Source organism: Micromonospora sp. DT63 (genome assembly GCF_049841615.1).
Taxonomy (GTDB): domain Bacteria; phylum Actinomycetota; class Actinomycetes; order Mycobacteriales; family Micromonosporaceae; genus Micromonospora.
Genome location: NZ_JBNCKQ010000004.1, coordinates 521,665 through 604,171, shown reverse-complemented (window position 1 = coordinate 604,171; position 82,507 = coordinate 521,665). Strand labels below are relative to the sequence as shown.

The 82,507-nt window shown below is 72.0% G+C and carries 76 protein-coding genes and 2 pseudogenes (1 of these 78 cut by a window edge); 34 read left to right on the top strand and 44 right to left on the bottom strand.

The window, feature by feature from the left end; genetic code table 11:
• Window positions 1–161 precede the first annotated feature (161 nt).
• Window positions 162–1,445: a thymidine phosphorylase gene (locus ACLQ27_RS18580; RefSeq protein WP_425867803.1), complete on the top strand. Its 1,284-nt coding sequence runs from the start codon at window positions 162–164 to the stop codon at window positions 1,443–1,445.
• 80 nt (window positions 1,446–1,525) lie between these two features.
• Window positions 1,526–2,206 carry a DUF4272 domain-containing protein gene (locus ACLQ27_RS18575; RefSeq protein WP_234585754.1) on the top strand — a complete coding sequence of 227 codons (681 nt, stop codon included), beginning with the start codon at window positions 1,526–1,528 and terminating at the stop codon, window positions 2,204–2,206.
• A gap of 4 nt (window positions 2,207–2,210) precedes the next feature.
• Here ACLQ27_RS18575 and ACLQ27_RS18570 read toward each other — a convergent pair whose 3' ends face one another.
• Complete coding sequence (locus tag ACLQ27_RS18570) at window positions 2,211–3,212, bottom strand: putative RNA methyltransferase (RefSeq protein WP_425867802.1); 1,002 nt, start codon at window positions 3,210–3,212, stop codon at window positions 2,211–2,213.
• Between the two features lie 93 nt (window positions 3,213–3,305).
• On the opposite strand from ACLQ27_RS18570, the gene ACLQ27_RS18565 reads away from it, so the two are divergent.
• Window positions 3,306–4,379 carry an adenosine deaminase gene (locus ACLQ27_RS18565; RefSeq protein WP_234585768.1) on the top strand — a complete coding sequence of 358 codons (1,074 nt, stop codon included), beginning with the start codon at window positions 3,306–3,308 and terminating at the stop codon, window positions 4,377–4,379.
• A gap of 6 nt (window positions 4,380–4,385) precedes the next feature.
• Here the strand turns inward: ACLQ27_RS18565 and ACLQ27_RS18560 are convergent, their stop codons facing one another.
• Window positions 4,386–4,721: a hypothetical protein gene (locus ACLQ27_RS18560; protein WP_357493532.1), complete on the bottom strand. Its 336-nt coding sequence runs from the start codon at window positions 4,719–4,721 to the stop codon at window positions 4,386–4,388.
• A 460-nt stretch (window positions 4,722–5,181) separates the two neighbouring features.
• On the opposite strand from ACLQ27_RS18560, the gene ACLQ27_RS18555 reads away from it, so the two are divergent.
• The 4 genes from ACLQ27_RS18555 (at window position 5,182) to ACLQ27_RS18540 (ending at window position 10,313) form a co-directional block, all read left to right on the top strand.
• Window positions 5,182–8,844, top strand: a complete 3,663-nt coding sequence (locus ACLQ27_RS18555) for a nitrate- and nitrite sensing domain-containing protein (protein WP_425867799.1) — start codon at window positions 5,182–5,184, stop codon at window positions 8,842–8,844.
• The gene (locus ACLQ27_RS18550) at window positions 8,841–9,245 is read left to right on the top strand and encodes a roadblock/LC7 domain-containing protein (protein WP_007455462.1); all 405 of its coding nucleotides are present in this window, start codon (window positions 8,841–8,843) and stop codon (window positions 9,243–9,245) included. The genes ACLQ27_RS18555 and ACLQ27_RS18550 overlap by 4 nt, the downstream gene beginning before the upstream one ends.
• Before the next feature lie 98 nt (window positions 9,246–9,343).
• Window positions 9,344–9,718: a DUF742 domain-containing protein gene (locus tag ACLQ27_RS18545; protein WP_234591600.1), complete on the top strand. Its 375-nt coding sequence runs from the start codon at window positions 9,344–9,346 to the stop codon at window positions 9,716–9,718.
• A gap of 1 nt (window position 9,719) precedes the next feature.
• Window positions 9,720–10,313 carry a GTP-binding protein gene (locus tag ACLQ27_RS18540; RefSeq protein ID WP_007455465.1) on the top strand — a complete coding sequence of 198 codons (594 nt, stop codon included), beginning with the start codon at window positions 9,720–9,722 and terminating at the stop codon, window positions 10,311–10,313.
• A gap of 270 nt (window positions 10,314–10,583) precedes the next feature.
• On the opposite strand, the pseudogene ACLQ27_RS18535 reads toward ACLQ27_RS18540, so the two are convergent.
• The 3 genes and pseudogenes from ACLQ27_RS18535 to ACLQ27_RS18525 form a co-directional block, all read right to left on the bottom strand.
• Window positions 10,584–11,306 (bottom strand): annotated as a pseudogene (locus ACLQ27_RS18535) (transposase); the annotation flags it as partial.
• A 728-nt stretch (window positions 11,307–12,034) separates the two neighbouring features.
• A pseudogene (locus tag ACLQ27_RS18530) lies at window positions 12,035–12,989 on the bottom strand (transposase); the annotation flags it as partial.
• Between the two features lie 39 nt (window positions 12,990–13,028).
• On the bottom strand, window positions 13,029–14,012 hold the full coding sequence (locus ACLQ27_RS18525; RefSeq protein WP_425867797.1) for a DNA primase: 984 nt from the start codon (window positions 14,010–14,012) through the stop codon (window positions 13,029–13,031).
• A 160-nt stretch (window positions 14,013–14,172) separates the two neighbouring features.
• Between ACLQ27_RS18525 and ACLQ27_RS18520 the strand changes: the two genes are divergently transcribed.
• Window positions 14,173–14,514, top strand: coding sequence for a PadR family transcriptional regulator (locus ACLQ27_RS18520; RefSeq protein ID WP_007455469.1), 342 nt, complete (start codon window positions 14,173–14,175; stop codon window positions 14,512–14,514).
• Window positions 14,515–14,548: 34 nt separating this feature from the next.
• On the opposite strand, the gene ACLQ27_RS18515 is transcribed toward ACLQ27_RS18520, so the two are convergent.
• From ACLQ27_RS18515 to deoC, 11 genes are all read right to left on the bottom strand, one after another.
• Window positions 14,549–15,223, bottom strand: a complete 675-nt coding sequence (locus tag ACLQ27_RS18515) for a permease prefix domain 1-containing protein (RefSeq protein ID WP_357493539.1) — start codon at window positions 15,221–15,223, stop codon at window positions 14,549–14,551.
• Between the two features lie 68 nt (window positions 15,224–15,291).
• A complete protein-coding gene (gene cydC / locus ACLQ27_RS18510) occupies window positions 15,292–17,082 on the bottom strand; it encodes a thiol reductant ABC exporter subunit CydC (RefSeq protein ID WP_425867795.1) in 1,791 nt (596 codons plus the stop codon).
• On the bottom strand, window positions 17,079–18,755 hold the full coding sequence (cydD, locus tag ACLQ27_RS18505) for a thiol reductant ABC exporter subunit CydD (protein ID WP_425867794.1): 1,677 nt from the start codon (window positions 18,753–18,755) through the stop codon (window positions 17,079–17,081). The genes cydC and cydD overlap by 4 nt, the downstream gene beginning before the upstream one ends.
• A complete protein-coding gene (locus tag ACLQ27_RS18500; RefSeq protein WP_425867793.1) occupies window positions 18,752–19,759 on the bottom strand; it encodes a cytochrome d ubiquinol oxidase subunit II in 1,008 nt (335 codons plus the stop codon). Before ACLQ27_RS18500 ends, cydD begins: the two co-directional genes overlap by 4 nt.
• 19 nt (window positions 19,760–19,778) lie before the next feature.
• Window positions 19,779–21,032 (bottom strand): cytochrome ubiquinol oxidase subunit I, encoded by a 1,254-nt coding sequence (locus ACLQ27_RS18495; protein ID WP_425867792.1) that lies wholly within the window; start codon window positions 21,030–21,032, stop codon window positions 19,779–19,781.
• Between the two features lie 221 nt (window positions 21,033–21,253).
• Window positions 21,254–22,159 carry a M56 family metallopeptidase gene (locus ACLQ27_RS18490; protein ID WP_357493549.1) on the bottom strand — a complete coding sequence of 302 codons (906 nt, stop codon included), beginning with the start codon at window positions 22,157–22,159 and terminating at the stop codon, window positions 21,254–21,256.
• Window positions 22,160–22,169: 10 nt separating this feature from the next.
• Entirely contained in the window at window positions 22,170–22,643 is a 474-nt protein-coding gene (locus tag ACLQ27_RS18485; protein WP_357493551.1) for a BlaI/MecI/CopY family transcriptional regulator, read from the bottom strand.
• A 71-nt stretch (window positions 22,644–22,714) separates the two neighbouring features.
• Window positions 22,715–23,761, bottom strand: coding sequence for an NAD(P)-dependent alcohol dehydrogenase (locus ACLQ27_RS18480; RefSeq protein ID WP_357573330.1), 1,047 nt, complete (start codon window positions 23,759–23,761; stop codon window positions 22,715–22,717).
• 105 nt (window positions 23,762–23,866) lie between these two features.
• The gene (locus ACLQ27_RS18475) at window positions 23,867–24,691 is read right to left on the bottom strand and encodes an aldehyde dehydrogenase family protein (RefSeq protein ID WP_357493555.1); all 825 of its coding nucleotides are present in this window, start codon (window positions 24,689–24,691) and stop codon (window positions 23,867–23,869) included.
• Entirely contained in the window at window positions 24,684–26,114 is a 1,431-nt protein-coding gene (locus tag ACLQ27_RS18470; protein ID WP_234587327.1) for an aldehyde dehydrogenase family protein, read from the bottom strand. Before ACLQ27_RS18470 ends, ACLQ27_RS18475 begins: the two co-directional genes overlap by 8 nt.
• Before the next feature lie 6 nt (window positions 26,115–26,120).
• Entirely contained in the window at window positions 26,121–27,080 is a 960-nt protein-coding gene (deoC, locus tag ACLQ27_RS18465; RefSeq protein WP_425867789.1) for a deoxyribose-phosphate aldolase, read from the bottom strand.
• Between the two features lie 123 nt (window positions 27,081–27,203).
• Between deoC and upp the strand changes: the two genes are divergently transcribed.
• Both upp and ACLQ27_RS18455 read left to right on the top strand, forming a co-directional pair.
• A complete protein-coding gene (gene upp / locus ACLQ27_RS18460) occupies window positions 27,204–27,836 on the top strand; it encodes a uracil phosphoribosyltransferase (protein WP_234587331.1) in 633 nt (210 codons plus the stop codon).
• Window positions 27,837–27,910: 74 nt separating this feature from the next.
• Window positions 27,911–28,588 carry a GOLPH3/VPS74 family protein gene (locus ACLQ27_RS18455; protein ID WP_425867786.1) on the top strand — a complete coding sequence of 226 codons (678 nt, stop codon included), beginning with the start codon at window positions 27,911–27,913 and terminating at the stop codon, window positions 28,586–28,588.
• 130 nt (window positions 28,589–28,718) lie between these two features.
• On the opposite strand, the gene ACLQ27_RS18450 is transcribed toward ACLQ27_RS18455, so the two are convergent.
• Together ACLQ27_RS18450 and ACLQ27_RS18445 are read right to left on the bottom strand one after the other, a co-directional pair.
• On the bottom strand, window positions 28,719–30,392 hold the full coding sequence (locus ACLQ27_RS18450; RefSeq protein WP_357573328.1) for a phospho-sugar mutase: 1,674 nt from the start codon (window positions 30,390–30,392) through the stop codon (window positions 28,719–28,721).
• 47 nt (window positions 30,393–30,439) lie between these two features.
• Window positions 30,440–32,506 (bottom strand): serine/threonine-protein kinase, encoded by a 2,067-nt coding sequence (locus ACLQ27_RS18445; protein WP_425867784.1) that lies wholly within the window; start codon window positions 32,504–32,506, stop codon window positions 30,440–30,442.
• 206 nt (window positions 32,507–32,712) lie between these two features.
• Between ACLQ27_RS18445 and ACLQ27_RS18440 the strand changes: the two genes are divergently transcribed.
• Window positions 32,713–34,296, top strand: coding sequence for an acyl-CoA mutase large subunit family protein (locus ACLQ27_RS18440; RefSeq protein WP_234587342.1), 1,584 nt, complete (start codon window positions 32,713–32,715; stop codon window positions 34,294–34,296).
• Between the two features lie 446 nt (window positions 34,297–34,742).
• Window positions 34,743–36,002: an amidohydrolase gene (locus ACLQ27_RS18435; protein ID WP_357493564.1), complete on the top strand. Its 1,260-nt coding sequence runs from the start codon at window positions 34,743–34,745 to the stop codon at window positions 36,000–36,002.
• Here the strand turns inward: ACLQ27_RS18435 and ACLQ27_RS18430 are convergent.
• Window positions 35,959–36,921 carry a DUF4349 domain-containing protein gene (locus ACLQ27_RS18430; protein WP_357494259.1) on the bottom strand — a complete coding sequence of 321 codons (963 nt, stop codon included), beginning with the start codon at window positions 36,919–36,921 and terminating at the stop codon, window positions 35,959–35,961. The genes ACLQ27_RS18435 and ACLQ27_RS18430 overlap by 44 nt on opposite strands.
• Window positions 36,922–37,013: 92 nt before the next feature.
• Here ACLQ27_RS18430 and ACLQ27_RS18425 point away from each other — a divergent pair, with 92 nt between their 5' ends.
• From ACLQ27_RS18425 to ACLQ27_RS18410, 4 genes are all read left to right on the top strand, one after another.
• Window positions 37,014–37,646, top strand: coding sequence for an MBL fold metallo-hydrolase (locus tag ACLQ27_RS18425; RefSeq protein WP_425867781.1), 633 nt, complete (start codon window positions 37,014–37,016; stop codon window positions 37,644–37,646).
• Between the two features lie 4 nt (window positions 37,647–37,650).
• Window positions 37,651–38,631: a hypothetical protein gene (locus ACLQ27_RS18420; protein ID WP_425867779.1), complete on the top strand. Its 981-nt coding sequence runs from the start codon at window positions 37,651–37,653 to the stop codon at window positions 38,629–38,631.
• 98 nt (window positions 38,632–38,729) lie between these two features.
• The gene (locus tag ACLQ27_RS18415) at window positions 38,730–39,467 is read left to right on the top strand and encodes an SCO6745 family protein (protein WP_357573326.1); all 738 of its coding nucleotides are present in this window, start codon (window positions 38,730–38,732) and stop codon (window positions 39,465–39,467) included.
• A gap of 57 nt (window positions 39,468–39,524) precedes the next feature.
• Window positions 39,525–40,484: a GNAT family N-acetyltransferase gene (locus ACLQ27_RS18410; protein ID WP_425867776.1), complete on the top strand. Its 960-nt coding sequence runs from the start codon at window positions 39,525–39,527 to the stop codon at window positions 40,482–40,484.
• Window positions 40,485–40,556: 72 nt separating this feature from the next.
• On the opposite strand, the gene ACLQ27_RS18405 is transcribed toward ACLQ27_RS18410, so the two are convergent.
• A complete protein-coding gene (locus ACLQ27_RS18405) occupies window positions 40,557–41,012 on the bottom strand; it encodes a gamma-glutamylcyclotransferase (protein ID WP_234587356.1) in 456 nt (151 codons plus the stop codon).
• A gap of 165 nt (window positions 41,013–41,177) precedes the next feature.
• Between ACLQ27_RS18405 and ACLQ27_RS18400 the strand changes: the two genes are divergently transcribed.
• Window positions 41,178–42,581 carry an NAD(P)H-quinone dehydrogenase gene (locus ACLQ27_RS18400; protein ID WP_425867774.1) on the top strand — a complete coding sequence of 468 codons (1,404 nt, stop codon included), beginning with the start codon at window positions 41,178–41,180 and terminating at the stop codon, window positions 42,579–42,581.
• 39 nt (window positions 42,582–42,620) lie between these two features.
• On the opposite strand, the gene ACLQ27_RS18395 is transcribed toward ACLQ27_RS18400, so the two are convergent.
• The 4 genes from ACLQ27_RS18395 to ACLQ27_RS18380 all read right to left on the bottom strand — a co-directional run bounded on the left by ACLQ27_RS18395 (window position 42,621) and on the right by ACLQ27_RS18380 (window position 44,739).
• Window positions 42,621–43,259: a DUF998 domain-containing protein gene (locus tag ACLQ27_RS18395; protein ID WP_357493575.1), complete on the bottom strand. Its 639-nt coding sequence runs from the start codon at window positions 43,257–43,259 to the stop codon at window positions 42,621–42,623.
• Window positions 43,260–43,375: 116 nt separating this feature from the next.
• A complete protein-coding gene (locus ACLQ27_RS18390) occupies window positions 43,376–43,708 on the bottom strand; it encodes a helix-turn-helix domain-containing protein (protein ID WP_357493577.1) in 333 nt (110 codons plus the stop codon).
• Window positions 43,705–44,073 (bottom strand): type II toxin-antitoxin system RelE/ParE family toxin, encoded by a 369-nt coding sequence (locus ACLQ27_RS18385; protein ID WP_425867887.1) that lies wholly within the window; start codon window positions 44,071–44,073, stop codon window positions 43,705–43,707. Before ACLQ27_RS18385 ends, ACLQ27_RS18390 begins: the two co-directional genes overlap by 4 nt.
• A gap of 45 nt (window positions 44,074–44,118) precedes the next feature.
• Window positions 44,119–44,739, bottom strand: coding sequence for a DedA family protein (locus tag ACLQ27_RS18380; protein WP_357493579.1), 621 nt, complete (start codon window positions 44,737–44,739; stop codon window positions 44,119–44,121).
• Between the two features lie 517 nt (window positions 44,740–45,256).
• Here ACLQ27_RS18380 and thrS point away from each other — a divergent pair.
• The gene (gene thrS, locus ACLQ27_RS18375) at window positions 45,257–46,474 is read left to right on the top strand and encodes a threonine--tRNA ligase (RefSeq protein WP_357493581.1); all 1,218 of its coding nucleotides are present in this window, start codon (window positions 45,257–45,259) and stop codon (window positions 46,472–46,474) included.
• 56 nt (window positions 46,475–46,530) lie between these two features.
• Here thrS and ACLQ27_RS18370 read toward each other — a convergent pair whose 3' ends face one another.
• From ACLQ27_RS18370 to ACLQ27_RS18355, 4 genes are read right to left on the bottom strand one after another with little or no spacing between them, the layout of a single operon-like run.
• Window positions 46,531–48,603, bottom strand: coding sequence for an ABC transporter ATP-binding protein (locus ACLQ27_RS18370; RefSeq protein WP_425867770.1), 2,073 nt, complete (start codon window positions 48,601–48,603; stop codon window positions 46,531–46,533).
• Window positions 48,600–50,333 carry an ABC transporter ATP-binding protein gene (locus tag ACLQ27_RS18365; protein WP_357493583.1) on the bottom strand — a complete coding sequence of 578 codons (1,734 nt, stop codon included), beginning with the start codon at window positions 50,331–50,333 and terminating at the stop codon, window positions 48,600–48,602. Before ACLQ27_RS18365 ends, ACLQ27_RS18370 begins: the two co-directional genes overlap by 4 nt.
• On the bottom strand, window positions 50,327–50,809 hold the full coding sequence (locus ACLQ27_RS18360; RefSeq protein WP_234587371.1) for a MarR family winged helix-turn-helix transcriptional regulator: 483 nt from the start codon (window positions 50,807–50,809) through the stop codon (window positions 50,327–50,329). Before ACLQ27_RS18360 ends, ACLQ27_RS18365 begins: the two co-directional genes overlap by 7 nt.
• A gap of 24 nt (window positions 50,810–50,833) precedes the next feature.
• Window positions 50,834–51,280, bottom strand: coding sequence for a DoxX family protein (locus ACLQ27_RS18355; RefSeq protein ID WP_357493585.1), 447 nt, complete (start codon window positions 51,278–51,280; stop codon window positions 50,834–50,836).
• Window positions 51,281–51,363: 83 nt separating this feature from the next.
• Here ACLQ27_RS18355 and ACLQ27_RS18350 point away from each other — a divergent pair, with 83 nt between their 5' ends.
• A complete protein-coding gene (locus ACLQ27_RS18350; RefSeq protein ID WP_357493587.1) occupies window positions 51,364–51,921 on the top strand; it encodes a TetR/AcrR family transcriptional regulator in 558 nt (185 codons plus the stop codon).
• Window positions 51,922–51,941: 20 nt separating this feature from the next.
• On the opposite strand, the gene ACLQ27_RS18345 is transcribed toward ACLQ27_RS18350, so the two are convergent.
• On the bottom strand, window positions 51,942–52,430 hold the full coding sequence (locus ACLQ27_RS18345; RefSeq protein WP_357493588.1) for a MarR family winged helix-turn-helix transcriptional regulator: 489 nt from the start codon (window positions 52,428–52,430) through the stop codon (window positions 51,942–51,944).
• A 58-nt stretch (window positions 52,431–52,488) separates the two neighbouring features.
• Here ACLQ27_RS18345 and ACLQ27_RS18340 point away from each other — a divergent pair, with 58 nt between their 5' ends.
• Entirely contained in the window at window positions 52,489–54,120 is a 1,632-nt protein-coding gene (locus ACLQ27_RS18340) for an MFS transporter (RefSeq protein ID WP_357493590.1), read from the top strand.
• Here the strand turns inward: ACLQ27_RS18340 and ACLQ27_RS18335 are convergent.
• Both ACLQ27_RS18335 and ACLQ27_RS18330 read right to left on the bottom strand, forming a co-directional pair.
• Window positions 54,086–55,525 (bottom strand): GuaB1 family IMP dehydrogenase-related protein, encoded by a 1,440-nt coding sequence (locus ACLQ27_RS18335; protein WP_357493591.1) that lies wholly within the window; start codon window positions 55,523–55,525, stop codon window positions 54,086–54,088. The genes ACLQ27_RS18340 and ACLQ27_RS18335 overlap by 35 nt on opposite strands.
• Window positions 55,526–55,655: 130 nt before the next feature.
• On the bottom strand, window positions 55,656–56,177 hold the full coding sequence (locus ACLQ27_RS18330) for a winged helix-turn-helix transcriptional regulator (protein ID WP_357573324.1): 522 nt from the start codon (window positions 56,175–56,177) through the stop codon (window positions 55,656–55,658).
• A gap of 93 nt (window positions 56,178–56,270) precedes the next feature.
• Here ACLQ27_RS18330 and ACLQ27_RS18325 point away from each other — a divergent pair, with 93 nt between their 5' ends.
• Window positions 56,271–56,876, top strand: coding sequence for a dihydrofolate reductase family protein (locus ACLQ27_RS18325; protein ID WP_425867765.1), 606 nt, complete (start codon window positions 56,271–56,273; stop codon window positions 56,874–56,876).
• A gap of 65 nt (window positions 56,877–56,941) precedes the next feature.
• Here ACLQ27_RS18325 and ACLQ27_RS18320 read toward each other — a convergent pair whose 3' ends face one another.
• On the bottom strand, window positions 56,942–58,693 hold the full coding sequence (locus ACLQ27_RS18320; protein ID WP_425867763.1) for an acetyl/propionyl/methylcrotonyl-CoA carboxylase subunit alpha: 1,752 nt from the start codon (window positions 58,691–58,693) through the stop codon (window positions 56,942–56,944).
• A 138-nt stretch (window positions 58,694–58,831) separates the two neighbouring features.
• Here ACLQ27_RS18320 and ACLQ27_RS18315 point away from each other — a divergent pair, with 138 nt between their 5' ends.
• From ACLQ27_RS18315 to ACLQ27_RS18305, 3 genes are all read left to right on the top strand, one after another.
• Window positions 58,832–59,446: a PadR family transcriptional regulator gene (locus tag ACLQ27_RS18315; protein WP_357494265.1), complete on the top strand. Its 615-nt coding sequence runs from the start codon at window positions 58,832–58,834 to the stop codon at window positions 59,444–59,446.
• 121 nt (window positions 59,447–59,567) lie between these two features.
• The gene (locus ACLQ27_RS18310) at window positions 59,568–60,527 is read left to right on the top strand and encodes an ATP-binding cassette domain-containing protein (protein ID WP_234587392.1); all 960 of its coding nucleotides are present in this window, start codon (window positions 59,568–59,570) and stop codon (window positions 60,525–60,527) included.
• Window positions 60,528–60,545: 18 nt separating this feature from the next.
• Entirely contained in the window at window positions 60,546–61,301 is a 756-nt protein-coding gene (locus tag ACLQ27_RS18305) for an ABC transporter permease (RefSeq protein WP_007455563.1), read from the top strand.
• Between the two features lie 125 nt (window positions 61,302–61,426).
• Here the strand turns inward: ACLQ27_RS18305 and ACLQ27_RS18300 are convergent, their stop codons facing one another.
• The 6 genes from ACLQ27_RS18300 to ACLQ27_RS18275 form a co-directional block, all read right to left on the bottom strand.
• Entirely contained in the window at window positions 61,427–62,080 is a 654-nt protein-coding gene (locus ACLQ27_RS18300; RefSeq protein ID WP_425867760.1) for an O-methyltransferase, read from the bottom strand.
• Window positions 62,077–62,832, bottom strand: coding sequence for a Maf family protein (locus tag ACLQ27_RS18295; RefSeq protein ID WP_425867758.1), 756 nt, complete (start codon window positions 62,830–62,832; stop codon window positions 62,077–62,079). Before ACLQ27_RS18295 ends, ACLQ27_RS18300 begins: the two co-directional genes overlap by 4 nt.
• 371 nt (window positions 62,833–63,203) lie before the next feature.
• Entirely contained in the window at window positions 63,204–64,352 is a 1,149-nt protein-coding gene (locus ACLQ27_RS18290) for a S8 family serine peptidase (protein WP_357573766.1), read from the bottom strand.
• 20 nt (window positions 64,353–64,372) lie between these two features.
• Window positions 64,373–65,752: a hypothetical protein gene (locus ACLQ27_RS18285; protein ID WP_425867756.1), complete on the bottom strand. Its 1,380-nt coding sequence runs from the start codon at window positions 65,750–65,752 to the stop codon at window positions 64,373–64,375.
• Complete coding sequence (locus ACLQ27_RS18280) at window positions 65,749–66,207, bottom strand: hypothetical protein (protein ID WP_357493602.1); 459 nt, start codon at window positions 66,205–66,207, stop codon at window positions 65,749–65,751. The genes ACLQ27_RS18285 and ACLQ27_RS18280 overlap by 4 nt, the downstream gene beginning before the upstream one ends.
• An 89-nt stretch (window positions 66,208–66,296) precedes the next feature.
• A complete protein-coding gene (locus ACLQ27_RS18275; protein WP_425867754.1) occupies window positions 66,297–66,500 on the bottom strand; it encodes an acyl-CoA carboxylase subunit epsilon in 204 nt (67 codons plus the stop codon).
• 90 nt (window positions 66,501–66,590) lie between these two features.
• Here ACLQ27_RS18275 and ACLQ27_RS18270 point away from each other — a divergent pair, with 90 nt between their 5' ends.
• A complete protein-coding gene (locus ACLQ27_RS18270; protein ID WP_357573319.1) occupies window positions 66,591–68,570 on the top strand; it encodes a protein kinase domain-containing protein in 1,980 nt (659 codons plus the stop codon).
• A 65-nt stretch (window positions 68,571–68,635) separates the two neighbouring features.
• Window positions 68,636–68,887 carry a hypothetical protein gene (locus ACLQ27_RS18265; RefSeq protein ID WP_234589102.1) on the top strand — a complete coding sequence of 84 codons (252 nt, stop codon included), beginning with the start codon at window positions 68,636–68,638 and terminating at the stop codon, window positions 68,885–68,887.
• An 82-nt stretch (window positions 68,888–68,969) separates the two neighbouring features.
• Here the strand turns inward: ACLQ27_RS18265 and ACLQ27_RS18260 are convergent, their stop codons facing one another.
• Window positions 68,970–69,722, bottom strand: coding sequence for a GH25 family lysozyme (locus tag ACLQ27_RS18260; RefSeq protein ID WP_357493608.1), 753 nt, complete (start codon window positions 69,720–69,722; stop codon window positions 68,970–68,972).
• Window positions 69,723–69,851: 129 nt separating this feature from the next.
• A complete protein-coding gene (locus ACLQ27_RS18255; protein WP_357573318.1) occupies window positions 69,852–70,403 on the bottom strand; it encodes a Uma2 family endonuclease in 552 nt (183 codons plus the stop codon).
• Between the two features lie 101 nt (window positions 70,404–70,504).
• Between ACLQ27_RS18255 and ACLQ27_RS18250 the strand changes: the two genes are divergently transcribed.
• The 4 genes from ACLQ27_RS18250 (at window position 70,505) to ACLQ27_RS18235 (ending at window position 73,778) form a co-directional block, all read left to right on the top strand.
• On the top strand, window positions 70,505–71,248 hold the full coding sequence (locus ACLQ27_RS18250; RefSeq protein ID WP_357573317.1) for a M50 family metallopeptidase: 744 nt from the start codon (window positions 70,505–70,507) through the stop codon (window positions 71,246–71,248).
• Between the two features lie 124 nt (window positions 71,249–71,372).
• Entirely contained in the window at window positions 71,373–72,356 is a 984-nt protein-coding gene (locus ACLQ27_RS18245; protein ID WP_425867751.1) for a ketopantoate reductase family protein, read from the top strand.
• A gap of 62 nt (window positions 72,357–72,418) precedes the next feature.
• Complete coding sequence (locus ACLQ27_RS18240; protein ID WP_266248870.1) at window positions 72,419–72,919, top strand: SigE family RNA polymerase sigma factor; 501 nt, start codon at window positions 72,419–72,421, stop codon at window positions 72,917–72,919.
• Complete coding sequence (locus ACLQ27_RS18235; protein WP_425867749.1) at window positions 72,912–73,778, top strand: hypothetical protein; 867 nt, start codon at window positions 72,912–72,914, stop codon at window positions 73,776–73,778. The genes ACLQ27_RS18240 and ACLQ27_RS18235 overlap by 8 nt, the downstream gene beginning before the upstream one ends.
• Window positions 73,779–73,927: 149 nt before the next feature.
• Here ACLQ27_RS18235 and ACLQ27_RS18230 read toward each other — a convergent pair whose 3' ends face one another.
• Window positions 73,928–75,511: an acyl-CoA carboxylase subunit beta gene (locus tag ACLQ27_RS18230; RefSeq protein ID WP_234589112.1), complete on the bottom strand. Its 1,584-nt coding sequence runs from the start codon at window positions 75,509–75,511 to the stop codon at window positions 73,928–73,930.
• An 85-nt stretch (window positions 75,512–75,596) separates the two neighbouring features.
• Here ACLQ27_RS18230 and ACLQ27_RS18225 point away from each other — a divergent pair, with 85 nt between their 5' ends.
• Together ACLQ27_RS18225 and ACLQ27_RS18220 are read left to right on the top strand one after the other, a co-directional pair.
• Window positions 75,597–76,472, top strand: coding sequence for a biotin--[acetyl-CoA-carboxylase] ligase (locus tag ACLQ27_RS18225; RefSeq protein ID WP_234589113.1), 876 nt, complete (start codon window positions 75,597–75,599; stop codon window positions 76,470–76,472).
• A 194-nt stretch (window positions 76,473–76,666) separates the two neighbouring features.
• The gene (locus ACLQ27_RS18220) at window positions 76,667–77,239 is read left to right on the top strand and encodes a PH domain-containing protein (protein WP_234589114.1); all 573 of its coding nucleotides are present in this window, start codon (window positions 76,667–76,669) and stop codon (window positions 77,237–77,239) included.
• A gap of 47 nt (window positions 77,240–77,286) precedes the next feature.
• On the opposite strand, the gene ACLQ27_RS18215 is transcribed toward ACLQ27_RS18220, so the two are convergent.
• The 3 genes from ACLQ27_RS18215 to ACLQ27_RS18205 all read right to left on the bottom strand — a co-directional run bounded on the left by ACLQ27_RS18215 (window position 77,287) and on the right by ACLQ27_RS18205 (window position 79,352).
• Window positions 77,287–78,039, bottom strand: a complete 753-nt coding sequence (locus ACLQ27_RS18215) for a MaoC/PaaZ C-terminal domain-containing protein (RefSeq protein ID WP_425867746.1) — start codon at window positions 78,037–78,039, stop codon at window positions 77,287–77,289.
• Window positions 78,036–78,752, bottom strand: a complete 717-nt coding sequence (locus ACLQ27_RS18210) for a GtrA family protein (RefSeq protein ID WP_357494269.1) — start codon at window positions 78,750–78,752, stop codon at window positions 78,036–78,038. Before ACLQ27_RS18210 ends, ACLQ27_RS18215 begins: the two co-directional genes overlap by 4 nt.
• 63 nt (window positions 78,753–78,815) lie before the next feature.
• Window positions 78,816–79,352: a GtrA family protein gene (locus ACLQ27_RS18205; RefSeq protein WP_255787764.1), complete on the bottom strand. Its 537-nt coding sequence runs from the start codon at window positions 79,350–79,352 to the stop codon at window positions 78,816–78,818.
• A 440-nt stretch (window positions 79,353–79,792) separates the two neighbouring features.
• Between ACLQ27_RS18205 and ACLQ27_RS18200 the strand changes: the two genes are divergently transcribed.
• Window positions 79,793–81,637 (top strand): phosphoenolpyruvate carboxykinase (GTP), encoded by a 1,845-nt coding sequence (locus tag ACLQ27_RS18200; RefSeq protein WP_234589116.1) that lies wholly within the window; start codon window positions 79,793–79,795, stop codon window positions 81,635–81,637.
• 37 nt (window positions 81,638–81,674) lie between these two features.
• A protein-coding gene (locus ACLQ27_RS18195) for a hypothetical protein (protein ID WP_357573312.1) crosses the window boundary here: on the top strand, window positions 81,675–82,507 show its 5' portion. Its footprint extends 28 nt past the window's final position; the window shows 833 of its 861 coding nt (coding positions 1–833); the start codon lies at window positions 81,675–81,677; its stop codon lies beyond the right edge, outside the window.

The following is an 82,507-nucleotide window of genomic DNA, read 5'->3' as shown; positions in this document are numbered from 1 at the left end:
GGGGGGGGGGGTGGGGTGGGTGGGGGGGGGGGCGGCGGCGGGCGGGGGGGGGGGGGGGCGGGTTGTTTTGGGGGGGGGCCCGCCGGGGCCCCCCCCCCGCCCCGACGTGGTCACGGGCCGTCGTGGGCGGGATCTGCAACAGACGAGGAAAGATCATTCTGATGAGTAGTGGTTTTGCTGCTGTTGACGTCATTCGGGTCAAGCGGGACGGGGGTGTGCTGTCGGACGCGCAGATCGACTGGGTGCTGGACGCGTACACCCGGGGAGCTGTCGCCGACGAGCAGATGTCGGCGCTGGCCATGGCGATCCTGCTCAACGGCATGACCGGGCCGGAGATCGCCAGGTGGACCGCCGCGATGATCGCCAGCGGTGAGCGGCTCGACCTCTCGGCGGTCCGTCGCCCGACCGTCGACAAGCACTCCACCGGCGGTGTCGGTGACAAGATCACCCTGCCGCTCACCCCGCTGGTGGCCGCGTGCGGCGCCGCCGTTCCGCAGCTCAGCGGGCGCGGCCTCGGGCACACCGGCGGCACGCTGGACAAGCTGGAGTCCATCCCGGGCTGGCGGGCCTCGCTGAGCAACGACGAGTTCATCGCCCAGCTCGGAGAGGTCGGCGCGGTGATCTGCGCGGCCGGCGCCGGGCTCGCGCCCGCCGACCGCAAGCTGTACGCGCTGCGCGACGTCACCGGCACCGTGGAGGCGATCCCGCTGATCGCCAGCTCGATCATGAGCAAGAAGATCGCCGAGGGCACCGGTGCGCTGGTCCTGGACGTCAAGGTCGGCTCGGGCGCCTTCATGAAGTCCGTCGACCAGGCCCGTGAGCTGGCCCGCACGATGGTCGAGCTGGGTGGTGCGCACGGCGTGCGGACGGTCGCCCTGCTCACCGACATGTCCACCCCGCTCGGCCTGGCCATCGGCAATGCGGTGGAGGTGACCGAGTCGGTGGAGGTGCTGGCCGGGGGCGGGCCGGCCGACGTGGTGGAGCTGACGCTGGCCCTGGCCCGGGAGATGCTCGACGCCGCCGGCCTGCCGGACGCCGACCCCGCGGCGGCGCTGCGCGACGGGCGGGCGATGGACTCCTGGCGGGCGATGATCCGCGCGCAGGGCGGCGACCCGGACGCGCCGATGCCGACCGCGCCGGAGGTCGAGGTGGTCCGTGCCGAGCAGGACGGGCACGTCGCGGCCGTCGACGCGTACGCCATGGGGGTTGCGGCCTGGCGGCTCGGCGCGGGCCGGGCCCGCAAGGAGGACCCGGTGAGCGTGCCGGCCGGTGTGGTGTTGCACAAGCGGCCGGGCGATGTGGTGCGGGCCGGGGACGCTCTCTACGAGCTGCGGGCCGAGGATCCGTCGCGGATTCCGGCGGCCCTGGCGGAGGCAAGTCGCGCGGTGCACATTGCACCTAGCGCGCCACGAGCGACGCCCCTGGTCATCGAACGGATCGGCTGACCGGGGCGGCGTGGTGCCCGTCACCTGGGAGCGCTATTGTCGCAGGCCAAAGGCGTGGCGTGCAGACAGGAAGTTGCCCCGTGACCGTACCTGCCCCCGACCCGCGCGAGGTGCGCGAGGCGAGTCTGGACGAGCTGTCCCGGCTCGGCCTGCCGCTGCCGCCGGCCCAGTTCCCGCTCGTGTGGGAGCCGGGTGATGCGATCGAGCTGCGACCCAGGGCGGAGATAGAGGCGCGGATCGCCGTGCTGCACCTCATCCTGGCGCGCTGCTTCGGGATGCCCCCGCAGGCGGCGATGAGCTGGCTGCTCGGCTCGCACCTGGTCGAGATGGTCACCCCGCCGGAGTGGCAGTTCGTGATGGGCGGCAAGGGCGACCACCGGTCGTTCGTGCTGCACCACGACGCGCTCTTCGCGCTGGCCTGGGTGCTGGGGTTGAGCAAGCAGCTCGACCCCACCCTGGCGGTGGACGAGCGGTTGGTCGAGCGGCTGCCGCACATCGCCGAGGGGGAGACCTTCGGCCGCTGGCAGTCCCGGATCCTCGCCGCGCCGCAGCACCCGGCCGACGCGGCGGCCCTGCTCGACCTGCACTACTGCCTGGACTGGGCCTACCTGGAGACCGAGCGCGACGGCCGGCGGGCGCCGGGGCTGGTCGACGCCAACGCGATCGGGCAGCGACGCTGGGCGCTGGAGTGGGCGGTGATCCTGCGCGGGCCGTACCACGACGAGCCGCCGGGCTGGGAAGAGGTAGACCTCTCCACCTGAGCCCTCAGCGGCGTCGGTAGGCGTCCAGCCGGACCGCCACGCGCACCCGGACCGGCTCCGGCAGCGCGGCCAGCCGCTCGGCGAGCGAGGTCGGGTTGGTGTGCCAGGCGCTCGGGCCCATCCCGACCAGCGTGGCGACCTCCGGCCGGGTCAGCGCCAGCTCCGCGCGGTGCACGGTCGAGCTGACCGGCGTGAAGTGCCCGCCCAGGCTGGCGGCGACCCGGTCGGCCTTGTCCGGGTCCACCCGCAGCAGGTCGAGGGCGTCCACCAGTTCGGTGAGATGGTCGGCGGCGGGCGTCACCACGAGCAGCGTGCCGGCCGGGTCGAGCACCCGGTGGAACTCCGCGCCGTTGCGCGGGGCGAACACGTTCAGCAGCACGGCCGTCGAGCCGTCCGCGAGGGGCAGCCGCTGCCAGGTGTCGGCGAGCGCCGCGGCGGCGCGGGGGTGTGCCCGGGCGGCGCGGCGCAGCGCCGGCTTGGAGACGTCCAGGGCCAGACCCACGGCGTCCGGCAGCGCCGCCAGCACCGCGCCGAGGTATCGGCCGGTGCCCGCGCCGACATCCACCACCAGGGGGTACGCCTCAGAGCCAGTCGCCGGCTGTCCGGTCCGTACCCCTGCGGTTGCGTCCTTTGCTCTGCTTCCCTCCGTGCGACAGTGCGCTGCGGTAAGTGTTGCGTCGGTGGAAGCAGAGCAAAGGGCGGACGGAGGGGGTGCGGGGGGCGTCGCGCCGAGTCGCGCGACCGCCTCCGTCGCCGCGGCGGCGAGCGCGGCCGAGATCACGTCGTAGTGACCGGCGGCCTGGAACTCCGCTCGCGCGGCAATCATCTCGGCGCTGTCGCCGACGTGCGGCGCCCGGCCGGTGAGCAGGTTCACGTAGCCCTGCCGCGCGATGTCGAAGGTGTGCCGGCGTCCACAGCGCAGCGCCCGAGCGGTGCCGACGGTCGTCTCGACCAGGGATTGGCCGCAGACCGGGCAGCTCAGCCGGTCGAGGATGCGCGGATCCACGTCAGGCCGCCAAATCGTGTGGTGCGCGCATACCGGGCAGCCTAACGAGCCGCCCCGCTCCGGCCGCCCACGCCCGCTGACTAGGGTCTGAGCATGGTCGCAACTATCCGGTACGAGGACATCGTCAAGGTCCCGAAGGCGCTGCTGCACGACCACCTCGACGGCGGGCTGCGGCCGGCGACGATCGTCGAGCTGGCCGCGGAGGTGGGACACGAGCTGCCCACCACCGACCCGGAGGCGCTCGGACGCTGGTTCGTCGACGCCGCCGACTCCGGGTCGCTGGAGCGTTACCTGGAGACGTTCGCGCACACCGTGGCGGTCATGCAGACCGGGCCGGCGCTGCGCCGGGTGGCGCGGGAGTGCGCGCTGGACCTGGCCGCCGACGGGGTCGTCTACGCCGAGGTGCGCTTCGCCCCCGAGCAGCACCTGGAACAGGACCTGAGCCTGGACGAGGTGGTCGAGGCCGTGCTGGCCGGGTTCGCCGAGGGCACCGCGCAGGCCGTCGAGGCGGGCCTGACCATCCGGGTGGGCACCCTGCTCACCGCCATGCGGCACGCGGCGCGCTCCCAGGAGATCGCCGAGCTGGCGGTGCGGCACCGCGACGCCGGGGTGGTCGGCTTCGACATCGCCGGCGCCGAGGCGGGCTTCCCGCCCACCCGACACCTGGACGCCTTCGAATACCTGCAACGAGAGAACTTCCACTTCACCATCCACGCCGGTGAGGCGTTCGGTCTGCCGTCGATCTGGCAGGCGATCCAGTGGTGCGGCGCGGACCGGCTCGGTCACGGCGTACGGATCGTGGACGACATCGCCGCCGACGGCGCTCTGGGTCGGCTGGCCGCGTACGTGCGGGACAAGCGGATCCCGCTGGAGCTCTGCCCCTCGTCGAACGTGCAGACCGGCGCGGTGGCCTCGATCGCCGACCACCCGATCGGGCTCCTGCGCGACCTGCGGTTCCGGGCCACCGTCAACACCGACAACCGGCTGATGAGCGGCACCTCCATGTCGCGGGAGATGTCGCTGCTGGTGGAGACGTTCGGCTACGGCTGGCGCGAGCTGCAGTGGTTCACCATCAACGCGATGAAGAGCGCCTTCATCCCGTTCGACGAGCGACTGCGGATCATCGACGAGGTGATCAAGCCGGCGTACGCCAAGCTGCTGCCCTGATCCTCGTCAGCCGTGCGGGTGGCCGGCGAGCAGGCCGGCCACCCGGCGCAGCACCTCCCGGGCCCGGGCCGCCTCGGCGCCCAGCCCCATCTGCCGGCGCAGCACGGCGGGCTCCGCCCGCAGCAGGGCCACGCCGCGCCGGACCAGCACCCGGGGCGCCTTGCGCTGCTCGGACAGGTCGCGGGCCAGCCGGCGCAGGAAGGTCGCCCCGCGCGGACGGCGCAGCGCGTACGCCCCGGCGAGCAGCCCACGGCGGCGGCACTCCTCGACGATCTCGGCGGCGAAAATCCCTTCGGCGACGAAAAGTGGCGATCCGTCGACATCAAATGGCCGGGTGGCCACCCGTCGATCCGCGCCGATCGCATAAACCGGCACATCGGCACGGCCCTCGCGGGCAAGTCGAGCAATCGTTTCGACGGCGGTCAACGCGTCCCAGGACTGCGGCGATTCCCAATCGACCTGGCCGTTTCGTCGCGGCAACGTAGGGTCATCGCCGTCTTTGTAGAAGTCGTCCAAACACAGCACCGGCAGGCCGGTTTGCTGCGCTATGTACGACTTTCCGGAGCCTGAGGGGCCGGCGAGCAGGACAACGTGGTGGGGATGTTCCATTACCTTCAGTTACTCCGGCCAGACGGACTGCTATCAAATCGCATCAACATCTCATCACACCTTCGGCCGGGGACAACCTGGGCTTTCTTCTTGCCGACCGGCGTGATGGAATCTCGGGGGTCCGACCCGCCGGGTCGGTCGCTGGGCGTTGCCCGGGGCAACGCGTTCAAGCTGTAATCGCGAGGGCGGTGACGTGAGCAAACGGCCAAAGACGGCGGGCTCCTTCCTGTCGCGGCTGCGCCGGCCGGCCAGCCGGCTCCGGGACATGCCGATCTGGTCCAAGCTCGGTCTCATCATGATCGTGCCGACCATCGCCACGGTCGTGGTGGGTACCAGTGGTCTCGTCGACCACCTGGAGACGCTCAACAATGCCAACCGAGCCGGCGACCTGGCCAACCTGTCGAGCTATTCGGGTGACCTGGTCGACAAACTCCAGGACGAGCGGACCTCCGCCGTGCTGCTGTTGCAGGCCACCGGGACGCAGCCGAAGGCGCAGTACCAGGAGGCCTACAACCGGGCGAACACCCGGGTCGACCAGGCGACGAGCCCCTACCGGCAGCAGCGGGGCGACGTGGAGGACCTGCCGAGCAGCCTTGAGGGCCTGCTCGGCAGCATCGACCAGAACCTGCAGGAGCTGCCGGGCGTCCGCAGTCAGGTGTTCAACGGCAAGCTGAAGCTCGCCGAGGCCGTCCAGGCGTACGAGGGTCTGATCAACGACCTGCTCGCCATCCGGGACTCGGCCACCCAGCTCGCCGGCAACAACGAGCTCAGCGACCGGATGCGGGCCGCGGCAGCGGTCGCCCGGGAGAAGGAGTTCCTCTCGCTCCGACGGGTCGTCGTGCACCGCGCGCTCGGCGTGCAGGGTGGGCGCCGACTGACCCCGGCGCTGCGCACCGACTACATCGCCAGCGGCACCGGCCAGCAGCAGGCGCTGCAGAGCTTCAAGGCGGTAGCCAGCCCCGACGAGGCGAAGTTCCACGACCAGACCGTCGCCGGCGGCGACCGGCGCGAGGCGCAGAACTACACCGGCTGGATCGACGGCAACACCACAGGCGACATGAGCAACGCCCCGTTCGGCACCGACCAGTGGGAATCGGCCATGACGGCCAACGCCAAGCTGATCCGCGCCGTCGAGACGAAGCTCGACGGTGACGTGGTCGCCGAGGCCGACAACCTCCGGTCGGACGTCCAGCGCCAGGTGTTCCTGGAGACCGGCCTGCTGCTCAGCATGCTGCTGCTGGCCATCCTCTTCGCGTACCTGGTCGCCCGGTCGATGGCCCGCTCGCTGCGTGAGCTGCGCCAGGGCGCCCTCTCCGTCGCCCAGTACGGGCTGCCGCAGGCGGTGGCCCGACTCCGCGACCCGCAGGTCGTCGGGCAGCTCTCCCCGGTGCAGCTGGCCAACCAGATCGCCGAGCCGCTGCCCGTCCGCAGCAAGGACGAGTTCGGCCAGGTGACCGAGGCGTTCAACGCCGTCCACCTGGAAGCCGTCCGGACGGCCGCCGAGCAGGCGGCACTGCGCGCCTCCGTCGCGACGATGTTCGTCAACCTGGCCCGCCGTTCGCAGATCCTGGTCGACCGCCTCATCGGGCACCTCGACCGGCTGGAGCGCGGCGAGGAGGACCCGGACCGGCTGGCCGAGCTGTTCCAGCTCGACCACCTGGCCACCCGGATGCGCCGCAACGACGAGAACCTGCTCGTCCTCGCGGGCGCCGACTCCACGCGCGTGCAGCGCGAGCCGGCCGCGCTCATCGACGTGCTGCGCGCCGCGCAGTCCGAGGTCGAGCACTACACCCGGATCGAGTTCGGGGTCATCGACCGCGACATCGAGGTCGCCGCGCACGCGGTCAACGACCTGGTGCACCTCGTCGCCGAGCTGTTCGACAACGCCACCGCGTTCTCCCCTCCGGACTCGCAGGTCATGGTCGAGGCCCGTCGGGTCGGTGACCGCGCCTCGCTGTACGTGGAGGACCGCGGCATCGGCATCAGCCGCGAGCAGCTGCACGAGCTCAACGACAAGCTCGCGACGCCGCCGCAGGTGGACGTGGCCGTCTCCCGGATGATGGGCCTGGTCGTGGTCGCCCGCCTGGCGTCGCGGCACGGCGTTCGCGTCGAGCTGCGCCCGGGCGCCGACCGCGGCACGGTCGCCGACGTGACCCTGCCCACCTCGGTGCTGGTGCCCCGCGCGCTCTCCGGCCGGGTGCAGCAGCCGCCGGCCCTGCCCGCGGCCGGCCCTCAGCACAACGGGCCCGCGCCGGTCCTCGGCGCGCTGCCCGCGCTGGGCAACGGCCCGCGCCCCGGCGAGTCCGGCAACCAGGTCACCCTGGGCGGTCGGCCGTTCGACCCGGCATCGCGCAACGGCGCCGGCACGCCCGCCAACACCGGTGCGTACCGCTCGATGCCCGCCTGGTCGGACCTGACCGGCGCGAGCGCGAGCAACGGGGTCAACGGCGGCGACGGGTTCACGCCCCGGACGGCCAACGGCCAGACCATCGACCCGCTGCCGCAGCGGCGGGCCGGCGACGAGCCGACCACCACCGGCCAGCAGCCGACCATCCCCCGGCAGTTGCCCAGCAGCCCGGAGGCGCACCCGTACTCCGCGCCGCCGGTCTCCGCGCAGCCGTACCCCGGTGCGCCGGTCTCCGCCTCGCCGGCGTCCGGTCAGCCGTACTCCGGTCAGCCCTACTCGGGTGCGCCGTACGGCAGCCCGCCGGTGTCCGCCGCTCCGGCCTCCGGCCAGCCGTACGCCGGTCCGCCGGTGTCCGCGTCGCCGGTCTCGGCCTCCCCGGCGTCCGGCCAGCCGTACTCGGCGCCGCCGGCCTCCGGCCAGTCGTTCAGCGGCTTCACGCCCCGGTCCGCCCCGCCCGCCCCGGCGTCCAGCGCTCCGGCGCCGCCGGCCTGGCCGCCGGTGCCCGGTGGCGAGCGGGACACGCAGACCCCGCCGGTGCCCGAGCGGCTCGCCGCCGCCCTGGACATGACGACGGAGCTGCCCCGGGTGCCGCGCCCCGGCGACCAGCCGAGCACCGCGGCCCAGCAGTCGGCTCCGGCGCCTCAGGCTCAGCCGACCCGAGCCCCGCAGCCCCAGGCCCCGCAGGCCCGAGGCCCGCAGGCTCAGGCCCCGCAGGCCCAGGCGTCGCCGCCGCCGGCGCAGACCCGCCCGGCACCGCAGCAGCCGCAGGCCCAGAACCGCCAGCGGTACGCGGACGAGACCATGGAGCTGCCGATCTTCCGGGAGCTCGAGTCCGCCTGGTTCCGTACCCGCCGTCCGGGTGCGGAGGAGGCCGCGGCCGGCGACAAGCCGGCGGCGAACGGCGGTGGCGGTGACGCGACCCAGCAGTTCGCGGCGGTCGAGGCCAACGGTGGGGCAGTCCACAAGACATCACCCGGGACGACAGGTAACACGCCGATGGCAGACACTCCGACGGCCGGAGGAGCGCCGCGGGACAACGGGTCGACAGCGAACGGGGGCGCTCGCCCCGGCCTCGCCGAGAGCCTGCCGAACCGCCGGCCCCAATCGCAGACCAACGGCTGGCAGACCGCCGCCGACGACGGCTGGCGTGCCGCCTCGGCAGCGGCCACCGCGGTGCCGGTGAACGAGACCACCACGACCGGTCTGCCGAAGCGCAAGCCGATGGCGCAGCTGGTGCCGGGCGCGGTGGAGAAGCCCGCCACCTCGGTCCAGCGACGTTCCCCGGAGGCGGTCCGTGGCCTGCTCTCCGCCTACCACCGGGGCGTGCAGCGAGGGCGTAGCACCTCGGACAACCCGACCAGCCCGGAGGCGACTCCGGGAGGGCAGCAATCCTCGCAGTCTGGCTCAGGCCCAGCGGCCGGGAGCGGGCAGAAGGAGCAAGAAGGATGACAACTACGCAGGATCTTGGTTGGCTGCTGGCCAACTTCGCCGACCGGGTGCCCGGTGTCGCACATGCGGTCGCCGTCTCGGCGGACGGCCTGCTCCTCGCGTCGTCACGGGACCTGCCGCGGGACCGGGCAGACCAGCTCGCCGCGATCGCGTCCGGTCTGGTCAGCCTGACCCAGGGGGCGGCCCGCTGCTTCGAGGGAGGCGCGGTGCTCCAGACCGTCGTGGAGATGGACAATGGCTTCCTGTTCCTGATGTCCATCTCGGATGGTTCGTCCTTCGCCGTGCTGGCGGCCCGCAGCTCCGACGTCGGGCAGGTCGGCTACGAGATGGCACTACTGGTCGACCGGGTGGGCGACGCCCTGACCCCGCAGCCGCGCGCGGCCGCGGGCATGCTGGGCTGACGCCTCGCCGATCGTGCGGTCGGCGCAACTGAAACGACAAGAACGACGAGTTCCACCGGTGGGAGCCGGTACGGGGTGCGAAGGAGGTGAGCGGCGACATGGCCGATCGTGACGAACCGACCGGAGCGTTGGTCCGTCCATACGCCGTGACCCGTGGTCGAACCCGTCCCCGGCTCGACATCGCGCTGGAGGCGCTCGTCGAGACGACGGTGCGCGGCCGCACCACTGCCAATGGCAACGGTGGTGGCCGCGAACACCAGTACATCGCCGCGCTGTGTGACGGACGCGTGCAATCGCTCGCCGAGATCGCGGCGCGGATGCAGCTCCCGCTCGGTGTGGCCCGGGTGCTCATCGCCGACATGGCGACGGACGGCCTGGTCGCGGTCCACGAGCCGACCATCCTGGACGACTCCGACGACGCGGTGGGCACTGAACTGCTGGAGAGGGTGCTGAGTGGACTTCGCAGGCTCTGACATGTCGCACCGCCCACCGAACCCGAGTGGGCGCGTGACGTCGGCGAAGATCGTTATCGCCGGTGGATTCGGCGTCGGTAAGACGACGCTGGTCGGCTCGGTCTCGGAGATCACGCCGCTGACCACCGAGGCCATCATGACCTCCGCTGGCGTGGGCGTCGACGATACCCGGCAGGTGCCGGGCAAGACGACGACCACGGTGGCCATGGACTTCGGCCGGATCTCGATCGACCGTGACCTGATCCTGTACCTGTTCGGTACGCCGGGTCAGACCCGATTCTGGTTCATGTGGGACGAACTGGTGCGGGGCGCGATCGGTGCGGTCGTGCTGGTGGACACCCGCCGGCTGGCCGACTGCTTCGCGGCGATCGACTTCTTCGAGCACCGGCGGCTGCCGTACCTGGTGGCCATCAACTGCTTCGACGGGATGCAGTACCACGACCCGCAGGACGTCCGGGACGCCTTGGCGATCTCGAGCGACGTGCCGGTGGTGGCCTGCGACGCCCGTAACCGGGAGTCGACGAAGCACGTGCTGATCTCGCTTGTCGAGTACGTGCTCACCATGCGCCGTACGCGCGCCGTCGCCCCGGCCTGATCGGGACGCTCTCGCGCCCGGTGGTGGCCCTGGCCGCCACCGGGCGCTGAATGCTGCCCGGGGCGCGAACGGCTCGCCCAAAAGAGATCTTGGAAGGTGTCGCCCCGGTCTGGGGGCGGCTTCCTTCCAAGATCTCTTGCGTTGGTGGGCCATCCCTCGGGCCGCCCCGCCCGTGTAGCCCCGGGCCGCTCTGGTTGGCCCCTGAACGCACTTCCGCCCCCAGCCGGTGTCGGACTGGGGGCGGAAGGAACGCGTACGTGAGAGAGACGCTCAGGACTGGTAGCCGGCGGAGCGGTACTCGTACTCCCGGTCGTCGTCGCGGTCCCCGTGGTCGCGGCTGAAGTCCCAGCCACCGGCCGCCTCGCGGCCTGGCCGGCCGCCCACCGCGAACCCGCCGATCTCCTGCCCGCGACGCCAGCCGCGGAAGTAGCCGGTGGTGTTCTCCGCGAGGCTCGCCGCGTCCCGCACTATCCGCAGTGGACGCTCCTCGCGCAGCGGGGAACCCGGGACCAGATTTGCCTGCGGGACGCGCTTCGGCAGCCCGGCGTTGGTCTCGGCGCCCACCGCGGGACGGGCTGCCTGCTCGGCGGCCTGCCACCCGGTGTCGGCAGTGGTCGACCAGTCCAGGTCGGACTCTTCTTCGGTGTGCCCGACGAACCACGCCGACTTGGCCTGGGCGAAGATCAGCAGATCCCCGTCGCCCTCGTCGGCCACCGGCGGCGGCCGGTGCTCGACCGGGGGAGGCCGGTGTTCGACCGGGGGCGGCGGCCGGTGCTCGGCGGCCCGCTCGACGCGGGGCGCCTGACGGTTGTTGCGGGCGGCCTGCTCCCGGTCGACGAGCCGCAGCGGCGGCGTCTCCAGGCGGGGGTCACCGGCGGGCGGGTTGAGCCCTTCCCGCAGTGCCCGGTCCGCCAGCGGCGGCGGCTCGACCAGCCGCAGCATGGGCGGCTCCTGGGGCAGGTCGTCGGCCAGCCAGGGCGGCGTGACGCGACCGTCGGCCCGGCCCGGGTCGGTCGGGGCGTCGACGCGGTTGCTGCCGTACGGGTAGGCGACCGGGTTGTTCGGCGAACTGTCGGCCGGGTCCTCCGGGTTGTTGACCAGGGGCCAGTTCGCTCGGGAACCCGGAGGCGCCGTCGGCTCCTGACCCGGCCGGGGAGCGGGCACCGGGATGCTGAGGTCGGTGGCGCTGAACCCGCCGGTGGGCGGCTCCTCGACCGGCCGCTGCACGTGGCTCTGCCGCTCGCCGTTGGTCTTCGGGCGGGGCGGAATGACCGTACGCTGCCGCTCGGCCCGCGCGTGGTTGATCGCGGCGGTGGTGAGGGTCGGCCGGAACGGCTCGCCAGCCTCGGCGGGCGGCACGGTGCCCCGCTGGGTCGGCGCGATGGGGGTGATCCCCGGCGGCGGGGGCGGCGGCGACGAGACCGGCCGGTTGGTCGGACCGTCGATCCGGCTCGGCATGGGCTCGGCCCGCCCGGGAGGCGCCGACACCGGCGGGCCGGCGACCGCTGCCGGTGCGATCGGCGCGGGCGCGACCGGCGGAGGGGTGACCGGAGCAGGGGCGACCGGCGGCGGCCCGAGAGGACGCGGCGACGCCAGCGGGGCGCTGCCCGGCGCCGGCTCGGGTCGGCTGCGTCGGCCGGTGACCGGCGTGGGCTCGGCGGCGGCCGGCGTCGGCCGGACCGTGCGCATGCCGGCGAGGCCGGTCAGCTCGCCGACCGACTCGCCACGACGGGCTGCGGCCCGTCGGCCGGGGGCCGGGGCGGGCGTGCTGACCCGCGCGCTGAGCGCGCTGACGAGGGCCTCGCAGCCGGCGTCGCAGGCCCGTACGGAGGCGACGGCCTGCCGGACGGTCTCGGCCACGGCGGAGGTGAGCGCCCGGTTGACGGCGGCGCGGCGGGGTGTCTCCGAGATGGCGACCCGCAGCGCGGTGACCGCCTCGTTGATCTCCTCGGCATCGGCGACCCCGTCCGCCGCGAGATGCGCGGCGATGGCGTCCGCGGCGACGGACACCTCACGGCCACGGGCGATGGTGCCGCCGAGCATGCCCGGCTCGGGCAGCGCGTCCAGCACGGCCAGGGACACCGGCTCGGCCGGATCCGGATAGGCGCGCAGCGCCGCCGGGTAGAGCTCCCGCAGCACCTCGCGCAGCGCCACGGCGGCGGAGTGCCGGCCGCTGGCCAGGGCGGCGTGCGCGGCGAGCACCTGCTTGTAGCCGGCGAGGTCCCGGGGAGCGGGCAGCGTGACGGCGGAGAGCGCACCGGCCTGCAACGCGCGGGCCAGGCCGACGGCCCGACGCTCGGCCGGGGGTGACTGCATCTCCTCCAGGGAGTCGTCGTCGGCGAACCGCTCGGCGAAGTCGTCCACCGAGTCGTCGTCGGCGATCGCCAGGGGCCGACCCGCCGCGCTCAACAGCGAGGTGACCGTGTGGTCGTCGCTGTCGGCGGCGATGGCCGCACCGCTCGGCCCGCCCGACCGCTCCACGAGCAGGGCGACGAGCTGGGCGTAACCAGCCGCGTCGTCGCCGATCTCGCAGACATGCAGCAGACGGCCTGCGTCGTCGACCACAGCGGACGTCAGCGTCGAACCGGCCGAGGCCGGTCGGTCAGCCGGATCCGCCGAGGCCAGACCGCAGTACACGCGCACGAGCGCCACGGCGTCGTCCTCCTCCCGGGACAGGTCTTCCTACTGCCAGCAACTGATGCTCCCCGGTACGGGTCAGTCGCGCCAGTCCACCACCGCAGAGATCTTGCCGACAATGGTGCGCCAACCCAAACTCGCGGTCTGTGCCCCGATCTTCTTCAACCGTCGCCGGCCCATGAAGGCGCCGATCCCGCCGTTGGCCGTGGCCCGCAGCGCCTCGTCCAGGTCGTCGAGGCTGGAGCCGGCGGAGAGCATGTCCAGTACCGCAGGCAGGCGCAACGCGTACGACAGGTCGCGGGCGACCTCGCCGGCCTCGATCAGCAGGGTCGAATCCCAGCTGTCGTGACCGCCGCGCAGGTTCTCCACGACGAGGTCGAGTTCGTAGGTGTCCTCGTCGAGCGGCGCGATGTCGGCCGGCTCCACCCGTTCGGACAATTCATTCCAGCTGTCCAGTTGGGACAGATCGTTGGGTGCGCCGGAGCGGATGAAACTGACAAGCGATTCGGGGGTCTTGAACAGCAGCAGCTTGCCGCGGTGGCTGAGGAAGACCGGCACCTCCTCGTCGTCCGCCTCGTCGGCGACGTCCTCGGCCTCGGCCTCGGCTTCGGTCTCGTCGTCCTCGGCGGTCGCGTCGGCGTCCGTGGCGCTGTCGCGGCGACGGCGGGACGGCTCGTCCTCGTCACGGTCGGCGAACTCCTCGGCCAGCTCCTCGTCGAGGATGACGACGGTCTCGTCGTCCTCCTCCTCGATCACCTGGCGGCGGGCGAGGAACGGGTCGTCCTGGTCGCGCTCGGTCACGTCGGTAGGGGTCAGTGACCCCGCCGGCCGGTACGCCCGCAGCGTGAAGCCGGTGCCGGCGGGCAGGGCGATCTCCACCGGGTCGATCCGCAGCTCGTCCCAGAGCGACCGGTCGGCCGACGCGCGGGGGGTGTCGTCGGCCTCGTCGGCCTCGTCTGGCTCGGCCGGGCCGGTGGTGTCGTCGAGCTCGGGCTCGTCGGCGTCGGGCCGTTGGGGCGACTGGCGGGCCACGCTGACCTCCGTGTGCTTCGGGTTGCCCACCCGCCGGCGTCTCCGACCGGCGAGTGACTCTGGGCACATACCCTAGTCGGCGGCTCGGGAAGCGCGGAGCCCGCACCCCGGTGACCGGCCGGGAAACGTGTCGGGCCTGCGCGTGCGTGACGGTGGCGATCCGGGCGTTCGACAAGTAGCGTTGCTACGCATGAAGGCCCAGGCGCTGCACGGCCACCTCGACGCCCTTCTGCTCGCCGTTCTCGAACAGGGCGCGCTGCACGGGTACGCCATCATCGAGTCCCTGCGGGCGCGCAGTGACGGCAGTCTCGACCTGCCCACCGGCACGATCTATCCGGCGCTGCGCCGGCTGGAACGCGCGGGTCACGTGGCGAGCACCTGGAGCACTGTCAACGGTCGCGAGCGGCGGACGTACCAGCTCACCGACTCCGGCCGCCGCGCGCTGGCGGGCGAGCGCGCCGGATGGCAGGAGTTCCGCGTGACCGTCGGCCGTTTCCTCGATCCCGGCAGCCCGCCCGTCACCCCCGCCTGAGCCGTCCGGGGGTCGGCACGGCGGTGGCGGCCGGTCAGCGGGCGGCGGCCCGCAGCCAGCCGCGCGCGGCGCGGGTCAGCGAGAAGTGCGCCGCGCCCATCACGACCATGCCGACGATCATCGGTGGCCACGTCAGCGCCGCGTCCCACATATCGATCGACCAGGCGAAGAGTGCCCCGCCGGCCACGATGCCGAGGACCAGCGTGCCGATCAGGGCGGCGCCCACCGCGCGCTGCGCCGCCGCCAGGCCCGGTCGTGCGGACCGGGCGCTCGCCCGCACCACCAGCAGGCCGGTCACGGCCAGCAGCAGTGCGCCGAGCCAGATCCAGTCGACCGAGGCGGAGAGCAGCCGGTAGAGCGCCGGCGGCGGCGGACCCGCGCTCCAGCTCGACCCGCGCCACGTCAGGTCGCCGGCGGCCACCAGGATCCCGGCCACGGCCAGCATCCGCAGGGACAGGCCGCGCAGGGCGGCCACCGCCAGCTCCGCCTGCCAGGACGGCAGCAGCTGCGCCGGTGAGCCGAACTCGGCCACCGCCCGCAGCTGCGCCTCCGTGGGTGGCACACCGCTCTCGCGGTACGCGTCGACGGAGTCCTGCAGGTCGTGCCGCGCCTCGGTGAGCAGGTCGGACTTCAGCCGCGCCGGCCCCTGCAACCGGGACGCCAGCGCCCGCAGGTGCTCCTCGACCAGGAAGTCGTCAGCATGCCGCATGGCACCACCCTGCCACGGAGGCGAGCGCCTCCACGTCGGGGAGAACCCTGGTCCGTCCCCGAAGCGGGTCAGGGAGCGAGGGCCAGGTACCCGCGCTCGGCTGCCGCCTGGAGAAGCCACTGGTCCCGGTACCAGCCGGGGGTCGCGACCAACTCGGCGTGCCGGCCGCGCTGGATCACCCGGCCGCCGTCGAGGACGACGATCTCGTCGAGGTCGGCCAGCCCGCTGAGCCGGTGACTGATCAGCAGGACCGAGTGCCCGGCGGGGGTGGCGGCGAGGGCGGAGGCGAGCACCGCGTCGGCGGCCGTCGGGTCCAGCCCCTCGGTGGGCTCGTCGAGCACCAGCACCGGCGGCGCGGCGAGCAGGGCCCGGGCGAGCGCGAGCCGTTGCCGCTGGCCGCCGGAGAGCTGACCGCCCTCCTCGCCGACCAGGGTGTCCCAGCCGGCCGGCTGGGCGCGCACCCAGTCGAGCAGGCCGGCGGCCCTCATGGCCGCGGTCAACTCGTCCTCGTCGGCCCCGGCCCGCCCGAGCAGCAGGTTCTCCCGGACCGTGGCATGAAAGACGTACGCCTCGGCGAGCAGCCCGCCGACGCTGCGGGGCAGGTCCTCCTCGGCGTACGTCAGCAGGTCGCGCCCGGCCAGGGTGACGTGGCCGGAGGTGGGCCGGACCGCACCGGTCAGCACGGCGGCCAGGGTGCTCTTGCCGGCGCCGCTCGGGCCGACGACTGCGATGCGCCGGCCGGCGGGCAGGTCCAGGCTCACCCCGTCCAGCGCGGGTGCGGCGCCAGTGCGGTACCGCACGCTCACCTCGACGAAGCGCAGGTCGTGCGGCTCGGCCAGGTCGGTCGCCGGGGGAGCGGGCGTGGCGGTGGGCTCCTCGACGTCGAGGAGGGCCGCCACCCGGGCCAGGCCGGGCCGCAGCTGGGTCCACTGCCGGGCGGCCGAGACGAGGGCCAGCGCCACCTCCACGGCGGCCAGGGTCCCGACGGCCAGCACTCCGACCAGGACGCCCGGCACGTCGGAGGCCAGCGCGACAAGCACCACCGCGGCGGCGGTCAGTCCGGCCGTCAACACCCCCGCGGCGTCCACCGCGAAGCCGGTGGCGGCCAGCCGGCGTTCCAGGCGGGCGAGCCGGCCGGCCCGCTGTTCGGCGACGCGCAGCGCGGCGTCGGTCGCCCCGAACGCGGCCAGGTCGGCGGCGCCGTGGGTGAGGTCGACGGCGTCGGTGGCCAGCGCGCCGCGCAGCGGCGCCACCTCGGCGGCGCTGCGCCGGGTGACGGCTGTGGCCAGCGCGGGCAGCGCAACGGCGGCGACCACCAGCCCGAGCGCGAGCACACCGGCGGCCGGTGGTGAGATCAGCGCCGCAGTGGCCACCGCCAGCACCCCGACCAGTGCCGCCGCCGCGCCGGGCACCAGCACCCGCAGCAGCAGATCCTGGACCGCCTCGACGTCGGAGACCAGCCGGCTCAGGACGTCCCCCGAGCGGTGTCGGGTGTCGCGGCGGGCCGTGAGGGTGGCGAAGACCCGGGCCCGTACGTCGGTGATCATGCGGAGGACCGCGTCGTGCCCGGCGAGCCGTTCGGTGTAGCGGAACACGCCCCGGCTGATCGCCAGTGCCCGGACCGCGACGATCGCCACGGTGAGCCGGTCCAGCGGAGGCCGCCCGGCGGCGCTCATCAGCAGCCACGTCGCGGTGGCCATCAGGGCGAGCCCGGCGAACTCGGTGGCGGCGGCGAGCAGCCCGGCGCCGGCCAGCCGGCCGAGGTACGGGCGGGCCAGCCGCAGCACCGCGCGCTCGGCGCCGACCCGCCCGGCCGATGCCACGCCGGCCCCGACCTCCGGTCCGTGTTCCGCGCTCATCGTGTCGCCCTCGACGTCGGTTCGGGCGTCAGCTCGGTGACCCGGCCGTCCTCGATGCGCAGGACCCGGTCGGCGTCGGTCAGCAGCGCCGGCCGGTGCGCCACCAGCAGCGCCGTCCGTCCGGCGACCAGCCGCCGGGTGGCGTCGAGCACCACCGCTTCGGCGGCCGTGTCCAGCCGTGCCGTGGGCTCGTCGAGCAGCACCACCGGGGCGTCGCGCAGGAACGCCCGGGCCAGTGCGACGCGCTGCCGCTGGCCGCTGGACAGGCCGTGCCCGCGCTCGCCGAGCAGCGTGGTCAGTCCGTCGGGCAGGGCGGCCACCACGTCGTCGAGGGCCGCGTCGCGGACCGCGGCGGCGAGCGCCTCGGGCGAGGTGTCCGGTGCGCCGAGCTGGATGTTGTCGGCCAGCGAGGTGGCGAAGAGGTGGGCGCGCTGCGGCACCCAGGCGAGCTGCCGACGCCAGGCGTCCGGGTCGGCGGTGGCGAGGTCGACACCGTCGACCGTGATCCGGCCGCTGGTCGGGGTCACGAAGCCGAGCAGCAGACCGAGCAGGGTGCTCTTGCCGGCGCCGCTGGGCCCGATGATGGCGATCCGTTCACCGGGCCGGATGGTCACTGTGACGTCGCGCAGCGCGGTGGTCCGCTCGTACGCCACTGTCACGGCCTCGAACCGGATCTCGCCGCGACCGTCCGGGGTGGTCGCACCCTCGGCGGCGCGGGGGGTGGCGGGCACGGCCGAGACGGTGAGCGCCTCGTCCAGCGCGGTGAGCCCCTCCATGCTGGCGTGGAAGCGGCTGCCGGCGGCCCGCAGCGGCAGGTACGCCTCGGGGGTGAGCAGCAGCACCAGCAGCGCGGTGTGCAGGGTCAGCCCTCCGCCGAGCAGCCGGATGCCGACCGGCACCGCGACCAGGGCCACCGACAGGGTGGCGACCAGCTCCAGCACCAGCGCGGAGAGGAAGGCGATCCGCAGTGTCTTCATGGTGGCGACCCGGTGCCCGTCGGCCATCCGGCGGACCACCTCGGTCTGCGCGCGGGCCCGGCCGAAGGCGCGCAGGGTGGGCAGCCCGGCCACCATGTCCAGGAAGTGCCCGCCCAGCAGGGCCAGCCGGCGCCACTGCCGCTCGGTGGCGGCCTGCGCCTGCCAGCCGAGCAGCGCGCCGAAGACCGGGATCAGCGGCAGCGTCAACGCGATGATCAGCGCCGAGCCCCAGTCGGCGACGACGATCCGGGCCAGCACGGCCACGGGCACCGTCACGCTGAGCACCAACTGCGGCAGGTACCCGGTGAAGTAGGCGTCCAGCGCGTCCAGCCCACGCCCGGTCAGGGTGGCCAGCTCGCCGGCCCGTTGCCCCGCCACCCAGCCCGGCCCGTGCCGCCCCACCGCGCCGAGCAGGTCGGCCCGCAGCGTGGCCTTGACCGTGGCGGCGACCCGCGCGGAGACCGTGCCCTGTGCCCAGACCAGCGCCGACCGGGCGGCGACCGCGACCACGAGACCCGCCAGCGCCGGCCGGTTCAGCCGCTCGTCGAAGGCGGTGGCCAGCACCGCCGCCAGCGCGGTGGCCTGCGCGACGATCAACGCGGCGCCGAGCACGCCGAGGAGCGCGAGCACGGCGAGATCGCGCCGGGCCGCAGGGACCCGACGCAGCAGACGCGGGTCGAAGGGACGGCGGTTCACCAGTACACCGGTGCCCTGCCGTCGGTCCGTCCCCGGAAAACCCACCAGCACATCGCCTGGAAGCCTAGTAGGGCCGGCAGCAGCGGTAGCGCCACCCAGCCGAGCAGCCGCAGCGTCGGCGTGCTGGCGGCCGCGTCGGCCACCGTCAGCGAGGCGCCCGGGTCGGTCGTGGACACCAGCACGTAGGGCCAGAGAGCCGCGCCGACCAGCGCCACGGGCAGCCCCATTGCCGCGCCGGTGGCGATCAGGGCCCACCCCGGCCGCCGCCGTGCCAGCGCCGCGCGGGCCGCCAGCAGCGCCACCACCAGCAACACCGGCAGGAGTACGGCCACCGCCGGTCGCCCGACGGCGTCGCGTACCCGAGGGGAGAGCACGCCCACGACGGTGGCCACGACGACCGCGCAGAGCGCCACCGGCACCAGCCGGCGGGCCGTGCGGCCGGCCGCGTCGGCGGCGTCGGCCGGCAGTCGCAGCGTGAGGAATGTCGCACCGTGCACCGCGACCAGGGCGACCATGGTCAGCCCGGCGGTCGCCGCGAACGGGGTCGCCAGGTGCGACACCCCGGCGACGTGCCCGTCGGCCTGGCGGGGCACGCCCTGCAACAGCGCGGCCAGCACCACCCCCCAGCCCAGCGCGGCGAGCGCGCTGCCGACCACGATGACCCGGTCCCAGCGGGCGCGGACCCGCACGTCGCCCGGCCGGCTGCGCAGTTGCACCCCGGCGGTGACCAGGACGACGCCGACCAGGGCGCCGGCGACCGCCGGGTAGCAGCCGGCGAGCAGCTCGCCCTCCAGCACCGGGAAGGCGCCGAACAGGATGCCCACGGCGGCGACCAGCCAGACCTCGTTGCCGAGGAAGAACGGGCCGAGAGCGGTGAGCGCGGCCCGCCGCCCGGCCGGGGCGCCGCCCCGGGCGAGCAGCAACCCGACGCCGTAGTCGTAGCCGGCGAGCACGAGGTAGGAGGCGAAGAAGAGGCCGAGAAGGGCGTACCAGGCGAGATCCACGGTGAGTCTCCTCAGTCGCTCAGGCGAGGGCGGGTTCGGGGTGGGCCGGCTCACCGGGCGCCGCCGGTGGGCGGCCGAGAGCCGGGTCGGCCGCGCCACGGCCCGCGTGCCGGGCGAGCAGCACCCAGTTGGTGACGGCGAGGGTGCCCAGCAGCAGGCTGAAGCCGATCAGCGAGGCGAGCATCACCGGCGTGCCGACGGGGGAGACCGCCTGCCCGGTGGGGAGCAGCCCGTACGCCACCCAGGGCTGGCGGCCGACCTCGCGGGCGATCCAGCCGAGGATCACCGCGATGAACGGCAACGGCACGGCGAGCAGGATGAGCCAGAGGGGGAAGCGCAGTCGGATGATCCAGTCCCGGTAGAGCAGGGGCAGCAGCAACCACACGCAGCCGAGGGTGAAGCCGATGAGGATCATGAAGCCCAGCCCGACACTGGCCAGCACCGGCGGGGTGTAGTCGCCCGGCCCGAACCGGGTCGTCCACTCGCCGATCAGCGCCTGCGCCTCGGGGTCGTCCGCGCCGAACTTGGTCGGCTGCACCTCGCCGACCGGGCCGAACTGGGCGAAGCCGAAGCCCTGCACCATCGTGATCGCCAGTGCCGCCGTGACCAGGCCGATCCGCAGCGAGGTGCGAAAGAGCGCGAAGTCGGGCGTACGCCGGATCAGGTGCCAGGCGCTGACGGCCGCCATCAGCATCCCGCCGACCAGGAGCGCGGCGGAGACCACGTGCCCGAACGCCATGCCGAGGCTGGGGTTGGTGAGCAGCGCGCCGAAGTCGGTGAGGTGGGCGATGCCGTCGCGGACCTCGTACCCGACCGGGTGTTGCAGCCAGGAGTTGGCCACCATGATCCAGAACGCCGAGGCGTACGCGGTGAGCGCCACGCCCCACAGCAGCGCGAGGTGGACGCTCTTGCGGAGCCGGTGCCAACCGAAGATCCACATCCCGAGGAACGTGGACTCCAGGAAGAACGCCACAAGCGTCTCGATCGCCAGCGGCGCACCGAAGACGTTGCCGACGTAACGCGACAGGCCGCTCCAGTTCAGCCCGAACTGGAACTCCATCACGATGCCCGTGGCGATGCCGAGCACGTAGTTGATCACGTAGAGCTGGCCCCAGAACCGGGTCAGCCGCTCCCACTTCGCGTTGCCGGTGAGCACCCATGCGGTCTGCATGCCGACCAGCAGCGTGACCAGCCCGAGCGTGACGACCACGAACAGGAAGTGGATCGACGTGGTGGTGGCGAACTGCAGGCGGGCGAGGAGCAGCGTATCCATGGCCGGCTCTCCCTAGCTGTTGGCTCCCTTGTCGTAGCAACCCTACACGTAGCTTGCCTACATGTAACTACTACTACGGCCCGTCGTAGTAAATTCTACGACGGGCCGTAGTAGTAATGGGATCCGGGAGATGATCGCGCTCCACCGCGCCGGGGTGGGTGCGAGGCGCGCGCCAGCGGGCGGCGCGCGCCGGGGACGTGCGAGAGCGTGGGGCTCGGGCGTCAGCTCAGAAAGAGCGTGATCGGGAGGGCGACCAGGGTGGTGGCCACCGCGAGGGCCGTGGCCCCGAGGGCGCGGGGCGGCCGATCGGCGACCAGCAGGCGCTGGACGCGTACGTCCAGGTCGCGGTCGCCCAGGCCCAGCGCGCCGGCCGGGGTGACCCGGTGCCCGGCGGCGGCGAAGCGGCGCAGCGCGCCCGCCAGCGGAGCCTCGGCGTGCAGCTCGCGGGCCTTGTCGTCGGCGCGCATCTCGACCAGCAGGGCGACCCGCTCGTGTGCGTCACGGACCCAGCCGAACCACGGCAGCGCCCGGCACAGGGCGGTGAACGGCAGCAGCACCAGATCGTGTCGCTCGTGGGCGTGCGCGCGCTCGTGGGAGAGCACGGCGGCCAGTTCGGCGCGGTCCAGCAGGCTCAACGTGCCCGCGCTGACCACCACCTGCGGCTTCACCCCGGGCAGGCAGTACGCGGCGGCGCTCGGATGGTCCAGGACGAGCGCCCCGGGGGCTGCCGGGTCGTCCCGGGCCACCAGGGTCAGCAGGTCCCGGTGTCGGCGCTGGGCGCGGATGGTCCCGTGGATGCTGCGGACGGTGGTGGTGACGAGCACCGCTCCGATGCCGAAGCCCACTCCGACGCTGCCGAGGTGCAACGCGGTCTCGCCGATCGGCAGATTGCCGTGGGCGAGGTCGGTGGTCAGGGCGAGCAGGGCGCTGCCGGTCGGCAGGTCGTAGGCGCTCAGCCCGAGGGCCATCGGCAGGCCCATCGCGGAGAGGCCCAGCGCCAGCCCGACGGCCTGCCAGCAGATGATCGCCACCCGCGGGCTGCGCCACGTCCAGGTGGAACGGGCCAGCACCTGCGCGGTGAGATAGCAGGCCAGCATGGTGGCGGCGAAGTGCACGGCGTAGGCCATGGCGCGGGCCCTACCGCTCCGCTGCCTCGCCGGCCGGCCGTCGGCCCGCCGGCGGATCCACCCGGTCGGTCAGGGCGTCGGCCCCGCCCGTGTCGCTGTCGGCGGAACCGGGCCCGGCCAGCCCGGCCTCGCTGCCCAGGGCGGCCCGCAGCACCTCGGCCTCGGTGCCGGTCACCGAGCGGGCGAAGCGCACGAGCGCGGCGTCGCGGCTGCCGCCCAGGTCGAGGGCGTCGAGCATGAGCTGGGCGATGTGCGCCTCACGACTGGCCGCCGGCCGGTACCGCCAGGCGCGACCTTCCCGTTCCCGCTGCACCATGCCCTTGCCGGCGAGCCGGTCGAGGACGGTCATCACCGTCGTGTACGCCAGCTCGCGACCGTCGAGCGCGTCGGCCACCTCGCGCACGGTCACCCCGTCCGACGTGCCCGGGACCACGTCCCACAGCACGTCCATCACCGCACGCTCAAGATCGCCCAACCGAGTCACCCGGCAATCCTACCCCCGGTAGTAGACCCTGCGGTGGGCCGGCCGGTGGCACGGCCGGCCCGCGTTCCTGATCACGGAACGATGACCGCGCGACCCTCCAGCGTCCCGTCCCGCATCCGGCGGTACGCGTCCATGGCCTGGTCGAGGCCGAATGTGGTGATCTTGGGTCGTACCAGCCCACGCGCGCCCAGTTCCAGCACCTCGCCGAGTTCGGGACGGCTGCCCCAGTAGGTGGTCTGGATGCTGGCCTCGTAGGGGACGGCGAAGAACGAGACCGGCAGGGTGCCGCCGCCGAGGCCCACGACGGTCAGGTCCCCGACGGTCCGGACGACCGCCGCGCCGAGCTTCAGGGTGGGGTCGGCGCCGACGAAGTCCAGCACCACGTCCGCGCCACGACCGCCGGTCGCGCCCCTGATCTCGTCCGCCGCGCCCTCGCCGGAGCGTACGGTCAGGTCCGCGCCGCACTCCTCGGCCAGCTTGAGGGCCTCCTCGCGGGTGTCCACGGCGATCACCCGGGCCGCCGTGGTGGCCTTGAGGATCTGCACGCCCACGTGCCCCAGACCACCCACGCCGATGACCACTGCCGTGTTCTCGGGTGCGAGCTTCGCCCACGACCGGCGGACCGCGTGGTACGGGGTCAGCCCGGCGTCGGTCAGCGGGGCGGCGGACGCCGGGTCGAGGCCGTCGGGCAGCGGTACGACGTGCCGGGCGGCCGGAACGAGCAGGTAGTCGGCCATCCCCCCGTCGAGTCCCAGGCCGCCACCGCCCCCGGGGACGGGCGCACCGGCCGGGTTCTCGCAGTAGTTGTCGGCGCCCACCCGGCAGCGGGCGCAGATGCCGCAACCCCAGGGGCCGTAGACCGCCACCGGTTGACCGATCTCCAGCCCGGTGACGCCCGCACCCAGGGCGTGCACCCAGCCGGCGTTCTCGTGCCCGAGGGTGAACGGCGGGTTCCAGGGCACCGCCCCCGCCTCGAATTCGTCCATGAGGTGCAGGTCGGAGTGGCAGGCGCCCGCGCCCCCGACCTTGATCACGACCTCACCCGGGCCGGGCTCCGGTTGGTCGACCTCCACGATCTCCGGCTCGGACTTCCAGTTGGGCAGTCGCAGTGCGCGCATGCGTCGACTCCTGTTCGTCGGTGCTCGTGCGCCCCTCGCCTGCCCAACCAACCACCCCGCAAACGCCCGACACGCCCCCCACCAGGCACTTCACGGCCCGCAGAGCTAGACCCCCTTGGGGTGCCACACCGTCTTGGTCTCCAGCAGCGCGGTCATCCGGGTCACGCCCGGGTCGACGGACCAGTCGTGGCCGGCCGGGGCCGGCCGGAGCACCCGCTTGAGGTTCTCCGCGGCCTTGACCTCCAGCTCGGTGGCGAGCGACGCGTCGGTCACCCCGGTCAGGTCGATCGCGTTGACGTCCATGTGCGCGGCCAGCGCCGGCGCGGTCTCCGTGATCGCGCCGGTGAGGATGTTGACCACCCCGCCGGGCAGGTCGGAGGTCGCCAGCACCTCGGCCAGCGTCACCGCCGCCAGCGGCTCCGACGGCGAGGCCGCCACCACCACCGTGTTGCCGGTGACGATCGCCGGGGCGATCACGCTGACCAGGCCGAGCAGCGCCGGGCGTTCCGGGGCCACCACGGCGACCACGCCGGTGGGCTCGGGCGCGGAGATGTTGAAGTACGGGCCCGCGACCGGGTTGGCGCCGCCGTACACCTGGGCGAGCTTGTCGGCCCAGCCGGCGTACCAGACCCAGCGGTCCACCGCCGCGTCCACCTCGTCGCCGGGGATGCCCAGGGCCACGAACTGCTCGCGGCGGCCCTCCAGCATCTCGGCGGCGCGATAGAGGATCTGACCCCTGTTGTACGCGGTCGCGCCGGCCCAGCCCTTCACGGCGGCGCGGGCGGCGACCACCGCGTCCCGGGCGTCCTTGCGGGAGGCCAGTGACACATTCGAGGACTGCACGAGATACGACCGTCCCGACTCGCTGCGCGGGAACTTCCCGCCGATGAAGAGCTTGTACGTCTTGCGTACCGCGACCCGCTCAGACATTGAGGTACCCCTCCAGCCCGTGCCGGCCGCCCTCGCGACCGTAACCCGACTCCTTGTAGCCACCGAACGGCGAGGTGGGGTCGAACTTGTTGAACGTGTTGGCCCAGACCACACCGGCGCGCAGCCGGTCGGCCATCCACAGGATGCGGGAGCCCTTGTCGGTCCAGATGCCTGCCGACAGCCCGTACGGCGTGTTGTTGGCCTTCTCGACGGCCTCGGCCGGCGTGCGGAAGGTGAGCACCGACAGCACCGGTCCGAAGATCTCCTCGCGGGCGATCCGGTGGGCCTGGGTGACGCCGGTGAAGATGGTGGGCGCGAACCAGAAGCCCTGCTCGGGCAGCTCACACGGCGGTGACCAGCGCTCGGCGCCCTCGGCGGAGCCGGCGTCGGACAGCTCGCGGATCCGCTCCAGCTGGGCGGCGGAGTTGATCGCGCCGACGTCGGTGTTCTTGTCCAGCGGGTCGCCGACGCGGAGCTGGGCCATCCGCCGCTTGAGCGACTCCAGCACGCGGTCGGCCACGTTCTCCTGGACGAGCAGGCGGGAGCCGGCGCAGCAGACGTGTCCCTGGTTGAAGAAGATGCCGTTGACGATTCCCTCGACGGCCTGGTCGATGGGGGCGTCGTCGAAGACGATGTTGGCGGCCTTGCCGCCCAGCTCCAGGGTGAGCTTCTTGCTGGTGCCGGCGACGGACCGGGCGATGGCCCGGCCGACCTCGGTGGAACCGGTGAAGGCGACCTTGTCGACGCCGGGGTGCTCGACGAGCGCGCGGCCGGTGTCGCCGGCACCGGTGACGATGTTGACCACGCCGGCCGGCAGGTCGGCCTGCTGGCAGATCTCGGCGAACAGCAGCGCGGTCAGCGGGGTGGTCTCGGCGGGCTTGAGCACCACGGTGTTGCCGGCGGCGAGCGCCGGGGCGATCTTCCAGGCCAGCATGAGCAGCGGGAAGTTCCACGGGATGACCTGGGCGGCCACGCCGATCGGTCGCGGGTTCGGCCCGAAGCCGGCGTGCTCCAGCTTGTCGGCCCAGCCGGCGTAGTAGAAGAAGTGCGCGGCGACCAGCGGCAGGTCGACGTCGCGGGACTCCCGGATCGGCTTGCCGTTGTCCAGGGACTCCAGGACTGCCAGCTCGCGGGAGCGTTCCTGGATGAGCCGGGCGATCCGGTACAGGTACTTCGCCCGGTCCCGGCCCGGCATCGGACCCCAGACCTTGTCGTACGCCGTGCGGGCGGCGCGGACCGCGCGCTCCACGTCCTGGGCGCCGGCCTCGGCGATCTCGGCCAGCACCTCCTCGGAGGCGGGGTTGATCGACTTGAAGCTGCCGCCGTCGGTCGGGTCGACGAACGCGCCGTCGATGAACAGCCCGTACGAGGGCTTGAGGTCCACCACCGAGCGGGACTCGGGGGCGGGGGCGTATTCGAACATCGGCTATCAGTCCAGGGTGAAGTAGTCGGGACCGGAGTAGACGCCGGTCGTCAGCTTGGTGCGCTGCATGAGCAGGTCGTTGAGCAGGCTGGACGCGCCGAAGCGGAACCAGTCCGGGTCGAGCCAGTCCGGGCCGACGGTCTCGTTGACCATCACCAGGTACTTGATGGCGTCCTTGGTGGTCTTGATGCCACCGGCCGGCTTCACGCCGACCTGCCGCCCGGTCGCCGCGCGGAAGTCGCGGACCGCCTCCAGCATCACCAGCGTCACCGGCAGCGTCGCCGCGACGGGGACCTTGCCGGTGGAGGTCTTGATGAAGTCGCCGCCGGCCAGCATGGCCAGCCAGGAGGCGCGGCGCACGTTGTCGTACGTGGCCAGCTCGCCGGTCTCCAGGATCACCTTGAGGTGGGCGTCACCGCAGGCCTGCTTGGTGGCCACGATCTCGTCGTAGGCCTCCTTGTAACGGCCGGCCAGGAACGCGCCCCGGTTGATCACCATGTCGATCTCGTCGGCGCCGGCCGCGACGGCGGCCAGGGTGTCGGCCAGCTTGATCTCCAGCGGCGCCTGACCCGACGGGAACGCCGTCGCCACGCTCGCGAGGTGGACACCGGATCCGCGCAGCACCTCGGCCACGTACGGGACCATCGCGGGGTAGACGCAGACCGCGCCGACGTGCGGGCAGGACGGGTCGGCCGGGTCGGGGCGCAGCGCCTTCGCGGCCAGTGCGCGCACCTTGCCGGGCGTGTCCGCCCCTTCCAGGGTGGTCAGGTCGACCATCCGGATCGCCAGGTCGATCGCCTGGGCCTTGGCGGTGGTCTTGATGGAGCGGGTGCCGAGCTGTGCCGCCCGCTGCTCCGCGCCGACCTGGTCCACGCCGGGCAGGCCGTGCAGGAAGGTCCGCAGAGCGGTCTCGGATCGTCCCAGCTCGGAGAGGTCCGACCGGGCCGACGTCGTTGTCGCCGTCATGCCGAGAAGTCTACGCACGGAACCGCTGAGTGATCTTGGTCACGGTGGGCCCGACGTGAGCGGCGTCGCCGGTCCGACCGCACCCCCACCGGCACGTCGACCGGCCGGGTAGGTTGAGCGATCGTGGACGTACACGTCATTGACCACCCGCTGGCCCAGTCCCGGCTGACCGCCATGCGGGACGCGCGCACCGATTCCTCGACGTTCCGGGCGGCGCTGCACGAACTGACCACCATGCTGGTGTACGAGGCGGCGCGCACCTTCCCCGTCGAGCGGTACCCGGTGCAGACGCCGGTCACCGGCACCGAGGGCACCCGGCTGGCGAACCCGCCGCTGCTGGTGCCGGTGCTGCGGGCCGGTCTCGGCATGGCGGACGCCGCGCTCGGCCTGCTGCCCGAGTCGTCGATGGGCTTCGTCGGCCTGGCCCGCGACGAGGAGACCTACGAGCCGCGCGCCTACATGGAGTCGCTGCCCCGGGATCTCGCCGGCCTGCCGGTGCTGGTGCTCGACCCGATGCTGGCGACCGGCGGCTCGCTGGAGCACTCGTGCCGGCTGCTGGCCGACCGGGGCTGCACCGACATGACAGTGGTCTGCGTGCTCGCCGCGCCGGTCGGCATCGAGCGGCTGGAGCGCTCCGGTCTGCCGTTGCGCCTGGTCACCGCCTCGATCGACGAGGGCCTGAACGACAGCATGTTCATCGTTCCCGGGCTCGGTGACGCCGGTGACCGCCAGTTCGGCGGCATGCCCCGGTTCTGATCTTCCACCCGGTCCGTTCCGGGTGACGGCGGGTCCGCGCGCGGTGGTGCGTGGACCCGCTACCGTCTCGGGCCATGACTGGTGTTGCGCTCGCCGAGGAGCTGCTGCTCCTCGCCTACGACGACTCGACCGGCAAGGCGACCATGCCGCGGATCAGCCTGGACCTGGGCATGGCGGCCGCGGTGCTTGTCGAGCTGGCACTGGCCGGCCGGATCGCGTACGCCGACGGAAACCTGACCGTCGTCGACCCGACGCCCACCGGCGAGCCGGTCACCGACGAGGTGCTCGGCCGGATCGCCGCCGACACCCCGCACACCCCGGCCTCCTGGGTGCAGCGCCTGCGGCACGGCCTGCGCGACCGCATCCTCGGTGACCTGTGCGCCCAGGGCGTCGTGCAGGACGTCGACGAGACCGAGTTGGGCTTCATCCACGTGCACCGGTATCCGGTGGTGGACGCCTCCGTCGAGGCGGACACCCGCCAGCGGCTGACCGAGGCGCTGACCGGCGCGGCAGCCCCGGACGAGCGGACCGCCGCGCTGGCCACCCTGGTCGTGGTGCTGCGGATGGAGTCCGCGCTGGGGGTGAACGGCGAGGAGGCCGCCACCGCCCGCCGGCGGTTGGAGGAGATCGCCACCGGTGCGGGCTTCTCCGGTCAGGTGAGCACCGACGATTCGGTGGTCCGCCCCTCGGTCGGCCTGGTCGTCGCTGCCCTGGCCACGGCTGTCGACGCGGCGCTCGGCAAGCGCGCCTGACCGCCGGGCCGGCCCGCCTCCGCTGTTCCCTTTGCTCTGCTTCAACCCAGGCAACACAAACGGCTGCCTGGTGTTGCCTCCGCTGAAGCAGAGCAAAGGGAACAGGACAGGGTGGTGGGGTCGGTCGCGGTCAGATGCCGAGGGCGGCGGCGATCTCAGCGCGCAACTGCGCGACCGCCGCGCCGGCCCGGGTCCGCGCGGCCGCGACGTCGCCGTCCGGCACCGGCTCCACCACCTCGAGGTACGCCTTGAGCTTCGGCTCGGTGCCGGAGGGGCGGATCACCACCCGGGCCTTCGCGGTACGCAGGATCACCACGTCCGACTCGGGCAGCAGGTCCCGGACGCTGTCCACCGGCTGCCCCAGCAGGGTGGCCGGGGTGGCCGCCCGGATCCGGGTCATCGCGTCGGCGATGATCCGCAGGTCGTCCACCCGGGCGGAGAGCTGGTCGGTGTGGTGCACGCCGAACTCGGCGGCCAGCTCGTCCAGCCGGTCGGTCAACGTACGACCCTGCGCCTTGAGGCCGGCGGCCAGCTCGGCCACGGTCAGCGCGGCGGTGATGCCGTCCTTGTCCCGGACGTGCTCCGGGGCGACGCAGTAGCCGAGGGCCTCCTCGTAGCCGAAGACCAGCGGCGCGCTTCCGCCGCCGGCCCGGACGATCCACTTGAACCCGGTCAGCGTCTCGTCGTAGGGCAGGCCCCGCGCCGCGCACATCGCCCGCAGCAGGGACGACGAGACGATTGTGGTGGCGTAGAGCCCGGTCACCCCGCGCCGCATCAGGTGGTCGGCGAGCAGCACGCCCACCTCGTCGCCGCGCAGCATCCGCCAGCCCCGCCCGTCCTCGCCTTCCCGGACGACCACCGCGCAGCGGTCCGCGTCCGGGTCGTTGGCGATGGCGAGGTCCGCGCCGGTGGCGTCGGCCAGCGCGATCAGCCGGTCCACCGCACCCGGCTCCTCCGGGTTGGGGAACGACACGGTGGGGAACTCCGGGTCGGGTTCGGCCTGGTCGGGCACCACACCGGGGATCGGGAAACCGGCCCGGACGAACGCCGCCGTGAGCACCGCCGCACCCACCCCGTGCAGCGGGGTGTACGCCACCGACAGGTCCCGCGGCCCGTCCGGGTCGATCACGGCGGTGGCCCGCTCGACGTACGCGGCGACGAGGTCGTCGCCGAGCACCTCACCGGGCCGGCCCAGCGGCACCTGGGTCAGCGGGCCGACAGCCCGGATCGCGGCCTCGATGCCGGCGTCGGCCGGCGGCACGATCTGCGCCCCGGCGCCCAGCTCGCCGCCCAGCTCCGCGCCGAGGTAGACCTTGTAGCCGTTGTCCTGTGGCGGGTTGTGGCTGGCCGTGACCATGACACCGGCCACCGCGCCGAGCTGACGCACCGCGTACGCCAGCACCGGAGTGGGCAGCGGACGGGGCAGCAGCAGCGCTGGCCGGCCGGCGCCGGTGGCCACCTGGGCGGTGCGCTCGGCGAACTGGCGGGAGCCGTGCCGGGCGTCGTACCCGATCACCAGGGGGCCGGTGCCGCCCTGGGCGGCGAGCCAGCCGACGAGCCCGGCGGCGGCCTGGGTGACCACGGCGAGGTTCATGCCGTTCGGGCCGGCGCGCAGCGGGCCGCGCAGGCCGGCGGTGCCGAAGGTCAGGGGACCGGCGAACCGGTCGGCCAGCTCCGGCGCGCTCGCCGGCAGCCGGTCGAGCACCGCCGTCAGCTCGTCCCGGCTGGCGGGGTCTGGGTCGTCGGCAAGCCAACGTCGGGCTTGCTCGCGAATGTCGTCGATGTCAGTGGTGTCCGCCGCCATGCCCCTTGATAGCACGGCGGCGGATCACCGCTGTCGGTTCCCTCGGCTCAGCCGTCGCCGGTGAGCTGGAACGTGCGCACCATCTCGTCGAAGATCGGCTTGCTCTCGGCGAACTTGGCGTCGTTCGCGGTGAGGTAGAACGAGTACGCCTTGCCGTCCTGCGCCACGCCGCGCCAGATGCCGTGCCGCATGGTGTCGCCCGCGCCGCAGGTGTACTCGAATTCGGCAGCCGGCTTGTCGGCCAGCTTGGTCTCCGTCGAGGCGACCTGCGCGTACGGCTTCACGCAGGAGGTGCTCCGGGTCTTGAGGCCGTTCTCGGCGGTCTCGGCCCACCGGGTGGAGCTGCTGGACCACTTCTCGGTGATGATGCGCACCTTGCGGCCGCTGTCGTCCGGGTCAATGTAGTCGGTGTACGAGCCGCCGGTGGCCTTCTTCCAGCCCTTGGGCACCATGACCTGGATGCCGCGGGCCGCGTGCTCCTGCATCTCGACGCCCGAGGAGGCGGGCGCGGACGCGGTGGGCTGCGCCTGCGGGGTGCTCGGGGCGGGATCGTCGCCACTGGAGAGCGCCACGATGCTGATCAGCAGCACCACGGCCAGGCCGCCCGCCGCGGCGAGCTGCACCTTGCGCGGCCAGCCCTTCACCGTGGTGACGAGCTGGCCCCCGGTGGCGCGGACCTTGTCCAGGGCGCCGCCGCCCGAAGCGGTGGACGGTGTCGTCCAGGGCTGGCCGGTGCCCGGCACCGACCACTGGTTGCCGCCGCCGTAGGTGCTGCCGCCGATGCGCTGGGTGGCGTCGGGCGCACCGTAGCCGACCTGCTGCGTGGCGTCGGGCCGGCTGCCGTAGGTGACCCGCTGGGTGGCGTCGGGGTGCGCGCCGGCGTCCACCCGCTGGGTGGCGTCCGCGCTGCCGCCGTAGGTGCGCCCGGCGGCGGGACGGCCCGGGGTGGGCATCGCGCCGGTCGGCGTGTGCAGCGGACCGGCGAGCGCGTCGGCGCTGGTCTCGTCGAGCGCGGCGGCAGCGGTGGCGGCCGCGGTGGCCGGCTGCGGGCGTTCGCCCCGGCGCAGCGCGGCCAGCCGGTCGGTCAGCGACTCGTCCGGGGCGAGCATGGCCCGGCCGCCGATCTGGTTGTCCGGCTTCGGCTCCGGCTGGGCCGGTTGGTGGACGGGCGCCGGGCGCTGCTGCACGGGCACCACGGCGTACGGGTCGGTGACCGAGTGCACTGCGGTGGCGGTGCTGCCCAGCGGGCCGGCGAGCAGCTCGCGCAGCATCCCCCGGGAGGTGTGCACGTCCAGTCGGCGGGCCGGGTCCTTCTCGAGCAGACCCATCAGCACCCGGGTCAGGGGGCCGCTGCGCTGCGGCGGGGCCGGCGGGTCCTCGACGACCGCGTGCATGGTCTCGATCGGGTCGCCCTTGTCGAACGGCGGACGCCCCTCGACGGCCGTGTAGAGGGTCACGCCCAGCGAGAAGAGGTCGCTCGGCGGACCGAACTCCTGGCCCATGGCCCGCTCGGGCGAGATGAAGTGCGGTGAGCCGAGCACCATGCCGGGGGTGGTGAGCTGCACGTCGGTGGGCATCCGGGCGACACCGAAGTCGGTGAGCACGCAGCGCCCGTCGGTGCAGATCAGCACGTTGGCCGGCTTGACGTCGCGGTGCAGCACGCCGATCGCGTGCGCGACCTCCAGCGCGCCGAGCAGCGCGATGCCGATCTTGGCGACCGCGCGGGGCGCGACCGGGCCGTCCTCGATGACCATGTCGGCGAGGCTGCGGGCGTCCAGCAGCTCCATCACGATCCACGGCCGACCGGCCTCGGTGACCACGTCGTACACCTGCACCACGGCGGGGTGCTGGATGGCCGCGGCGGCGCGGGCCTCGCGCAGCGTCCGCTCGTACATGGCGTCACGGTCGCTGGGCGCCAGGCCCGGGGGAAGGACGACCTCCTTCACCGCCACGTCGCGGCGGAGCAGGGTGTCTGTGGCACGCCACACCGTGCCCATACCGCCGTTGCCCACCGCGGACCGCAGCGAGTACCGGTCACCAATTGTGGTGCCGGGCGCTGCTCGTCCGCTGGCGGGACTTACCTGTCCGCCGCTCCACGTCGGGATCTGAGTCACAGAAAAGCCACCGGGGGAAATCGAGGGGGGCTGGGACACAACCCCCCTATCTTGCTGGTTCCGACGCCCGATGCGAAAGCCGACGCGGCGGACGTTTACCGAAGTCCACAGATCGTGCCCAACCGTTCACCTCCCGTCGAGGTGTCGGGACGCACTGTGCGGTATCCCTCACCCGACGATGAGCCGGCGCGTCCTACCATCCGGGGATGAGCGAACGGCGGTCAAGCGAGTCCGGTTTCCCGATCAAGGGCGTCTACACGGCGGCCGACCTTCCGGAGGACCTGGACTCCCGGCTGGGCGGCCCGGGCGAGTTCCCGTACACCCGGGGGGTGTACCCCACGATGTACACCTCCCGTCCGTGGACCATGCGCCAGTACGCCGGCTTCGGCACCGCCACCGAGTCCAACGCGCGTTACCACCAGTTGTTGCGGGCCGGCACCATGGGTCTCTCCGTCGCCTTCGACCTGCCGACCCAGATGGGGTACGACTCCGACGACCCGATCGCGCACGGCGAGGTCGGCAAGGTCGGCGTCGCCATCGACTCCATCGAGGACATGCGGCTGCTCTTCGCCGACATTCCACTGGACAAGGTGTCCACCTCGATGACGATCAACGCCCCCGGCTCGGTGCTGCTGCTGCTCTACCAACTCGTCGCCGAGGAGAACGGGGTGCCGGGCTCGGCGCTCAACGGCACCATCCAGAACGACATCCTCAAGGAGTACATCGCCCGCGGGACGTACATCTTCCCGCCGAAGCCGTCGCTGCGGCTGGTCGCTGACACCTTCGCGTACTGCCGCAAGGAGGTGCCGAAGTGGAACACGATCTCCATCTCCGGCTACCACATGGCCGAGGCCGGCGCGACGCCCGCGCAGGAGATCGCGTTCACCCTGGCCAACGGCGTCGAGTACGTCCGGGCCGCGCTGGCCGCCGGGCTCGCGGTGGACGACTTCGCGCCCCGGCTGTCGTTCTTCTTCGTGGCCCGTACGACGCTGCTGGAGGAGGTGGCGAAGTTCCGCGCCGCCCGTCGGATCTGGGCCCGGCTGATGCATGACGACTTCGGCGCCAAGGATCCGAAGTCGATGATGCTGCGCTTCCACACCCAGACCGCAGGTGTGCAGCTCACCGCCCAGCAGCCGGAGGTGAACCTGGTCCGCGTCGCGGTGCAGGGCCTGGCCGCGGTGCTCGGCGGCACCCAGTCGCTGCACACCAACAGCTTCGACGAGGCGATCGCGCTGCCCACCGAGAAGGCCGCCCGCCTCGCGCTGCGCACCCAGCAGGTGCTGGCGTACGAGACGGACCTGACCGCCACCGTCGACCCGTTCGCCGGCTCGTACGTGGTGGAGGCGATGACCGCCGAGATCGAGGCCGCCGCCGTGGAGTTGATGGAGCGGGTGGCCGACCACGGCTCGGCCGTCGACGCGATCGAGGCCGGGTTCCAGAAGCGGGAGATCGAACAGTCCGCGTACCGGATCGCCCAGGAGATCGACTCCAGCGAGCGGGTGGTGGTGGGGCTCAACCGGTTCACGATCGACGAGGAGGAGCCGTACGAGCCGCTGCGGGTCGACCCGGCGATCGAGGCCGCGCAGGCCGAGAAGCTGGCCCGGCTGCGCGCCGAGCGGGACGCCGACGCGGTGACGCGTGCCCTCGCCGAGCTGCGGGCCGCCGCCGAGGGCTCGGACAACGTGCTCTACCCGATGAAGGAGGCGCTGCGGGCCCGGGCCACGGTGGGCGAGGTCTGCGGGACGCTCCGCGAGGTATGGGGGCTGTACCGGCCCACCGACCGGTTCTGAGGGGAAACGCCCCGGGTGTGTCCGCCCGGGTTTGCGGGTACGCCGACGGGATGCGTGCCGTGTGACGCACACGGTGTGCGGTCGGGCTGGGCGGACCTATGTGAGCGTCCTTGTCCGGCCCGTTGCGGAGCGTGGTCGTCTTATTGTCGGAGTGTCAGTTCATCACCCCGACTAATGCGACAATTCGCAGAGTGGGCCCATGGGCCGCAATGCGATTCGTGGCCACCCGGTCTGGTTACGCGTTGTAGGAGGTGAAGGGGCAGATGACGGCGTTCGAACGCGATCTACCTGCGGTCCCGCACCTCGACGAGCGCCCTCAGCAGGGCATACGTGACGCTACGCGGTCCGATCATCACCGTAACGAGGTTGCGCAGCGTCACCGCCGGAGGTCTAGGCTGTCTGCTGTCCCCGATGATCCATCCATCTCTAGTGATCGAGAATTCGACGTGACGAGTGCGTTGACGCTGCCCACCGGTGGCCAGCTGGCGTCGTCCTGGCCGGAGACGCCACCCGGGTCCCAGCCCCTTCCTCGCGACCTGGACCACCTCCTCGCCCTCCGGGTACCGGGGCTCATCGCCACGCGCCGTCACCTTCACTCGCACCCCGAGTTGTCCGGTACGGAGTTCGAGACGGCGGCCCTGATCGCCCGGGAGCTCTCGCTGGCCGGGCTGCACCCTCGGCTGCTGCCCAAGGGCAACGGCGTGATCTGCGACATCGACGGCCGCCCCGACGGCCCGGTCGTCGCGCTGCGCGCCGACATCGACGCCCTGCCGCTGGACGACATCAAGGACGTGCCGTACCGCTCGACCGTGGAGGGCGTCTGCCACGCCTGCGGCCACGACGTGCACACAACGATCATGCTCGGCGTCGGCATGCTGCTGGCCCAGCTCGCCGACCTCGGCGAGCTGGACGGCCGGGTCCGGCTGATCTTCCAGCCGGCCGAGGAGATCCTGCCCTGCGGCTCGCTGGAGGTCATCGAGGCCGGCGGCCTGGACGACGTCGTGCAGATCTTCGCGCTGCACTGCGACCCGAACCTGCCCGTGGGTCAGGTCGGCCTGCGGGTCGGCCCGATCACGGCGGCCGCCGACAACGTCACAGTCCGGCTCTCCGGGCCGGGCGGGCACACCGCCCGCCCGCACCTGACAGTCGACCTGGTCGACGCCCTCGGCCGGCTGATCACCGAGGTGCCGGCCCTGGTCAGCCGCCGGGTGCCGGCCAACAGCGGGCTGCTGCTGGTGTTCGGCCACGCCTCGGCCGGCACCCGTTACAACGTGATCCCCTCCGAGGCGTCCGCCTCGGGCACGCTGCGCGTCATGGACCGCGACACCTGGGAGCAGGCTCCCAAGATCGTGGCTCAGGTCGTGCGGGACGTGATCGCCCCGACCGGCGCCACCGTCGACCTGGAGTATCTGCGCGGCCGGCCGCCGGTGAGCAACGACGCCCGGGCGATCCAGGTGCTGACCGCCGCCACCGGCGCCGCGCTCGGGCCGGAGGGGATCGCTGAGACACCCCAGAGCATGGGCGGCGAGGACTTCTCCTGGTATCTGGAGTACGTCCCCGGCGCACTCGCCCGCCTCGGCGTGGGCCGTTCCGGGCCCAACGTCGACCTGCACCGCGCGTCCTTCGACGTGGACGAGCGGGCCATCCCGGCCGGCGTACGCGTCATGGTGCAGACCGCGCTGCGGGCACTGGCGGCTGCGCGCTGACCGGAGCGACCAGGGCCGGCGTCTTCCGGCGCCGGCCCAGCACCACCAGCAGGATCGCCAGCGGTACGCCGAACGCCACCAGCCACGGCAGCAGCGCGCCCAGGACGGTGAGCAGGATCGTCATCGAGGTGACGAACGCCTTCCAGCCGCCCTTGAGCCCGACCAGGAAGCCGGTCTCGGCCTTCTCCTCGCTGGTCTTCGCCGCCGGTCCGGCCAGCGACACCGTGATCGTGGACAACGCGGTCAGGTCTGCCAGCCGACGCTTCTTGGCCTCCAGCGAGGCCAGGTCCGCCTCCCGGCGACCCAACTCGTTCTCCAACGACACCAGGTCGGTGATCGAGTTGGCACGGGCGAGCAGCCGTCGTGCGCTGTCCACGCGCGCCCGCTGACTGATGATCCGGGCCTCCAGGTCGACGGTCTCCTCGGTGACGTCCTGGGTGTTGATCTCCCGGCTCTCCTGCCGGCCGAGCTTCGCGACCTCCTCCACGACCCCGGAGAACTTCGCCGCCGGCACTCGCAGCTGCAACTCCGCCACGGCGTCGGCGTCGGCGCTGCGCCGCTGGTCGCCGCCGATGAAACCACCGGCGCGGGTGACCACGGCGCTCACCTCACTCGCGGCGGCGTCCACATTGGCAACCTGCACCCGCATCGATCCGGTGTAGATGATCGCCCGCTGGTCGACCCGCAGGTCCGGAGCGCCGGCCCCGGCCGCCCCCGCCGCGTCCGTGCCGCTGCCCCGGTCGGCCGCCCCGCCCGCCTCGGCCGGCGCCTTGGCCGCCGGAGCTGCCGAGTCCGCCGATCCGCTGTCGTCGGCACCGCACCCCGCCAGGGCCAGCGCCGCCGCAAGTGTGCCCGCCGCCAGTAGTGCGCCACGGCGTCGTCCTGTTCGTCCGTCCATCCCCGCTCCCATCGTCGTCAGCTTCGGTGCGATAGCTCGGACGCGACGCGCCCGCCGACTGGTTCCGGCAGACTGCGCTCAGGACATCACGATTCGATAGTGGAGGAGTCACGATGCGGCTCACCAAGTACGCCCACTCCTGCCTCCGGGTGGAACACGACGGGGGAGTGCTCGTCGTCGACCCCGGGATGTTCAGCGACCCCGCGACGGCGTTGGACGGTGCGGACGCGGTGCTGATCACCCACCAACACCCCGACCACCTCGACCTCGCCGCGGTACGCCTGCAACTGGACCGGCAGCCGTTTCCGATCCACGGGCCCGCCTCGCTCGCCGAGGCCCTGGGGGATGCGGCCGAGACGTTGCGTCCGGTCAGCCCCGGTGAGTCGTTCACCGCCGCCGGGGTCGCCATCCGCGCGTACGGCGGGCAGCACGCCGTGATCCACCCCGACCTCCCGGTGATCGACAACCTCGGCTACCTGATCAACGACGTGGTCTACCACCCCGGCGACTCCCTCGTCGTACCGGACGAGACACCCGTCGACACGCTGTTCGCGCCGATCCACGCCCCCTGGTCGAAGTTCTCCGAGGTGCTCGACTTCATCCGGGCGGTCGCCCCGCGCCGCGCGTACGCCCTGCACGACGCCCTGCTCAACGACAACGGGCTGGGCGTGCTGAACCGCCAGTACGCGGCGATGTCCGGCACCGAGTACCAGCGCCTGGAGCCCGGTAGCCGGGTGGACGTCTGACGCGATGCCGGGCCCCTCCGCGGAGCTGGTGCAGCAGCTCTACCGCACTCCACCGGACCGTTTCGTGGCCGCCCGGGACGCCGCGGTGGCCGAGGCCCGCCGAGCCGGCGACCCGGCCACCGCCCGGGAGCTGGCCCGGCTGCGTCGTCCCACCGTCGCCGCCTGGCTGGTGAACCTGCTCGCCATCCGACGTCCCGAGCTGGTCGCCGACCTGGTCCAGCTCGCCGATGCCCTGCGGGCCGCCCAGCGGGAGCTGCGCGGGCCCCGACTGCGGGAGCTGTCCGCCCAACGCCGGGCGGTGGTCGGCGCCCTGGTCGCCGAGGTCCGCAAGCTCGCCGCCGCCGAGCCGGAGGCGCCGCCGGCCGGCCGACTGCCACTGGCCGAGGTGGAGGCGACCCTGAACGCGGCGCTCTCCGACGCCGAGGTCGCCGAGCAGGTCCGGACCGGGCGCCTGCTCCGCTCGGCCACCTACGCCGGCTTCGGTGAGGTGCCCCGACCGCAGCTGCGGCTGGTCACCGGCGACGAGGAACAGGAGCCGGAGGCCAGGCGCCCGGTCCGCCGGCCGGGCGTTCAGCGCGAGGGCCGCGACGCCGCCCCCGACCGGGCCGGGGAGCGGGCCGCGCAGGCCGAGCGCGCGGCCCAGCGGGCGGCTCGGGCCGAGCGGGCCCGACGCCGCCGGGCACTGGACCGCGAGCTGGACCGCGCCCGGGCCGACCAGCAGCGGGCCGAGGACGAGTTGACCGAGGCGACCGGGCAGGAACGCGACGGCGTCGCCGTACTCGACGGGATCGAGACCGAGCTGGCCGAGCTGGAGCGACGGCGGGCGGTCGCCGAGCAGGACCTCAGCCGCGCCAAGCTGGCCCGGCGGGCGGCCGAGCGGGCGCTGACGGTGGCCCGGCGGCGCTCGGGCGAGGTCGAGGCCGCCGTCGAGGCACTGGCGGCCGAAGAGGGGGATGCGGACGCGGGCGGTGGCGCGGCAGACTGACCATCGATGGACGACGACGAGCGGGTGGGCCGTCCGGGGCCAGCCGTCCCCGACCGGAGCGCCGTCGCCGTGCCGCGACCCCCACGGGCGGCGCCTCGATGACGCCGGAGCAGATCGCCGCCGCCAGCAAACCCGTCATCCTCGACCTCGGCGACGGGTTCAGCAGGTGCCCGAGCACGCTGCGCCGGGCCCGGCAGCTCGGCATCTCCGGCTGGGCCTTCTACATCTCCGGCCGGGCCGGCGCACTCGGTGACGTACGGGCGGAGACGGCCGCGGCGGCGATCGGCTTCGTCGCACCCGACGCGGTCGCCGACGGCTGGGACGCCGCCGCCCGGGTCCTGCGGCCGGCCGAGGTGGCCGCCGCGAGCCTCGTCGAGTGCTGCCGATGGGGGACGCAGCAGCTGGCGGTGCAGCCGGGGGCCGAGCGCCTGGCCGGCCTCGTCGAGCGGGCGGTGGCCGCCGCGGACGCCAGCGGCATGCCGCTCTTCGCCGCATGGCGGGCCATGCCGCTGCCGGATCTCTCCCCGGGCGCCCGGAGCGCCGCCGGGCTGCGACTGCTGCGGGAACACTTCACCGGCGCCTATCTGCTGGCGGTGCGCGCGGCCGGGATGACCCCGCTGGAGGCGGTGCTGGCCGGGCCGGAGGGTGAGGCCGGCGCCGTGGCGTGCGGTTGGCCGCCTCCGTACCCGCCGGTGGGGCCCTTGGTGCGTCGGCGGCTCTGGGCGGAGGCGGTGACCAACCGGCTGGCCGCGCCAGCGTTCGCGGCGCTCGGCCCCGCCGACGGCGCCGAGCTGGTGGAGCTGCTGCACCGCACCCGCGCCGGCCTCGCCGGCTGAGCGGCCGCGGCGAAAATAGGCGGCGTCGTCGGCCAGCTGCTGCCAGGATCTTCTGCCGTGACCCTTCCCGCTGGCTGGACCACACGCCGCCCCACCCTCGACGACGTGCCGGCGATCCTCGCGGTGGTGCACGCGGCCGACACCTTCGCCATCGGCCATCCCGACTTCGACGCCGAGGACGTCGAGCAGTCGCTGACGGCCCCCTACTTCGACCCGGCCCGGGACTCCTGGCTGGCGCTCGACCCGGACGGCGCCGTGGTCGCCTGGGCGACGGTGGACAACCCGACCGGGGTCGGACGGGAGTTCGTGGAGATCTACGTCGATCCGGAGCGGGCCGCCACCCTCCGCGCGCCACTGCTGGCCCGGCAGCTCGACCGGGTCGCCGAGCGGGCCGCCGAGCGGCGACTGCCGGCGCTCACCGTCCGGTGCGCGGCGTTCGCCCCGGAACGCGACTGGGCCCGGGACCTGCGCGCCGCCGGGTTCACCGTGGCCAAGCGGTACGTCCGGATGCGCCGGCCGTTGGCCGACCTGCCGACCGAGCCGTCACCGCCGCCCGGGGTCACGGTGCGGCCGGTCCGCCCGGACGACGAGGCCGAGCTGCGGGAGTTCCACCGGATCCACGACGTCGCGTTCGGCGACACCCCGGATCACGAGCCGCTGTCGTATGAGCGGTGGCGGGCCCGGATCGGTGACGTGACCGCCTGGGACGAGTGGTTCGTCGCCGAGGTCGACGGGGTGCTCGCCGGTGCCCTGCAGTCCTCCGACCAGGCGCTCGACCAGCAGCAGGGCTGGGTGAAGGGTCTGTCGGTGCTGCCCGCGTACCGCCGGCGGGGTGTCGGTGCGGCGCTGCTTCGCCGCGCGTTCGCCAGCTACGCGGCGAAGGGGCGGGAGTCGGCGGGTCTGGGCGTGGACCTCACCAACCCGACCACCCCGCTGTCGCTGTACGAGTCGGTGGGCCTGCGGGAGACCCTGTGGACCGACATGTACGAGCGGGTCGTCCCCGCCGCCGGTGTGTGATTGACGACCCCGGCCGGGGCCGGCGGGCAGTCGGGTCGGCGGCGGTTGCAGACTGGGGGCGTGGGATACGCGCTACGGGGACGCGGTGCCGGTGGGACGGGACCGCAGCTCGGTGACGTAGTCGTCCGGCGCACCCGCCTTCTCGGCGGCGTTCGCGATCTCGGACAGGTACCAGGAGGTCGGCAGGCCACCCTCGTACCCGTCGAACACGTAGATCCACGCGGTCACGTCGCCGTCGAGGGTCGAGACCCGGACGGTCAGCCGCCGGTACGTGCCGGCGGTCACGCCCTCGATCTCGTCGAGCTGGGCTGCGTCGTACGGGTGGATGTCGTAGATCGCCACGAACACCCGGTCGCCGGGGGACTCGACGACGGTGCTCACCGCGCCCTCCCAGCCGATGACGTCCTCCCCGGCGAAGGTCAGCCGCCACCCCTCCAGCCAGCCGGTGCCCACCATGGGCGAGTGCGGGCAGTAGGCCCGCATCCGGGCCGGGTCGAGGTTTGAGCCGTAGGCGGCGTGATGACGCACGGCGATGACGATAGCCCGGCGGGCCGGTGGGGGAGAATACGACTGTGCGTGTCGGACGCGTTCGGGAGAAGAAAGTCACTGTGAGCATCAACGAAGGGCGAACGTGGTGAGCGCGAGGAGTGCAGCGCAGCGGAGCCCCGCAGTCGCGAGCGAAAGGATGGCGCTGTGAGCCGGATCGTGATCATCGGCGGTGGGCCGGCCGGGTACGAGGCGGCGCTGGTCGCCGCCCAACTGGACGCCGATGTCACCGTGGTCGAGGCCGACGGCGCGGGCGGGGCCTGCGTGCTCTCCGACTGCGTACCGTCGAAGACGTTCATCGCCAGTTCCCAGGTGGTCACCGGTTACCGGGACACCGAGGAGTTCGGGGTGCACTCGGACGGCCTCGAGGCGGTCACCGTCGACGCGGAGGCCGTCCACGAGCGGGTCAAGCGCCTGGCGCTGGCGCAGTCGTCCGACATCCACGCCAAGCTGCTCAAGGCCGGGGTCACCTTCGTGGCCGGCACCGCCCGACTCGGCGAGGACGCCCTCGGGCACACCCACCGGGTCATCGTCACCCCCGCCGACGGCAGCGAGGAGTACTCGATCGCCGCGTCCACCGTGCTGGTGGCCACCGGCTCGACACCCCGCCAGTTGCCCACCGCCGTGCCGGACGGCGAGCGCATCCTGACCTGGCGCCAGGTGTACGACCTGCCGGAGCTGCCCGAGCACCTGATCGTGGTCGGCTCCGGCGTGACCGGCGCCGAGTTCGCCAGCGCGTACCTGGCGATGGGGGTCGAGGTCACCCTGGTCTCCAGCCGGGACCGGGTGATGCCGCACGAGGACGCCGACGCGGCGTCGGCGATCGAGCGGGTGTTCCGCAACCGCGGCATGAACATCCTCAACAACTCCCGCGCCGACGCGGTCCGGCGTACCGCCGACGGGGTCGAGGTGGAGCTGTCCGACGGCCGCAAGGTCGCCGGCTCGCACGCGCTGATCGCTGTCGGCTCGATCCCCAACACCGCGGACCTGGGCCTGGCCGAGTACGGCGTGGAGCTGGGCCGGGGCGGCTACGTCACTGTCGACCGGGTCTCCCGGACGAACGTGCCGGGCATCTACGCCGCCGGCGACTGCACTGGTGTGCTGCTGCTGGCGAGCGTGGCCGCCATGCAGGGCCGGATCGCGATGTGGCACGCCCTCGGCGAGGCCGTCCGACCGCTGCGGTTGCGGACCGTCGCGGCGAACGTCTTCACCGACCCGGAGCTGGCCACCGTGGGCGTCTCGCAGGACGAGGTGGACGCGGGCAAGGTGCCGGCCCGGCAGGTGATGCTGCCGCTGTCCGGCAACGCCCGGGCCAAGATGGACGACCTGTCGGACGGCTTCGTGAAACTGTTCTGTCGGCCGGCGAGCGGCCAGGTGGTGGGCGGCGTGGTGGTCGCCCCGAAGGCCAGCGAGCTGATCCTGCCGATCACCATGGCCGTGGAGAACAACCTGACGGTCAACGAGCTGGCGCAGACGATCACCATCTACCCGAGCCTGTCCGGCTCGATCACCGAGGCGGCCCGCCAGCTCATGCTCCACGAGCTGGAGTGATCGCCCCTCCTCGTCGATCATGAAGTTGTGGTGCGCGGTTTACACCACGATGCCCCTTTGGTGAGGCACCACAACTCCATGATGGACGGTCGCGCGGGTCTGGGTCAGCGCGACGATTGCCAGCACTGCCACCTCGCTGAGGATGAGCAGGCGTTCGGCCAGGCCGATCAGCACGCGGTCACCGGGGTAGGCGGACCAGATCATCGCCGCCGCCAGGGCCAGGCTCAGCAGGACGAGGGTGTGTAGCGCCCGGGCGGCCGACGCCAGCTCGGGCCGACGGGCGAGCAGCCAACCGGCCGTGGGCAATGCCAGAAAGGCGACCACCGACGCGTACCGGTGCACGTAGGCCGCGGTGGTCATGGCGGTGCCCGGCTCGTTCGTCGGCACCACGGCGGCCAGCAGCAGCCCGGCCACCCACGCCCCGAGCAGCACCTCCGCCGCTCGGCCGGGCGGCGGGCCGGTGCGGCGCAGCCCGTACATCACCGCCACTGTGGCGAGCGCCAACACCACCATTGCCACGTCGATGACGCCGCCCCGGTCGGAGACGGCGAAGTCGCTGATGGTCAGCGCCCACGGGTTGAGGTCGTCGTTGACTTCCAGGTGGCCGATCACGGTGAGCAGCGCCGCCACGGCGATCCCGCCGAGGGCGACCACACCGGTGTTCCGGGTTCCAGGCATGCCTCAGCCTGTCGCCGCGACCACCCCAGCCGGATCCGGGACGGTCACTGACCTCGCCCCCAAACTGCACCCCTAGAGGCTCTCCGCATCTCGCGCTGCCACTGGCGGGATCGCACCTAGGCGACGTTCAGTTGGATGTTCCCGATCCGGGCGACGACGTCGAGGTGGCCGCCCAGGCCAGTGACGTAGGCACGAAGGGTGTCCAGGCTGGTGTGCTCGCCATTCTCGATCTGGCTGATCCTGGCCTGGGTCAACCCTGCGGCCTCGGCCAGTTGAGCCTGGGTCATCCCCAGGTGCTTGCGGATCTCCGCCAGTTGCGCGCCGCTCACCAAGGCCAACATATGTTCACGCTGCTGAGCCCGGCGGGCGACCCGGTCCGGATGTTCCCAGGACGGATCACGTTCTCGAGCCCTGGCCCGCACGTCCCGCCAGTCCACTCCGTCGGTCATCTCTGTGTGTCCTTCAGCCTCGAGAGGTGCTCCTGGAATCGGTCGTCCGCCAATGGGACCGCCGCCTTGTACCAACTCTGCCACTGGCCTGACTTGTCGCCAGCGACCAGGAAGACTGCTTCTCGAATCGGATCAAAAGCGAAGATCATGCGGATCTCGGTGGAACCGGCCGAGCCTGGCCTCAACTCCTTCATGTGGTGGAAGATGCTGCCTTTGAGGCGGTCGACCACGGGACGCCCAAGAGCCGGGCCGTGTTCGGCGAGGAGATCGATGGCCTCGCTGACGAGGTCGGCGCTGGCAGGTTCCGTCTCGCAGAGGTGGAGAAACCACTTCTCGACCTCGGGATGAAGTTTGACCTCCCACAGCGCGTCAATATAAGCCCAGCTTATACTCGGCCGGTCTCGCGACGCTCAGTCGATCGGGACTTCGGCGGCGGCGGCGGTGCGGGCGTGGCGGGCGCTGACCACTGTCATCGCCCATCCGGCCGCGGCGAAGCCGGCCGCCGCGGCGGTGGCGATGATGGCCAGCCGCCAGGCCGACTCGGTCAGCGCGGTGCCGCCCAGGTGCCCGACCAGCGCCCCGTAGGTGGCCCAGCCCAGCGCGGCGATCGTCTCGTAGAGCGCGAACAGCCGGTACGGATATCGGCTGCGGCCGGCCGAGAAGCAGGCCGCCATGCGCCCGCCGGGCACGAACCGGCAGAGCAGGATGACAAGTGGGCCGGGTTGGCGTAATCCCTGCGTGACCCGGCTCGCCATCCGGCGGGCGCGGCTGGGTTCGGCGTGCCGGGGCGCCCGCCGGTCCGGTGCGCCACGGCCGAGCAGGTAGCAGGCGAGGTCGCCGGCGAACACGCCGAGCGCGCCGACGGCGATGGTGACCGGCAGGCTGAGGCCGCCGTACACGGTCAGCGCGCCACTGGTGATCATGACGATCTGGGTGGGGATCACCGGTACGAAGGCGTCCGCGATCAGCAGGCCGAGCAGCACCAGGTACGCCCACGTCGGCGACGCGACGTCAGTCAGTAGTTCGGGCACGCCTGCCACCTCGCCGGATGCGGCCGATTGAGTGTCTTGAGCCTGACGACGTGTCCGGCGTCACCGTGGACAGCCCCGGCCCGTCGTGACCGTCGACACCACAGGGCCACCCCGTTCCAACGAGGCGAACCACCCTCGGGTGACGGCTCGGCGGCCGTCCCACAGCGGCCCGAGGCGGTCGGCGGATCGGCGTCCCTCGGCGTACCGTGGGCGGCGCGGCCCAGCACGTCGGGTCCCCCGTTCCTGACGATTCGGGTCGCCCAGGGCCGCCGGCGGGTCCCGCGCCGGCGGCCCGCCTCCTCTCCCACCGTCGCAAATCCGGGTGCGTCCCCGACCGCCCGAGGGATACCGTCGCCGCATGCGCAGCGCGGTAGTGATGACGACGACGCCGGGTGTTCCCGGCGTGCCGCTCTGACGTAACCACGTCGACCAGGCCCCGGGGCGATCCGCCCCCGAGGGCCGCGCGGCGTTCGGTGTCCAGGTCGCCTCCGGGTCGTCCCCGATCCAGGAGCCCGACATGATCGACCACCGCAAGCTCGGCCGTGAGCTGGAGCTGTTCGTCTCCGATCCGCTGGCCGGCGCCGGCCTGCCCATCTGGCTGCCGGCCGGCGCCGCCGCCCGGCACGCCGTCGAGGAGTACGTCCGGGACCTGGAGCGCCGCTCCGGCCACCAGCACGTCTACTCGCCGCCGCTGGGCAAGCGCGAACTCTTCGAACTCTCCGGCCATCTCGGCTACTTCGCCGACGACATGTTCCCGCCGATGCGGCTCAGCGCCGACGACGAGTTCGTGCTCCGCCCGGCGCTCTGCCCGCACCACGCGCTGGTGTTCCGCGCCCGGGGCCGCTCCTACCGGGAGCTGCCGCTGCGGATCGCGGAGCTGGGCGGGATGTACCGCTCGGAGCGCTCCGGCGTGCTCGGCGGGCTGTCCCGGGTCCGTGCCATCTCGCTCAACGACGCGCACACCTTCTGCGCCCCGGACCAGGTCGGCGCGGAGGTCGCCGAGATCCTCCGGCTGATGCGCGCCGCGCACGGCGCGCTCGGCGTCCGTCCGGCGGGGTTCCGGCTGTCGCTGCGCGGGCCCGGCGGGAAGTACGTCGGCGACGACGCCCAGTGGGCCCGCGCCGAGGACCTGCTCCGCGGCGCGCTGGCCGGGGTGGAGTACGTCGAGGCCCCCGGGGAGGCCGCCTTCTACGGCCCGAAGATCGACGTTCAGATCGTCGACGCGGCAGGCCGCGAGTCGACCATCTCCACCATCCAGGTGGACTTCGACAAACCCGAGAAGTTCGATCTGTCGTACACCGGTTCCGACGGCAGTCGGCGGCGGCCGGTCATGCTGCACCGCAGCCTGGTCGGCAGCATGGAGCGGCTGTTCGCGTACCTCATCGAGGTGCACGAGGGCGCGTTCCCGGCCTGGTACGCGCCCGTCCAGTTGGTGTTGCTGCCGGTGGACGAGGGGCAGGCCGACGCGGCTGCGGAACTGGCCCGGGCGGCAGTCGACGGCGGCCTGCGGGTCGAGGTCGACACCGCCGGCTCGCTGGGCGCCCGGGTCCGGGACGCGGCCCGCCGCCGCGTCCCGTACCTCGGGGTGCTGGGCGCCCGGGAGGCGGCCGACGGCGCACTCGCCCTGCGTTTGCGCGACGGCCGCGCCCTGGCCCCGATGCCCGCCGCCGCCGCGCTCGCCCTGATCGGCCGGCAGGTCGCCGCGCGCGCCGCCGACCTGCTCCCGGCGGACTGATCCGCCCACCGGGCTGAGGTGGACCGTCGATCGTGTGGCGCGCACGGCGGTCCGCCTCAGACCGACGCCGGCTGGGCCCCGGCGGGCGCGGCTGGTTCCTCGTCGACCACGGCCCCGGTGAACTGCGAGCGGTAGAGCCGGTGGTACGCGCCGTGGGCGGCGAGCAACTGCTCGTGGGTGCCCTGCTCGACGATCCGGCCGTTCTCCATCATCAGGATCAGGTCGGCGTCGCGGATGGTGGAGAGCCGGTGCGCGATGACGAAGCTGGTCCGGTCCGAACGCAGCGCCGCCATCGCCCGTTGGAGCAGCACCTCGGTACGGGTGTCCACCGAGCTGGTCGCCTCGTCCAGGATCAGCAGGGACGGTTCGGCGAGGAACGCCCGGGCGATGGTGATGAGCTGCTTCTCGCCGGCGCTGACGTTGCTGCCCTCCTCGTCGATGACCGTGTCGTAGCCGTCCGGGAGGCTGCGCACGAACCGGTCCACGAAGGTGGCGCGGGCTGCGGCGACGATCTCCTCCTCGGTCGCGTCCGGCCGGCCGTACGCGATGTTGTCGCGGATGGTGCCGCCGAAGAGCCAGGTGTCCTGGAGCACCATGCCGATCCGTCCGCGCAGGTCGTCGCGGCGCATCGTGGTGATGTCCACCCCGTCGAGGGTGATCCGGCCGGCGTCCAGCTCGTAGAACCGCATCACCAGGTTGACCAGGGTGGTCTTGCCGGCACCTGTCGGGCCGACGATGGCCACTGTGTGCCCGGGCTCGGCGACCAGCGACAGGTCGTCGATCAGTGGCTTGTCCGGTTCGTAGCGGAACGAGACGTGCTCGAACTCGACCCGACCGTGCGGGTCGGTGACCCGGGCCGGCGCGACCGGGTCGGGGGTCTGCTCGTCGGCGTCGAGCACCGCGAAGACCCGCTCGGCCGACGCCACCCCGGACTGGAGCAGGTTCGCCATCGAGGCGAGCTGGGTCAGCGGTTGGGTGAACTGGCGGGAGTACTGGATGAACGCCTGCACGTCGCCGAGGCTCATCGTCCCCGAGGCCACCCGCAGTCCGCCGACCACGGCGATGGCCACGTAGCTCAGGTTCCCGATGAACATCATCGACGGCATGATGATCCCGGAGATGAACTGGGCGCCGAAGCTGGCCCGGAACAGCTCCTCGTTCTTCGCGTGGAACTCGGCCTCCACCTCACGCTGCCGGCCGAAGACCTTCACCAGCTCGTGACCGGTGTACGCCTCTTCGATCTGGCCGTTCAGCTCGCCGGTGTGCTTCCACTGGGCGATGAACTGCTGCTGCGAGCGCTTGGCGATGCGCTGGGTGACCAGCACCGACAGCGGGACGGCCACCAGAGCCACCAGGGCCAGCAGCGGGGAGATCCAGAACATCACGGCCAGCACGCCGATGACGGTCAGCAGCGAGGTGAGCAGCTGGCTCAAGGTCTGCTGGAGGCTCGTCGAGATGTTGTCGATGTCGTTGGTCACCCGGCTGAGCAGCTCACCACGAGGCTGGCGGTCGAAGTAGGGCAGCGGCAGCCGGTTGAGCTTCTCCTCCACCTCGGCGCGCAGCCGCAGGACGGTGCGCTGGACCACCCCGTTGAGCAGCCAGCCCTGCCACCACGACAGCACGCTCGCCGCCAGGTAGAGGCCGAGCACCAGCAGCAGCACCCGGCCCAGGGCGTCGAAGTCGATGCCCACCCCGGGCACCACGTCCATCCGGGCCAGCATGTCGGCGAAGCTGTCGTTACCGCTGGCCCGCGCCGCCGCGACGGCCTGTTCGGTGGTCGTGCCCGACTCCAGCCGCCGACCGATCACCCCACTGAAGATCAGGTCGGTGGCGTGGCCGAGGATCTTCGGCCCGGCCACGCTGAACCCGACGCTCACCACGGCGAGGGTGATGATCGCGGTCAGGTGCAGCCGGTGCGGGCGCAGCCGACCGAGCAGCCGTCGGGCCGACGGCCCGAAGTTCATCGACTTCTCGGCGGGCATCCCCGCGCTCATCCAGGGCGGCCCGCCGCCCGGCCGTCCGGCCGGCAGCCGCTTCGGCGTCGCCGCGCCGCCGCCGGGTTGCTGCGTGTCACCGCCCGGCTTCTGACTGGGTACGGTCGCGGTCCGCGACTCGTCGGCCTCGCTCATGCCGCCACCTCCGCCGTCTGCTGGGAAGCCACGATCTCGGCGTACGTCGGGCAGGTCTCCAACAACTCCGCGTGTCGTCCCACTCCGACGACCCCTCCGTTCTCGAGCACGATGATCTGGTCGGCGTCGACGATCGTGGACACCCGCTGGGCCACGATCACCACCGCCGACTGTGCGGTGACCGGGCGCAGTGCCGCCCGCAGCCGCGCGTCGGTGCCGAGGTCGAGCGCCGAGAACGAGTCGTCGAAGAGGTAGATCTCCGGCTGCCGGACCAGGGCACGGGCGATGGCGAGGCGTTGCCGCTGCCCACCCGAGACGGTGCTGCCGCCCTGGGCGATCGGCGCGTCCAGGCCGCCCGGCATCTGGGCCACGAAGTCGCGGGCCTGCGCGATCTCCAGCGCCGCCCACAGTTCCTCGTCGGTGGCGTCCGGGTTGCCGTAGCGCAGGTTGCTGGCGACCGTGCCGGTGAACAGGTACGGCCGCTGCGGCACCAGGCCGATGCGTCGCCACAGCTCGTCCGGTTCCAGCTCGCGGACGTCCACCCCGTCGACAAGTACCGCGCCGCCGGTGACGTCGACCAGGCGGGGTACGAGCGACAGCAGTGTCGTCTTGCCCGCGCCGGTGCTGCCGATGATCGCGGTGGTGGTGCCCGCGGTGGCCTTGAAGGAGATGTCGCGCAGCACCGGCTCGACCGCGCCCGGGTACTGGAAGCGCACCCCGCGCAGCTCCAGCTCGGCCCGGCTGGGCAGCTCGGTGACCGGCTCGGCGGCGGGGACCACCGAGGAGTCGGTGTCCAGCACCTCGACGATCCGCTCGGCGCAGACCGCGGCCCGGGGCACCATCATCAGCATGAAGGTGGCCATCATCACGGCCATCAGGATCTGCATCAGGTACTGCAGGAACGCGGTGAGCGCGCCGATCTCGATCGCGCCCGAGTCGACCCGCTGCGCGCCGAACCAGAGCACCGCCACGCTGGACACGTTCAGCACCAGCATGACCACCGGGAAGATCAACGCCAACAGCCGTCCGGTACGCAGGGCGGTGGCGGTCAGGTCGGCGTTGGCGACACCGAAGCGGTCCGTCTCGTACGGCTCGCGGACGAAGGCGCGGACCACCCGGATGCCGGTGATCTGCTCGCGCAGCACCCGGTTGACCGTGTCGATCCGGGTCTGCATGAGCCGGAAGCCCGGCACCATCCGCCGGATGATGGCACTCAGCGCGACGGCCAGCACCGGCACGCTGACCAGCATCAGCCAGGAGAGCCCGATGTCCTCGCGCAGCGCCATGAAGACGCCGCCGACGCTCATGATCGGCGCGGCGACCAGCATGGTGCAGCTCATCAGCACGAGCATCTGCACCTGTTGCACGTCGTTGGTGTTGCGGGTGATCAGCGACGGTGCGCCGAACCGGGCCACCTCACGGGCGGAGAAGAGGTTGACGTGCGCGAACAGCCGGGCGCGGACGTCCCGCCCGAAGCCCATCGCGGTCCGGGCGCCGAGGTAGACGGCGGCGATCGAGCAGACGATCTGGACCAGGCTGACCAGCAGCATCCAGCCGCCGGTGTGCACGATGTAGTCGGTGTCGCCCCGGGCCACGCCCTTGTCGATGATGTCGGCGTTGAGGCTGGGCAGGTAGAGCGAGGCCATGGTGCCCACGAACTGGAGCAGCACCACCGCCAGCAGCGGTCTGGAGTACGAGCGCAGTTGACCGCGCAGCAGTCTGATCAGCACGACGGTTCCTTCGCGTCGGTGGGTCGTCCGGTCATCCGCGGGTCGTCCCCGCTGCCGATGACCTCGAGCAGGAACTCCCTGATCACCTGGGCTTTCGCCGGGTCGGCGTCGACCGAGGTGAGCGGGCTTCCGGAGTGCATGAGGGCGCCGAGCGCGGCCACCCGCTCCCGCCCGGCGGGGGTGATGGCGAGTCGGATGCTGCGCCGGTCGCTGTCGTCGCGCTGCCGCTCGACCAGACCGTCGCGTTCGAGTGTGTCGACGATGCCGGTCAGGGTCGCCGGGCGGACGAACCCCTTCTCGGCGACCTGGCGGTGGGGCAGCTCGCCGTGTCGGGCGAGCGTCATCAGGGTGATCATGCCGGCCTGGGTGAGGCCGTGCTCCTCGGCGAGATAGCGGTTCCACCGTTGCCCGACGAGGTGCCCGGCCACCACCAGCAGCCGCCCGAGCGGCACATCCTGGAGGGTGACGAGTTCCACGGGGGTACATTAGCTCCCTGATAGTCAGGGGCCAAACGAAATAGCCGCAGCCGTGGCGACGAACACGAGTTGCAGCACGGTGCGTTGCCCGAGCGGGGTGACCGGGCGCCCGGCGAGGGTCATTTTCCGGCGTGCGGCCGAGACGTTGGCCGGGAACATCGCGAGCATGAGCAGGCCGAGCCCGGCCGCGGCCAGCCGGGCCGTCGCCGGGATCAGCAGCCCGGCGGCGCCGACCAGCTCCAGTACGCCGGTGACGGTGACCAGCAGGTCCGGCCGGGGCAGGCCGGGCGGGACCATCGCGATCAGGCCGGCCCGGCGCTGGCCGACGAAGTGGGCGAGGCCGGTCACGAGGAACAGCAGCGCCAGCCCGACCCGCAGCGCGGGATGCCAGCCGTCGAGTGCGTCGACGCCGGCCAGGCCGGCCAGTCGGGCCAGGGCGGTGCCGACCACAAGGGCGATCAGGGGTGCCATCGAAATCCTCCTCGGCATCATCTTGTCGATGACAAGATTGCGTACGGGGTGGCATCTTGTCAATGGCAAGATAAGATCCGGGAATGACCGGGACGCGCGGCTACCATCACGGCGACCTTCGTCGCGCCCTGCTCGCCGCCGCCGTCGAGGCGATCGACGAGGCGAGCCCGACGGCCCTGAGCCTGCGCGACCTCGCCCGGCGGGCCGGTGTCTCGCACGCCGCGCCGGCACACCACTTCGGCGACAAGGCCGGCCTGCTCACCGCACTGGCCGCCGAGGGTTTCGACCTGCTGGCCGAGGCGCTGGAGGCCGCCGACGACCTGTTGGCGGCCGGCGTCGCGTACGTCGACTTCGCCGTCCGGCACCGCGCGCACTTCGAGGTGATGTTCCGGCCCGAGCTGTACCGGACCGACGACGCGGAACTGATCGCCGCCCGGGGCCGCTCCGGCGCCGCGCTCCGCTCGGGAGTGGCGCGACTGTCCTCAGACGACGCGTCCGCCGACACCGACCGGGACGCGCTCGCCGCCTGGTCCATCGCGCACGGCTTCGCCACGCTCTGGCTGGCCGGTGCCCTGCCGGACCGGGTCGGCACCGATCCCCACGACGCGGCCCGTACGGTGCTGCGTCGCCTGTTCGACTGACCGTCGAAAGCCCTTTCGGGTCAGCTCTGCGGGCTGCCCGCCGGCCGGTCGGCAGGGGCGGTGGCGACGTACTCCCGCATGACCTCGGTGACGGCCCGCAGGAATGCGGTCGTCGCCGCCGCCTCGTCCGGGGTCAACCGGCTCACCACCTGGTCCACGCCGATGAGCATCGGTCGCAGTGCCGCCAGGACCTCGTCGTACGCCTGCTCGGTCACTTCCAGCGCGAGGCGCCGCCGGTCGTGCGGGTGCGGGGCGCGGCGTACGTGGCCGGCCTGCACCAGGCGGTCCACCAGAGTGGTGGCCGATGCGGAACGGATGCCGAGCCGGTGGCCCAGCTCGACCGGGCCGAGCGGCTCGGAGCTGGAGATCAGGTGGTCGATCGCCGCCGCGTCGGTGGTGCCGATCCCCAGCCGACGGGCCAGAGCGCCCCGGGTGTCGCCGGCCACGCGCAACAGCTCCCGCAGCGCACGGGCCGTCTCGCTGGTCGGGGTTGACGGGGGCCGCGCCATGGGTAAAAGCTAGCAGCCCGGGTAGCTAGAAAATCTAGCTACCAGAAGGAGAGAGTCAATGGCCGAGAACGGGCGCGGACGCTGGTGGGGGCTGTTCGCGATCAGCCTGGGCGTCGCGATGATCATCGTGGATGCCACGATCGTGAACGTCGCCGTCCCGCAGATCATCCGGGACCTCGACATCACCTCGACGGACGCGCAGTGGGTCCAGGAGGCGTACACCCTGGTCTTCGCGGCGCTGTTGCTCGTCGCCGGTCGCTTCGCCGACCGGTCCGGACGCCGCCGGATGTTCGTGACCGGGGTGGTCGTCTTCGTGGCAGCCAGCGTCCTGGCCGCCCTGGCCGGCTCCGGCGAAACCCTGATCGCCTCCCGGGTGCTCCAGGGCGTCGGCGGCGCGATGATGCTGCCCACCTCGCTCTCGCTGCTGAACGCCAACTTCACCGGACGGGACCGGGGTATCGCCTTCGCCGTCTGGGGCTCCACCATCGGCGGTGCGGCGGCCCTCGGCCCGCTGCTGGGCGGCTGGCTGACCACCGAGTACTCGTGGCGCTGGGCCTTCGGCATCAACGTCCCCGTCGGCGTGGCAGTCGTCGCGGTGACCCTCGCGCTGGTCGCCGAGTCCCGCGACGACCGCGCCGAGCGGGGCATCGACATCATCGGCGCGCTGCTCTCCGTGCTCGGCATGACAGGCGTCGTCTTCGCCCTCATCGAGGGTCGCACCTACGGCTGGTGGCAGCGGGAGAAGCCGTTCAGCCTCTTCGGGCTGGACTGGAACGTCACCCTCTCGCCCGTACCGGTGGCCGGTCTGCTCGGCCTCGCGGCGCTCGCCGTCTTCCTCGGTCACCAGCTCCGCCGCAACCGCGTCGGCCGGCCCGCCCTGCTCGACCTGTCGCTGTTCGGGATCGGGTCGTTCCGCAACGGCGTGCTCGCCGCCGCCATCGTCAGCCTCGGCGAATTCGGGCTGCTCTTCGCGCTGCCGCTGTGGTACCAGAACGTGCTCGGCTACAGCGCGTTCGACACCGGTCTGGCGTTGCTGCCACTCGCCGTGGGCAGCTTCCTCGCCAGCGGCATCGGCGCCCCGCTGACCCAACGCCTCGGCGCCGCCCGGGTCGTCCAGCTCGGCGTCGCCGCCGAACTGGTCGGGGTCGCCGGGTTGGGCTTCGTCGTCGCACCCGACACCCGCTGGTGGGCTCCGCTGGGCTTCCTCTTCGTCTACGGCATCGGCGTCGGAATGGCCACCGCCCAACTGACCGGGGTGTCGCTCTCCGAGGTGCCGGTGCAGCGCAGCGGGCAGGGCTCCGGCGTGCAGAGCACCGCCCGGCAGGTCGGCTCGGCGCTCGGCATCGCCGTACTGGGCACCGTCCTGTTCGCCAGCCTCGGCGGCATCCTCGGCGACCGGTTGGCCGACCAGCCGGGCCTCGACGCCGGGCAGCGGGACGAGGTGGTCACGGCCGTCAAGGAGAGCGCCGGAGCGGCTATCGGGGGCCTGGCGGAAGACCCGCGTACCGCCCCGATCGCCCGGGAGGCCCGCATCGCCTTCTCCGACGCGACCCGGTACGCGGCCTTCGCCGCCGCCGGCTTCCTCCTGATCGGCCTGGTGGCCTGCGCCCGGCTGCCCCGCACCCGCCCCGAGCCGTCCGCCCCGAGCGGCGCTGCTACCAGCTCGTCGGCAGCGGCATCCCCTCGGTGAAGCCGGCGGCGCTCTGCACGCCGACGATCGCGCGCTCGTGGAACTGCGTCAGGTCCCGTGCTCCGGCGTAGGTGAAGGCGCTACGGACCCCGGCGATGATCTCGTCGATCAGGTCCTCGACGCCGGGCCGGGTCGGGTCCAGATACATCCGCGCCGAGGAGATGCCCTCCTCGAACACCGCCTTGCGGGCCCGGTCGTACGGGCTGTCGTCGGCGGTACGCGCGCTGACCGCCCGCGCCGAGGCCATCCCGAAGCTCTCCTTGTACCGCCGACCGTCCGGCTCGGTGTAGAGGTCACCGGGAGACTCGTAGGTGCCGGCGAACCAGGAGCCGATCATCACGTTCGACGCGCCGGCGGCGAGCGCGAGCGCCACGTCGCGCGGGTGCCGCACGCCGCCGTCGGCCCAGACGTGCCGGCCCAGCTCGCGGGCCGCCGTCGAGCAGTCGAGCACGGCGGAGAACTGCGGTCGGCCCACGCCGGTCATCATGCGGGTGGTGCACATCGCGCCCGGCCCGACACCTACCTTGATGATGTCCGCGCCGGCCTCGACCAGGTCGCGTACCCCCTCGGCGGTGACGACGTTGCCGGCCGCCACCGGAACGCCCGGGTCCAGCTTGCGGACCGCCCGCAACGCCGAGATCATCCGCTCCTGGTGGCCGTGCGCGGTGTCCACGACAAGCGTGTCCACGCCTGCCTCCAGCAGCGCGGCGGCCTTGCCGGTGACGTCGCCGTTGATCCCGACCGCCGCGGCGATGCGCAGCCGCCCCCGGTCGTCCACGGCCGGCGTGTAGAGGGTGGCCCGCAGCGCGCCCTGCCGGGTCAGCACGCCGACCAGCCGACCGTCGGCGTCCACCACCGGGGCGAGCCGGCGCCGGCCGGCGGAGAGCAGGTCGAAGCCGGTACGCGGGTCCGCGTCCGCCGGGACGGTGTGCAGCTCGGTGGACATGACGTGCCGCAGCTGGGCGAACCGGTCCACGCCCGTGGTGTCCGCCTCGGTGACCACGCCCACCGGCCGACCGGCCTCGTCGACAACGATCACCGCGCCGTGCGACCGCTTCGGCAGGAGGTGGATGGCGTCCCCGACGGTCTCGGTGGGGCCCAGGGTGATTGGTGTGTCGTAGACCAGGTGTCGCTGCTTGACCCAGGCGACGACGTTCGCGACGACCTCGATCGGGATGTCCTGCGGGATCACGGCGATCGCGCCCCGCCGAGCCACCGTCTCGGCCATCCGCCGCCCGGCGACCGCCGTCATGTTCGAGACCACCAGCGGGATGGTGGTGCCGGTGCCGTCACCGGTGGACAGGTCGACGTCCAGCCGGGAGCCGAGGTCGGAGCGGGCCGGCGCCATGAAGACGTCGGTATAGGTCAGGTCGTGCGCGGGAACCGCGCCGTGAAGGAAGCGCACCTGAACATCATTCCTGCTCGCGCCCACTCCTGCCGCCGCTGGTGGCTCAAACCACCCCCACCCCCCGGTCCTGTGCGGCGGGTCACCGGCCGGCACGTGCGCCGGAGCCGCCGTTGGGTGGTGGGGTCCGTCACGAGGTGGGCGGTTCCGGCGGATCGGATCGGTCGCGGGTGGCTGTCTCGTAGGCCGAGCGAAGCTCGTCGACCGCTCGCCGGGCGTGCGGATCGGGCCGGGGGACACCGAGGTGCACCTCGCGTAGGTCGTCCATCAGGCGGGTGATCAGTTCAGGGCCGCCGTCGCGGAGCAGTTCGGCGCGCACCCGGAGGCGACGTTCGCCACCACGGTGGGCCAGCCCCCACGAGCCGAACGCTGCCATGATCGGCAGTGTCTGAATGCCCGCCTCGGTGAGCGAGTAGGCCGCCCGTTGCCCCCGTCGGGCGTCCTCGCGGGTGAGCAGGCCCGCGTCGACGAGGCGCCGCAGGCGGCTGCTGAGAATGTTCGGCGCGATGCCCTCCTCGCTGCCGGCGAGCAGCTCGCGGAAGTGCCGCCGGTTGCCGAACATGATGTCCCGAAGCACGAGCATCACCCACGGATCGCCCAGAACCTCCACCGCCTGATTGATCGGGCAACCCGAGCGTGGCACCGAATCCATCACGCCCTCCCCGGCAAGTGATTGCACTCTGCTATCACTTCATCCTAGGGTAGGTCGAAGCAGTTGCATATCGCTATCACTGAGGGAGGGCCCATGTCGGGGCGGTTCGTGTACTGGATGAACGTGTCCGCCGATCTGTTGATCGAGCGGGCGCCTGGCGAGCAGGGCGGTGGAGAGTGGCTGCGCATCGGGGAGTCACTGCACCAGGAGTTCAACACGCGGGCGCGGGCGCTGTCGCTCCTGGTCCAGGGGCGCACGATCTACGAGACGATGGAGGGCTTCTGGCCGGCGGCGCGCGACGACGAGTCGTTGCCCGGCTACCTACGCGAGTACGGCGAGATCTGGACCTCGAAGCCCAAGGTGCTGGTCTCCCGCACGCGTACCAGCGCCGACCACAACACCGAGATCATCGGTGGCGACGATGCCGTCGGCGAGCTCGCGGAGCTGCGGCGACGGACCGACGGTGACATCGGCGTCGGCGGCGCCACACTGGCCACGGCGCTGCTGCGGGCCGGGCTGCTCGACGAGCTGCTGCTCTTCACGCACCCGGTCATCCTCGGCGCCGGCCGCCCGCTGTTCGACAGCCTCGACGATCCGCTCCAGCTGGACCTGATCGAGCAGGCGCGCTTCGACGAGGGCGTCACCCTCCACCGGTACGCCGTCCGGAACGCGCGCACGCCGCTGCCGCCGACCGCGTAACCGACCCACACCGCAGGGGTCGGCCGCGGCTGCTCCACCCGCAGCAGAGATCTCGCGCTCGCCCCTCAGGCGATGGTGCAGATGGCGGCGCCGGCGGTGATGACGGCACCGACCTCGGCGGTGAGCCCGCTGACCGTACCCGCCTTGTGGGCGTGCAACGGCTGCTCCATCTTCATCGCCTCGAGCACCACCACCAGGTCGCCCTCGGCCACCGTGTCCCCCTCGGCCACCGCGATCTTGACGATGGTGCCCTGCATGGGGGAGGTGAGCGCGTCGCCGCCGACCGGGGCGCCCGCCTTGGCTCCGCCCCCGCGCCGGGCCGGCTTGCGGGAGGCGGGTGCCGCGGTGGTCGTACTCCCGCCGAAGCCGGCGGGGAGGCTGACCTCGATGCGCTTGCCGGCGACCTCGACCACGACGGTGTCGCGTTCTTCCGGCGCCTCGACGGCGCCGGCGGCGGCGACGAACGGCGGCACGGTGTTGTGAAACTCGGTCTCGATCCACCGGGTGTGCACGGTGAACGGTTCGGCGGTGAACGCCTCGTCCCGCACGACCAGGCGGTGGAACGGCAGCGCGGTGGCCATCCCGTCGACGACCATCTCGTCCAGCGCGCGGCGGGCGCGTTCCAACGCCTCGGTCCGCGTCTCACCGGTGATGATCACCTTGGCCAGCAGCGAGTCGAAATTGCCGCCGATCACGTCGCCGGCCGAGATGCCGGTGTCCACCCGGACGCCCGGGCCGGTGGGCAGGCGCAGCGTGGTGACGGTGCCCGGCGCGGGCAGGAAGTTGCGGCCCGGGTCCTCGCCGTTGATCCGGAACTCGATGGCGTGCCCGCGCGGCGTCGGGTCCTCGGTGATCCGCAGCTTCTCGCCGTCGGCGATCCGGAACTGCTCGCGGACCAGGTCGATGCCGGCGGTCTCCTCGGTGACCGGGTGCTCGACCTGGAGCCGGGTGTTGACCTCCAGGAAGGAGATCGTGCCGTCTTTGCCGACCAGGTATTCCACAGTGCCGGCGCCGTGGTAGCCGGCCTCCCGGCAGATCGCCTTGGCGCTGTCGTGGATCTGGGCGCGCTGGGCGTCGGTGAGGAACGGCGCGGGGGCCTCCTCGACGAGCTTCTGGTGCCGGCGCTGCAACGAGCAGTCCCGGGTGCCCACCACGATCACGTTGCCGTGCTGGTCGGCGAGGACCTGCGCCTCGACGTGCCGGGGCTGGTCCAGGTAGCGCTCGACGAAGCACTCGCCCCGGCCGAACGCCGCGACCGCCTCGCGGGTGGCCGACTCGAAGAGCTGGGGGATCTCCTCCATGGTCCGGGCGACCTTGAGGCCGCGCCCACCACCGCCGAAGGCGGCCTTGATGGCGACCGGCAGCCCGTGGTCGACGGCGAACGCCATCACCTCGTCGGGGCTGCCCACCGGGTCCGGGGTGCCGGGGACCAGCGGAGCGCCGGCGCGCTGGGCGATGTGCCGGGCGGTCACCTTGTCGCCCAGGTCGCGGATCGCCTGCGGGGTGGGGCCGATCCAGGTCAGCCCGGCGTCGATGACCGCCTGGGCGAAGTCGGCGTTCTCGGACAGGAACCCGTAACCCGGGTGTACGGCGTCGGCGCCGGCCCGGGCGGCGACGTCGAGCAGCTTGTCGATGCGCAGGTACGTCTCGGTCGCGCTGTCCCCGCCGAGCGCGTACGCCTCGTCCGCGAGGGTGGAGTGCAGGGCGTCGCGGTCGGAGTCCGCGTACACGGCGACGCTGCCCAGGCCGGCGTCACGGCAGGCGCGGGTGACCCGGACGGCGATCTCGCCGCGGTTGGCGATGAGTACCTTGCGCACCTCGTGGCTCCTCCCGGCAGGTTACTGACCGGGAGTGTATCGGCCACCCGTGCCGACCCTAACGATCGCTCAGTGTGGGGTGCGGCACTGAAGTTAGTCAAACTTGGCTATTACGCTTGTGTGGTGTCTGCGACTCGAATGATGATTCTCGGTCTGGTGCGGTGGATGCAGCCCGTGCACGGCTACGACGTGCGCCGTGAGCTGCTGAGCTGGAGCGCCGACAAGTGGGCGAACGTGCAGCCCGGCTCGATCTACCACGCGCTGCGCAAGCTCACCGAGGAAGGCCTGCTCCGTGCCGTCGCCACCGAGCAGGTCGGCGCCCGTCCGGCCCGGACCACCTACGAGGTGACCCCCAAGGGCGAAGACGAGTTCGAGACGCTGCTGCGCAACTCCTGGTGGAACCTCACGGAGCCGTCCGACCCCTTCGCGGTGGCCTTCTCCTTCCTGCCCGCCATGCCGCGCGCCGAGGCCGCCGCGGCCCTGCGCAACCGGGCCAATCTGCTGCGCGCCGGCGTCGAGTCGATGCGCGCCTCCCTGGAGTCGGACTGGGTGCGTAACCGCAAGCCGGCGCACGTGGGTTGGATGTTCGAGCTGTGGGCGGCGCGGGCGGAGGCGGAGATGGGGTGGTGCGACCGGATCGCGGAACGGATCGACTCGGGAGTGTCGTACCTGCCTGCTGAGCTGGAGAACGCCGAGGGTTGGTCGGGGTGGAAGGACCGCCAGGAGTCGCGGCCTCCGACTGCCACGGAATAATCAACGTTGACTAGAAGAGTTATATCGCGTTAGCCTGCTGGCGGCACAGCGGGGGAGTGCGCCGTCCGGCGTCGTCCCACTCGACGGCCGGCGCGACCGGCCCGACCGACCAGGAGCACAAATGATCGAGACCAGGGGGCTGCGGAAGTCGTTCCGCTCCCGCGCGGGTCGAGAGACGAAGACGGTTGACGCCGTGCGGGGCGTCAACCTTCAGGTCGCCGAGGGTGAGATCTTCGGCTTCCTCGGCCCCAACGGCGCCGGCAAGACCACCACGCTGCGGATGCTCGCCACGCTCATCGAGCCCGACGGCGGCGAGGCCACCATCGCCGGAGCCGACCTGCGCAAGGATCCGGCCGAGGTTCGCCGCCGGATCGGGTACGTCCCGCAGGGCGGCAGCACGTGGGACGAGTCCACAGCCCGTGAGGAGCTGGTCCTGCACGCCCGGATGTACGGCATCGGCAAGGCCGACGCGCAGCAGCGGGCCGCCCGCGCGCTGGCCGCCTTCCAGCTCACCGAGTACGCCGACCGCAAGTGCAAGACCTACTCCGGAGGCCAGCGCCGGCGGGTCGAGATCGCGCTCGGCATCATCCACGAGCCGAAGATCGTCTTCCTGGACGAGCCGACCACCGGCCTCGACCCGCAGAGCCGCGCCCACATGTGGGACGAGATCCGGCGACTGCGCAACGACGGCATGACGGTCTTCATCACCACGCACTACCTGGACGAGGCCGACGCGCTCTGCGACCGCATCGCGATCATGGACAACGGCGAGGTCGTCGCCGAGGGCACCCCGGCCGAGCTCAAGCGGGAGATCTCCGGCGACGTCGTGCTCGTCGGCCTCGACCTGGCCGCCACCCCGCAGGCCGCCCAGGCGCTCGACGGCGAGGCGTACGTCAACAAGCTGGAGACCGCCGACGAGGGCGGCCTGCGCCTCTACGTCGACGAGGGCGCCACCGCCATTCCCCAGGTGCTGCGCCGACTCGACCACGCCGGGCTGGAGCTGCGCTCGATCGAGCTGCACCGGCCCAGCCTGGACGACGTCTTCCTGACCAAGACCGGCCGCTCGCTGCGCGAGTCCTGACCACCGGAGAGACGACTCATGAAATTCGCCCGCGACACGTGGCTGATCTTCCAGCGGCAGATCCAGCTCCTGCTGCGCAACCCGGTCTGGGTCTTCGTCGGCGTGTTCCAGCCGGTGATGTACCTGCTGCTCTTCGCCCCGCTGCTCAAGCCGGCCCTGAACGCGCCCACCCAGGCCGCCGCCTACAAGATCTTCGTGCCGGGTCTGCTGGTGCTGCTGGCCATCTTCGGCGGCCTGTTCCAGGGCTTCGGCCTGATCGCCGAGCTGCGCGCCGGCGTCATCGAACGGTCCCGGGTCACCCCGATCAGCCGGCTCGCCCTGCTGCTCGGCCGCTCGCTGCGCGACGTGGTCTCGCTCATCGTGCAGGCGGTCATCATCACCCTGCTGGCGCTCCTGTTCGACCTGCGGGTGTTCATCGGTGACCTGCTGCTGGCGTACCTCATGCTCGCCCTCATCGCGCTCATGACCTCGGCCGTCTCGTACGGCGTCGCACTCAAGGTCAAGAGCGAGGACGCGCTGGCCCCACTGATGAACACCGTGGCGCAGCCGGTGCTGCTGCTCTCCGGCATCCTGCTGCCGCTGACCTTCGCACCGGGCTGGCTGCAGGGCATCGCCGACTGGAACCCTTTCTCCTGGGCGGTCGACGGCACCCGCGCGCTCTTCGCCGGCGACCTGGGCAGCGACAAGGTCTGGCAGGGCCTCACCATCACGGCGGTCCTCGCCGCGCTGGGAGTCTTCTGGGCCGCCCGCCAGTTCGCCCGCAGCGTCCGCTGACGCTCGCCCCTGGGCCGGCCTGACCCCGGGCCCGGCTTGATCGACTCGGGTTCCTGAAAGTTGGGGTGTCCTACCGCCGAGGATGCCGCGATTTCCAGGAACCCGAGTGGATCAGAGCGCGGCGGTCAGCGGACCCGGGCGAGGGTGAGGCCGTCCGCGATCGGCAGCATCACCGGGTCGACCCGTACGTCGGCGAGCACCTCGTCGTTGAACGCGGCGATCGCCCGGTCGTTGGCGTCCCGCGGGGCGAGCACCCGCCCGCCGCGCAGCACGTTGTCCACGGCGATCACCCCGCCCGGCCGCATCCGGGGCACCAGCTCGGCCCAGTAGACCGGGTACCCGGTCTTGTCCGCGTCGATGAACGCGAAGTCCAGGTGACGCTCGTGCGGCAACTCCCGCAGCGTCTCGCCGGCCGGGCCGATCCGCAGGTCGATGCGGTCCTGCACGCCGGCGCGGGCCCAGTACCGCCGGGCGATGCCGGTGAACTCCTCGGAAATGTCGAAGCAGGTCAGCCGCCCGCCCTCGGGCAACCCCCGGGCGATGGCCAGCGCCGACAGGCCGGTGAACGTGCCAACCTCGACCGCCTGCTGTACGTCCAGCAGCCGGGTCAGGAACGTCAGGAACGCGGCCTGCTCCGGTGCCACCTGCATGGAGGCGTGCTCGGGCAGCAGCGACCGGGTCTCCTCGGCGAGATCCTGGATGATCTCGTCCGGTGGGGCGCCGTGCGCGACCAGGTAGGCGTGCAACTCGTCGGTGAGCGGGATCGACTTCGTGGTCATGACCGGACGTTACCGATCGGCTCGACCGATTGGCCGCCCGGCGCGACAGTTGTCCACAGGTCCGTGATCTGCAGCCCCAGTTCGGCGAGGAGCCGACGCAGCAGCGGCATCGACAATCCGACCACGGTCCCCGGGTCGCCCTCGATCCGTTCCACGAACGGCCCGCCCAACCCGTCGATCGTGAACGCGCCCGCCACCGCCAGCGGCTCGCCGGTGGCGACGTACGCGGCGATCTCGTCGTCGCTGATGTCCGCAAAATGGACTGTCGTCGAGGCAACCGCCTCCGCGCGCCGCCCACTGACGCCGTCGATCAGGCAGTGCCCACTGTGCAGGACACCGCTGCGCCCCCTCATCCGCAGCCAACGCTGGGTGGCGTCGGCCGGATCCGCCGGCTTGCCGAGAATCTCCGAGTCGAACTCGAGCACCGAGTCGCAGCCGATGATCAGGGTCCGCTGACCGGTGCCTGCGGTGCTGGTGCCTGTGTTCGTGCTGGTGCCTGCGTTCGGGCTCGTGCCTGTGTTCGTGCGGGTTGGCTCGGCTGCCGTTGCGGCCGGGCTCAGTCGGGCCAGGACTGCCTCCGCCTTGAGCCGAGCCAACTCCAGACACAGGTCCTCGGCCCGATCGGTCACCACCAGGGACTCGTCCACCCCGCTGACCAGCACCTCCGGCTCGATGCCAGCGGCCTGGAGAGACTTACGACGGGCGGGGCTGGCCGAGGCGAGCACGAGGCGGAGCGGCAGAGAATCAGACACCAGCCCGACGTTACCGGCTCACCACCCACCACACCGGTCCACCCGCCCCGCGTGGCCCCCAACGCCGTGCTCCTCACGCCACGGCCCCGCGCTTCATGCCCACGCGGCCTGGCGCTTCATGTCCACGCGGCCTGGCGCTTCATGTCCACGCGGCCTGGCGCTTCATGTCCACGCGGCCTGGCGCTCTTGATCCACTCCACATCGCCGATATCGGCCTTTCAACCAGCCACGAAAGACCCACATCGCCGATATAAAGTCGATCAGCCCTTCGGCCCCTCCATGATCGACTCGACTTCATGGATATCGGGGTATCCCGCCGCCCGGACACCCCGATATCAAGGATCCCGAGTCGATCAACGCGCTCCGGCCGATCAGCGACTGATTCTGGGCGGCGGATCATCACCACGCCGCCGACGTCGCACCACCAGCGCCCATCCGACGCCAGCGGCCACGATCACGGCGAGAGTGGCGAGACCGCGAGCTGTCGCGCCATCATCGCCCTCACCGGGCCGAGCGTCGGCCGTCGTGGTCGGGCCAGCGCCGGCCGGAGCGCTCACCGACTCAAACCCCAGCGGGGGTACGTCTGCCGTCAGCGCTGCCACAAGATCGATCACGCCGTACCCGTACTCGTCGTCCCGGCCCGGCGGACCCTTGTCGATGGCTGTGGCCGTAAGCCGATGGGCCACCTCCTGCGCCGGCAGGTAGGGGTACTTCGACCTGATCAACGCCGCCGCTCCAGCCACAATCGCCGTCGCGTCAGAGGTGCCTGTGCCTTTGCGGTACTTGCCGTTAATGCTCGTGCTGTAAATGTCAACCGCCGGCGCAACCACGTCAATCTCGGGGCCCGTAACGGAGATATCGGCATGATTCCCATTCCGATCTACCCCCCCCACCGCGATAACTGCATTCTCTGATGCTGGGTAACCGACTTTGGTGTCCTCCGGTTTGTTGCCGGCGGCAGCAACCAGAACGATATTCGCGGCGAGTGCTGCTTTGATGGATCGCTGCAACGGAATGCCAGCACCGCCGACCGACGGTATGCAGATCACATCAGCGCCTTGGCGAACAGCATAATCAATGCCGGCGGCCAAGGCGTCAGCCTCCCCTTGGCCGTTGGTGGGAGTATCGCGGATCGGGAGTATTTTTGCATCGGGAGCTAGCCCCAAGGCGCCAAGATTGCCTCCTTGCCCATGGGCCGCGATCAACCCCGCCATACCGGTGCCGTGACTATTCTGGTCATTCTGACCATCGCCGTTGCCGTCGGAGACCATATCGATCCCACGAAGCAGGTTGTTCCGCAAATCGGGGTGCGGTTGAACGCCTGTATCTGGAACTGCGACGATTACCCCGCGGCCGCGTGTGATCTCTTGGGCATCAGAGGTTTTCAGATATTTTAGGTGCCATTGATCCGTGCGGACCCGTTCGACCTCACTGGGTTCGCTTGTCGGCTGGCGAGAGTTGCTCTTCGCGGGTAAGGCTATTGGTGCTATTAGCGACAGAAGGGCGGCCAATGCTGCCAGGCTCTGTCGGCTGGATTGACTCACCGATCGAGGCCGATGGCCGGTCCTGGGTCAGATGGGCCAGGCTCCTCCGGCGGGCGAACAATAGGGTTGACGCCATGGTCGGTCTTCCACGGATGGTCGGGATCCCAAGCGTGCCTATCTTCTTCATATCCGTTCCTCCCGGGACGGCCAGGAGGGTAGCTTGGTCCGTAATTGCCGCCCGTACCAGGGGCGCCACCGATAGGCGAGAAGCCGTGTCCTCCGGCTGCACTACGGCCACTGCCCGGACGCGAGCCGGCACTGCCGGTCGGCGTGGTGCCAGCACCGCCACCGCCTATTACGCCGCCGATCGGATTAACCTTCCGCGTTGGATTGCCACCGGAGGCAGGCGAGCCGAGTCCGGAGCTAGGCATGCCGCCGATGAGGCCGTTAGTTGGTGCCGCTCGGGCCGACGGGGCCGTCGGGATGTGGGACAAACCCTTGGTTGCTCCGCTGGCGGTCCGCCCGATAGCGTCGGTTTGCCCTTGCGGCGGCACCTGCGGCCTAACGAGCGAGGTGGGTGGTGTTTGAGCTGTCGGCCCGAAGCCCGTCGCCGCTATGTTCGGTGTAACTCCCGGTAACCCTGCGTTGGCGAGTGGTGGTGCTGGTGCAACGCCCGCGCCGGCACTGCCAAGTATCGGTCCCACGGTAGATGCCTGAACGGGATGCGAGCTGCCGGCTGGATTTAACAAGGGGCGGCGAACGGCTGTGTCGGGGGTGATTGGCACTGGAACGATCGGCGGAATCGTCGGTCCGGTGCTGGCATCGTAAGCATCTGTGCTGGCGGGGTCTCGCCTTAACCTCGGGGGCGGCGGCGGGGGTTTTTGGAGGGTGGCTTGGGCTTGTTGGAGTTCGCCGCTGAGGTTGAACATCATGGCCCGCGCCTGCACGTTCAGCCGTTCCAGCTCGCCGTCCGTCACCGGTGACTCGACAACCCGGTTACCCATGATCGCTTTGGGGTCGGCGGCTGTCGCGTCGTACGCCTGCTTCTGCTGGAGCTTGGTCGCGTACTCCTCGTGGATCTTGCGGAGCTCGGCGCGGGTGGTGCCGATGGCCTGGGTGGCGGCGGACAGCGCGGTGTAGTTGGCGGCGGCGGCGTCGTGGGTGTGCCGCACCTTGGCGATCAGGTCGTCGAGTTGGGCGAGGTACGTGCCGGAGGCGGCGCTGGTTTCCGGGGGCCAGGCTTCGGCGAGCCCGCGCCGGTACTCCTGGAGTCGGCCGAGGTGGATCTGGGCCAGGTCGCAGACCTTGCGCCAGCCGGCGACCTGTTTCCAGTGGTTGGTGGTGTCGTGGTCCTGGAGGCACGCCCACATGCTGTTGACGTCCATCAGGTGCCAGTCGGTCTGGCCGGAGGTGCGGCCGCCACCTCGTTCGATCATGGCAGGACCACCGGCCTCTGGCTCTCGGGGCCGGTGGGGTCGGTCAGCGTCGGCGTCCGGCCGCCGGGCAGGACGGTGCCGGGGTCGGCGAGGGCCCGCTGGACGTCCACGGCGCGGGCGGCGGAGAAAGCGTCGCTGTCGGCGTACTGGGTGGCGACCCGGTCGGCGACGGCGGCGAGGTGGCCGGTTGCGCCCCGGACGGCGTACACCATGTCGGCGGTGGCCTGCTGCGTCTCGTGGTGGGCGTGCAGGAAGGTGACCAGCTCGATGAACGCGTCGCAGGGGTTGGGCACCTTCGCGGACATGTCGTCGGCGATGTACGACAGGTGGGGTGCGTAGTTGCGTTCGACGTCGGCGGCGAGCCGGTCGGCGAACTCGCGGAGCTGGCGGATGTCGGCCTCGATGCCGCCGTAGCTGTGCAGCCAGGGCGCCGGCTGGTCCTCTTCGGGGATCATCGATCCTCCCTATCCGTCACGGCACCGTTTCCCTGAGTGAGGTTAACGGCTGCACGCCATCCTGGCAGCCCCCACCGGGGCGACCCGGGTCAGCGAGAAAGACGAGGAAGGCCGGAGGCACGCCAGGTGTCGGGGCGGGCCGGGCGACCGCTGCGGGCCCACGCGGACGTGACAACCGGCGCGGGGGCGGCGGCCGGGCGGGACCGCACGATCACCGCGCCGACCAGAGCGGCCAACTCCTCGGCGGTGGGCACGCCGCGAACGACCCGGAACAGCGGCTCTTCGGCAGACATGCCGCCAGGGTACGCGGCTCGAAGTCATCCGCAGCGAACAGTGGCGTGCCGGCGGTGTGAGCGTCGGCGGCTCCGGGTACCGTCTCACCGATGTCGAACGCGCTTCCCCAACTCGTCGCTGACCGATACCGGCTTCTGTCGCCGCTCGGCCAGGGCGGCATGGGTCGGGTGTGGAAGGCGCGCGACGAGGTGTTGCACCGCGACGTCGCCATCAAGGAGTTGGTGCCGCCGCCCGGCCTCACCGACGAGGAACGCCGCGAGATGCGGGAGCGGTCGCTGCGCGAGGCGCGGGCCATCGCCCGGCTCAACCACGTCAACGTGGTACGCATCTTCGACGTTCTGCGCACCGATGGCGACCCGTGGATCGTCATGGAGTACGTGGCGTCGAAGTCTCTGCAGGACACCCTCGCCGAGGACGGGCCGGTGTCGGTGGCCCGCACGATCGAGATCGGCCTGGGCGTGCTGGGCGCGCTGAACGCCGCCCACAAGGCGGGCGTCATGCACCGCGACGTCAAGCCGGGCAACGTGCTGCTGGGCGACGACGGCCGGGTCGTGTTGACCGATTTCGGTCTCGCCACGATCCCCGGCGACCCGAACGTCACCCGCACCGGCATGGTGCTCGGTTCGCCCGCGTACATTTCGCCGGAGCGGGCCCGGGAGGGCACCGCCGGGCCGGAGGCCGACCTGTGGTCGCTGGGCGCGACGCTCTACGCGGCGGTGGAGGGCAAGTCGCCGTACGCGCGGCCGTCCGCGATCGCCACGCTTGCCGCGCTGGCCACCGAGCCGATGCCGCCGCCGAAGAACGCCGGCCCGCTCAAGGCGGTGCTCACCGGGCTGCTGCAGAAGGACCCGAACGAGCGGATCACCGCGGAGGTGGCCGAGCGGCTGCTGCGCCGCGCCGGAGGCAAGCGGGCGCGGGGGATCTCACTGCTCGATGGCGTACGCCGGCCGGGGCCGAACGGTCCACGGGAGCCGCGCCCGCCGCTCGTGCCGGCGCCGCGCCCCGCCGAGGAGAGCGCCGCCCGCCCGGTGTCGCCGCCTGCACCGCGTACCCCGCCGCCGGTCGCCGCGGCCGCGGCCGGGCCGGCAGTCGTCGACGCCTCGCCGACGGAGGTCGTGCCCGCGGGCGCGGACGCCGAGCCGACGGCCACGGTGCCGGCCGAGCCGACCGCGACGATCGACCGCCCGACCACGGCCGAGGCCGAGCCGGCCGTGACGGCGGCCGCCGACGACGGTGAAACGGACGCCGACGACGAGCCGACGGCCGTCGACGGGCCGCCGGTGGCGCCGGTGGCGCCGGAGCAGCGCAAACCTTCGGCCCCGACGTCGGTGATGCCCCCGGTGAGCCCGGCCGGGCGCGCGGCGGTGCCGGCGTTCGACGGTACGAAGCCGAACAACACCCGCCGGAACGTGCTGATCGGGGCGCTGGTGGCCCTGCTGCTGGTCGGCCTCGTGGTGATCGTGCCGATGCTGACCAACGGCGACGACAACGAGAGCCCGCAGGCCGACGCGACGAGCGGGGCGGCCGCGACGTCGGCCCCGGCGCAGTCCTCCGCTCCGGCAGCGCCTCCGCCCACCACCGGCGCACCGACGCCCTCGGCCACGCCGTCGGCCGACCCGAACGCGCTGCCCGCTGGCTGGAAGCTGCACAAGGACCCGGCCGGCTTCACGCTGCCGATCCCTGACGGCTGGATACGCAGCCAGCCCGATGGCAACACGGTCGTCTTCGACCAGGCCAACGGACCGGGTGAGTTGCTGGTGCAGTGGACTCCCAACCCGAAGAAGGACGCGGTCAAGGACTGGGAGAGCCTTGAGAGCGGTCGCAAGAACCTCGTCAACGACTACAAGTTGATCGGCATCAGGCGGTGCACGTTCTGGAAGACCTGCGGCGACTGGGAGTGGCTGGAGACCCGGGACGGGACTCGGATCCACGTCCGTAACCGGGGTTTCGTGACGGCCAGCAACCGTGGCTACGCGCTGCGGTGGGAGATCGCGGAGAAGGACTGGCAGGCCAACCTGCCGAACTTCGACCGGATCGCCAAGGGCTTCGTGCCCGACCGTCAGGACTGAAACTCATTCGCATGACCTTGCGTCGTCCGGGGTAATTGACCTTCGACGACGGAAGGAGGTACGACATGGGTTACCGACGGAGGGACGCCAAGCCCCGACTGGCACTGTGGATGCTCGTCGCGTTCGGCGACGCGGTGCTGCTGCTGGTCGCCGCGGGGGTTCCGGCGTTCATCGCACTGCTCAGTGTCGTGACCGTGGCCGTCTGCGGGGTGGGCGCCTGGCGGCTGAGCCGGCGGGGAGCGCTTGCTCCCGAGGAGGCTCGGGCGCAGGCCCTGAGCGAGACCCAGATGCCGGCCCTGAGCCGACGGCGGGCCTGACCCGTACGCGGTGGCGTGGCGGCAGCCGGACCGATTGTCGACCGTGAGGTGACCGTCGATCCCGCTGCCGCCAACCGCCCGATCAGGTGTTGTTGGCCAGTGCGATCAGTCGGCTCCGGTCACCGTTCCAGTAGTTGCGGTCCACGTTGCCGCTGATCCCGGAGACGGCGCCGCTGCTGGTGTACTGCCAGAAGCTCCACACCGGCGCACCGGCCGGCAGGGCACCCGGCGTGCTCGCCCAGCGGGCAAGCCAGAGCGGGTGGTTGGCCCACGGGCCGGTCCAGCTGCCCGTGCACTGGTTCCACCAGCTGGCGGTGGTGTAGATGACCGCGTACCGGCCGGTGCGGGACCGGTAGGTGTTCAGGAAGTCCTGCACCCAGTTGCGCATCCCCGTGGTGCTGAGCCCGTAGCAGTAACCGCCAGCGTACGGATTGCCCTCGATGTCCAGCGCCGCCGGTAGGGTGCGGCTGTCCGCCGACCACGCGCCACCGTTGGACGCCAGGTAGTTGGCCTGGGTCGAGCCAGCGGAGATGTTGGGCCGGGCGAAGTGGTACGCCCCGCGGATCACCCCGGCGTTGTAGGCGTTGACGTAGTTCGCGTTGAAGCGCGGGTCCTTGTAGCTGGTGCCCTCGGTCGCCTTGATGAAGGCGAACTCGATGCCCGCGTTGCGGACGCTGGTCCAGTTGATGCTGCCTTGGTAGTTGGACACGTCGACGCCTGCGGTGGTGGCTGCCGCCGCCGGGCCGGCGGTCGCGACCACTGTCGCCGCGGCGGCGGCGAGGACTGTGAGGCCGGCCGCGAGCGCGCGGCGCAGCGATGATCGGGTACGGGCCATGAGTGCCTCCAGGGACGCCGGTCTATTGACGCCCATCTTTGGAGGTAAGTGCCCTTGATCGCAATAGCTGTAGAGAAAACTTTCATCGACGACTGTCGGTGGCTCCCGGGGATTGCCGTGCGGAAGCGATCAGCGCAGGGTGGCCGGGTCGAGCTGCCAACGGAACGGCTCGACGATGCTCAACGTTTCACCGGCCTTGGCGACCTGATCCTCGACGTAGTGCTCGCCGTCGAGCCGGTAGAGCCGCAGCGAGTGACCATTGCCGTCCTGCTCGACCAGCAGGTACCAGGGGATTCGCGCGATCGCGTAGAGCTGCATCTTGACCAGGCGGTCAGCAGCAGCGTTGCCCGGCGAGACGATCTCGCCGACGAGGGTCACCCGCTCGGCGTCCAGAAAGGCGCCGTCGTCGTCGATGTCGGTCACGGCGAGATCCGGAATGACGACCCGGTCGACGCCGAGCCGGACGTTGATCGCCTCATAGACCAACAGACCGCCAGGATCAGCTGCTGCCTCGATGCTGTTCGCCAGTCGGCGTGACACCCGCTGGTGCCATCGGCTCGGGGCAGGGCTCACGATCAGGCTCCCGTCGAGCAGCTCGATGCGGTCCGGGGTCTCACCCAGGGCGAAATAGTCGGCCTCGGTCCAGAGCCCGACGTGGTGTCCCAGGGGTTCCGCGCTCATCGGCCCTCACCTCCCGCTTCACTCGCCACCCGATCAGTCTCACAGGATACGAGCCGGTGCCTCGGCAGCGACACGGAACGCCGCCGGTAGGCTCGCGCCCCATGATGTCGATCGACGGACTGGGCGAGATGTGGGACACGCTGTTCGGCGCGCAGCCGGACCCGCCCCCGTTGCTGGTGTTGATCACCGCGGCCGTCGCGCTGGTGGTGGTGTCCACCCGGCTGCCCTGGCGGATCGCCCGCAACGCCATCACCATCGCCCACGAGGGCGGGCACGCGCTCGTCGCTCTGCTCACCGGTCGTAAGCTGCGTGGCATCCGGCTGCACTCGGACACGTCCGGGCTGACGCTCTCCGCCGGTCGGCCCACCGGACCGGGCATGATCCTGACCCTGCTCGCCGGGTACGTCGCCCCGCCGCTGATCGGGTTGGCCGGCGCGTGGCTGCTTGGGGGTAACCGGATCACCCTGCTGCTCTGGGTCGCGGTGGTGCTGCTGCTCGCCATGCTCGTCATGATCCGAAACGCGTTCGGTGTGGTGTCGCTGCTGGTCACCGGGGCGCTGGTGTTCGCCGTCTCCTGGTACGCGACGCCGCAGGTGCAGGCCGCTTTCGCGTACACCGGGGTGTGGTTCCTGCTGCTGGGCGGGGTGCGGCCGGTGGTGGAGCTGCAACGGCTGCGCTCGCGCGGCCGGATGCCCGCCTCCGACGCCGACCAACTCGCCGGACTCACCCCGTTCCCGGCGTTCTTCTGGGTCACGGTCTTCGCCCTGGTCAACCTGGCCGCCCTGGTCGCCGGCGCCCTGCTGCTAGCTGGCCCCATCCTCACCGACGCCGGCCTAACCCTCTAATCCCTGGCCCCCTCCCCGTCGATCATGGAGTTGTGGTGGCCACCAAAGCCGCAATCCTTATGCATTCGGGCACCATGACTCCATGATCGATGGGGTGCCGCGGGGCGGCGGGCAGAATGGGCCCATGCGATACGTGATCATCGGGGCGGGCGCGGTCGGCGGGACCATCGGCGTACGACTGGCGCAGGCCGACCGGGACGTGACAGTCGTGGCGCGCGGCGCGCACCTGGACGCGATCCGGGAGCGCGGCCTGACGCTGCGCCAGCCCGACGGCGACGTGACCGCCCGGCTCGCCGCCGTCGACGGCCCGGACGACCGGCCGCTGCCGGCCGACACGGTGCTGGTGCTCACCGTCAAGTCGCAGGACACCGAGGCAGCGCTGGCGACCTGGGTGGACGCGCCGGTCGCCGGTGGTGGCACGGCCGGCGAGCGGCTGCCGCTGGTCACCGCGCAGAACGGGGTGGCCAACGAGCGGGCCGCCCTGCGGCTCTTCGCCGACGTGCACCCGGTCTGCGTCTGGCTGCCCGCCACCCACCTCGACCCGGGCGTGGTGGTGGCCAACGGGCACCCGCACCCCGGGATGCTCCACATCGGCCGGTACCCGGGCGGCGCCGACGACACCGACCGGGCGATCGCCGCCGACCTGACCGCCGCCGGCTTCGTCGCGCCGGTGCGAACGGACGTGCTGCGCTGGAAGTACGGCAAGCTGCTCAACAACCTCGGCAACGGCCTCCAGGCGTTGCTCGGGCAGGACATCCCCGACGCGTTGGCCGAGCGGGTACGCGCCGAGGGCGTCGCCGCGCTCGCCGCCGCGCGCATCCCGCACACCTCCCCGGACGAGGAGAAGGCCGAACGCGGCGACCTGGTGCAGCAGCGCCCGGTCGACGGCGCGGGCCGCTCCGGTGGGTCCACCTGGCAGAGCCTCGCCCGGGGCGCCGGCTCGACCGAGGTCGACCACCTCAACGGAGAGGTCGCGCTGCTCGGCCGGCTGCACGGCGTGCCGACGCCGGCCAACGTGGCCGTGCAGCGGGCGGTACGGCGGGCCACCCGGGAGCGGATCGCGGCCGGCGCGTTCCCGCTCGCCGAGCTGGAGAAGATGATCGCCTGACCGGGGCAACCGACGGCCGTGTCCGGCGCGTGTTCCCTGCGACCGACACGGGGAGGTAGCGGGTGCCGGACGTCGACGGGTTCGACGAGTTCTACCGGGGGAGCCGACAACGGCTGCTCGGTTTCGTCTACGCCCTCACCGGCGACCGGGTCGAGGCTCAGGACGCGGTGCAGGAGGCGTACATCCGGGCGTGGCAGCGCTGGTCGACGATCAGCGGGTACGACGACCCGGAGGCGTGGGTGCGGGTGGTGGCCAGCCGCATCGCGGTCAGCCGCTGGCGCAGCCTGCGCAGTCGCGCCCGCGCGTACCTGCGTCACGGCGCCACCGAGACCGTTCCCGGGCCGGGCACCGACACGGTCGAGGTGGTCGCCGCGCTGCGTCGACTGCCCGAGGAGCAGCGCACCGCCATCGCCCTGTACTACCTGATGGGTATGCCGGTCGCCGAGGTGGCGCGGGAGACCGCCGCCCCGGTGGGCACGGTCAAGGCCCGCCTCTCCCGGGGGCGTACCGCGCTCGCCGGTCTGCTCGCCGTCTCTGATCTGGAGGAGGCCACCGATGCGTGACGACGACCTGGCATTCGTCGAACGGGTCCACCGTGACCTGCGTGACGTCAAGTGGCCCGAGCCGCAGGAGATCCGGGCGACGGCCCGCAGGCGTCGGCGTCGCACTGTCGCGCTGGCGACTGTCGCGGTGCTCGCGGCGGTGACCGGCCCGGCGTACGCCCTGACGGCCCGGCCGGAGGCTCCGCCCGCTGCCACCATGCCTGCGCTGCCGCAGAGCCCCGTCCGGGCGGACATCCCCCTTGACTCCCTGCTGGCCGTCACCGAGGTGCCGGTGAAGAACGCCGTGCAGCTCGGCGACGCCGGCCTCGGTGAGGTCGTCAGGTTGGATCCGACGTTGCAGAGGTGCGGTGACGACCGGGGCGTGTCGGCGATCCCCGCGTACTCCCGTTACTCGCGGTCGCAGACGCTGCTGTCGCGGAGCAAGGACGGCAGGGCAGCGGTACGCGTCGAACTCAGCCAGGACGTCTACCGGCTCGATCCGCTGGTGAGCGCGCGACTCTTCACTCACCTGAGGGCGCTGCTCGACGCCTGCCCCGAGTGGCGTTTCGCCGAATCCGTCGAGGCGGCGGGCGAGACGACGCCGAACGAGAGCAAGCACGCCTGGGAGACGGCGGCGAGCAACTTCGCCGGTGACGAGTCGATTCTGGTGCGGCACGTGCCGTTCGCCCCCCGTGGCCCGGCCTCCGGAAGGACCCTCGAGCGCTCCAGCCCGGTCGGGATGACAGTCGTGGTCCGGGTCGGCGACCTGGTCACTGTCCTGGAGCCCAGTCCGGACCTGGGCCTGGGCGACGCGGATCTCGAGGCGCTGGGCCGCACGGCCGCCCGGCGACTGTGCCCCGCTGCCAACCCGGCCTGCTGACCCTTCTTGATCCGCGCAACATCAGGGATGTTGTTGCCTCCCGAGGCCGGGAAGCAGCACTTTCCCCGAAGTTGCGCGGATCACGCGAGCAGGGCCGCGCGGATCACGCGAGCAGGGCCGCGCGGATCACGCGAGCTGCGCCGCGCGGATCACAGCGGGATGTTGCCGTGCTTCTTCGGCGGCAGGGTCTCGCGCTTCGTGCGCAGGACGCGCAGCGCCCGGACGATCTGGGTGCGCGTCTCGTGCGGCGGGATCACCGAGTCGACGTACCCGCGCTCGGCGGCCACGTACGGGTTGGCCAGGGTGTCCTCGTACTCGGCGATCTTCTCGGCCCGCACCGCCGCCGGGTCCTCGGCGCCGGCCAGCTCCGAGCGGTAGAGGATGTTCACCGCGCCCTGCGCGCCCATCACGGCGATCTGCGCGGTCGGCCAGGCGAAGTTCAGGTCCGCGCCGAGGTGCTTGGAACCCATCACGTCGTACGCGCCGCCGTACGCCTTGCGGGTGATCACGGTGACCTTCGGGACTGTCGCCTCGGCGTACGCGTAGATGAGCTTGGCGCCCCGGCGGATGATGCCGTCCCACTCCTGGCCGGTGCCGGGCAGGAAGCCGGGCACGTCCACGAAGGTCAGCACCGGGATGTTGAACGCGTCGCAGGTGCGCACGAACCGGGCGGCCTTCTCCGAGGCGGCGATGTCCAGGGTGCCGGCGAAGTGCATGGGCTGGTTGGCGACCACGCCGACCGGGCGGCCCTCCACCCGGCCGTAGCCGACCACGATGTTCTGCGCGTAGAGCGGCTGGACCTCCAGGAACTCCCCGTCGTCCAGGACGTGCTCGATGACGGTGTGGATGTCGTACGGCTGGTTCGCCGAGTCCGGGACGAGCGTGTCCAGCTCGCGGTCCTCGTCGGTGATCGTCAGGTCGGCGGGGGCCTCGAAGACGACCGGCTCGTCGAGGTTGTTCGACGGCAGGTACGACAGCAGGGCCTTGACGTAGTCGACCGCGTCGTCCTCGTCGGTGGCGAGGTAGTGCGCGTTGCCGCTGCGGGTGTTGTGCGTGCGGGCCCCGCCCAGCTCCTCCATGCCGACGTCCTCGCCGGTCACCGTCTTGATCACGTCGGGGCCGGTGATGAACATGTGCGAGGTCTGGTCGACCATCACGGTGAAGTCGGTGACGGCCGGGGAGTAGACCGCGCCGCCGGCGCAGGGACCCATCACCAGCGAGATCTGCGGGATGACCCCGGACGCGCGGACGTTGCGGAAGAAGATCTCCCCGTACAGGCCGAGCGACACCACGCCCTCCTGGATGCGGGCGCCGCCGGAGTCGTTGATGCCCACGACCGGGCAGCCGATCTTCATGGCCAGGTCCATCACCTTGACGATCTTCTCGCCGAAGACCTCGCCGAGTGAGCCGCCGAAGACCGTGAAGTCCTGGGCGAAGACGCACACCTGCCGGCCGTCCACCGTGCCGTAGCCGGTCACCACGCCATCGCCGTACGGGCGGTTGCGCTCCAGACCGAAGGCCGTGGACCGGTGCCGGGCCAGCTCGTCCAGCTCGACGAAGGAGCCCTCGTCGAGCAGCATCTCGATCCGCTCGCGGGCGGTCTTCTTGCCCCGCGCGTGCTGCTTCTCGACCGCACGCGCCGACCCGGCGTGCACCGCCTCGTCGACCCGGCGCTCCAGGTCCGCCAGCTTGCCCGCGGTGCTGTGGATGTTGGTCCCGGTCTCGGTAGTCACCCAGGGAATATAACGATGGTTCAGGTCGGTGCTGCTGTGCAGTACGCCTCAGTACCTCCCGCGGTCACCGCCGTAGGCTGACGGGATGCCGGGTTCCCCGTACACCGATCTGGACCGACCGCCGCTGTCGGCGGCCCGGCTGCGGCGCGCGCTGGTCGCGCCGAACGGGCCGTGGGCCCGCCTGGAGCTGCACGCCGAGACCGGCTCCACCAACGCGGACGTGGCCGAGGCCGCCGCGGCGGGCGAGCCGGAGGGCCTGGTGGTGGTCGCGGAACGGCAGACCGCCGGCCGTGGTCGGCGCGGCCGGGTCTGGCAGTCGCCGCCGCGCGCCGGAATCGCCACCAGCGTGCTGCTGCGGCCCGGCGAGGCCGTGCCGGACCGCGGCTGGGTCGCGGTGCCGTCCACGGCGTACGGGTGGCTGCCGCTGCTCGCCGGCGTCGCGCTGGTCGAGGCGGTGGCCCGGTTGGCCGAGTTGGAGGCCACCCTCAAGTGGCCCAACGACCTGCTCATCGGCGACGCCAAGTGCGCCGGGGTGCTGGCCGAGGCGGTGCCCGGGCGCTCGTTCGCCCCATCGCCGGCCATCGTCCTCGGCGTCGGCCTCAACGTGACCCTGCGCGCCGACGAGTTGCCGGTGAACCCGACCGGGCTGCCGGCCACCTCGCTGCAACTGGCCGGCGCGACGGCCACCGACCGGGATCCGCTGCTGCGGGCTCTGCTGCGGGCACTTGCCGACTGGTACGACCGCTGGCGCTCGGCCGGCGGTGACGCCGTGGCCAGCGGCCTGCGCGACGCGTACGTGGCGGCCTGCGCGACGATCGGCCGCGAGGTACGCGTCCTGCTTCCCAACGGCGAGGACCTGACCGGCACCGCCACCGGCATCGACAACGACGGCCAGCTCCAACTGACCACCCCCACCGGAACCCGCGTCGTATCCGCCGGAGACATCCTCCACCTCCGCTAACCCCGCCCCCACGCCCCCGCCCCGACCGCCCCGCGATCTTGCAGTTTCTGTCCGGGCGAAACGGGCAGAGGCCGCGTAACGGCGACCGAAAGTGCAAGATCGCGGAAGGTGGGGTGGGGCCGCGTGGCGGATGTTGTGGTGGGGCTTGGGGGGTTTACCGTCTGCGCGTCGAGTAAATGGCGTTGGAGGTTGTCGTGGCGTTTCCCGAAGACGTGCTCACGAAGGACGAGCACGTCGTGCTGCACCTGCACCCGCACTGGAAGGCGCTGATCCGGCCGATCGTGGTGCTGGTGCTGGCCATCGCCGCGGTGGTGGTCGGCGTGCTCCTGCTGCCCGAGAGCAGCGGTGGTTCGATCGCGCTGGCCGTGATCGGGGTGATCGCCCTGGTCGCGGTTCTCTGGCTCGGTCTGTGGCCGTTCCTGGTCTGGCGTACCACCCACTACCTGTTCACCAACGAGCGCGTGCTGTTGCAGCAGGGCGTCTTCTCCCGGGACCGGCGGGACCTTCCGCTCACCCGGATCAACGACCACTCGATGAACCAGCACTTCTTCGAGCGGCTGCTCGGCTGCGGCACCCTCACCATCGAGTCGGCGGGCGAGCGCGGCCAGTCGGTGCTCGCCGACGTGCCGGGTGTCAGCCGGGTGCAGACCACCCTCTACGAGCTGGTCGAGGCGCAGCACGACAAGCACTCGCTGGGCGACGGGGAGATGCGCGACATCCTCGCCGACATGCGCGAGGGCAAGCCGCTGCGCGACACCACGAGCTGATCCCGTTCAGCGCTGACCGTCCCGGCCCGAGCGTCGGGGCGGGACGGTCAGGCGTGCTGTTCGGCCACGGGCCCCGCGGCCGCCGACGGCCGCCCAGCCTCGGACGGCCCGGCCTCCGCCGGTCCGGCCCCGGCTGGCCCGCCATCCGCGGATCCGGCCTCAGCTGGGGATCCGGCCTCGGCTGGGGATCCGGCCTCGGCTGGGGATCCGGCCTCGGCTGGCCCGGTTTCCGCCGGTCCGGACTCGGCTGGTCCGCTTTTCTGCGGGCCGCTCTCGGCGGGTGTGGCCTCGGGGTCCGTCCCGACCGGGCGTAGCGCGAACCAGCCACGGAAGCGGGTCCGCAGCACCTCCTGCTCGGGCCGGTTGTCCGGGCCGAGGCGGAGCATGGTGCCGGTGAGGATGACGGTGCCGAGCCCGGGACGGGCGGCCGACGGGCGGGCGCCCATCACGTCGACCCGGACGGCGAGACGGTCCCCGGCGCGTACCGGGGCGAGCCACCGCAACTCCTCCAGACCGGGGGAGGCGTCCGCCGCCGCGCGGGACAGCAGGTGATCGACGTACGCCCGCATGAACAGGCTGACCGTGTAGAAGCCGCTGGCGATCACTCCGCCGTGCCGACTGGCCTCGGCGAGCTGCGGGTCGACGTGGTACCACTGCGGGTCGAAGCGGCGGGCGAAGGCCAGCATCTCGTCGCCGTCCACGGTCACGGTCCCGAGGTCCACGGTGAGCCCCGGGACGAGATCCTCGAAGAACAGCGCGGCGGGCGCCCCGGTGCCGGAGCGGATGGCGGGAGGCGTCACCGGCGGGGCGCGCGACGGGTGCCGGCGTGCAGCTCCGCGGCGAGTTCCGCGTCCAGGTCGGCGGGGAGGCCGGCGGTCAACGGTGTGGGCCGTTGCTGGGCGGGAGCGGCGCCGGTCGGGCCGGGTGTCGGGTCGGGGCGGTCACTGGACTGCGCCTCTTCCAACTCGGAGACGGATTCGGCCAGCTCGGCGACCGGGTCCATCTCGGCCATGGTGTCCCACTCGTCGCGCGGGATGTCGTGCCAGGTGGGCTCGGCCTTGGTCTCGTCCTCGGTCGGCGAGACGGGCTGGAAGACGAAGGTCCGGTACGACCAGAAGCGGAACAGCGTGGCCAGCAGCACACCTGCGGTCTTGGCCACGTTCAGCCCCAGCAGGCCGTGCACGCCGAGCCCGTACTTGGCCGCGGCCACGGCGCCCAGTTCGATGAGCAGGCCGGCCCCGTTGAACAGGAAGAACAGGACGTACTCCCGACGAAGCGCCGATTTCGGGCGATCCCGGTACGTCCAGTGGCGATTCATCAGATACGACGTGATCGTCGCGACGACGGTCGCGATCACGGTCGCCTTCAACTGACCGTTGACGAAAACGGTAAGTGCAAGGACATTGAACACCGCGTAATTGATGACGGTGTTGATGCCGCCGACGATGCCGAACTTGAGCGCCTCGTTGATGAACTTCTGCCAACGCTCAGGCAGCAGACGGACAAGACGCATGCGAAACACCTTAGGGCAGTCGGTGAAGCCGGCGATCACCGGCCGGACGAGGTGGGCGGCAGGTCACGCACCGTGGTCTCGGTCGTGCTCCACCTGCGGAACGATCGGAGTTCCCGCTTCGACGAAGACGAACCGCCGGTAGGACCAGAATCGGAACAGCGTCCCGAGGCCCGTGCCGACGATGAAGCTGGCGATGTTGTCGGCGAGCTGGGTCTGGAACACGGCCGGCCAGATGCTGCCGAGCCCGTACCGGCTGATCGCGAGGCAGGCCACCGCGATGCCGAGGCCGACGGCGTTGAAGAAGAAGAACAGCGCGTACTCCCGCGCAGGGTTGCTGCGCTGGCGGTGCCGCCAGGTCCAGAACCGGTTGCCGAGGAAGGCAAAGGTCGCCGCGATCACTGTCGAGATCGTCTTCGCCGTCACCTGCTCCATGCCGCGCGCGGTGGTCAGGTAGTTGAAGAGCGCGAAGTCGATGAGGAAGGCGATCCCGCCCACGGTGGCGAACTTGCTCAGCTCGCGCACGAGGTGACCGAAACGGTCGAGCAGTCCGCGGACCAGACCCGGTCGGGTCTGCCGGGGACCCGGTTGTTCCCCGGTCATCGTGGCGGCCACGGGGCGAGCCTACCGGCTGTCGGCCAGTCGGCGGGGTAGCAACGGCGACCGGACATCGTCGCCCGTGCCGGCCCTTTCACCCGGTACGTAGCAGGTGAACGCAGCGTGACCAAGGGGGAGGACTGACGCGCCCCGGAACGGGAATCCCCGCACCGGTCGGCCGGGCGGGTTGGCGGCCCGACCGCAAAGCGCGTCGACCGGGGTGCACGACAAGATTTGCGTGAAACTGCGCAGGAAAGCGGGTATCAGATCGTGATGCCGCAGCGTCGCCGTACCTTGTGCAGTTCTTCACAACCAGTCCCACTGACTAGGAAGGCTGCCCGGTTTACGCTGAGGCCAATCCCAGGTTTCCACGAAGGCGGCGCATGGCGTCGCTGAGACTCGTGCATCCCATAGATCGGTCAGCGTCGACCACAAGGAGATGTGTCATGGTTGCTCCGGCTGTAGTGCGGGGTATCGATCAGGCCCCGACGTCCCATCCGAAACTGCTTGCCTGGGTCCGTGAGGTCGCAGAACTGACCACCCCCGACCGGGTCGTGTGGGTGGACGGGTCGGACGAGGAGTGGCGTCGCCTCACCGATGAGTTGGTCGAGGCCGGCACCCTCATCCGCCTGAACCCCGAGAAGAAGCCGAACTCGTTCTACGCGCGCACCGACCCGACGGACGTCGCCCGGGTCGAGGAGCGCACCTACATCTGCTCTGTCGACGAGGCGGACGCCGGCCCCACCAACAACTGGATGGCGCCGGCCGAGATGAAGCGGACGATGACCGAGTTGTACCGCGGCTCGATGCGCGGGCGCACCATGTACGTCATCCCGTTCGTGATGGGCCCGGTCGAGGCCGAGAGCCCGATGTTCGGCGTCGAGATCACCGACAGCCCGTACGTGGTCGCGTCCATGCGCATCATGACCCGGATGGGCGCGAAGGTCCTCGACGCGATGGGGGACGACGCGGACTTCGTGCACGCGTTGCACTCGATCGGCGCCCCGCTCGCCCCCGGTCAGCAGGACGTCGCGTGGCCGTGCAACGAGACCAAGTACATCTCGCACTTCCCGGAGACCCGGGAGATCTGGTCGTACGGCTCCGGGTACGGCGGCAACTCGCTGCTCGGCAAGAAGTGCTACTCGCTGCGGATCGCCAGCGTGATGGGCCGGGACGAGGGCTGGCTCGCCGAGCACATGCTCATCCTCAAGATCACCTCGCCGGAGGGCAAGGTCCACCACATCGCCGGCGCCTTCCCGTCCGCGTGCGGCAAGACCAACCTGGCCATGGTGGAGCCGACCATTCCGGGGTGGAAGGTCGAGACGATCGGCGACGACATCGCCTGGATGCGGTTCGGCCCGGACGGCCGGCTCTACGCCGTCAACCCGGAGTACGGCCTCTTCGGCGTCGCGCCCGGCACCGACTGGAAGACCAACGCCAACGCCATGCGGACGCTGGACCGGGGCAACTCCGTCTTCACCAACGTCGGCCTCACCGACGACGGTGACGTCTGGTGGGAGGGCATGGGTGAGCCTCCGGCGCACCTGATCGACTGGAAGGGCAACGACTGGACGCCGGAGAGCGACAGCCTCTCCTCGCACGCGAACAGCCGGTTCTGCACCCCGATCACCCAGTGCCCGATCCTCGCCGACGAGTACTTCGACCCGAACGGCGTGCCGATCGACGCGATCCTCTTCGGTGGCCGCCGCCGGGACACCATCCCGCTGGTGACCGAGGCCCGCGACTGGGTGCACGGCGTCTACATGGGCGCGACCCTCTCGTCGGAGACCACCGCCGCCGCGTCCGGCGCGGTTGGCGTGGTCCGTCGGGACCCGATGGCGATGCTGCCGTTCATCGGCTACCACGCCGGTGACTACTTCCGGCACTGGATCGAGATGGGCAAGGGCGCCGACGGCGACGAGGCCAAGCTGCCGAAGATCTACTACGTGAACTGGTTCCGCAAGGACGCGGACGGCTCGTTCCTGTGGCCGGGCTTCGGGGAGAACTCCCGGGTGCTCAAGTGGGTCGTCGAGCGGATCGAGGGCACCGCCGACGCGGTCGAGACCCCCGTGGGCATGGTGCCGACCGCCGACGCGCTCGACGTCGAGGGCCTGGACATGACCCCGGAGGACGTCCGGATCGCGCTGAAGGTCGACCCGGACGAGTGGCGCAACGAGCTGCCCCTGATCACCGAGTGGTTCGAGAAGTTCGGTGACAAGCTGCCCGGCGTGCTCTGGGCCGAGTTGGACGCGCTGCGCGCCCGCCTGGACGCCGTACAACCGCAGCGCTAGGTGTGAACATCGCCCGCCGCGGGCAACAACGGATCCCATGAGGACGGCCGCCGAGACCGAGGTCCGGCGGCCGTCCGCCGTCCGGGTGCTCACCTTCCTGCTCGCGACGACGGCGGCGGCGACCGTCGTGGTCGAGCTGCTCAACTGGTGGTACGCCCCGGAGCAGGGCTTCGGCCTGGCCGTGCGCACCGGTTGGGCGATGCTGCGCTCGTTCGGTTTCCTGCTGCTGATCGGGCACGTCCGCCGGGGCCGCACGGTGGCCCGTCCGTTCGGGCTGATCCTCGCGGTCACCACGATCTTCGCCGTCGGCCGGCTGATCGTGCCCCGGCAGGGCGTGCCGCCGCTGCCCGGGCTGCTCGGCTTCGCCCTGCTCACCGCGCTCTGTGTGGCTGTGGTGTGGATGCTCTACCGCTCGTCGGCGCTCGCTGGGCATCTCGTCCGACACCGGCCCCGGCTGGTCATCGACCGGGCCGGCATCTCCTGGCGCGAAATCCCGCCGCGTCGGCCGCAGGCCAGCGGTTGGCTGCTGACCAGCCGGGTCGCGGCGTTCACCTACAGCCCGCTGATGCTGGTGCCGGCGCTGGTGGCCGGAGGCGCGATCCTGGACGATCGTCTGTCCGCCGTACCGGCCGTGCTGTTCTGGTTCGGCGCCGGCATCGCGGCCAGCTACGCGGTGCTGTTCTGCACCGCGTTCCTGATGCGTGGCAAGGACTGGGCGCGGGGCCTGCTGGTCGTCGTCACGCTGGCCGTGCTGGCCGTTGACCTGCCACTGTGCTGGTGGCTGCTGGGCGTGGACGGCCTGATCCGCGACGGCGCCCCGCTGCTCGCCGCCGCCGCGCTGGCCCTGTACGGCCTGCGCCGGGCCTCCCG

Coding starts and splice junctions, on each gene's coding strand:
- ACLQ27_RS18580 (WP_425867803.1), top strand. CDS start 162: ATGAGTAGTGGTTTTGCTGCTGTTGACGTCATTCGGGTCAAGCGGGAC.
- ACLQ27_RS18565 (WP_234585768.1), top strand. CDS start 3,306: ATGGTCGCAACTATCCGGTACGAGGACATCGTCAAGGTCCCGAAGGCG.
- ACLQ27_RS18550 (WP_007455462.1), top strand. CDS start 8,841: ATGACAACTACGCAGGATCTTGGTTGGCTGCTGGCCAACTTCGCCGAC.
- ACLQ27_RS18545 (WP_234591600.1), top strand. CDS start 9,344: ATGGCCGATCGTGACGAACCGACCGGAGCGTTGGTCCGTCCATACGCC.
- ACLQ27_RS18540 (WP_007455465.1), top strand. CDS start 9,720: ATGTCGCACCGCCCACCGAACCCGAGTGGGCGCGTGACGTCGGCGAAG.
- ACLQ27_RS18520 (WP_007455469.1), top strand. CDS start 14,173: ATGAAGGCCCAGGCGCTGCACGGCCACCTCGACGCCCTTCTGCTCGCC.
- ACLQ27_RS18515 (WP_357493539.1), bottom strand. CDS start 15,223: ATGCGGCATGCTGACGACTTCCTGGTCGAGGAGCACCTGCGGGCGCTG.
- cydC (WP_425867795.1), bottom strand. CDS start 17,082: ATGAGCGCGGAACACGGACCGGAGGTCGGGGCCGGCGTGGCATCGGCC.
- ACLQ27_RS18495 (WP_425867792.1), bottom strand. CDS start 21,032: ATGGATACGCTGCTCCTCGCCCGCCTGCAGTTCGCCACCACCACGTCG.
- ACLQ27_RS18490 (WP_357493549.1), bottom strand. CDS start 22,159: ATGGCCTACGCCGTGCACTTCGCCGCCACCATGCTGGCCTGCTATCTC.
- ACLQ27_RS18480 (WP_357573330.1), bottom strand. CDS start 23,761: ATGCGCGCACTGCGACTGCCCAACTGGAAGTCCGAGCCGGAGATCGTG.
- ACLQ27_RS18475 (WP_357493555.1), bottom strand. CDS start 24,691: ATGTCTGAGCGGGTCGCGGTACGCAAGACGTACAAGCTCTTCATCGGC.
- ACLQ27_RS18470 (WP_234587327.1), bottom strand. CDS start 26,114: ATGTTCGAATACGCCCCCGCCCCCGAGTCCCGCTCGGTGGTGGACCTC.
- deoC (WP_425867789.1), bottom strand. CDS start 27,080: ATGACGGCGACAACGACGTCGGCCCGGTCGGACCTCTCCGAGCTGGGA.
- ACLQ27_RS18455 (WP_425867786.1), top strand. CDS start 27,911: ATGACTGGTGTTGCGCTCGCCGAGGAGCTGCTGCTCCTCGCCTACGAC.
- ACLQ27_RS18450 (WP_357573328.1), bottom strand. CDS start 30,392: ATGGCGGCGGACACCACTGACATCGACGACATTCGCGAGCAAGCCCGA.
- ACLQ27_RS18440 (WP_234587342.1), top strand. CDS start 32,713: ATGAGCGAACGGCGGTCAAGCGAGTCCGGTTTCCCGATCAAGGGCGTC.
- ACLQ27_RS18425 (WP_425867781.1), top strand. CDS start 37,014: ATGCGGCTCACCAAGTACGCCCACTCCTGCCTCCGGGTGGAACACGAC.
- ACLQ27_RS18420 (WP_425867779.1), top strand. CDS start 37,651: ATGCCGGGCCCCTCCGCGGAGCTGGTGCAGCAGCTCTACCGCACTCCA.
- ACLQ27_RS18415 (WP_357573326.1), top strand. CDS start 38,730: ATGACGCCGGAGCAGATCGCCGCCGCCAGCAAACCCGTCATCCTCGAC.
- ACLQ27_RS18395 (WP_357493575.1), bottom strand. CDS start 43,259: ATGCCTGGAACCCGGAACACCGGTGTGGTCGCCCTCGGCGGGATCGCC.
- ACLQ27_RS18390 (WP_357493577.1), bottom strand. CDS start 43,708: ATGACCGACGGAGTGGACTGGCGGGACGTGCGGGCCAGGGCTCGAGAA.
- thrS (WP_357493581.1), top strand. CDS start 45,257: ATGATCGACCACCGCAAGCTCGGCCGTGAGCTGGAGCTGTTCGTCTCC.
- ACLQ27_RS18370 (WP_425867770.1), bottom strand. CDS start 48,603: ATGAGCGAGGCCGACGAGTCGCGGACCGCGACCGTACCCAGTCAGAAG.
- ACLQ27_RS18355 (WP_357493585.1), bottom strand. CDS start 51,280: ATGGCACCCCTGATCGCCCTTGTGGTCGGCACCGCCCTGGCCCGACTG.
- ACLQ27_RS18350 (WP_357493587.1), top strand. CDS start 51,364: ATGACCGGGACGCGCGGCTACCATCACGGCGACCTTCGTCGCGCCCTG.
- ACLQ27_RS18345 (WP_357493588.1), bottom strand. CDS start 52,430: ATGGCGCGGCCCCCGTCAACCCCGACCAGCGAGACGGCCCGTGCGCTG.
- ACLQ27_RS18340 (WP_357493590.1), top strand. CDS start 52,489: ATGGCCGAGAACGGGCGCGGACGCTGGTGGGGGCTGTTCGCGATCAGC.
- ACLQ27_RS18330 (WP_357573324.1), bottom strand. CDS start 56,177: ATGGATTCGGTGCCACGCTCGGGTTGCCCGATCAATCAGGCGGTGGAG.
- ACLQ27_RS18325 (WP_425867765.1), top strand. CDS start 56,271: ATGTCGGGGCGGTTCGTGTACTGGATGAACGTGTCCGCCGATCTGTTG.
- ACLQ27_RS18315 (WP_357494265.1), top strand. CDS start 58,832: ATGATGATTCTCGGTCTGGTGCGGTGGATGCAGCCCGTGCACGGCTAC.
- ACLQ27_RS18310 (WP_234587392.1), top strand. CDS start 59,568: ATGATCGAGACCAGGGGGCTGCGGAAGTCGTTCCGCTCCCGCGCGGGT.
- ACLQ27_RS18305 (WP_007455563.1), top strand. CDS start 60,546: ATGAAATTCGCCCGCGACACGTGGCTGATCTTCCAGCGGCAGATCCAG.
- ACLQ27_RS18300 (WP_425867760.1), bottom strand. CDS start 62,080: ATGACCACGAAGTCGATCCCGCTCACCGACGAGTTGCACGCCTACCTG.
- ACLQ27_RS18285 (WP_425867756.1), bottom strand. CDS start 65,752: ATGATCGAACGAGGTGGCGGCCGCACCTCCGGCCAGACCGACTGGCAC.
- ACLQ27_RS18280 (WP_357493602.1), bottom strand. CDS start 66,207: ATGATCCCCGAAGAGGACCAGCCGGCGCCCTGGCTGCACAGCTACGGC.
- ACLQ27_RS18275 (WP_425867754.1), bottom strand. CDS start 66,500: ATGTCTGCCGAAGAGCCGCTGTTCCGGGTCGTTCGCGGCGTGCCCACC.
- ACLQ27_RS18270 (WP_357573319.1), top strand. CDS start 66,591: ATGTCGAACGCGCTTCCCCAACTCGTCGCTGACCGATACCGGCTTCTG.
- ACLQ27_RS18265 (WP_234589102.1), top strand. CDS start 68,636: ATGGGTTACCGACGGAGGGACGCCAAGCCCCGACTGGCACTGTGGATG.
- ACLQ27_RS18260 (WP_357493608.1), bottom strand. CDS start 69,722: ATGGCCCGTACCCGATCATCGCTGCGCCGCGCGCTCGCGGCCGGCCTC.
- ACLQ27_RS18255 (WP_357573318.1), bottom strand. CDS start 70,403: ATGAGCGCGGAACCCCTGGGACACCACGTCGGGCTCTGGACCGAGGCC.
- ACLQ27_RS18250 (WP_357573317.1), top strand. CDS start 70,505: ATGATGTCGATCGACGGACTGGGCGAGATGTGGGACACGCTGTTCGGC.
- ACLQ27_RS18245 (WP_425867751.1), top strand. CDS start 71,373: ATGCGATACGTGATCATCGGGGCGGGCGCGGTCGGCGGGACCATCGGC.
- ACLQ27_RS18235 (WP_425867749.1), top strand. CDS start 72,912: ATGCGTGACGACGACCTGGCATTCGTCGAACGGGTCCACCGTGACCTG.
- ACLQ27_RS18225 (WP_234589113.1), top strand. CDS start 75,597: ATGCCGGGTTCCCCGTACACCGATCTGGACCGACCGCCGCTGTCGGCG.
- ACLQ27_RS18210 (WP_357494269.1), bottom strand. CDS start 78,752: ATGCGTCTTGTCCGTCTGCTGCCTGAGCGTTGGCAGAAGTTCATCAAC.
- ACLQ27_RS18205 (WP_255787764.1), bottom strand. CDS start 79,352: ATGACCGGGGAACAACCGGGTCCCCGGCAGACCCGACCGGGTCTGGTC.
- ACLQ27_RS18200 (WP_234589116.1), top strand. CDS start 79,793: ATGGTTGCTCCGGCTGTAGTGCGGGGTATCGATCAGGCCCCGACGTCC.